Annotated in this window: 87 protein-coding genes and 1 other RNA gene (2 of these 88 running past the window's edge); 48 read left to right on the top strand and 40 right to left on the bottom strand. The window is 46.0% G+C overall.

What is annotated here, in order from left to right:
* Nucleotides 1–1,081: the 3' portion of a tetratricopeptide repeat protein gene (locus E2R66_RS05385; protein WP_133227417.1), read on the top strand. It extends 428 nt beyond the left edge of the window; 1,081 of the gene's 1,509 nt are visible here — the last part of the coding sequence; the start codon falls outside the window, past its left edge; the stop codon is at nucleotides 1,079–1,081.
* 3 nt (nucleotides 1,082–1,084) lie between these two features.
* Here E2R66_RS05385 and E2R66_RS05380 read toward each other — a convergent pair whose 3' ends face one another.
* From E2R66_RS05380 to E2R66_RS05365, 4 genes are all read right to left on the bottom strand, one after another.
* Nucleotides 1,085–1,798 (bottom strand): class I SAM-dependent methyltransferase, encoded by a 714-nt coding sequence (locus E2R66_RS05380; RefSeq protein WP_133227415.1) that lies wholly within the window; start codon nucleotides 1,796–1,798, stop codon nucleotides 1,085–1,087.
* A gap of 89 nt (nucleotides 1,799–1,887) precedes the next feature.
* Nucleotides 1,888–2,322, bottom strand: a complete 435-nt coding sequence (locus tag E2R66_RS05375; RefSeq protein ID WP_133227413.1) for an RrF2 family transcriptional regulator — start codon at nucleotides 2,320–2,322, stop codon at nucleotides 1,888–1,890.
* A 70-nt stretch (nucleotides 2,323–2,392) separates the two neighbouring features.
* The gene (locus E2R66_RS05370) at nucleotides 2,393–2,671 is read right to left on the bottom strand and encodes a SelT/SelW/SelH family protein (protein ID WP_133227411.1); all 279 of its coding nucleotides are present in this window, start codon (nucleotides 2,669–2,671) and stop codon (nucleotides 2,393–2,395) included.
* Between the two features lie 19 nt (nucleotides 2,672–2,690).
* Complete coding sequence (locus E2R66_RS05365) at nucleotides 2,691–3,458, bottom strand: NUDIX hydrolase (RefSeq protein ID WP_204985867.1); 768 nt, start codon at nucleotides 3,456–3,458, stop codon at nucleotides 2,691–2,693.
* A gap of 99 nt (nucleotides 3,459–3,557) precedes the next feature.
* Between E2R66_RS05365 and E2R66_RS05360 the strand changes: the two genes are divergently transcribed.
* On the top strand, nucleotides 3,558–5,189 hold the full coding sequence (locus E2R66_RS05360; protein WP_133227407.1) for a carboxylesterase/lipase family protein: 1,632 nt from the start codon (nucleotides 3,558–3,560) through the stop codon (nucleotides 5,187–5,189).
* Nucleotides 5,190–5,318: 129 nt separating this feature from the next.
* Here E2R66_RS05360 and lpdA read toward each other — a convergent pair whose 3' ends face one another.
* On the bottom strand, nucleotides 5,319–6,707 hold the full coding sequence (gene lpdA, locus E2R66_RS05355; RefSeq protein WP_133227405.1) for a dihydrolipoyl dehydrogenase: 1,389 nt from the start codon (nucleotides 6,705–6,707) through the stop codon (nucleotides 5,319–5,321).
* A 325-nt stretch (nucleotides 6,708–7,032) separates the two neighbouring features.
* On the opposite strand from lpdA, the gene E2R66_RS05350 reads away from it, so the two are divergent.
* Both E2R66_RS05350 and E2R66_RS05345 read left to right on the top strand, forming a co-directional pair.
* Entirely contained in the window at nucleotides 7,033–10,368 is a 3,336-nt protein-coding gene (locus E2R66_RS05350) for a TonB-dependent receptor (protein ID WP_133227403.1), read from the top strand.
* 113 nt (nucleotides 10,369–10,481) lie between these two features.
* A complete protein-coding gene (locus tag E2R66_RS05345) occupies nucleotides 10,482–10,997 on the top strand; it encodes a GNAT family N-acetyltransferase (protein WP_133227401.1) in 516 nt (171 codons plus the stop codon).
* An 18-nt stretch (nucleotides 10,998–11,015) separates the two neighbouring features.
* On the opposite strand, the gene E2R66_RS05340 is transcribed toward E2R66_RS05345, so the two are convergent.
* Both E2R66_RS05340 and E2R66_RS05335 read right to left on the bottom strand, forming a co-directional pair.
* On the bottom strand, nucleotides 11,016–11,705 hold the full coding sequence (locus E2R66_RS05340) for a sterol desaturase family protein (protein WP_133227399.1): 690 nt from the start codon (nucleotides 11,703–11,705) through the stop codon (nucleotides 11,016–11,018).
* A 32-nt stretch (nucleotides 11,706–11,737) separates the two neighbouring features.
* Nucleotides 11,738–12,919: an AIR synthase related protein gene (locus E2R66_RS05335; protein ID WP_192901944.1), complete on the bottom strand. Its 1,182-nt coding sequence runs from the start codon at nucleotides 12,917–12,919 to the stop codon at nucleotides 11,738–11,740.
* A 67-nt stretch (nucleotides 12,920–12,986) separates the two neighbouring features.
* Between E2R66_RS05335 and E2R66_RS05330 the strand changes: the two genes are divergently transcribed.
* Both E2R66_RS05330 and E2R66_RS05325 read left to right on the top strand, forming a co-directional pair.
* A complete protein-coding gene (locus E2R66_RS05330) occupies nucleotides 12,987–14,768 on the top strand; it encodes a chloride channel protein (protein WP_133227397.1) in 1,782 nt (593 codons plus the stop codon).
* Nucleotides 14,769–14,804: 36 nt separating this feature from the next.
* Entirely contained in the window at nucleotides 14,805–15,260 is a 456-nt protein-coding gene (locus tag E2R66_RS05325) for a hypothetical protein (protein ID WP_133227395.1), read from the top strand.
* A gap of 157 nt (nucleotides 15,261–15,417) precedes the next feature.
* On the opposite strand, the gene E2R66_RS05320 is transcribed toward E2R66_RS05325, so the two are convergent.
* Nucleotides 15,418–17,592: a glutamine synthetase III family protein gene (locus tag E2R66_RS05320; protein WP_133227393.1), complete on the bottom strand. Its 2,175-nt coding sequence runs from the start codon at nucleotides 17,590–17,592 to the stop codon at nucleotides 15,418–15,420.
* Nucleotides 17,593–18,117: 525 nt separating this feature from the next.
* Here E2R66_RS05320 and E2R66_RS05315 point away from each other — a divergent pair.
* From E2R66_RS05315 to gloA2, 6 genes are all read left to right on the top strand, one after another.
* Nucleotides 18,118–19,719, top strand: a complete 1,602-nt coding sequence (locus E2R66_RS05315; RefSeq protein WP_133227391.1) for an ammonium transporter — start codon at nucleotides 18,118–18,120, stop codon at nucleotides 19,717–19,719.
* A 221-nt stretch (nucleotides 19,720–19,940) separates the two neighbouring features.
* The gene (locus E2R66_RS05310) at nucleotides 19,941–20,975 is read left to right on the top strand and encodes a porin (protein ID WP_133227389.1); all 1,035 of its coding nucleotides are present in this window, start codon (nucleotides 19,941–19,943) and stop codon (nucleotides 20,973–20,975) included.
* Nucleotides 20,976–21,044: 69 nt separating this feature from the next.
* Nucleotides 21,045–21,620 carry a DUF4468 domain-containing protein gene (locus tag E2R66_RS05305; protein WP_158288337.1) on the top strand — a complete coding sequence of 192 codons (576 nt, stop codon included), beginning with the start codon at nucleotides 21,045–21,047 and terminating at the stop codon, nucleotides 21,618–21,620.
* Nucleotides 21,621–21,782: 162 nt separating this feature from the next.
* On the top strand, nucleotides 21,783–22,607 hold the full coding sequence (locus tag E2R66_RS05300; RefSeq protein ID WP_133227385.1) for an energy transducer TonB: 825 nt from the start codon (nucleotides 21,783–21,785) through the stop codon (nucleotides 22,605–22,607).
* Nucleotides 22,608–22,854: 247 nt separating this feature from the next.
* Nucleotides 22,855–25,083: a phosphoribosylformylglycinamidine synthase subunit PurL gene (purL, locus tag E2R66_RS05295; protein WP_133227383.1), complete on the top strand. Its 2,229-nt coding sequence runs from the start codon at nucleotides 22,855–22,857 to the stop codon at nucleotides 25,081–25,083.
* Nucleotides 25,083–25,472, top strand: coding sequence for an SMU1112c/YaeR family gloxylase I-like metalloprotein (gloA2, locus tag E2R66_RS05290; RefSeq protein ID WP_133227381.1), 390 nt, complete (start codon nucleotides 25,083–25,085; stop codon nucleotides 25,470–25,472). The genes purL and gloA2 overlap by 1 nt, the downstream gene beginning before the upstream one ends.
* A gap of 159 nt (nucleotides 25,473–25,631) precedes the next feature.
* Here gloA2 and E2R66_RS05285 read toward each other — a convergent pair whose 3' ends face one another.
* From E2R66_RS05285 to pdxH, 5 genes are all read right to left on the bottom strand, one after another.
* On the bottom strand, nucleotides 25,632–27,659 hold the full coding sequence (locus tag E2R66_RS05285; RefSeq protein WP_158288336.1) for a tetratricopeptide repeat protein: 2,028 nt from the start codon (nucleotides 27,657–27,659) through the stop codon (nucleotides 25,632–25,634).
* Nucleotides 27,660–27,933: 274 nt separating this feature from the next.
* Nucleotides 27,934–29,520: a M20/M25/M40 family metallo-hydrolase gene (locus E2R66_RS05280; protein ID WP_133227377.1), complete on the bottom strand. Its 1,587-nt coding sequence runs from the start codon at nucleotides 29,518–29,520 to the stop codon at nucleotides 27,934–27,936.
* 250 nt (nucleotides 29,521–29,770) lie between these two features.
* Nucleotides 29,771–30,898 carry an NADH-quinone oxidoreductase subunit D gene (locus E2R66_RS05275; RefSeq protein WP_240049240.1) on the bottom strand — a complete coding sequence of 376 codons (1,128 nt, stop codon included), beginning with the start codon at nucleotides 30,896–30,898 and terminating at the stop codon, nucleotides 29,771–29,773.
* A 204-nt stretch (nucleotides 30,899–31,102) separates the two neighbouring features.
* The gene (locus E2R66_RS05270; protein ID WP_133227375.1) at nucleotides 31,103–31,600 is read right to left on the bottom strand and encodes an NADH-quinone oxidoreductase subunit C; all 498 of its coding nucleotides are present in this window, start codon (nucleotides 31,598–31,600) and stop codon (nucleotides 31,103–31,105) included.
* On the bottom strand, nucleotides 31,597–32,244 hold the full coding sequence (pdxH, locus tag E2R66_RS05265) for a pyridoxamine 5'-phosphate oxidase (protein ID WP_133227373.1): 648 nt from the start codon (nucleotides 32,242–32,244) through the stop codon (nucleotides 31,597–31,599). Before pdxH ends, E2R66_RS05270 begins: the two co-directional genes overlap by 4 nt.
* Before the next feature lie 163 nt (nucleotides 32,245–32,407).
* Between pdxH and E2R66_RS05260 the strand changes: the two genes are divergently transcribed.
* The 4 genes from E2R66_RS05260 (at nucleotide 32,408) to E2R66_RS05245 (ending at nucleotide 37,538) form a co-directional block, all read left to right on the top strand.
* The gene (locus tag E2R66_RS05260) at nucleotides 32,408–32,917 is read left to right on the top strand and encodes a YqgE/AlgH family protein (RefSeq protein WP_240049234.1); all 510 of its coding nucleotides are present in this window, start codon (nucleotides 32,408–32,410) and stop codon (nucleotides 32,915–32,917) included.
* Between the two features lie 165 nt (nucleotides 32,918–33,082).
* Nucleotides 33,083–35,398 carry a family 20 glycosylhydrolase gene (locus E2R66_RS05255; RefSeq protein WP_133227369.1) on the top strand — a complete coding sequence of 772 codons (2,316 nt, stop codon included), beginning with the start codon at nucleotides 33,083–33,085 and terminating at the stop codon, nucleotides 35,396–35,398.
* 15 nt (nucleotides 35,399–35,413) lie between these two features.
* Nucleotides 35,414–36,151: a hypothetical protein gene (locus E2R66_RS05250; protein WP_133227367.1), complete on the top strand. Its 738-nt coding sequence runs from the start codon at nucleotides 35,414–35,416 to the stop codon at nucleotides 36,149–36,151.
* A gap of 382 nt (nucleotides 36,152–36,533) precedes the next feature.
* On the top strand, nucleotides 36,534–37,538 hold the full coding sequence (locus E2R66_RS05245) for an SDR family oxidoreductase (RefSeq protein ID WP_133227365.1): 1,005 nt from the start codon (nucleotides 36,534–36,536) through the stop codon (nucleotides 37,536–37,538).
* Nucleotides 37,539–37,612: 74 nt separating this feature from the next.
* On the opposite strand, the gene E2R66_RS05240 is transcribed toward E2R66_RS05245, so the two are convergent.
* Nucleotides 37,613–39,172 carry a M20/M25/M40 family metallo-hydrolase gene (locus E2R66_RS05240; RefSeq protein WP_133227363.1) on the bottom strand — a complete coding sequence of 520 codons (1,560 nt, stop codon included), beginning with the start codon at nucleotides 39,170–39,172 and terminating at the stop codon, nucleotides 37,613–37,615.
* Nucleotides 39,173–39,584: 412 nt separating this feature from the next.
* On the opposite strand from E2R66_RS05240, the gene E2R66_RS05235 reads away from it, so the two are divergent.
* The 9 genes from E2R66_RS05235 (at nucleotide 39,585) to E2R66_RS29095 (ending at nucleotide 51,511) form a co-directional block, all read left to right on the top strand.
* Entirely contained in the window at nucleotides 39,585–39,995 is a 411-nt protein-coding gene (locus E2R66_RS05235; protein ID WP_133227361.1) for a cytochrome c maturation protein CcmE domain-containing protein, read from the top strand.
* A 9-nt stretch (nucleotides 39,996–40,004) separates the two neighbouring features.
* Entirely contained in the window at nucleotides 40,005–42,497 is a 2,493-nt protein-coding gene (gene ccsA, locus E2R66_RS05230) for a cytochrome c biogenesis protein CcsA (protein WP_133227359.1), read from the top strand.
* 4 nt (nucleotides 42,498–42,501) lie between these two features.
* Nucleotides 42,502–43,197, top strand: a complete 696-nt coding sequence (locus E2R66_RS05225) for a phytanoyl-CoA dioxygenase family protein (protein WP_133227357.1) — start codon at nucleotides 42,502–42,504, stop codon at nucleotides 43,195–43,197.
* Nucleotides 43,198–43,311: 114 nt separating this feature from the next.
* Entirely contained in the window at nucleotides 43,312–44,730 is a 1,419-nt protein-coding gene (locus E2R66_RS05220; protein WP_133227355.1) for a PAS domain S-box protein, read from the top strand.
* 83 nt (nucleotides 44,731–44,813) lie between these two features.
* A complete protein-coding gene (locus E2R66_RS05215; protein WP_133227353.1) occupies nucleotides 44,814–46,052 on the top strand; it encodes a cation:proton antiporter in 1,239 nt (412 codons plus the stop codon).
* Nucleotides 46,053–46,175: 123 nt separating this feature from the next.
* Entirely contained in the window at nucleotides 46,176–47,498 is a 1,323-nt protein-coding gene (locus E2R66_RS05210; protein ID WP_204985866.1) for a hypothetical protein, read from the top strand.
* A gap of 276 nt (nucleotides 47,499–47,774) precedes the next feature.
* Nucleotides 47,775–50,351, top strand: coding sequence for a DNA mismatch repair protein MutS (gene mutS, locus E2R66_RS05205; protein ID WP_192901946.1), 2,577 nt, complete (start codon nucleotides 47,775–47,777; stop codon nucleotides 50,349–50,351).
* A gap of 349 nt (nucleotides 50,352–50,700) precedes the next feature.
* On the top strand, nucleotides 50,701–51,288 hold the full coding sequence (locus E2R66_RS05200) for a C40 family peptidase (protein WP_133227349.1): 588 nt from the start codon (nucleotides 50,701–50,703) through the stop codon (nucleotides 51,286–51,288).
* A gap of 97 nt (nucleotides 51,289–51,385) precedes the next feature.
* Nucleotides 51,386–51,511: a hypothetical protein gene (locus tag E2R66_RS29095; protein ID WP_262710289.1), complete on the top strand. Its 126-nt coding sequence runs from the start codon at nucleotides 51,386–51,388 to the stop codon at nucleotides 51,509–51,511.
* Here E2R66_RS29095 and E2R66_RS05195 read toward each other — a convergent pair whose 3' ends face one another.
* Both E2R66_RS05195 and E2R66_RS05190 read right to left on the bottom strand, forming a co-directional pair.
* Complete coding sequence (locus E2R66_RS05195) at nucleotides 51,512–53,428, bottom strand: DUF3857 domain-containing protein (RefSeq protein WP_133227347.1); 1,917 nt, start codon at nucleotides 53,426–53,428, stop codon at nucleotides 51,512–51,514.
* A complete protein-coding gene (locus E2R66_RS05190; RefSeq protein WP_133227345.1) occupies nucleotides 53,429–55,399 on the bottom strand; it encodes a DUF3857 domain-containing protein in 1,971 nt (656 codons plus the stop codon).
* Nucleotides 55,400–55,520: 121 nt separating this feature from the next.
* On the opposite strand from E2R66_RS05190, the gene E2R66_RS05185 reads away from it, so the two are divergent.
* On the top strand, nucleotides 55,521–56,558 hold the full coding sequence (locus E2R66_RS05185) for a 3'-5' exonuclease (RefSeq protein ID WP_133227343.1): 1,038 nt from the start codon (nucleotides 55,521–55,523) through the stop codon (nucleotides 56,556–56,558).
* Nucleotides 56,559–56,623: 65 nt separating this feature from the next.
* Here the strand turns inward: E2R66_RS05185 and queG are convergent, their stop codons facing one another.
* The gene (gene queG, locus E2R66_RS05180; RefSeq protein WP_133227341.1) at nucleotides 56,624–57,592 is read right to left on the bottom strand and encodes a tRNA epoxyqueuosine(34) reductase QueG; all 969 of its coding nucleotides are present in this window, start codon (nucleotides 57,590–57,592) and stop codon (nucleotides 56,624–56,626) included.
* Between the two features lie 140 nt (nucleotides 57,593–57,732).
* Between queG and E2R66_RS05175 the strand changes: the two genes are divergently transcribed.
* On the top strand, nucleotides 57,733–57,969 hold the full coding sequence (locus E2R66_RS05175; protein WP_133227339.1) for a hypothetical protein: 237 nt from the start codon (nucleotides 57,733–57,735) through the stop codon (nucleotides 57,967–57,969).
* 42 nt (nucleotides 57,970–58,011) lie between these two features.
* Here E2R66_RS05175 and E2R66_RS05170 read toward each other — a convergent pair whose 3' ends face one another.
* The 4 genes from E2R66_RS05170 to E2R66_RS05155 all read right to left on the bottom strand — a co-directional run bounded on the left by E2R66_RS05170 (nucleotide 58,012) and on the right by E2R66_RS05155 (nucleotide 62,982).
* Nucleotides 58,012–58,491: a nuclear transport factor 2 family protein gene (locus E2R66_RS05170; protein ID WP_133227337.1), complete on the bottom strand. Its 480-nt coding sequence runs from the start codon at nucleotides 58,489–58,491 to the stop codon at nucleotides 58,012–58,014.
* 36 nt (nucleotides 58,492–58,527) lie between these two features.
* On the bottom strand, nucleotides 58,528–59,436 hold the full coding sequence (locus E2R66_RS05165) for a polysaccharide deacetylase family protein (protein WP_192901943.1): 909 nt from the start codon (nucleotides 59,434–59,436) through the stop codon (nucleotides 58,528–58,530).
* 88 nt (nucleotides 59,437–59,524) lie between these two features.
* A complete protein-coding gene (locus tag E2R66_RS05160; protein WP_133227335.1) occupies nucleotides 59,525–60,679 on the bottom strand; it encodes a Gfo/Idh/MocA family protein in 1,155 nt (384 codons plus the stop codon).
* Between the two features lie 20 nt (nucleotides 60,680–60,699).
* Complete coding sequence (locus tag E2R66_RS05155; RefSeq protein WP_133227333.1) at nucleotides 60,700–62,982, bottom strand: GH92 family glycosyl hydrolase; 2,283 nt, start codon at nucleotides 62,980–62,982, stop codon at nucleotides 60,700–60,702.
* A 206-nt stretch (nucleotides 62,983–63,188) separates the two neighbouring features.
* Between E2R66_RS05155 and E2R66_RS05150 the strand changes: the two genes are divergently transcribed.
* From E2R66_RS05150 to E2R66_RS05135, 4 genes are all read left to right on the top strand, one after another.
* The gene (locus tag E2R66_RS05150; protein ID WP_133227331.1) at nucleotides 63,189–65,039 is read left to right on the top strand and encodes a CocE/NonD family hydrolase; all 1,851 of its coding nucleotides are present in this window, start codon (nucleotides 63,189–63,191) and stop codon (nucleotides 65,037–65,039) included.
* A 267-nt stretch (nucleotides 65,040–65,306) separates the two neighbouring features.
* Complete coding sequence (locus tag E2R66_RS05145) at nucleotides 65,307–67,247, top strand: LTA synthase family protein (protein WP_133227329.1); 1,941 nt, start codon at nucleotides 65,307–65,309, stop codon at nucleotides 67,245–67,247.
* 92 nt (nucleotides 67,248–67,339) lie between these two features.
* Nucleotides 67,340–67,843 (top strand): cupin domain-containing protein, encoded by a 504-nt coding sequence (locus E2R66_RS05140; RefSeq protein ID WP_133227327.1) that lies wholly within the window; start codon nucleotides 67,340–67,342, stop codon nucleotides 67,841–67,843.
* A 457-nt stretch (nucleotides 67,844–68,300) separates the two neighbouring features.
* Nucleotides 68,301–69,203, top strand: a complete 903-nt coding sequence (locus E2R66_RS05135; RefSeq protein WP_133227325.1) for a hypothetical protein — start codon at nucleotides 68,301–68,303, stop codon at nucleotides 69,201–69,203.
* A gap of 91 nt (nucleotides 69,204–69,294) precedes the next feature.
* Here the strand turns inward: E2R66_RS05135 and E2R66_RS05130 are convergent, their stop codons facing one another.
* Nucleotides 69,295–70,299: an LLM class flavin-dependent oxidoreductase gene (locus E2R66_RS05130; protein WP_133227323.1), complete on the bottom strand. Its 1,005-nt coding sequence runs from the start codon at nucleotides 70,297–70,299 to the stop codon at nucleotides 69,295–69,297.
* A 341-nt stretch (nucleotides 70,300–70,640) separates the two neighbouring features.
* Here E2R66_RS05130 and E2R66_RS05125 point away from each other — a divergent pair, with 341 nt between their 5' ends.
* Together E2R66_RS05125 and E2R66_RS05120 are read left to right on the top strand one after the other, a co-directional pair.
* The gene (locus E2R66_RS05125) at nucleotides 70,641–71,498 is read left to right on the top strand and encodes a sigma-70 family RNA polymerase sigma factor (protein ID WP_133227321.1); all 858 of its coding nucleotides are present in this window, start codon (nucleotides 70,641–70,643) and stop codon (nucleotides 71,496–71,498) included.
* Between the two features lie 255 nt (nucleotides 71,499–71,753).
* A complete protein-coding gene (locus E2R66_RS05120) occupies nucleotides 71,754–72,188 on the top strand; it encodes a CBS domain-containing protein (protein ID WP_133227319.1) in 435 nt (144 codons plus the stop codon).
* Between the two features lie 8 nt (nucleotides 72,189–72,196).
* Here the strand turns inward: E2R66_RS05120 and E2R66_RS05115 are convergent, their stop codons facing one another.
* On the bottom strand, nucleotides 72,197–74,440 hold the full coding sequence (locus E2R66_RS05115; protein WP_133227317.1) for a PAS domain S-box protein: 2,244 nt from the start codon (nucleotides 74,438–74,440) through the stop codon (nucleotides 72,197–72,199).
* 231 nt (nucleotides 74,441–74,671) lie between these two features.
* On the opposite strand from E2R66_RS05115, the gene E2R66_RS05110 reads away from it, so the two are divergent.
* The 4 genes from E2R66_RS05110 to E2R66_RS05095 all read left to right on the top strand — a co-directional run bounded on the left by E2R66_RS05110 (nucleotide 74,672) and on the right by E2R66_RS05095 (nucleotide 77,420).
* A complete protein-coding gene (locus E2R66_RS05110) occupies nucleotides 74,672–75,139 on the top strand; it encodes a DoxX family membrane protein (RefSeq protein WP_133227315.1) in 468 nt (155 codons plus the stop codon).
* Between the two features lie 93 nt (nucleotides 75,140–75,232).
* Entirely contained in the window at nucleotides 75,233–75,652 is a 420-nt protein-coding gene (locus E2R66_RS05105) for a hypothetical protein (RefSeq protein ID WP_133227313.1), read from the top strand.
* A gap of 111 nt (nucleotides 75,653–75,763) precedes the next feature.
* The gene (locus E2R66_RS05100) at nucleotides 75,764–76,543 is read left to right on the top strand and encodes a hypothetical protein (protein ID WP_133227311.1); all 780 of its coding nucleotides are present in this window, start codon (nucleotides 75,764–75,766) and stop codon (nucleotides 76,541–76,543) included.
* A gap of 418 nt (nucleotides 76,544–76,961) precedes the next feature.
* The gene (locus E2R66_RS05095; protein WP_133227309.1) at nucleotides 76,962–77,420 is read left to right on the top strand and encodes a cold-shock protein; all 459 of its coding nucleotides are present in this window, start codon (nucleotides 76,962–76,964) and stop codon (nucleotides 77,418–77,420) included.
* Nucleotides 77,421–77,568: 148 nt separating this feature from the next.
* Here E2R66_RS05095 and E2R66_RS05090 read toward each other — a convergent pair whose 3' ends face one another.
* A complete protein-coding gene (locus E2R66_RS05090) occupies nucleotides 77,569–78,117 on the bottom strand; it encodes a hypothetical protein (protein ID WP_133227307.1) in 549 nt (182 codons plus the stop codon).
* Between the two features lie 505 nt (nucleotides 78,118–78,622).
* On the opposite strand from E2R66_RS05090, the gene E2R66_RS05085 reads away from it, so the two are divergent.
* On the top strand, nucleotides 78,623–79,357 hold the full coding sequence (locus tag E2R66_RS05085) for a hypothetical protein (RefSeq protein ID WP_133227305.1): 735 nt from the start codon (nucleotides 78,623–78,625) through the stop codon (nucleotides 79,355–79,357).
* A 602-nt stretch (nucleotides 79,358–79,959) separates the two neighbouring features.
* Nucleotides 79,960–80,337 carry a hypothetical protein gene (locus E2R66_RS05080; RefSeq protein ID WP_133227303.1) on the top strand — a complete coding sequence of 126 codons (378 nt, stop codon included), beginning with the start codon at nucleotides 79,960–79,962 and terminating at the stop codon, nucleotides 80,335–80,337.
* Nucleotides 80,338–81,189: 852 nt separating this feature from the next.
* Here E2R66_RS05080 and E2R66_RS05075 read toward each other — a convergent pair.
* Nucleotides 81,190–81,564 carry a hypothetical protein gene (locus E2R66_RS05075; RefSeq protein WP_133227301.1) on the bottom strand — a complete coding sequence of 125 codons (375 nt, stop codon included), beginning with the start codon at nucleotides 81,562–81,564 and terminating at the stop codon, nucleotides 81,190–81,192.
* 593 nt (nucleotides 81,565–82,157) lie between these two features.
* Here E2R66_RS05075 and E2R66_RS05070 point away from each other — a divergent pair.
* A complete protein-coding gene (locus tag E2R66_RS05070; RefSeq protein WP_133227299.1) occupies nucleotides 82,158–83,408 on the top strand; it encodes an FKBP-type peptidyl-prolyl cis-trans isomerase in 1,251 nt (416 codons plus the stop codon).
* A 574-nt stretch (nucleotides 83,409–83,982) separates the two neighbouring features.
* Nucleotides 83,983–85,062 carry a hypothetical protein gene (locus E2R66_RS05065; protein ID WP_133227297.1) on the top strand — a complete coding sequence of 360 codons (1,080 nt, stop codon included), beginning with the start codon at nucleotides 83,983–83,985 and terminating at the stop codon, nucleotides 85,060–85,062.
* Between the two features lie 250 nt (nucleotides 85,063–85,312).
* On the opposite strand, the gene E2R66_RS05060 is transcribed toward E2R66_RS05065, so the two are convergent.
* On the bottom strand, nucleotides 85,313–86,419 hold the full coding sequence (locus tag E2R66_RS05060; RefSeq protein ID WP_133227295.1) for an AAA family ATPase: 1,107 nt from the start codon (nucleotides 86,417–86,419) through the stop codon (nucleotides 85,313–85,315).
* Between the two features lie 515 nt (nucleotides 86,420–86,934).
* Here E2R66_RS05060 and E2R66_RS05055 point away from each other — a divergent pair.
* On the top strand, nucleotides 86,935–88,344 hold the full coding sequence (locus E2R66_RS05055) for an ATP-dependent DNA helicase (RefSeq protein ID WP_133227293.1): 1,410 nt from the start codon (nucleotides 86,935–86,937) through the stop codon (nucleotides 88,342–88,344).
* A 99-nt stretch (nucleotides 88,345–88,443) separates the two neighbouring features.
* On the opposite strand, the gene E2R66_RS05050 is transcribed toward E2R66_RS05055, so the two are convergent.
* Nucleotides 88,444–89,775: a sensor histidine kinase gene (locus tag E2R66_RS05050; protein ID WP_133227291.1), complete on the bottom strand. Its 1,332-nt coding sequence runs from the start codon at nucleotides 89,773–89,775 to the stop codon at nucleotides 88,444–88,446.
* Between the two features lie 196 nt (nucleotides 89,776–89,971).
* Here E2R66_RS05050 and clpB point away from each other — a divergent pair, with 196 nt between their 5' ends.
* The gene (clpB, locus tag E2R66_RS05045) at nucleotides 89,972–92,563 is read left to right on the top strand and encodes an ATP-dependent chaperone ClpB (protein WP_133227289.1); all 2,592 of its coding nucleotides are present in this window, start codon (nucleotides 89,972–89,974) and stop codon (nucleotides 92,561–92,563) included.
* Between the two features lie 138 nt (nucleotides 92,564–92,701).
* Here the strand turns inward: clpB and E2R66_RS05040 are convergent, their stop codons facing one another.
* Nucleotides 92,702–93,643, bottom strand: a complete 942-nt coding sequence (locus tag E2R66_RS05040; RefSeq protein ID WP_133227287.1) for an alpha/beta hydrolase — start codon at nucleotides 93,641–93,643, stop codon at nucleotides 92,702–92,704.
* Nucleotides 93,644–94,011: 368 nt separating this feature from the next.
* Between E2R66_RS05040 and E2R66_RS05035 the strand changes: the two genes are divergently transcribed.
* On the top strand, nucleotides 94,012–95,616 hold the full coding sequence (locus E2R66_RS05035) for a hypothetical protein (protein ID WP_204985865.1): 1,605 nt from the start codon (nucleotides 94,012–94,014) through the stop codon (nucleotides 95,614–95,616).
* Between the two features lie 235 nt (nucleotides 95,617–95,851).
* Here E2R66_RS05035 and E2R66_RS05030 read toward each other — a convergent pair whose 3' ends face one another.
* Entirely contained in the window at nucleotides 95,852–96,724 is an 873-nt protein-coding gene (locus E2R66_RS05030; protein ID WP_133227285.1) for a YitT family protein, read from the bottom strand.
* A 246-nt stretch (nucleotides 96,725–96,970) separates the two neighbouring features.
* Here E2R66_RS05030 and E2R66_RS05025 point away from each other — a divergent pair, with 246 nt between their 5' ends.
* The 3 genes from E2R66_RS05025 (at nucleotide 96,971) to E2R66_RS05015 (ending at nucleotide 104,270) form a co-directional block, all read left to right on the top strand.
* Complete coding sequence (locus E2R66_RS05025; protein ID WP_133227283.1) at nucleotides 96,971–100,516, top strand: two-component regulator propeller domain-containing protein; 3,546 nt, start codon at nucleotides 96,971–96,973, stop codon at nucleotides 100,514–100,516.
* Between the two features lie 161 nt (nucleotides 100,517–100,677).
* Entirely contained in the window at nucleotides 100,678–103,329 is a 2,652-nt protein-coding gene (locus tag E2R66_RS05020) for a DUF7133 domain-containing protein (RefSeq protein ID WP_133227281.1), read from the top strand.
* Nucleotides 103,330–103,361: 32 nt separating this feature from the next.
* On the top strand, nucleotides 103,362–104,270 hold the full coding sequence (locus E2R66_RS05015; protein ID WP_133227280.1) for a hypothetical protein: 909 nt from the start codon (nucleotides 103,362–103,364) through the stop codon (nucleotides 104,268–104,270).
* Between the two features lie 64 nt (nucleotides 104,271–104,334).
* Here the strand turns inward: E2R66_RS05015 and E2R66_RS05010 are convergent, their stop codons facing one another.
* Nucleotides 104,335–105,069, bottom strand: a complete 735-nt coding sequence (locus E2R66_RS05010; RefSeq protein WP_133227279.1) for an AAA family ATPase — start codon at nucleotides 105,067–105,069, stop codon at nucleotides 104,335–104,337.
* A 167-nt stretch (nucleotides 105,070–105,236) separates the two neighbouring features.
* Between E2R66_RS05010 and E2R66_RS05005 the strand changes: the two genes are divergently transcribed.
* Complete coding sequence (locus E2R66_RS05005; protein WP_133227278.1) at nucleotides 105,237–107,075, top strand: alkaline phosphatase; 1,839 nt, start codon at nucleotides 105,237–105,239, stop codon at nucleotides 107,073–107,075.
* A 12-nt stretch (nucleotides 107,076–107,087) separates the two neighbouring features.
* Here the strand turns inward: E2R66_RS05005 and E2R66_RS05000 are convergent, their stop codons facing one another.
* The 10 genes from E2R66_RS05000 to rnpB form a co-directional block, all read right to left on the bottom strand.
* Entirely contained in the window at nucleotides 107,088–107,573 is a 486-nt protein-coding gene (locus tag E2R66_RS05000) for a hypothetical protein (protein ID WP_133227277.1), read from the bottom strand.
* Nucleotides 107,574–107,587: 14 nt separating this feature from the next.
* On the bottom strand, nucleotides 107,588–108,508 hold the full coding sequence (locus E2R66_RS04995; protein WP_133227276.1) for a transporter family protein: 921 nt from the start codon (nucleotides 108,506–108,508) through the stop codon (nucleotides 107,588–107,590).
* A 4-nt stretch (nucleotides 108,509–108,512) separates the two neighbouring features.
* Complete coding sequence (locus E2R66_RS04990) at nucleotides 108,513–109,562, bottom strand: cytochrome-c peroxidase (RefSeq protein ID WP_133227275.1); 1,050 nt, start codon at nucleotides 109,560–109,562, stop codon at nucleotides 108,513–108,515.
* 6 nt (nucleotides 109,563–109,568) lie between these two features.
* Nucleotides 109,569–110,414 carry an MbnP family protein gene (locus E2R66_RS04985; protein ID WP_133227274.1) on the bottom strand — a complete coding sequence of 282 codons (846 nt, stop codon included), beginning with the start codon at nucleotides 110,412–110,414 and terminating at the stop codon, nucleotides 109,569–109,571.
* Nucleotides 110,414–111,508: a cytochrome-c peroxidase gene (locus E2R66_RS04980; RefSeq protein ID WP_133227273.1), complete on the bottom strand. Its 1,095-nt coding sequence runs from the start codon at nucleotides 111,506–111,508 to the stop codon at nucleotides 110,414–110,416. The genes E2R66_RS04985 and E2R66_RS04980 overlap by 1 nt, the downstream gene beginning before the upstream one ends.
* 5 nt (nucleotides 111,509–111,513) lie before the next feature.
* Nucleotides 111,514–112,293, bottom strand: coding sequence for an MbnP family protein (locus tag E2R66_RS04975; protein ID WP_240049233.1), 780 nt, complete (start codon nucleotides 112,291–112,293; stop codon nucleotides 111,514–111,516).
* A 175-nt stretch (nucleotides 112,294–112,468) separates the two neighbouring features.
* Nucleotides 112,469–112,837 (bottom strand): hypothetical protein, encoded by a 369-nt coding sequence (locus tag E2R66_RS04970; RefSeq protein ID WP_133227270.1) that lies wholly within the window; start codon nucleotides 112,835–112,837, stop codon nucleotides 112,469–112,471.
* 67 nt (nucleotides 112,838–112,904) lie between these two features.
* The gene (locus E2R66_RS04965; RefSeq protein ID WP_133227268.1) at nucleotides 112,905–113,381 is read right to left on the bottom strand and encodes a TlpA disulfide reductase family protein; all 477 of its coding nucleotides are present in this window, start codon (nucleotides 113,379–113,381) and stop codon (nucleotides 112,905–112,907) included.
* 150 nt (nucleotides 113,382–113,531) lie between these two features.
* The gene (locus tag E2R66_RS04960) at nucleotides 113,532–114,908 is read right to left on the bottom strand and encodes a sigma-54-dependent transcriptional regulator (RefSeq protein ID WP_133227266.1); all 1,377 of its coding nucleotides are present in this window, start codon (nucleotides 114,906–114,908) and stop codon (nucleotides 113,532–113,534) included.
* 222 nt (nucleotides 114,909–115,130) lie between these two features.
* An RNA gene (rnpB, locus tag E2R66_RS04955) (RNase P RNA component class A) lies at nucleotides 115,131–115,343 on the bottom strand; it runs 171 nt beyond the window's last position.

The raw sequence follows: 115,343 nt of genomic DNA, 5'->3' as shown, positions 1-115,343 counted from the left end.
CCAAACCGATCAGGGGAACTTCATAGCGGCCATCTATAGCTACCGTTTAGCCAAAAAAGAAGTATTGAAACTGAAAGATAAACTGAAAGATAACCGCCCGCAGGCATCACTAAATATTAATATATCTGATCTTTATTATAAATCGGGCTTCTACACGCAATCTTTAAACTATCTGGATAAAGCGCTGGCACTTATTGCCAACGATGAAAAGAACATGACTTTGCTCTCGAGCGTATTATATTATAATAAGTCGGAGAATTATTTCAGGATGAATAACCTCGATTCGCTGAAAGCTTATCATGACAAACTGAACGACCCACGTAATAAGAATTATAAGATTTTTAACTACCGCCAACGTACTGCATATTATATTACCCTGCTAAAACACGACTACCCCTTAGCCATAAAGCAAATACAGGCCTTGGTAAAGAATCCCAAATACATTTATAACGAAACTGAAGATCAGCGCCTGGCTGATGCCTTTTTTATGAACGGGCAACTCGATTCGGCTAAAAAGAAGGCTGATGAGCAGCTGATTGTAGCATCGGCCAATAACCATCCCGAAATAAAATACCACTTGTATGAATTGCTTGCGCATATAGCCGAGCAACAAGGCGACGAAAAGCTGGCAGCGCATAACTTTATGCTGGCGCTTAAAGAATCGCAGGAGAATAACCTGAGGCTGGCGAAAGTGGGGGATATATCGTCGCAGATAAGAATAGACGAGGCCGAGAACTCCTACACGCAGCGTACAGCAGTTTACGAAAAGGAGCGCCTTTGGCTGATATTTATGGTAGTGGTTGCTGCGCTCATTATCGTAGCCATTGCGCTTATTTACCGCAACGTAAAACAAAAAAGGCACTACGAACAGTTATTGTTCGCAACCAAAAAAGCCGAATTGGCATTCATTAACTCGCACGAGGTGCGCAAGCACCTCACTAATATATTGGGCATAATGGATATCATCCAGCACAGTGATAATAATAAAGAAGAGTACAAGCAGTGCGAAGAATACTTACTGAGCTCCGCTAAACGCCTTGATGAAGCCATCAAAAACATATCCGAAAAAATTAATGAATAACTATTAATCTTTTTGGTAGACTAAAAAATGTTGTATCGGCATAAACTCCCCGTCTTCTACCAAGTGAAATCCGTTGGCCGTCATTTCCTTGTTCACTTGTTTAATACTCATTTTATGCAACTCTTTTATCGGCACCTCCGGGTCTTCGGCACGGTACTCTAATAGTAACAGTCGGCCTTTTGGTTTGAGCGCTTCCCGGATGGCTTGCAGCATTTCGTGCGGGTAAAGTAATTCGTGGTATACGTCAACCATTATAGCCAGATCGATAGCGTTGACAGGCAGGTTGGGAGAGTGGTCGCCTCCTTTAATTACAATCACGTTATTTGGTTTAAGCTTTTGGCTGCGGTATTTAAGGTAATTAACGGCATCGTCCTGTATTTCCACTGCGTAAACTTTGCCCTGAGGTACTTTGGTCGATATGCGGAAGGTATAGTAGCCCGTGCCTGCACCAATATCCGCAATAACACTATTTGCTGTGATAGGTAATTTAGAAATAGCGAGGTCGGCATTTTCTTCCTTTTGGCGGGTGCTGCGTTCCAGCCATGCCGCGCCGTCGAAACTCATTACCTGGGCTGTTTGCCGCCCAAGATAAAATTTACCGGTACCGCCGGTGCTTGCCTTCTTGAAGGTATAGATTGAATCTTTATGTTGGCCCGATAAAGTTAGTGTAATAATAGAAACACAAAGTAATGAAAAAACACATTTAAACTTAAGCATACTTACTTAACGTAAAATAGACTGAATAGGTTTAGGCGGAGATCAGAGATAGTTTTTTCAGTAAGGTTTTAGCAGGTATATTTTAGCTTTTATAAATTGATCAATGTTGTTTCTCTCGCAATAATATCGGCTATGCTGGTTTCCGAAAGTATCTTTAGCGAGGCATCGCGCACCTCAATAAATACATCACGTATGCCGCAGGTATGCTCCTGGTGGCACTCATCGCAACGGTGGTAGAAATTGATGCTGGCGCATGGAACCATAGCTATGGGGCCATCTGTAATTCGCATAATACTCACCAAAAAAATCTCTTTTGGGTCTTTATTTAAGCTGTAACCACCCCCAGCACCCTTTTTACTGTACAAAAAACCTGCGTTGCGAAGGTCTAAAAGTATCTGTTCCAAAAATTTCTTCGGAATTTTTTCTATTTCTGCAATTTTCGATATCTGCATCGGTGGTTTGTCCATGTTTTTGCCCATGGCAACCAAAGCTTTTATAGCGTATTTCGTTTTTTTGGATAGCATTTGAAAAATTAAGCGACAAAGTTACGTAAACAAATTTTGTTAAGCTAACAGGTAAAGAATTACTATAAAATTAGGATTTATCTGAGTGCCCCAGGTTTCTACCGGGATTAACTGCATCGCGCAGTAACTGTTTCAACTCCTTTATCTCCGGGAAACGCCCTATGGTTTTCCTGTCAAACAGCACTTCTGCATTCACATATATGGTATAACGGCCGCTAACTTCGCTAGGTTGCAGGGTAACGCCCCAAAGGTCGTCGCTAAAGGTAGTGAGTAATTCCTGGGCCATATATGCCGCTCGCAGCAGCCAGTTGCATTTTGGGCAATATTCTATAATAACCGTAGGTTTCATCGGTTATAAAAGTAGCAACTTATTTAGAAACAAAACGATATAAATAAGGTGCTTTATGCGCGCCGCCGCTAAATTTCTTCGCTACACGCTCCAATATACTCAAGCCGAGCATTTTGCGCTGGAAAGCCGGGCGCAGCAGCTTTTTATCCAATATGGTTTCATACAGGCTTTGCAGTTCGCTCATGGTAAAATCGCGGGGCAACAGGTTAAAGCCAATTAGTTTATCATCCAGCATAGCTCTCAATGCCTGCAGCGCTTTATGCACTATAGCGGTATGGTCTTGTATCAATGGTGGTAAAGCATCCAGGTGATACCAATCGCAGCTATCGAAAATTTTATCAGGCGTAGGGGTCACCAGCGTAAAGTCTACCAGGCCGAAGTAGCCAACGCTTATAAAGCGTTGCAGCAGCCAGTGCCCGGGGTTATGTGCACTGCCATCGGCTTCCATAAAAGAAATAAAGGGGGTAGGATCGTGCCGGGCCACATCGCCAAACACGTAGAATTGTTCCAGGTAGATGTTGCTTAGGCCTGTGCGTTCGGTAGCTACACGTTTAGCGGCATCGTTAAGGTTTTCGGTAAGGAGAACAAAACCGCCTGGCAGGGCATGCAGGCAGGTTTTGCTGTATTGCATCAGTAATACTTTCAATTGGTTATTATGGAAACCGAATATCACGGCATCAATCGCCAGATGAGGGATAAACCCGAAGCCCTCCGAACTGCTTTCTGTAGGGTTGTTGGTGTTGCTCATTATTTTACCTGCTGCCTCAAATAAATTTGAAAATGCCAATGTTACGGATTATTATTGTAACATAATGATACAATAATAAAAACCACTACTGGAGGTTTTTTATTGTTCAATAAAAACCAATTATAATTCAAATATCAGATGAAAAAAATCGCTTTGTTGTTAGTGATGCCATTTGCTTTTGCCGGGGCTGTGATGGCGCAAACGTTGGTGAAAATAAGTAATGGCCAATTGGAGGGCGTGCACGAAAAATCGGGCGTGATAAGCTTCAAAGGCATCCCCTTTGCGCAACCACCCATTGGCGATCTGCGCTGGAAAGACCCGCAGCCGGTAGCTGGTTGGACAGGCATTCGCAAGTGCGATACCTTCGGCTACAACCCTATGCAAAAAAAAGTGTTCGGCGATATGGGGTTCCGTTCGCCGGGCATGAGCGAGGATTGCCTGTATCTTAACGTATGGGTGCCTGCAAAAAAAACCAGGGAAAAAATGCCGGTGTTGGTTTACTTTTATGGTGGCGGCTTTGTAGCCGGTGATGGTTCTGAAGCCCGATACGATGGCGAGAGCATGGCCAAAAGGGGCATCATATCGCTTACGGTAAACTACCGGCTGGGCGTGTTTGGTTTTTTGGCACATCCCGAACTGAGCAAAGAATCGCCGCACCAATCATCAGGTAATTATGCGTTGATGGACCAGAATGCGGCCCTGCGCTGGGTGCAGGCCAATATAGCTGCTTTCGGTGGCGACCCTAAACGGGTTACTATTGCAGGTGAATCGGCAGGCTCTATTGCTGTTTCGGCACAAATGGCCTCTCCCTTATCAAAAAACCTGATCGCCGGCGCTATTGGTGAAAGCGGGGCGATGATAAAACCAACCCTGCCCGCTATCCCCTTAACAGATGCCGAAGCCAACGGCATTAAATTCGCCGATAAGGCAGGGGCCACTACTTTGGCGGCACTGCGTGCCATGCCCGCATCAGAGCTATTAGAGATAGCTTCAAAACAAGGTATGCCGCCAACATCATCGCCGGTGGTAGATGGGTATTTCCTTACCAAAATACCTGCTGATGTTTTTGCGGAAGGGCAACAAGCAAAAGTACCGTTATTGGCTGGCTGGAACTCGGCAGAGATACCTTATCAGGCAGTGATGTATGGCCTGCCGCCAACGCCTGAGAATTACCTGAAGCAATTAAAGATGTTTTATGGCGAAAAAGCCGACGAGGTATTGAAACTATACCCTGGCGCAACCGAAGAGGAGGTAATCAAATCTGCCACGGAACTCGCCAGCGACCGTTTTATATCTTACAGTACCTGGAAATGGGCCGAGTTGCACGCCCAAACCAGCGGCAGACCGGTTTATCGTTACCTGTTTTCGCGGCCCCGCCCGGCCATGACGGCTAAGATGGGCAATGCCAAGCCCGGCCTGGCAGGTGGTATTACCGCAGGCGATGGCAAGCCGGAGCCGCCAAAAGGGCCTCAGCCTTATAACGGTGCGGCACACGCCTCGGAAATAGAATACGCCATGGGCAACCTCGCCACCAACGAAACCTACCAATGGGGGCCTCATGACTACAAGGTATCTAATGTTATGGAAACCTACTTTGCCAATTTTATTAAAACGGGCAACCCCAATGGCGTTGGCGTACCAAAGTGGACGCCTAACACTAGAGGCGGCGCGGTGTCGTTTATCAATATAGATGTTACAACTATTTTAGAACAAGAGGGGCCGCAGCTTAGGGGCCGCTATGTGTTCCTCGACAAAGAATATTTGAAATAATTAGCCGCTATTATCGTTTAAAGCCGCCCTCGACTAATCGAGGGCGGCTTTTGTACTTTATAGCAAATGTTTATCCATAAAAAAAGCATCGGTTTCTGGATGCTTTTTGGTTTTTTTACGGAATTTAAATTACAAGTGAATCACCTCGCCGTATGCATCGGCAGCAGCTTCCATAACGGCTTCGCTCATGGTAGGATGAGGGTGTACCGATTTGATGATCTCGTGGCCGGTGGCTTCCAGCTTGCGGGCGGTAACTACTTCGGCAATCATTTCGGTTACGTTGGCACCCAACATGTGCGCACCCAGGAACTCGCCGTATTTGGCATCGAAAATTAGTTTTACGAAACCATCTTTTGCGCCTGCAGCACTTGCTTTACCCGATGCAGAGAAGGGGAACTTGCCTACTTTTATCTCGTAGCCAGCTTCTTTAGCAGCTTTTTCGGTATAACCAACCGAAGCAACTTCAGGCCAGCAATAAGTACAGCCAGGTATGTTGTTGTAGTTTAAAGGCTCGGGGTGGTGGCCTGCAATTTTCTCTACGCAGATGATACCCTCAGCAGAGGCAACATGAGCCAATGCCTGTCCTTTTACGATATCGCCGATGGCGTAAACGCCTTCAACGTTGGTTTGGTAGTAATCATCAACCAATACCTTGCCTTTATCGGTTTTAACCCCGTTTTCTTCCAGTCCTATACCCTCGATGTTGGTAGAGATACCTACCGCAGATAATACTACGTCAGCTTCTAAAACGATATTGCCGCTCGAGGTTTTAACGTTTACGCGGCATCCATCGCCGTTGGTATCAACAGACTCTACAGTAGAGGCTGTCATGATATTAATACCTTGTTTCTTTAATATACGGGCAAGGCCTTTTGATATCTCTTCATCTTCCAGCGGTACAATGTTGTCCAGGAATTCAACCACGGTAACTTTGGTGCCTATAGCATTATAGAAATAAGCAAACTCAATACCTATAGCACCCGAACCTACCACCACCATTGATTTGGGTTGCTGTGGAAGCACCATCGCCTGGCGGTAGCCTATTACCTTTTTGCCATCCTGTTTAAGGTTTGGCAACTCGCGCGAGCGGCCACCCGTTGCCAGTATAATATGTTTTGCGGTGAAATCTTTCACGGTGCCATCGGCTATTTTTACAGATACGGTGCCCTTGGTTTTGAGCAAGCCGTAGCCTATAATCACATCGATCTTGTTTTTCTTCATTAAAAACTGCACGCCTTTGCTCATGCCATCGGCCACGCTGCGGCTGCGTTTGATAACGGCTTCAAAATCAACCTCGCCACCGTTGGTTTTGATGCCATAATCGGCAGCATGGTTCAGGTAATCAAAAACCTGCGCACTTTTAAGCAGCGCCTTGGTAGGGATACAGCCCCAGTTAAGGCAAACACCCCCTAAGGATTCTTTTTCTACTATAGCGGTTTTTAAACCCAGCTGTGATGCACGTATTGCGGCCACATAGCCACCCGGGCCCGAACCTATAACAATTAAATCGTAGTCCATATAGTTATATATCTTTTTTGATTTTGAATGCCAAAGCTAAGTAAAAAGCGGTGAAATGAAAAAAAACGGGATTTTTAGGATTTTGCTATGATAAATTAAATATAACGTTCAAAAAACGTACAACTAAGGGTTGTGTAAGCGGTCTGAATAATGTAAATATTATACTAAAAATTCCTCATATTTCCATTATTAGCTGCGAAGTGCGTAAAATGTTGAAAAATATATAATTATTGTTAACACTAACTTAACATTGGCAATGAGGCAATTGCCTATCTTTGCCCTCGAATTTAATCACTTAACAGTTAAAATTAAAAAAAAACAGCGTATGAGGAAGCATTTACTTCTATTAATTTTCGCCCTGTTTACAACTGTTGTAGGCTTTGCACAGCAAACAACAAGTAGTATATCAGGAACCGTAGTTGACGAGAAGGGTTTACCATTGCCGGGTGTTACAATCACGGCTTTGCATACCCCAACCGGCACTAACTACGCAACCGTATCCCGCGTGGATGGCCGTTACAACTTACCAAACTTACGTATTGGTGGCCCGTACACGGTTACATTCTCTTTCATCGGGTTTAACTCTAAGGTTGAAAATGATATTACCTTATCATTGGGCCAGGAGTTTAGAATTGATACCAAATTGTTGCCAACCAGCACTTCGTTAAGCGAAGTAAGAGTGGTGAGCACGCAAAACAAGGTTATTAATAACTCCCGTACAGGTTCACAGGAAATCATTACCCGTAACCAGATCGATCGTTTACCAACCATCAACAGGTCTATTCAGGATTACACCAAGTTAACTCCATCATCTAACGGTAACAGCTTTGGCGGCCGTAACGGTAACGGTAACAACGTAACTGTGGATGGTGCTTTGTTTAACAACTCATTTGGTTTATCAGGTACACTGGGTGGCCAAACCAACTCACAGCCAATCTCGCTTGATGCGATTGAGCAGATTCAGGTTGCCGTGAACCCATTTGATGTTACTCAGGGCCGTTTCGCAGGTTCGAGCGTTAACACCGTAACCAAATCAGGTACAAACGAATTTAAAGGTACGGTTTACCTTTACAAACGTTCTGCAGGCTTGGTGGGTTTACACACTTTAACCACTGATGTGGCAAAACCAACTGTAAACTATACCCAGCGCGGTATCAGCTTAGGTGGCCCAATCATCAAAAACAAATTGTTCTTATTCGTATCTGGCGAGCAGGAAAGGATAAGCGATCCGGCTACTGCTTACACTGCGTTACGCAGCGGCCAGGTTGCCGGCGGTACCATTTCTCAGGCAACATATGATGACTTGAACACTTTGAAAGATTTCCTGAAAACCAAGTACAACTATGATGCAGGCGCTTTCGAAAACTATCAGCTGCGCACCCGCTCTGATAAAGTTACTGCCAAGTTAGACTGGAACGTTGACAAGAACAACACCTTATCGTTAAAATATTTCTACCTGAAATCTTTGCGCGATGTATCCCCAAGCAGCTCAGGTGCCCAGGGTTCTCGTAGCCCGGGCTTGGCAGGCTTGCCTTTCTTCTCTTCTTATTACACTATCAACAACAATTTCAACATCGGTATAGCCGAGTTGAACACACGTATCAGCAGCAAATTTGCCAACAAATTCACCGTTGGTTACCAGGCCCTGCGCGATTTCCGTTCTTCACCGGGCGGTGGTTCTTTCCCGCTTGTTGATATCCTGAACGCTGCAGGTACAGGTACTTTAACCTCGTTTGGTTATGAGCCTTTCACTGCCAACAACTTGCTTAGCACAAATACCACACAGGTTAGCGATAACTTTACCATATTCTCTGGTAAACACGAATTCAACATCGGCGTATCCGGCGAGTTCAATAGCTACAAAAATGGTTTTGCACCAAACTACAACGGTTTATACCGCTTTAAAAGCTTAGCTGATTTCTATGAATCTGCAAACAACGGCACGCCAACTGCGGTACGTTATGCATTACAATATTCTGCCGTAGGCGATTTTCCATTCGCTTATGTAAAAGCTTACACTGTAGGCCTATACCTACAGGATAAATGGCAGGCTACTGATAACTTTAAGTTGACTTACGGCGTACGCTTTGATTTGCCAAGCTATAACACCGAAAGCCAGTTTAACGCAAACGCTGCTGCTTTAACCGGTTTCAGGGATGGTTACAAAGTGAACACTTCACAATTCCCGAAAGCTACATTGCAGATTTCTCCTCGCGTTGGTTTCAACTGGAATGTTAATGGCGAAGGCTTAACCCAAGTCCGTGGTGGTGCCGGTATATTCCAGGGCCCTGTTCCTTATGTTTATATATCTAACCAGGCCAGTAACAACGGTGTGCAATTTGGTTCGTACACCGCAGTACCGGGCGTTGCCGGTGTAACCGCTACCGACACGCGCTTCATATTCAAACCGGATGTTAACGCAAACAGGCCAGCAACAGCCACTGCAAACACGCAATACAATTTGGTTGCCACTGATAAGAATTTTAAATTCCCTTCAAACTTCCGCGTTAACTTAGCTGTAGATCAAAAATTACCATTCGGTATCATCGGTACCTTAGAGGGTAGCTATTCTAAAGACCTGAACGCAGTTATCTTTCAAAACATTGCTTTGCCTGCTACAGGTACCGCATTTAAAGGAGGCGACAACCGCATTCGTTACAGCAATACTACCGCTTACCCGGCTATTACCTTGCCAAGTGGCGCAAACGGCAACACTGCTGCTGCTCCTAACATCAGCGATGCGATCTTGCTGACCAATACCAAAAAAGGTTATGCTTACACCATTACCGGCCAGTTACAGCGTACTTTCAAAGACCTGTACTTCATGGTAGCTTATACTTACTCTGATTCCCGTTCGGTTAACGATGGTGGTTCTATCTCGCAATCAACCTGGAGGGATCGTTCAGTATCCGGCGACCCGAATGCTGATGTAACTTCATACACTAACTTCCGCCAGCCAAACCGTGTTATTGCTGCATTTTCTTACAAAAAAGCATACCTAGGCCACTTATCAACTTCGGTAGGTTTAACCTACGAAGCTGCTAACGCAGGTGTTGGTTCATACGCATACAGCGGTGACGTAAACGGCGATGGACAAACCAGCAACGACTTGCTTTACGTACCTAAAGATGCAAGCGACATTATACTGATAGGTGATAACGCACAGGATTTACGTACCGGTACCAAAACCCTGCTTAACCCGGGTGGTGCTGCCAACGGTGGCGTACTTTATGCACAGTTGAATAACTACATTAATCAGGACCCTTACCTGAGCAAACGCCGCGGTAAATATGCTGAGCGTAACGGTTTGGTATTGCCTTACTTCCACCTGGTAAACTTTAACTTCACTCAGGACCTTTACCAAACTGCCGGTAAAATCAAAAACACCCTGCAGTTCGAGTTTAACATTATCAACTTAGGCAACTTCCTTTACCGCAACTGGGGTAACTACAAATTTGCTAACAGGACACTGTTGTTGTCTTACAAAGGTGTTTACAATAATACTGGTAACACAGCTGACCCGGATAATGGCAAACCGATTTATTCGTTCCCATACCTCGATAACACCAATCAGGTGCCGCTTACCAGCACTTGGGGTAACGGTGTATCACAAGCTTCACGCTGGCAAGCTCAGTTTGGTTTGAGGTATATCTTCAACTAAACCACGCTTTAGCGTAATAACAAAGAACCCTGGCCGCAACGCTGGGGTTTTTTGTTGGGTTTTTGCACGGTAGGATATCTTTTTATGATTGAATAACAATTCCTGCACATTAAATGCAAATTCAGATACTACACACCACACCAGAAGATATACCCGCGATATTCCCGCTATACGATGATGCCATAGCCTATCAAAAGCAAGTAGGAAATAACCATTGGTATGGCTTTAAGTCCGAACAGATAGAAAAGGAAGTAGACGAGGACAGGCATTATAAGATATTAGCAAACGGCCACATCCTCGGCGTATTTTGCCTCACCTTTAGCGACCCCGAAATTTGGCAGGAACTGAACGACGACACACACGCTATGTACATCCATCGTATTGCCACCAGCCACCAGGCACGCGGGCTAAACCTGGTTAAGCATATCATCGTATGGGCCAGGGCATATGCACAGGAAAACAATCTTAAGCTTATCCGTATAGATACCGGTGCCGGGAACGATCGTCTCATTAACTATTACATCAGCTGTGGGTTTACTTTTATTAAAGACACCACTATAGCCTACGAGCCCGGCATGCCGTTGCATTATAAGGATGGTGCATTTGCGTTGTTAGAAATGCCGGCATAAAATAAGCACGTGGCTTACCTACGCTTTGTAGGTTTTAAATATCCTATCCCAAATGCTAGTGTAGAAACCAAAATTGTATTTAATATCGGTATGATGGTTGTGGTGGAAGGATGATGTGCCTAGGTATTTGAGCAGGTAGCTGTCGCGAAGTTTAGCGGGCAGCGGCTCTACGCCTAAATGGCCTATGATGCCGAAGACTACGTTTAAACTTAGGTAAATAAGCACCGCGTAGAAATTGAAATGGTAAAGCGCAAGCGTAAATAACCACAAGCTGCCGAAACTCATTGTTTCCAAGGGGTGTAGTACGAACAAGTCGATGGGGATGGGGTGGCGGTAATGATGATGGAAACGATGAATTACCTTATAAAGGGCCATTTGGTGGATGGCATAATGCAGCACGTACATCGCCAGATCCATTGCGAGGAACAGCAGCAGGAAATCAACAATAATGTACCAGTTGATATCAAAACCGAAAATCAAATAGCCGTGCTGCCAACCCCAAAAACCCGCGTAGGTGATTGCCGTATTGATGAGATTGGTGCCGATACAGGTCAATATTTCGGTAGGTGATGCCGGGCGGATAGGCTTTTTGCCAAGCTTAAGTATTATCCAGCCTGCAAGTAAACCAATAGCCGTAACGAGCAGGTTCTCTACCAGGAAGATGAGCCATAAAATAAGCGTTGATTGTGCAGAGAGGAATCTTAACATGCTGGATTATCCTCCTGCAAAATAACTGTTATTTACTCATACTCAAACACCCCAAATTCCGACGTAACGGTAACCTTCTTTTTATCCGCAGCTTCTACACGGCCAATGATTTGCGCCGATACGCCAAAGCTTTCGGATATGGCGATGATATCGGCGGCAATTTCCTGGGGTATGTAAAGTTCCATACGGTGGCCCATGTTGAATACTTTATACATCTCCTGCCAGCTGGTGTTGCTTTCTTCCTGGATCAGCTTAAATAACGGTGGGATAGGGAAGAGGTTGTCTTTGATAATATGCAAACTATCTATAAAGTGCAGCACCTTGGTTTGTGCGCCGCCGCTGCAATGCACCATGCCGTTTATTTGGCTACGGTACCGATCTAAAATGGTTTTAATGATCGGGGCGTAGGTGCGCGTAGCTGAAAGCACCAACTTACCCGCAGTTACAGTTTCACCATTGCCTATCTCAATTTCGTCGGTTAATTTTTTGCTGCCCGAGAATACCAGGTCGTAAGGTACTGCCGGGTCAAAACTTTCCGGGAATTTATCGGCGATGGTTTTGTTGAAAACATCGTGGCGGGCGGATGTCAATCCGTTAGAGCCCATGCCGCCGTTGTACGCTGACTCGTATGTAGCCTGTCCGTATGATGCCAGCCCTACGATTACGTCACCGGGTTGTATGCGGTCGTTAGATATTACGTCGGCACGTTTCATACGGCAGGTAACTGTGCTGTCAACAATAATGGTGCGAACCAGATCGCCCACATCTGCAGTTTCGCCGCCGGTGCTGTAAATGCCGATGCCTGCATCGCGAAGCTCTGCCAGTATTTCTTCGGTGCCATTGATGATGGCCGCTATTACTTCGCCGGGAATAAGGTTTTTGTTTCGGCCTATGGTAGATGAGAGCAGGATGTTATCCACCGCGCCTATACAAAGCAAATCATCCAGGTTCATGATGATGGCATCCTGGGCAATACCCCGCCAAACAGATATATCACCGGTTTCTTTCCAGTAGGTGTAAGCCAGCGACGATTTGGTACCCGCGCCATCGGCGTGCATAATATTGCAGTAGTCGGGGTCGTTAGTTAATATATCAGGTACAATTTTGCAGAATGCTTTAGGAAAAATTCCTTTATCAATATTTTTAATGGCATTATGTACATCGTCTTTAGATGCAGATACGCCCCGTTGATCATATCTTTGCGGAGAAATCATGGGCAAATATACTGCTTAATACCCTTTTGCGGGCTAAAATTGTTAATTTGCCACATCTGCCTCTTCTATGTTCAAATCTGTAAGTCATAAACTCAACCGACTGCGTCTCACGCTTAACGGCCAACGTAATTTTCTAATCTATTGTAGCGTAGCGGTAGGTTTATTTGGCGGCTTAGCTGCCGTGGCCCTCAAATTCCTGGTGCATTTAATGGAGGGGCTTAGCCGTGATATATCCTCGCATTTGCCCTATCATATTATATATGTGTTTTTGCCTGCACTGGGCATATTGCTTACAGTGGCCTGGCATCACCTCATCAACCGCGATAAGATGCAGAAGGGCATAGGTAATATACTGGTTAACATCAAAAAAAACCGCTCCAACATCAGGCTAAATAATATCTATTCGCATTTGGTAACCAGTTCACTCACCGTAGGCTTTGGGGGCTCTTCGGGCCTGGAGGCACCTATTGTGTGTACTGGGGCCGCCTTAGGCTCAAATCTTGGCCGGCTTTTCAAGCTGAGCCCTTACGAAAAAACGGTATTGATAGCGGCCGGCGCATCGGCAGGCATTGCGGCAGTATTTAATAGCCCGATAGCCGGGGTATTGTTCTCGCTGGAGATACTGATAGGGGAGATCACCATCCCCACGTTTATACCCCTGCTCATTGCATCGGCAACGGGCGTGGTGGTATCTAAAATATTGTATTCGGGGCAGTTGTTCCATTTGGTGACGGATGGTTGGGTGATGCCGGCACTACCGTTTTACGTATTGCTGGGGCTGTTGTGCGGCTGGGTATCTATTTACATTGCCAAAGTTGGCGGCAGCTTAGAGAAAGGCATATTTATGGGCCAGAACCGTTACGTGCGTGCGATAATGGGAGGGCTCATTTTAGGTGTTATGATTATGGTGTTCCCGCCGCTTTTTGCCGAAGGCTACCATTACTTGCAAGAGATACTGAACGGCAATATAGAAGCACTTAAAGAGGAAACCTTTTTTGGCGCTTCGCTATCGAACCCATTGCTCATGTTGCTATTTATAGCGGGGCTGGTATTGATGAAGATAGTGGCGGCCGGCATTACTATTGGCTCGGGCGGTAACGGCGGTACATTTGCGCCCACTATGTTTACTGGGGCATTCCTGGGTTTATTGGTGGCATTTGGCGTAAACCAAACAGGGCTGATACACCTCAATACGAGTAACTTTATTGCGGTGGGTATGGCCGGTGCCCTAAGTGGCGTATTGCATGCGCCGCTCACCGCGATATTTTTGATTGCTGAGATCACCGGCGGCTACGTGCTGTTTATTCCCTTGATGATCGTATCGGCTATATCCTATATTATCGCCAAGTTGTCAAACCCGCATAATATGTATTGGCACCAACTGGTACACGAAAATAATATCCACCCCGGGCAGGATTACCAGATGCTCAATAACATTGCGCTGGATGCCATCATCAATAAAAAGTTTACGGCCATTAATAAGCAGATGCCGCTGACCAGCCTACACCAAATATTGGCCAACACCGACGCTAACATCTTCCCGATACTTACGGCAGCCGGTGAACTGGAGGGTGTGATTTGGATGGATGAGATACGTCGGCACCTTTTTGGTACTGATACCGAAGGCGAAACGGTTGCAGATATCATGGTTGCCCCGCCCGCATTAATTGCGCATACCGATACCGTTAGCCGGGTGATGGAACTTTTCGATAGCCTTGAAGTATGGCAATTGCCGGTGATGAAGGACGGTCTGTTTATTGGCTTCGTGGGCAAATCGGCCCTGTTGAGCAAATACCGCGAGATAATGATAAAACAGCACCGCGACACTGATTTATTTGCGCACCATTAGTAATTATTAAATACAACAACATATATTAGGGCGTAAATGAAAATAACGTTTAGAATATATTTAGTCCTGCTGGTCATCTTAAGTTTTATATTGGGCATGCCTAAAACCTCCATTGAGCAGGAGATGTCACTCGCGGTAAATTTTACCAGTTCAACCGCCACTATATGGGAAAGCGTTAAGGTTTTCTTAGTGTTAGAAACGCATGTTTTGCTATTGTTTTTGCTTACCATGCGGCAAAACCCTGCTTACCGGTACTTTATTGTGTACTTTCCGATAGCCTACCTGCTGGCTTATTTTTCCGTTACCCTGGGCGAGTACCTGGTTGAGCCTGATAAATTCCTTACCATTATCCCATTCGTGCTTTGCTATGGCTTATGCGTTGTGCAGTATAATTCGGTTTTAAAAGCCGACCCTTCCTTTGCCCTCGGCCTGCCCGAAAAACCCGAAGAGGAATATCAGCCCCGCGAGTTTGACAATGGTGAACCTATGTAATGAACACGAATTGAGTTAACACGAATTATTCACGAAAAGGGACGAATTTCACGAATTAAAAAGATGACTTGCTACGTATAACCATAGGACGAAGCTGAAAATTCGTGAAATTCGATTCAATTAGCGGAAATTCGTGTTTATTAAATTCGTGTCTATTTTATTTTGTAAACAGCAATTCTCTGAATTTCGGCAACGGCCATAAAGCGTCATCTACCAGTTGTTCCAGCTTATCTACATGGAAGCGTATAGTTGCGAAGTAAGTTTTAACTTTTTCATCGTAATCTATGGCGCGCTGGCGTATATCTTCTATTTTATTGGCTTTTTTGCGCTCGCCTATCATTTCATCCACATTTAACTTGGTGGCATTGATGTGCTCGGCTATTTTGCCTATGATATCCATCTGGGCACTATAGCTGCTTTCGGGCAGGCCTATTTCTTTGAGGCCTTTTACATTATTTACCAGCTTGCTTTGGTAAGCAATTGCCGCCGGGATGATGCTATTGATGGCTAGCTCGCCAATTACGCGGGCCTCTATCTGTAGTTTTTTATAGAAGCTCTCTAACAGTATCTCGTGGCGGGCAAGTGCTTCGCGGCGGGTGAATACGCCGGTTTCTGCAAATAGTTCTGTGGCTTTGTCTGATAAGAAGGCATCAAGGGCTTTAGGCGTGGTTTTAATGTTAGCCAATCCGCGTTTCGCCGCTTCCTGTTCCCATTCCTCGCTGTAACCATTGCCTTCGAAACGTATGCTGCGCGATTCTTTGATATACCTTTTAATAATGGTCATCAAGGCTACGTCTTTCTTCTCGCCTTTTTTGATGAGCTTATCTACGTCTACCTTAAATTTCTTCAGTTGATCGGCCACGATGAGGTTCAATATCGTCATGGGGCTGGCCGAGTTTGCCGAGGAGCCCACGGCACGCAACTCGAACTTGTTGCCGGTAAAGGCGAAAGGAGAAGTACGGTTACGGTCGGTATTGTCGGGCAATATTTGCGGTATTTTGGGGATGCCCTGCCATAATGAGTTCTCGTCTTTTATTTTCTTGCTCAGGCGCGAGGTATCAATCTCGTCCAAAACCTCACTTAGCTGGCTGCCCAGGAAAATAGAAATGATGGCTGGCGGTGCCTCGTTGGCGCCAAGGCGGTGGTCGTTATTTACCGATGCGATGGAAGCCCTGAGCAGATCGTCGTGATCGTGCACGGCTTTGATGGTGTTTACGAAGAACGTTAAAAACTGCAGGTTGTTCTTAGGCGTTTTGCCCGGCGACAATAGGTTTTTGCCGGTGTTGGTAATCAGGCTCCAGTTATTGTGCTTGCCCGAGCCATTGATGCCGGCGTAGGGTTTCTCGTGCAGCAGTACTTTAAAGTTATGGCGGTCGGCAACGCGGTCCATAATATCCATCAGCAGTTGATTGTGGTCTATGGCGAGGTTGATCTCCTCGTAAACCGGTGCGCACTCAAACTGCGATGGCGCAACTTCGTTATGGCGTGTTTTTAGTGGGATGCCCAATTGCAGGGCCTCGGTCTCCATGTCTTGCATAAAGGCATACACCCGGCTGGGTATCGAACCGAAGTAATGATCTTCTAATTGTTGGTTTTTGGCCGACATGTGGCCGAACAACGTGCGGCCGGTGAGGAACAGATCGGGCCGGGCACTAAACAGCGCGGTATCAACCAAAAAGTATTCCTGCTCAATACCCAGCGATGCGTTCACCTTCTCAATGCTTTTATCAAAATAATGGCAAACATCAACCGCCGCCTTATCCATGGCGCTTAATGCCTTTAATAAAGGTACCTTATAATCTAATGCTTCGCCGGTGTACGATACGAATACTGTAGGGATGCATAACGTGCGGCCGATAACGAAGGCAGGCGAAGAGGGATCCCAGGCAGTATAGCCGCGCGCCTCGAAAGTGTTTCGCAAGCCGCCGCTGGGGAAGCTGGATGCATCGGGCTCCTGTTGGGCAAGTGCATCACCGCTGAAGCGTTCTATAGCGCTGCCGTTGGCGGTGGGTTCAAAAAAAGCATCGTGTTTTTCGGCCGTGCTGCCGGTTAGTGGCTGAAACCAGTGGGTATAATGGGTGGCTCCTTTGCTCATGGCCCAGGCACGCATGGCCGATGCCACCTGTTCTGCCAGTTCGCGCGGAATAGTTACGCCGTTATCAATAGAATTTGCTATGCCGTTGTAAGCTTCTGTAGAAAGATAGTCTTTCATCTTGTGCTTATCGAAAACATTTGCGCCAAAATAATCTGATATTTTGTTGGAAGGCGTTTTTATTTCGGGGATTTCGCGGTTAAGCGCCGTCCGTAGCGCCCTGAATCGAATATTTGGCATAAGTATTACTGATTGGTAACCCCAAAATTAGGAAATCATTTAAAATAAAGAGTATAAAGCAGATCGATTATAGGATAGGGTTAATATGACAAAATAATATTAACCTCGCTATAAAAAACCTTAAAATGCTTTAAAAAGTACCAATTTGTTAAAATTATTCGTTTATAGTATGTGTTTTGAATTAAATTATGTTTAAATTTTTGTAAATTTTATAAAAAACTCAAAATATTAGGCTTTATAAGCTGTGTAATTATAAAATTTATAAATAATTGTGATTTATTTAGATTTTTAAAAATAAAAACAGCGTTTTTATATGTTAATAATTAAAAATATAACCTCTTTTATTGAAAATATTTCATTTGTGATTTGTTTTTATTAAAATTCATTCATATTTTCATAAAAAAATTGAAATCAATACCAATTCTATAGATTTTATTATTGATTAGATGTTTAATAAACTGATTTTACGCCCCCGTTTGCTAAAAAGACTTTTTTATCATATCAATCCACTTAATTAAACAACGAATGAAGAGTAATTCTACAAAAATCAGCCTGCTGGACTCGTTTCGGCAGCTGTCCAAGGAAAAATGGCAGCTCGGCGCTACCATTTTTATCGGAAAAATGGTTGGGCTGTTTCTTGTCGTAATGGCAATGATGATTGTTCCAAACTTTTTCGGAACACCAGCGCATGCGGCAGAAACTTACACCGCGCATGAAACTACAATGATGAACACCATTAACACGGTGTGGACTTTGGTTGCCGCTTTCCTGGTATTTGGTATGCAGGCAGGCTTTGTTATGCTCGAGGCTGGTTTCGCCCGTAAAAGAGAAACTGTTAACGTACTTATGGAGTGTATTTTCGATACCTGTCTTTGCGGTATTTTATTTTACGCTATCGGTTATGCATTCATGTTCGGTCAGGGCAACGGCTTTATTGGCTGGGGTGGTGCCGACGGTAAAACTTGGTTCTTCTTACAAAACTTGCCTGATACCTACCTTGCGTATGGCGTACCTGTAATTGCGCACTGGCTATTCCAGTTTGCGTTTGCTGATACCTGCTCAACCATCGTATCCGGTGCTATGATAGGCCGTACAAGTTTCCGTGGCGATATCCTTTATTCTATCGGCATCACTGGTTTCATCTACCCAATAATTGGCCACTGGGCTTGGGGGCCTGATGGTTTCCTGGCAACAATGGGTACATCAGGCGTGTTTGCAAAAGTATTGAGCCAGCCATTTCGCGACTTTGCAGGGTCTACCGTGGTACACACCATTGGTGGTGTTGCATCGCTGGCCGGCGCAATCGTATTAGGGCCACGTTTGGGCCGCATCTTTGCCCGCGATAATAAAGAAAAAGGCGGCTTACCTGCAGGTCACAACTTGTTGATAGCCGCTGTTGGTGGTTTTATCCTGTGGTTTGGCTGGTACGGTTTTAACCCTGGTTCCACTTTAAACGCAATGGATATGCAGGGTATTGGCCGTGTGGCTACCAACACTACTTTAGCAGCTTGCGCCGGCGGTTTTACCGCTATGCTTGCCGCATTATGGTGGGGCCCTACAAAAGGCAAATTTGATTTAGCTTTTACTGTAAACGGTTTCCTGGCCGGGTTAGTTGCTATTACCTGCCCTTGCTACTGGGTTAGTCCATTTGGTTCTATCATGTTAGGCGGTATTGCCGGTTTTATCATCTTCGGTGGCGTTTACCTTATCGAGTACTTCCGTATCGACGATCCGGTTGGTGCATTCTCGGTACACGGTCTTAACGGTATCTGGGGTACTTTATCCTTGGGTTTATTTGCATCAGGCCAATACGGTTTCACAACACCTACAGGTGCAGATAATACTGCCCCGGTTACAGGCTTGCTTTACGGAGGCGGCGGCTCGGTGCTTGCTGCACAAGCGCTAGGTAGCTTAGTAATAACAGCATCCGTGTTCATAATAGCATTTGCAATGATGTACATCATTAACAAATTACCACATCCATGGAAACTGCGTGTTGAAGAGCATGGCGAACTTGGTGTTGGTGGTATCGATGTATTCGATCACGGTATCGAGATTTATCCTGCAGAAGCAGAAGACGTTAGTTTAAGCGACCTTATGGACAAAGGCGTTAAACAACCTGCTTGAGGTTTGTGATGATTTTAAATAATACCCCTTGTGCGGCTGGCTTAAGCAGGAGTGCTGTCCGCCACACGCCAACTGCGCAAGGGTTTATATATAGCTCGGCGAAATTTAGTAAAAGCAAGTATTGAACTAAGCAAATTAGCTCATAAACGGAAAATTACCGACAAAAGATATTTAAGAACAACAACAATTAACACAAATAATTAAATTTTAATTCCTTATTCATGAAAAGAAAACTTTTACTCTTATCATTTTTTGCAGCAGCAGCTACTTTTACCGCCAAGGCACAGGATGCGCCTAAGGCAGATCCGCCGTTGGTTATTTTTGGTTCGGTAGATACTTACTACAAAAACGATTTCTCGGGCTTTAAATCGGCAAGCGGTAGTTCTAACATCCCTACCAGCTTTGCATCTGAGCAGAATTCTATCTCTATCGGTATGATTGACCTGGGCCTGAAGAAAAAAGTAGGTAAGGCTGCTTTCGTTGGTGAAATGAGCTTCGGTCCTCGCGGTCAGGCACAATCAATCCCTAACGGTGCAAGCGGCGATTCTTACCACATCCAGAACTTATACGTATCGTACGATTTGAGCGATAAGTTTACCGTTACAGGTGGTTACATGGCTACGTTTGTAGGTTATGAAGTAATTTCTCCGGTAGGTAACTTCAACTACTCAACTTCGTACCTGTTCACCAACGGTCCGTTCCAAAATGCAGGTTTGAAAGGTACTTACACTTTTTCAGACAAAGCAAGCTTAATGGTTGGTGTATTCAACGATAGCTGGAACAACTATTCATCTACCAAAGATGTATCTACTTTAGGTGCTCAGTTGTTCTTAAGCCCTGCAAAAGGTTGGACAGCGTACATTAACCTTGTTAGCGGCAAAACATCAGGTACTGAAATTGATTTGACAACTGCTTATCAAATCACCGATGCCTTTAAATTAGGTTTAAACGCTGCTGATTTCAACGCACCAAACGGACCGGGTGGCTTTACTGGCGTTGCTTTGTACCCACAGATCGCTGCAAGCCCTGCAGTATCATTCGGTTTAAGAGCTGAGTACTTCAAATGGAAAGATGCCGGTGCCGGTAGCACAAATGTTAAAGCATTCACTTTAACTTCAAACATTAAAGCTGGCCCATTGACCGTGATCCCTGAATTACGCCTTGATAAAGCTAAAGACCAACTTTTTGTTAACAGCAGCTCTATGCCAACCAAATCTGCATCGCAGTTTGTGTTAGCAGCTGTTTACGCATTCTAATAAACACATCGTTTAAATTATTTCTGGTAAGCCATCCATATTTGTTTATGGATGGCTTATCTTTATTATATGAAAAAAATATTTCTCTGTATCGCCTGCATCCTGGCAATCAATACCGCCCGCGCGCAAAAAGACCTGCTTCAGTCCGACGAAAACAATAAATACGTGTACTACCAGGTGGTTGACAAAAAAGACTTTACTGCCGATACCCTATATAACCGTGCCCTGGCATTCATGAAAAGCCAGGAACTAAAAGCCAGCGGCAAGGAATCTGCCGGCACCATAATAGCCAAAGATAAAACGGTGCTCTATACCAATTCGCTGGTGAGCAAAAAGGAGGGCGGCGAGGTTACTTATACTTTCACTATCGACGTAAAGGACCAGAAATACCGTTTTAAACTCGGCGATTTTGTATTTAAGCCTTATAAGATAAACCGATACGGCAATATGGTTACGCAACCGGGGATAGAGTTTCCGCTGGAGAAAATCTGGACCAAATACAGCGAAAAAGATACCGATGCATACCTTGACCAGGTTGGTGCGTTTTGCAAAACTACGGCGTCCAGACTTATTAAATACATGGATAGGGTACCCGTTTTACGTACCGTAGAGCCAGTAAAGAAAGTGGCTACGGATAAATGGTAAATTCAAGCTTTGCCAGCCCGATAATAATTTCAATAAATGGGGTTTCGCAATATAAAATTTTGATATTTTGATTTAAACAAATAAATATTCTGTAATAATTCCAAATTGCACAACATTTTATATTGTCATAACGTTATATAGAAAAATTTAATTCTAAACGTTATGCTAAACACGAAATTTGATTTGTACAAGAGCGAGTGGCTCGACCTTGTATTCGACGACCGCAACAAAGCTTACGGTGCTTATGACCTCAGGCATCATTACTCAGGCACGCTAAACAAAGCTATGGGGATTGCATTCGCGTTGGTTATTACCGGAGCGCTGGCATTAAGCTATGCCTTCAAATCGGTGCCTAAGGAGGAATATATTATCCACGAATATGTAAATAAAGATATTAAAATAGCGCCGCCGGAAAAACCTAAAGAAGTCAAGCCGGAAACCCATAAAGCTACGCCTCCTGCAAAACCGGCAGCACCTGTTACTACTACACAATTTATTACGCCAACAATCACCAATGATCCGGTCGCTACAGACCCGCCTAAGAATATCGAATTGACCAGTGAGATTGGCGCTCAAACCATAAAGGGCACTGATGGCCCCCCTGCGATTGTAGATAACGGTCCGGTTGGTCCGTCTACTACTGGTGGCAATGATGAGGAGATAGTACCCTCTGGCATCGGTCTGGAAGTAAACCCGGAACCTTACGGCGGCATGGCCGCATTCGGCAAATTTCTGGGTAAAGCCTTGCGTTTTCCGGCACAGGCGCAGGATGCCGGTGTGTCGGGTAGGGTAATTATGAGTTTCGTGATAGAAAAAAATGGCGAGCTATCTAATATAACCGTTGTACGTGGTGCCGGTTATGGATTCGACGAGGAAGCCATGCGTGTACTCAAGCTTGCCAAAGCCTGGAAACCCGGCATTCAGAACGGCCAGCCGGTAAGGGTGAGGTACACCATCCCAATCAATTTCCAACTGCCTACCGAGTAAATCTAAGTTGGAAAGGTTGGAAAAGTTAAAGAAGTTGGAAATGTCGCGGTGAGATATAAGTTTTGTAGGGTGATTTGAAGGCCCTGCCGTGGATTTTCGGTAGGGCCATTTTTGCGTAAAAGTTATCGGGGTTAAACCTCTCCGAACTTTTCCAACCTTTTTAACCCTTCTAACCCTTCCAACTTCTCACAACGTTTCCAACTTTTTTCTTAATTTTGCACATCCTTTCAACATAAACAATTAAACATTGGAGAACCAGGAATTAACAACCGTTGAAACCGCCAAAGACCTTGGTCTTTTACCCGAAGAATTTGCCAGAATAAACGAGATAATGGGCCGCGTGCCCAACTTTACCGAGCTATCGATCTTCGCAGTAATGTGGAGCGAGCATTGCTCGTACAAAAACTCCATTACCTGGCTAAAAACATTACCTAAAGATAGCCCCCGTATGCTGGCTAAAGCAGGTGAAGAAAATGCAGGCTTAGTGGACCTTGGCGATGGTATAGGCTGTGCTTTCAAAATAGAATCTCATAACCACCCCTCGGCGCTTGAACCTTATCAGGGTGCCGCTACAGGCGTGGGCGGTATCAACCGTGATATATTTACTATGGGTGCAAGACCTATTGCCCAGATGAACTCTTTGCGCTTCGGCGATCTCAGCCTCGATAAAACTAAGTGGTTGGTAAAGGGCGTGGTAAAAGGCATCAGCCATTACGGTAATGCATTCGGTATTCCAACCGTTGGCGGCGAGCTGTTCTTCGATGAATGCTATAACATCAACCCGTTGGTAAACGCTTTCTCGGCAGGTATCGTTAAAGCGGGCGAAACCGTTTCGGCAACGTCTTACGGCGTTGGCAACCCGGTTTACATTGTTGGTTCTGCAACGGGTAAGGATGGTATACATGGCGCGGCTTTCGCATCGAAAGATATTACCGAAGATTCGGTAAACGATTTGCCGGCAGTGCAGGTTGGCGACCCCTTCCAGGAGAAACTTCTGCTCGAAGCTACCTTAGAAGTAATAAAAACCGGTGCGGTTATAGGTATGCAGGACATGGGTGCGGCAGGTATTATCTGCTCCAACTCGGAGATGAGCGCTAAAGGCGAGCATGGCATGATCATCCACCTGGATCGCGTGCCGATGCGCCAGGAAAACATGAAACCTTACGAGATTTTACTTTCCGAATCGCAGGAGCGTATGCTTATTGTGGTAGAAAAAGGAAAAGAAGCCCTTGTAGAAGCTGTTTTTGATAAATGGGATTTGAACTGCGCCATTATAGGCGAGGTTACTGATACCCAGCGCCTTGAATACTTCATGAACGGTGTAAAAGTTGCCGATGTACCCGCCGATGATTTAGTGCTTGGCGGCGGCGCACCGATATACGAACGCGAATACCGCGAACCGGCTTATTTTGCCGAAAACCAGAAATTTAAGATAGAAGATGTTGCCGAACCTGCCGATTTGGTAGATGTTGCGGAACATTTGATAGCCCACCCTAATATCGCTTCGAAACGTTGGGTTACGGATCAATACGATTCGATGATTGGTACCGCCACTATGACTACCAATCGCCCAAGCGATGCCGCAGTAGTTGCAGTTAAAGAAACCAATAAAGCTATCGTGCTTACCTGCGATTGCAACTCGCGCTACGTATATGCCGATCCGCAAAAAGGTACCGCCATTGCTGTTGCCGAAGCTGCACGTAACATTACCTGTGCAGGTGGCGAGCCGGTTGCCATTACCAACTGCTTAAACTTTGGTAACCCTTACAAGCCCGAAGTTTACTGGCAATTTGTAGGGGCGATAAAAGGCATGGGCGAAGCCTGCCGCAAATTTGAGACCCCGGTAACCGGTGGTAACGTAAGCTTCTACAACCAATCGAGCGATGAAGGCCCTGTATTCCCAACGCCAACCATAGGCATGCTGGGCGTAATGGACGATCAGGACAATTTAATGACGCTTGATTTTAAACAACCAGGCGACCTGATTTATTTAATTGGTGAATCTCAAAACGATATTGCTTCTTCACAATATTTGGCATCTTATCATAAAATAACTGCCGCGCCGGCACCATATTTCGATATCGATAAAGAATACGCCATGCACCAGGTGGTTAAGGAACTCATCAAACATAAAGTAGTGCAATCTGCGCATGATGTGGCCGATGGTGGTTTATACATTGCATTGGTAGAATCGTGCCTGCCGAATGGATTAGGTTTCGATATCGATAGCGATAACAGCATCCGTAAAGATGCCTTCCTTTTCGGCGAGGCACAGGGTAGGGTAGTGGTGAGTATTGCGCCTGACGACCAGGAACGTTTCATCGAAATGATGGCTACCAGCGAGGTAGAATTTAGCTTACTGGGTACCGTTAACGGCATCGGCAACACCACAATAGACGAGGAATTGTTCGGTAACATCACCGATATTAAGATGGTACACAGCAACGTATTGCATGTAAGCCTTGGTGAAGCCTAATGCTGAAGCTGAATAAAATACACCATATAGCTATAATTTGCTCGGATTATATTAAAGCCAGGCACTTCTATACCGAAGTGCTTGGCTTTAATATAGTACTAGAAACTTATCGCGAAGCAAGGGATTCTTATAAATTAGACCTCGAAGTAGGTGGCCAATACCAAATAGAGTTATTCTCTTTTCCCAACCCGCCCGCAAGGCCATCCCGCCCCGAGGCATCGGGCTTAAGGCATCTGGCTTTCGAGGTGGATAATATCGAAGAAGCGGTTTTTCACCTGAACGAGTACAGTGTAGAAACGGAACCCATCCGTGTAGACGAAACCACCGGCAAGCGCTTTACTTTCTTCCAGGATCCGGACGGCTTGCCGCTGGAACTATATGAACGATAAAAAAGTTATTTGATATTCGATTAACAGGAAATAGTGCTGTGCGCAAAGGCCTTTTTATATTGTATGGTAGGGCCTTATTATCGCACAGCCCTTTCTGTATGCCTTAGGATTAACAACCAACCTCTTACTTCTAAAACCTCTGGTCTCTAACCCCAATCTCTACTTACAATACAAAGCCAGTTTATCTACTGCATCTTTAGAGCCCAGACTTATAGCTTTATTGATATCGGCGCAACCGGCTGTTTTTTCGCCACGCTGTGCCTTGATAACGCCACGATTTAGATAAGCAGCGGCGTTTTTAGGGTCGAGTGTTATTACGGTATTTAAATCGGCCATGGCGTAGGCCCAATTTTTCAGGTTGATGCGTGCAATGGCACGGGCCATGTAAACTTCACTGCTTTTAGGTTCCAGTTTAAGTGCCATAGCAAAATCCTTCTTCATGGCTAACGTGTCGCCGGTAAAGCTTTCGGCAATGGCGCGGCCGGCATAGGCTTTTACATTGTTTTGATTAATTAGTAAAACATTAATATAATCGTAAATGGCACCCAGGTATTCCTGTTTGGCCAGCTTAAGATCGGCGCGTGCCAGGTAGGCATCATCATTTGTTTCGTTTAAGGAGATGCCTTTGTTGATATCGATCAGGGCCTCATCGTACTTTTGCAATGCCACCAGGCTGTTGCCCCGGTTAATGAATGCATCTGATGAGGAGGGGGCTAGTTTTATAGCCATGTTATGGTCGGTCATGGCACCTTCAAGGTCGGCCAGTTTGCTTTTGGCTACGCCGCGGTAACTATAAAAATAGATGTTCTGAGGGTTTACCACCAACGCATCATCAAATAGCTGTACAGCCTGCGTGTACCGCCCAGAAGAGATTAAGGCCTTGCCGTAATCAACATATAAATCGTTGTTCTGTGGGGTTGAGGCTATAGCAGCTTTGTAATCGGTTAAACTACCCTCTATATCACCGTTTTTCATTTTTATGCGTGCGCGATGCAATAATGCATTAGGGTTACGAGGGTCATACAGTAACGATTTGCTGTAAAGCGCAATTGCCGTAGCATAATCATGTTGCGCGGCTTTTATATCGGCACTGCCCAAATAAGCATATGAGGCTTTTGGCTCCAATTTTAAGGTAGTGGTAAAATCGGCCAGGGCACCTACGGTGTCGTTCATTTCTATTTTAGCCTTAGCACGCGACATATACCCATAGGCATTTTTGGCGTTTAGGTTGATAGCAGTATCGGCATCTGCAACCGCGCCGGTAAAGTTCTTCATGTTGATCTTTACATCGGCCCGATTCTGGTAAGCCTCGTCGTATTTTGGGTTAAGCGTGATAGCGTGGCTAAGGTCTTCAATTGCGCCGCTCCGGTCTTCCATGTTATTTTTAGAAATAGCCCTGCCCACGAAAAGCTCCGCCCTTTTAGGGTTTTGCTCGATGGCTTTGTCGAAAAATTCTATTGCCCCCTTATCATCATCTGCATTACTCGATGCTGATGCCAGGTAATGATAAAGCTCCGGCATCTGCGGGTTCAGGTCAATCACCCGTTTATAATCTGCAATTGCTCCTTTATAATCTCGCAGATTGGCTTTAGCATTTGCACGGTAAAACCATGCTTCGGCGTTACTCGGTTCCATCTTTATTGTTGCGTCGTAGTCAGTAATAGCACCCTGATAATCGCCCATATTGCCTTTGGAATTTGCGCGATAGAATATCAGGTCTGCATCGCCAGGCAACAGCTTTTCTGCCATATCGAAATCGGCAAGGGCACCTTTATTATCGCCCAGGTTAGCCTTGCCCACGGCACGGTATTTATATAATTCGCCTTTTACCGGGTTAAGGGTAATAGCTTTATTAAAATCGGCAACGCTGCCCGCATAATCTTTTAAATTGCTTTTGGCGTTGGCACGGTAATGCCAGGCATCTATAAGGCGGGGGTTAAGGTTTAAAGCCTTGGTAAAGTCTTCAACTGCACCGGCATAATCGCCTATATTACTTTTAGCATTGGCCCGGTACAAATACACCCTTGCAATGCCCGGATTCATTTGAATTGAACGATTAAAATCAAGAATAGCTTGTTTATAATCCTTCATATTTGCTTTAGTGTTGCCACTGGTCATGTAATCGCCGGCCGACTGGGCCACGCAATAAACCGGCAACAAAAACAGAATAATTAATAATTTCTTCATTAATTGATTTTTCAAACTATGCCTAAGATACGTAATAGCCCATAAATGGTTTGCTAAATTAAGCAAATAAGGAGGCATTAATCTAATGATTAATATAGCTGTAAGCTATGGGCAACACGGTTAATTTAAAATAAAAAGCACAGCGGCTGAGCTGTGCTTGTCTGAATAAGAATTTTCAGGGTTAAAGGATTTTCAGAAAAAGATGTGCAATTTGTTAATCAAATTAATCAATAAATTCTGTTCATTCTAAAATTTTGTGAATTCTGATTCAGACCTATTCAAATCCTCCGTGCCTGTTTGCTTTTACCTGGGCGGGCCATTTGGTTGGTTCGCCGGTTTTGGTGTTTATGGGCAATACGATACGGTCGCGCGAGGTTTTTGCAGGGTCTTCGCAGGCCATGTAAACCAGTATCGCCGTAAGAATAGCGTTGTTCCTTACGTCATCGAAAACGATTTTATCATACGTATCACGATTGGTGTGCCAGGTGTAATTGCCGTAACTCCAACTGTTGGAGCTGAGCGAGAAGCCCGGTGCGCCTACGGCCACGAAAGAGGCGAAATCTGATCCGCCGCCGCCTGGTGCGCCAGGGAAATTGGTGGTTATCTGGTCGCGGATGCCGGCAGGTACTTTGCTTAACCAGCGGGTAATATAATCGTAGCTGTTTAAGAAGCCCTGGCCCGCTATGTTTACCACGCGGCCGGTACCGTTATCCTGGTTGAAAAGCGCCTGCAGGTTGGCTACAATTTCGGGGTGGTCTTCCACAAATGCGCGTGAGCCATTCAATCCTTGCTCTTCGCTTCCCCAATGGCCAACTAGAATAGTACGTTTGGGGTTAGGGTATATTTTTTTGAGGATGCGCATTGCTTCCATCATGGTGAGGGTGCCGGTACCGTTATCGGTTGCGCCCTGGCCGCCATCCCAGGAATCGAAATGGGCAGAAAGCATCACATATTCATCCGGTTTTTCGGATCCTTTTATCTCGCCAATGATGTTGAAAGTTGGCACTGCGCCAAGCTCTTTAGATTCGGCCAATATTTTGATGGTTGGTTTCTCGCCCTTTTCGGTAAGGCGGTATAGCATGCCATAATCTTCCAGTGCGATATCTACCGTAGGAACTTTTTTGGTGTAAGCGCCAAATATTTTATCCACCCCAAAACCTGCCGACCAGTTAGAGGTAATTATACCTGCTGCGCCTGCCTTTTCTAAGGCAACCGGCAATGTACGTGCGGTTAAACCGGTATTGCTGATACGTTTGCGCCAGGCATCGGTTTGGGCAGCGCGATCTGCTTTTAATTTATCGAAGGATTCTTTGGTGCCGAATTCCGTCCAGTTATAATCTGGTCTGCCGGTTGGCTGATTCATGGATATCATCACGAATTTTCCTTTGGCAGCGGGTAGCCATTTTTGGAAAGCGATGGAATCGGCAAACTCGGGCAGGATGATAGTTTCGGCGGTTACGGCCTTTTTCATACCGGGGCTCCAGGCCAGCTGTGTGCCTTCCAGTGATTTTACGCGTGGCGTAACCATATCAATGTGCGATATGCCGCGTTCCCAGCCACGCCAGTCGCCCCATTTTTCGTAGCGGGCAGTGATACCATATTCCTTATATTTTTGCAGTGCCCATTGCCCGGCCTGTTCCATCTGTGGCGTACCTACCAGGCGCGGGCCGATACCATCGAACAGTTGATGCGCCAGCGTTACCAGCTGCGAATTGTCGGTGCCTTCTTTTACGATGTTGTCTACAATAGGATCTTTGATTTGTGCCGAGGCTGTGCCGGCTACAAAGAGCACCGGGACTGCCAGCAATATGGCGATGTTTTTTGCGCGGAGGAAGCGCGATAGGGTATGGGTATTTTTCATAGTTGCTAAGATAATTATGAACACGAATTTAATTAACACGAATTAAACTAATTTGAAAAAGCACGAATTTCAAATAACACGAATTCCACGAATTTGAAAAGACACGAATTTTACGAATTTGAACTAACACGAATTCCACGAATTTAAAAAAACACGAATTCCACGAATTATTGGGAAAACGAATACCGGATTGTATGAAGGAATGTACCAGGTTTCTACCTAATCTCTAACCTCCGGCCTCTAACCTCAATTACCTATCCACTTCTCCTAATACGAAATCGAGTGAGCCGATAGTTGCAATAAGGTCTGCTATCATTACGCCTTTGCCCAATTCTTCCAATACTGATAGGTTGCAAAAGCTTGGCCCGCGCGATTTTACGCGGAAAGGGATTTCTTTGCGGTCGCTATCGTGTATGAAATAAAAGCCTAATTCGCCCTTGGTACCTTCGGCGCGTATATAATAATCCTGCGGTTTGGGGGTGAGTTTGCGGGGAAGCTTTGCACGTGGGTCGAAATCAGGCGTGCGTTTCAGCTCCTTTTGCAGGCGGTCGAGGCATTGCCCGATTATTTTGAGCGATTCATCTATTTCGTCAACTCTTACTTTATACCTGTCCCAACAATCGCCTACTGTGCCCATTTTGCCGGTGCCGATGGGTACATCAAATTCCAATTCGGGGTAGGCCGAATAATTATCGATCCGGCGCAAATCATATTTCAACCCCGATCCGCGAAGTACCGGCCCACTGCAACCATAGTTGATGGCTACATCTAAAGGCAATACGCCCACGTTGGCGGTGCGGCTGATGAATATCTGGTTATCGGTAAGCAGGCGATTAAGTTCCACCATTTTAGGGCGGAAGTAGTCTACAAATTCGCGGCAGCGTTCTTCAAAGCCTACAGGCAAATCGTAAAACAAGCCACCCACCCATATATAATTATACAGCATGCGCGAACCCGATGCCCATTCCAGCATGCCCATGATGTGCTCGCGGTCGCGGAAACACCACAGGAAAGGGGTGAAGGCACCAATATCAATACCGTAAGTGCCAATGGCTATGAGGTGCGATGCGATGCGGTTCAATTCACAAACCAGCACGCGGATATATTCAATACGTTTGGGGATATCCTTATCTATGCCCAGCATGCGTTCCACACCCATTACCCAGGCGTGGCTGTTGTTCATACTTGCCAGGTAATCCATCCTATCGGTAAAAGGGATGGTTTGCTGATAAGTAAGCGATTCGGCGTGTTTCTCAAAGCAACGGTGCAGGTAACCGATGTGCGGGATAACTTCTTTTACAATCTCGCCATCGGTAATCAATTCCAGCCGCAAAACCCCATGGGTTGATGGATGCTGCGGCCCCATGTTCAGCACCATATCCTCCACGGCAGCATCGGCTATCTTTTTGTGATACCTTTCTAAAGCGATGTTATATTTTGATGTTGTGGTGATCAATGTTGTCTATTTTCATCCGTCATTGCGAGGAACGAAGCAATCTCCCGATTTGCAAAGCGTTTTTGCTTAGCGTAAATATTGCTTCGTTCCCCGCAATGACGTTGGTGGTTAAACTTCCGAAATCATTTAATCTATCTTTATCCCTTTATAGTACTCTGCGTTAGCGTAGTCTTTCCGTAACGGAAAGCCTTCCCAATCATCGGGCATTAGCAATCTGCGCAAATCGGGGTGGCCCTCGAAATAGATGCCCAGCATATCGTAAGCCTCTCGTTCGTGCCAATCGGCGGCGCGGTAAACAGATGTAATGCTGGGAAAGGAGGGAAGCTCCTCCAAATTTCGGTCATTTGCCTTGCTTATCTTTAATACCAGCTTCAAATTGTAGGGGATAGACGATAAATGGTAAACCACGCCAAAACGGCCAGCTTCAACACCATAGTCAACCCCACTTAGGCAGCTTAAAAAGTCGAAGTAAGTACCCGGATTATTGCGTAATTCCAGGCAAACGTCGGCAATGCGATCAGCATCAATCAACAGTGCGGGCTGCATGCCTGTTCGCTCTTCGCCGGTTACGATGCCTTCGCCAAATTTCTCCGTAAGCAATGATTTGATCTCGTCGATGGTCATGGCGCCAGGCGTACTATCTTCCAGGTTTTGTTGTCGGTTTTTTTGAAAACTATTCTATCGTGCAGGCGGCTACCACGGCCCTGCCAAAACTCTATCATGCGGGGGCGCAAAACATATCCACCCCAGAAAGCTGGCTTAGGAATCTCTTTATCGGCATATTCGGCTTCCAGTTCGGCCATTTTTTGCTCTAATACCTCGCGGCTTTCAATTTCCTGGCTCTGCGGCGAGGCTATTGCACCAAGCTGGCTTCCCTTAGGGCGCGAGTGGAAATATTTTTCGGAGTAGTTACGGTCGAGTTTTTCTATAGTACCCTCTACGCGTACCTGGCGCTCCAAATCACCCCAAAAAAAAGTAAGCGCGCCTAATGGGTTCTTGCTTATCTCTTTACCTTTGCGACTAAGGTAGTTAGTGTAAAATTTAAACCCGTCGTCGCTGAAGCCTTTCAAAAGCACTATTCGTGCGGAGGGGCGTCCATCGGTAGTTGCGGTAGCAAGTGTCATGGCGTTGGGCTCATGTACTTTTGCGTTAATTGCGTCGTTAAACCATTTGTCAAACTGGCGCATTGGGTTAGCATCTACATCGGTTTCGCTTAGCGAGGCCGCACTGTAATCCTGCCTTAAGCTCTGTATATCTTGTTCGTTCATTATCGCAAACTTACAAATTAATTATACCGTACATATTGTTATAGTGGGCATTTTAAGTGATATTGAACATAATTTTACATTTGGCGTTATAACAACATAAATTACATCCATGCTTAGTCCAACACCGGCTGCCACTGGGCGCTTGCTTTTATCAGAACCCTTTATGCCCGATCCCAACTTCAAGCGGTCGGTTATTATTCTTACCGAGTATTCGGAGGCCGGGGCAATGGGCTTTATCCTTAACCACGAAACCGAATATTTATTGGGCGATATCCTACCTGATGTATCTTACTCAGAAATACCCGTGTACACGGGCGGGCCGGTATCGCCGGATACGTTGCATTATATACATCGCTGCCCCGAAAAAATAACAGACGGCATCGAGATTGCCGAAGGTATTTTTTGGGGAGGCGACTTCCAAAAAATAAAGGAACTGATAACCACCTATCAGCTAAACGAATCCGAAATACGGTTTTTTACCGGCTACAGCGGCTGGACGCCAGGGCAACTGGATAATGAACTGCGCGAAGATGCCTGGATAGTAGCAGATAAATACGAGGCCAACACAATCTTTGGCAACAGCCAGGATAATCTCTGGAAAAAAACAGTCATCAGTCTCGGGCAGCGTTTTGCGCACATAGCCAACTTCCCCGAGAACCCGGCGTTGAATTAGTATGTTGGTGAATGGTGAGTAGAGAACGGTGAGTGGTTGCCTAAATTATGGCTTTTTTGCTACGCTGCTGGACTTTTAATCGGTGAAATCACAAAAAAAACCATCGGTGAAATCGTAAAAAACACTAAATTCACCACCTTGTAATCACCCTGGTTAATTTAGTCTATGTTTAAAAAGATTCCCTCACTGCTTTTTACGTTCTTCATTGTTGCCACCACTTTCGTACACGCACAGGATGCCGACCCCAATATGGGCATCATCCCCGCACCGGTTTCTGTTAAAAAATCCGGAGGCGAGTTTATCCTCAGCCAGGAAACTAAAATACAGGCAGATACGCCGGATAATAAAGCCGTTGTATTCTTCTCCCGGTTTTTGGCCAACAATATGGCCTATAACAAACAGGTGGGCACCCGTAATACTGCTGCCGGCTCAAACGTGATATATCTTACTTCTACAGGTACCGACGGATTACCGGCCGAAGGTTACCGCTTAACCATTACCCCTCAGCAAATTACCGTAGCCGGCAAAGGCGCAGGTTTATTTTACGGCATACAAACGCTGATGCAATTGATGCCTCTTGAGCGCGCCGCAACCGCAAAGCTGCCTTGCGCTACTATAGAAGATTACCCACGCTTCGGTTATCGTGGGGTGATGCTGGATGTGAGCCGCCACTTTTTTTCGGTGGAGATGGTGAAACGATACATCGACCTGATGGCGGGCTACAAGCTCAATACTTTTCACTGGCACCTTACCGACGACCAGGGCTGGCGCATCGAAATAAAAAAATACCCCCGCCTTACCCAGGTGGCCAGTGTGCGCGCACAAACCGTAATAGGTAACTACCGCGACCGTACCCCGCAACAATTTGATAACACCCCTCACGGTGGTTTTTATACGCAGGACCAAATTCGCGACGTGATCAAATACGCAGCCGACCGCTATATTACCATATTGCCCGAAATTGAAATGCCGGGTCATGCGCAGGCTGCATTAGCGGCTTTCCCCGAGTTGAGCTGCGATCCCACCCTGGATTATAAAGTGGCCGAAACCTGGGGAGTGTTCAACAATATCTACTGCCCTTCTGAAAAAACGTTCCATTTTTTAGAGGATGTGCTTACGGAAGTGATCGACTTGTTCCCGAGCAAATACATCCACATTGGTGGCGATGAAGCACCAAAGACCGTTTGGAAAAACTCCAAATTTTGCCAGGACCTGATCAAAAAACTTAAGCTTAAGGACGAGCACGGTTTGCAGAGTTACTTTATCCAACGGATGGAGAAATTTGTGAACAGCAAAGGGCGCAGCATCATCGGCTGGGATGAGATACTGGAGGGCGGACTCGCACCTAATGCCACGGTGATGAGCTGGAGGGGCGAGGAGGGCGGTATAGCCGCCGCCCAGCAAAATCACGATGTGATTATGACCCCCGGCAGCCAGGGTTTATACATAGACCATGGACAAGGTAAAATGAACCAGGAACCTTTGAGTATTGGTGGCAATGAGCCGCTATCAAAAATTTACAGCTATAATCCAACTCCTGCGGTTTTAACACCTGCGCAACAGGCACGCATTAAAGGCGTGCAAGCTAATTTGTGGACGGAGTATATCACTACCGACAAAAAGGTAGAGTTTATGCTGCTGCCCAGGATGCTAGCCCTATCAGAAATTGCATGGTCGCCCCTGGCCAATAAAAACTTTAAGGATTTTGCTGAGACACGCTTACCCGGCCACCTGGCCTGGTTGGATAAGTCCGGATACGAGTTTCATGTGCCTACCGCTATTGGTGCTGTGGACACGACGATTATCGGTACACAATTGACTGTCGACCTGAAATCGCCGGTACGGGGCGCAACCATATATTACACCATAGATGGCTATACCCCGCGCGAAACGGAAATGGTATTTACCAAACCCGTCACTTACCAGGTACCGATAGACCAATACCGCGAACTACAAACCATCGTGGTAACCCCATCCGGCAAACGCAGCCCTATAACACGCATGGTGGTTTACAACAAGGCCCCGCTAGCGGCAATAGATTTTACGGGTACCAATACGGGCATGAAATACCAGGCATCGCAGGGCACCTATGTAAACACTACGCAGATAAACCCTACGGCAGTGATAGATACGGGCATTGCCAAAAGCTTCCAGGTAGCTAATGCTGCGTTTAAAAAGGCTTTCGGCAAATATGGCGTGGTGTACACTGGTTATTTAAAGGCTGATGCCGATGGTACCTATGGCTTTTCCACGCAATCGTACAATGGCTCGATGCTTTACATAGATGATTTGCCAATAGTGGATAACGACGGCCGCAAAGGTAACAACGAAACAACGGGCTACGTGCCTTTACTGAAAGGCTTCCACAAGATTACGGTAAAATATGTAGATGCCTACACATCTAACAGCATGCTGCGTATTTACATGACATTGCCCGGCAAGCCAAAAGGAGAAGTTTCACCCGATATGCTTTACAATTAATTGGAGGATAGCAAGATGAATGCAAGAATTTATGTTTACGCGGCATCGGTTTGTATCCTAATAGCCGCCTGCGGCAACGATTCAAAGCCGCCATCTGTTGCTGTTTCAACGCCAGCAACGCCTGCGCTTACAGAACCATTCAGGTACCATAAAGCGATTGAAGTATCGCCGGGCCAAACATTCGATGTGTTAAGTTGGGGCAGGGGGGCAAAAATGGACGGGTCTTTTATGATACTGCACTCCGATTCTGCCGGGGTGAAATTCACCACCACCACGGGCGACCTGGACGGCGCTATATCAGATGTGTACAATTCTGATATGGATACCGATGGCAACCCCGAAATACTGATACAGGCCAGGGATAAAGATACGGTGAACTACGCCAAGATCTACGCCTTTGAATTCAACAACAACAACGCTAACAAACTGGATTTCCCCAAGCTTACAGGCTCGCAAAAAAAAGGCTACCGAGGTAATGATAACTTTTATATTAAAGAAGGTTTGCTGATACGCGAGTTTCCCATTTACAGTAGCAACGACAGCCTGGCCAAGCCAACAGGCGCTAAACGCGTACTACAATATGGGCTACGCAACAATAGTTTCTCGGTACAGCAATTAAGCAAAGATTCTGTTTCGTTAGCGGATAAGGCAGCTGCGGCTGCCGCAGTGAATAAAAAAAAGACCACTGCCGATAAACCTGTTAAAAAGAAAAAAGCAGAAACTAAAAAGAAACGGAGAAGAAGGAGAGGATAGCATGAAGCTTGCTTAAGCATATTTAAGTTCTATCAAAACTTCCGCAATTCATGCGTGTATGATAGGATTGCCCTGTGCTTCGCAAGAGCATGTAAAAAAGTAATTTTCCACCGGAAAAAACTAAGCTATAAATCCCGGATAATTCAGCGTTGAAAAATGGATTTGTTTTAGATCTATTATGTTTTTTGCAAACAGGCTAACTATTGTGCACGATTCTTTTTTCGCTGGTTTTGTTTTTTTGAATACAATTTTCATATTTGAAATTAAGCTAAAGCCATGCCAAAGTTTCAATAAATTCGTAATTATTAAAAATATATAGTTTTAAGAAATAATTTCAAACCAATTTTCTAGTCTCGAGTTATCTCTAACAAAGAAAAAACTCATGGAAAAGGACAATACAATAAGCCGCCGCCAAGTTATCGGCGGATTAGGCGCCGGGCTTGCGGCTGTTGCCGTAGCGCCGGTTGTTGATGCAACCGCATCTGATAAGCATAATTACGCCGTTCAAAAACTGGAGGACCCCGCTTCAAAATATCCAAAACCACCTTTTAAAAGTCAGTCGCAACCTTGGCCCGGGTTGGCCGGTAAAATGGAGCCACAGCCTGATCATGGCGAGAAAAGTTATAAGGGCAGCGGGCGTTTAATGGGCCGCAAAGCACTGATAACCGGCGGCGATTCGGGTATGGGGCGTGCCGCAGCTATAGCTTATGCCCGAGAGGGGGCCGATGTGGCCATTAACTATTTGCCCGCCGAAGAGCAGGATGCCAAAGAAGTGATTGCCTTAATAAAGGCAGAAGGACGTAAAGCAGTTGCCATTCCCGGCGATCTGCGCGATGAGGCTTTTTGCAAGAAACTGGTAGATGAAGCGGTGCGACAACTTGGCGGATTGGATATTTTAGTGAACAATGCGGCGCGCCAGCAGGCACACGAATCGATTATGGATATTACCAGCGAGAATTTCGACTGGACGATGAAAACTAATATCTACGCGCCTTTTTGGACGATAAAAGCCGCTCTTCCATATTTGCAGCCGGGTTCGGTAATCATCGCCACAACTTCTGAGCAGGCCTATGACCCAACGCCCGATCTGTACGATTACGCGCAAACAAAAGCGGCTACCATGAACTATGTGAAATCACTGGCCAAGCAATTCGGACCCAAAGGAATTCGGGTAAACGGTGTAGCACCCGGCCCTATCTGGACACCATTACAGGTAAGTGGTGGTGCAAGCCAGGAAAAATTGATGAAATTTGGAAGCCAAACGGTGTTTGGCAGGCCAGGTCAGCCTGTAGAACTTGCCTCAATATACGTACAGTTGGCGGCCAACGATGGCAGTTTTGCAACCGGGCAAATTTACGGCTCATCAGGGGGAGCAGGGCAACCGTAAAGGCCTCCATTCTCTTCATTAACATCGTCATTGCTGAGTTGCTCAACAATGACGATGTTACCAATGTGTGAATTTTAGAACCCCTCAAACGCAAACGTTTCTTTTACGATAGCTTTGCGAGGCAGCAAATCAGGTTTTATGCTGGCCTGGTAAACAAACGAAGCGACGATGATGGCGGCCTGTTTTAGGTCGGCTAACTGCAGGTGGTCGTAGCTATCCATGTTGCTGTGATGGGTGCGGGTTTCGTAATCTATGGGGTCCTGTATAAACTGGAAGCCCGGGATGCCCGCCCAATCGAACGACAGGTGATCTGTTGAGCCGGTGTTTTTTAGCGATACGGTGTTAGCACCTAAATCTTTGAACGGAGCCAACCATTGCTCAAATATGGGTTTGATAGCTATATTACCCTGGGCATAGATTCCCCTGATTTTACCGGTGCCATTATCCAGGTTAAAATAGGCCGATACTTTCGATTGCTCGGATTTTAGTTTGCCGTCGGTATCCATAAAATGGTTCTTTACATAACCGTAACTTCCATAAAGGCCCTGTTCCTCGCCGCCCCATAAGGCTATGCGGATGGTGCGTTTAGGCTTAATACCCAATGAATCTAACAAACGCACGGCCTCCATCATTACAATGCAGCCCGCAGCGTTATCGGTCGCGCCTGTGGCAGCGGTCCAGGAGTCGAGGTGTCCGCCCAGCATCACCAGCTGTGCTTTTAGCTTAGGGTCAGTTCCCGGTATTTCTGCTACAACGTTGTAGCCTTTAGTATCGGCGGTAGATAAGGTTGCTTTTATATTCAGTGCGAGTTCTACGGGCTGGCCACCATCTATCAGGCGTTTTATTTTTTGCCCGTCTTCTACCGATATGTTTAATGTGGGCAGGTTTTCCGGGTCGGTTGCTTTGAAACCGCCGTTTGCCTGTACAAATACGGTACCATTGATATTCTGGGGCCCGGTGCTGATAACGGCAATCGCGCCCGAGTTTTTCAGCAAGGCATCTACCCTCGCTATCAACTTAACATACGTTCCCAAATACATTTCTATCATCTTACGCTCCACCATATACGTATCGCTGGTGTGGGCTAACGCACTGTCGGTAAGCCTTTCTGCCGAGGGTTTGAAATTGCCCGAAGTGTTTATTTTGCTGCCATGTACCAATATAAATTTGCCTTTATAATCGGCCAGGTGTTGTTTGATGTAAACTGTATCCATCATTTTCCCACCGGGCAACAGTACTACCTGCGCCTGTTGCAAGCCATTGGTAGATGGGCTCCAGGGGTTGGGGTATGCCATGATGGGCTGCATATAAGGCAATTTCATGCTGATGCTGAAGTCTTGCAGGTCCCATTGCTTACCAAACTCGCCCCAGGGTTCCATTTTGGCATTTACCAGGCCCCATTTTTTCATGGTTTCGATTGCCCAGGTTGCAGCTCGCTGATACCCCGGCGAATTGGTGAGGCGCGGCCCCGCAACATCGGTAAGGTAATGCGCAATTTGTTCGATATGCGAGTTACTGAGTTCCGCTTTCCTGATCTTATTGAATGTAGCGGTGTCTACAGACTCCTGGGCATGGGCAGTGGTCACAGTAAAAAAGCAGGCTACAAGCAACAGTTTGATGCTAAGTTTCTTCATGATGTAAGTTTGAGTTGTGCCGGTGAAAATAAGCATAAAAAATTGCAGATGAGTGCAACAGATGTGCCGCTTGCCACTAATATTTTTCGTGTTTGAATAGCTGGGTAGCCACATGAAATTTCGATTTTAGCATAGTGCCGGATTTGTACGAACTCGATTCTAAAAAATTAAAGGGATTTTCGAAATTTTAAACATACACTTGAAATTTGCATTGCCCTCTAACCTCTAACCTCTAACCTCTAACCTCTAACCTTTTTAACCCTTCCAAACCTTCCAACCCTTTTAACCTTTTCCAACCTTTTCAACCAAAGCCAATCAATAATAATTCTAAATAACATATATCCCTTGTAACAAACATTATTAGCTTATCGTTTTGTATTTTTGCAAACCCGTTTATCCCACAACTATAAACATGAAGAAAAGTTCGATTTTTGGCCTCGTTGTTATTGCTATCGCTATTGCGGTTATTATAAGCGTGTACTCAAACACAAGTACTTACGGCTCCTTTACGGAAGCCCGCCAAACCGAAAGCGAATTGCATGTAGTAGGCAAACTGAATAAACAGAAAGTGCTGTATTACGACGCAACCAAGGATGCCAACTATTTTTCTTTTTACATGCAGGACGATAAAGGCAGCGAGTGCAAGGTAGTATTTACCGGCACCAAGCCCGAAGACTTCGAGAAATCGGAACAGATAGTGCTTACCGGCAAAATGATAGGCAACGAGTTTCACGCCTCCAATATCCTGATGAAGTGCCCCTCAAAATACACGCAGAATAAGTTAGAAACACAGGAATTTAAGGCTAAACCAGCCAGCATATAAGCAATTTTAATGGATACAGTATTTAAAGGTGAGCACCTTTTGCCGGGCCACATTGGCCAGTTCTTTCTCGTCCTCGCTTTCGGAGCCGCGCTTTTATCGTTTATCAGCTATTTTTTCGCCACTACAGATGATGCCGGCAAACCAGCCAGCAGTTGGCAAACCCTTGGCCGCATAGGTTATTACTTAAACGCCATATCGGTCTTAGGTATTGGGGCATGCCTTTTCTATATTATCTACAATCATTATTTTGAGTATCATTACGTTTGGGCATATACTTCTAAAACGTTGCCCGTTCAATACATCATCTCTGCCTTTTGGAACGGGCAGGAGGGGGGCTTTATGCTCTGGATATTCTGGCAGGCGTTGATAGGCCTGGTATTGATTTGGAAAGCCGGTAACTGGGAGCGCCCCGTGATGACGGTGGTTGCGCTATCACAGGCAGTATTGGCTTCCATGGTGCTTGGGATAAACTTTTTAGGTATTCATTTGGGTAGCTCGCCGTTTTTGCTGCTACGCGACTTTATGTCCGAAGCACCGATCTTTAAAAACCCCGAGTACCTTAATTTTATAAAAGACGGACAAGGCATGGTGCCTTCACTGCAGAATTACTGGATGGTAATACACCCGCCAACCCTGTTCTTAGGTTTTGCGGCCATGGTTACACCTTTTGCTTATGCTGTTGCTGGCCTTTGGCAGAAAAAATATAAAGAGTGGATTCAACCCGCGTTGCCACATGCGCTGTTTGCCTGTATGATACTGGGTACTGGCGTAGTGATGGGTTCCTTCTGGGCCTATGAATCGTTGAATTTTGGTGGCTTTTGGGCATGGGACCCGGTAGAGAATGCATCTATCTTCCCATGGATTACCATGGTTGCAGCCGTGCACGTGCTTATCGTTTTTAAAAATACCGGGCACTCGTACTTTACGGCTACTTTTTTGGTGCTCATCAGCTTTGTGCTCGTGTGGTATTCATCATTCCTTAACCGCAGCGGTATTCTAGGCGAAACTTCGGTACACTCCTTTACCGATCTGGGGATGTTTTGGCAATTGGTTACTGGCATCCTTGTGTTTTTGGTAATGTCGGTATGGCTGCTGGTAAGCCGCTGGAAAGCATTGCCTATTACCAAAAAAGACGAAGAAACTTATTCGCGCGAGTTCTGGATGTTCGTTGGAGCGGTATTCCTCGGCTTATCATGTTTCCACCTTATTGTGGTAACTTCTATTCCCGTTTGGAATGCCATGTTCGGCTTAAAGATCGCGCCTCCTGCTGATAAGGCAAGGCTGTTGCACTACAATATCATCCAATCGTGCTTTGTCTTCGTAATAGTTATCCTTACAGCCTTTACGCAATTCCTCAAATATAAAAAGACTGATGTTACCCGTTTTTTCATCACTACGCTGGTCTATTTGGTTTTTGCTGCACTTATAGCGGCGCTTATAACCTACGCCACCGGGTTGTACAAGCTCAATTACGTATTTGTGCTGTTGATGTGGGGTTCGGTTTACTCGGTAATAGCTAACGGTAAAATACTTGCCGATGCATTCAAAGGCAAGTTTAAACTGGCTGGCTCTGCTGTGGCGCATATCGGTTTCGGTTTACTGCTCATTGGTGCCCTTATCTCTGCGGGTACCAGTACTGTAATCTCCATTAACAATACCGGTGAAAGCTATTCTGCTGATTTTGCCAAAACCGAAAACCCGCGCGAGAATATATTGGTGTACCGTAACGAACCGCAAAAAATGGGTGATTATACGGTGACCTATCTGGGCGATTCGCTGGCCTTACCTGATCACTTTTACAAAGTAAACTATCGCAAAGTAGATGCTAATGGCAAGGTAGATGAAGATTTTACCCTATTGCCAAAGGTGCAGGTAAATAAAGGCGCGTTAGCTTCGTCGCCGGATACCCGTCACTATTTGTTGCATGATCTGTATACGCATATCACCATGACCAACTCTGCCAGTACCGCGGAGGAAAAAGGCAATGGAGCCGATGGCGATCAACCGGCAGACGACAGCAAGGAATATGATGCTCCTGTTCCGCATGAAATTTCGATAGGCGACACGATACCTTTCCGCGAAGGCTATATGGTTTTGCGCAAACTGGATAAAGCCGCCAAACTGGAAAATATCCCTATGGACAATGTACTGGCATCGGTAGGTGCCGAGCTGGATGTGGTTACCCATGGCCAAACCTACCACGCTAAGCCGGTTTTTATCCTGCAGAAAGATGGCCACGTTTTCTTTTTCCCCAAGAAACTGGAAGAGGCCGGACTGAAGCTGGAATTTACCAAAATAATGCCGACAAAGGATAAGGTAGAGATAACCGTTTACCAACAGCCCGAAAGCGCCAAGAAATATATCGTAATGCGTGCCATCAAATTCCCGTATATTAATTTCTTCTGGGCAGGTAGTGTGATTATGGTTATTGGTTTCTTGTTATCGATTTTCAGGAGGAACAAAGAATTGAAGCCCGAGCCTGCGAAGGTAAAAGCAAAATAAAGCCATGGATTTTTCCGTAGATGGTTTTACTATTGTAGAGGAAATCTATAGTGAGAAAGAGATTGCGGCTATAGAATATGCAATTGACCGGGCCAATAGCGATAGAAGCACGTTCCGCAAAACAGCGGGGTTGTTCGCAATAAGGCAGTTCCTGAAGGAAATACCGGCCGTTGCACCACTGATATTTACCGGAAGGCTAAAAAACTTAATAACCACTTGCTTCGGCAATGATTACTTCGTAGTAAAATCTATCTATTTTGATAAGCCCGAGTTATCTAACTGGTTTGTGGCCTGGCATCAGGATTTAACCATCTCGGTAGATAAAAAACTGGATATCTCCGGCTATGGGCCATGGACGGTTAAGCACGAGCAATTTGCGGTACAGCCTCCGTTGGAGATATTAGCAGATAATTTCACCATCCGCATACATCTCGACGACGCTGATGAAGGCAACGGAGCCCTCAAGGTTGTGCCTGGATCTCATCTGAGGGGTATTTGCCGCCCCGATACCATCGATTGGGACAGCCAAACCGCAGTAAGCTGCGATGTGAAAGCGGGCGGGGTTATGGTTATGCGACCGTTGTTGATGCATGCCTCGGGTCGTACCACCAACAGTAAGCCGCGCAAGGTAATTCACATCGAATTTAGCAGGGCGAAGCTAGCGGACGGCCTTTCATGGTCAGAGTCACAGTCCTTTTAGTTCAGTCCCCTAACTTCTATTTCCTCCTATTGTATTATTCAGCATAATTATTGCTAATTTTATATAGTCACCGTTTCGTTGCTCTTATTAGGAGTCTGTTAAGCTTATACCAGTATGGAAAAAAAGGCGGAATTGCTCAACATATTGAACCAGCTTCAAAAAAGCGAGGAGAAGTATCGCCAGCTTATAGAGCAAGCTTCAGATGCCATATATATTCTTAATTATAACGGCAACTTTACCGATGTGAACCAAAGCATGTGCAGCATGACCGGCTACACACGCGACGAATTGCTGCAAATGACCATTACGCAGCTGATTGATCCTGAACAATTAAAAATTGATCCGATAAAATATGTCCCGCCATCTGCACCAGAAACTTCTACGGTACGTGAACGCCGGTTCGCGCACAAAAGTGGTCGGTTGTTTGATGTAGAAGTGAACGTGAAGACGTTTCCTAATGACAGGGTAATGGTGATAGCCCGCGATATCACGGTCCGCAAAGCTATGGAGGCCGACCTGATAAACGCCGAGTTGAAGTTCCGTACCATTGCCGACCGCTCAATGGTGGGCATATATATTGTACAGGAAGGGGAATTCGTTTATGTGAACCCACGTTTCGCCGAAGTGTTCGGCTACACGCCGGAAGAACTCATAGGCAAACACCCCAGCAGTTTGGTTATACATCCCAATCATCGCAACGAGGTGGATGAAAGCATTCGCGCGCGCCTTAGCGGCGAAGTGGAAAGCGTACATTACGAAACGGTTGGGCAGCGCAAAGATGGCAGCAGCAACTGGATAGAGTTTTATGGTAGCCGGGTAATGATGAGTGGCGTACCCTCTATTATTGGTACCATGCTGGATATTACCGAACGGAAGCAGGCCGAGGAGCAGATACTGAAAGAAAAGGAATCGTTACTGCGGTCTGAAGCAAACCTGCAAACCATTATCAACAATACCGATACCGCCTACGCGTTGCTGGATGCCCAGTTGAATATAGTAGAATACAACAACATGGCGCTGCGATACGCCCAAAAGGAATTCAACTACGACCCTGCTTTAGGCACCGATCTTTTTTCGCAGATACCTGCCGATCGTATGGCAAAATTCAGAGAGTATGTTAGCCGGGTGTTGGGTGGTTCGCCGGTGAGTTATGAGGTAAGTTACCCTGGCGGCGCAGGCAATAGCCCGATTTGGTACCATGTGCGGATGTTCCCCATTGCAGGCCGCGATCAGCAGATATTGGGGCTGGTGTTTGCCGCATCCGATATATCAGACCGTAAGCGGGCCGATTACCACCTGCAGCAGGCCTACCGCAATATTCAGTACCATGTAGAAAGTATAAAAGACATGGCCTGGAAGCAATCGCATCTTATCCGCAGTCCGCTTGCTAACCTCAAAGCACTGGTTGATATACTGCGTGCCGATCCTACCGATCAATTAGCCCTCGATTATCTCTCCAGCGAACTGGAACGCCTGGATACTGTTATCATAGATATGAGCAAGGATGCCACCGAACGTACCATTTATAATTAACAGCGACACCGAACACCTCTTCCAGCGATGTTTGCCCGATTGTAAGGGCATTTCCGCAAAAAAATGGGTAAATTGCCCATGATATGAGCACACAGGAGATACTGACCATTACCATTGTACTTACGGCCCTGTTTGCCTATATTAATCATCGGTTTATCAAATGGCCGCCAACCATAGGTATTATGGTCCTTTCGCTGCTGTGTTCTATGCTGCTGGCGGCTTTTGGCAATACCAATTCGGTTTTGGCTGCAAAAGCCCTTCAACTGGCGTCATCGGTAGATTTTCAGGATGTGCTGATGAATTTTATGCTCAGTTTTATGTTGTTTGCCGGGGCAATACATATAGATGCTGCAAGGCTAAAAAAGGAACGCTGGCCCATTATTTTGCTGGCCACTTGTGGTACCCTCATTTCTACATTTTTGGTAGGGGGGATGGTGTATGGGCTGTTACCGCTATTTTCCATCAATATCCCCTTTATCTACTGCCTGCTGTTCGGTGCGTTGATTTCGCCTACCGATCCGATAGCCGTGCTCGCCATATTGAAAGAAGCCAAAATACCGGCATCGCTCGAATTAAAAATTTCCGGCGAGTCGCTTTTTAACGATGGGGTGGCAGTGGTGGTATTCATCAGCATCGCTGAGGTTGCCAAATCGGGCGACTTTTCGTTGGTTTCTGTTGGTGGATTATTTTTGCAGGAGGCCGTTGGGGGCTTGCTTTTTGGCGCGCTATTAGGATACTTTGGCTACTGGGCACTTAAATCCATAGACGATTACAAGGTGGAAGTGCTGATAACCCTGGCTATTGTTGCAGGCGGGTATTTTGTTGCAGGATACCTACACATTTCGGGACCATTGGCCATGGTGGTTGCGGGCATCATTACAGGCAACAAGGTGAAACGCGAGGGGATGTCTGACGTAAGCCGGGATTATCTGGATAAGTTTTGGGAACTGATAGATGAGATATTGAACGCCGTATTGTTTTTGCTGATGGGGCTGGAGATGCTGGTGATAAAGGTGAACCCAATATTGCTTTTAATTGGTGGCATTATAATAGTGATAGTACTATTGGCACGGTGGATATCTGTAGCTATACCTGTATCATTAATGAAGTACCGCATCAAATTTGAGAAAAATGCGGTGCTTATACTTACCTGGGGAGGCTTACGCGGAGGGCTTTCTGTGGCGATGGCGCTATCGCTTGGGAACAATATGTACCGTGATGAATTTGTATTGATCACCTATATTGTGGTGGTGTTTTCCATCTTTATACAGGGACTTACGATTGGCAAGGTGGCGAAAAGGCTGCAAAGCAAAACAGTATAGAAAAATACGGTTCCGCAGTATAATTTTACAAAAAGATAAGTACTAAACGTAAAACCAGCGTATATTGCCTTAATTACGCCGCACACGTTTTGGCGTGTAACCAATTAGCAACCCAAAGCCCATATGATGTTTAAAAGAATTAGCCTGCTCGCTGGCAGTGCCTTGATATGCCTGGCATTTGCTTTTTCATACCAACAACCCAATGTTTCTGATAAAGCCACAACGGGTACGCCAACAGTTAAGCTCACACCGGTAGAAAGGTTTGTATTTAAATCCTTTGTAGATTGCAATTTGTCGGAAGTTTGGGTGGGCGACAAATTTACCATTTTCCCCGGAAAATACGGTGAAGACCCGGTTTGGGGGCCATCTAACAATTTAAAATATGCATCGGGTACAACAGTAGATGAGGTGATCGCTACGCCTGAAGCGGGATTTACGGTTCCTAAACTGCCACCAAATGTCGCCCCTGGTAAGCCGGGTCTGCATGGCGCTATTTGGTTTGAATCGATACATCAGGATGCGGGCGACAAATCGGGCAATACGCTTTATGCCTTGTATCATAACGAGAATTATCCGGCAACCTTGCCTTACAATGCCAAAACGCATAAAGGTTACAAGAACCAGAAATGGCCCGAAGGGCTGCGTGGCTCCGAAACAGCCTCTGCGGTTTGCCGTATAGGTATTATGCGCTCTACAGATGGCGGCAAAAGCTGGGTCAACCGCGGTATATTCTTGGAGGATGAGCAGCCCCGTATGATATTGAAGCCTAACAACACGGCAATAAACTTTGCCGGCGGCACCGGCGATCCATCAGCTATAGCCAATGGCAAATACCTTTATTTGTTTTATGGCGAATATGGTTACCCGGCTACTTATACGGCATCCGCTTACAACCCAAAAAAAGAGTGGAGCGGCCAGTGCATCAGCATAGCCCGCATCTTGCTAAGCGATTTAAATAGCCCTGAAGGCAAGGCAAAGCGCTGGGATGGCAAGGGTTTTAACGCACCTTACAACGGGGTGGGTAAGCCTGTGGCATCCTTACAAATATCGCAATCAGCAGGTGGCGGCCCGGCATCATCACCAACGGCTAAGTATTACTGGGGGCCATCGGTAAGCTGGAATGTTTACCACAACTGCTGGGTAATGACGATGGCCAAAGCCGAAGGTCCCTCATGGAAAGGAAGCAGCGTGTACGTTTCGTTTAATAAGAATCGCAATTTGGGTGAGGGCAACAATTCGCAACAGTGGAGCAAGCCGCAACTGCTGGCCAGCAAACCCGGGCATACCATTTGGTATCCATCCTTACAGCCAATAAGTACCGAAGCAAATAGCGTTAACAAACTTTCTTCTATACGCACATCTCAATTTGCCAGGTTGTTTTATAAGGATAATGATAACGACAAGAACGATTATGTGTCGGAGTATTTGGTGGAATTTGTGAAGTGAGGTAGGGCACGAGCGGCGGTATGGGGCATCGAAAAACTGCAGCAAAATTGTGAGCGGGTTGTTAAACCATATTGTAATGACGATAAACGCCATCAACTAACCTTCCAACTTTAAACCTTCCAACTTTAAACCTTCCAACTTTTCAACGTCGCCCACTTAACTAACATCCCTGCAACTTTTCCACAATGGCTTTAATGCAGAAGCAATGGATTAAATTAGCAGATTATTAAAAGCAGCGACTTGGCCAAGACTACCGAAACCAAAGAAACCCCTTTAATGCAGCAGTATAATGCCATAAAGGCAAAGTACCCGGGTGCCTTGCTGTTGTTCCGCGTTGGCGATTTTTATGAAACCTTTGGCGAGGATGCCATCAAAGCCGCCGGTATTTTGGGCATCACGCTCACCCGACGCGGCAATGGCGCGGCAACCTTTATAGAGCTGGCTGGCTTTCCGCACCACTCGCTGGATACCTACTTGCCCAAGCTGGTACGGGCCGGGCAGCGCGTTGCCATATGCGACCAGCTGGAAGACCCTAAGACTACCAAGACTATTGTAAAACGGGGCGTTACCGAACTGGTTACGCCGGGCGTTGCCACCAGCGATAATATCCTGCAGCAAAAAAGCAATAACTACCTGGCTTCGCTGTATTTCGAGAAGAACAGCATCGGCATTTCACTCATCGATATCTCCACCGGCGAGTTCCTGACGGCGCAGGGTAATACCGGCTACATAGATAAGCTGCTGCAAAGCTATGCGCCAAGCGAAGTGATATTCCCCAAAAGCCGGCAGCATGATTTTAAGGACAATTACGGCGACCGTTTTTACACCTACACCCTTGATGAGTGGCCATACAGCGGCGATTACGCACAGGAAACCCTGCTGAAACACTTCGGCGTAAAATCGCTGAAAGGTTTCGGCATAGATAAACTGAACCTGGGCATTATAGCCGCCGGCGTTGCACTGCACTACCTTAACGAAACCGAGCACCGCAACCTGCAGCACATCAGCGCAATAGGCAGGATAGAAGAAGACCGTTACCTATGGCTCGACAGGTTCAGCATACGCAACCTGGAACTGGTTGGATCGGCCAACGAGAACGCCCTTACGCTGGTTGATGTGCTGGATCATACCTGCTCGCCCATGGGCGCACGTTTGCTGCGCCGCTGGATAGTGATGCCGCTAAAGGAGATAAAGCCCATTAACGACCGACTGGGCGTGGTGGAATATTTTATAGCCCGGCAGGAGCTGCGCGAAACGTTGCAGCAATACATCCGCCAGATAGGCGATTTGGAGCGACTGATCAGCAAGATAGGTTTGCAAAAGGCCAATCCGCGCGAGGTAAGCCAGCTGAAGAGGGCCTTGCTGGCCATAGCCGACATTAAAAAGATAGCAGAAATGGCCGATAGTGCCCCGTTGCGTGCCATTGGCGAACAGTTGAACCCCTGCGCCACCATCTGCGAGAAGATAGCCCACGAACTGCACCCCGAGCCACCGGTGATGATTGTAAAGGGATCGGTAATAAACGATGGCATCAACGAGGAACTGGACCGTTTGCGTAAAATCGCGTTCGGGGGTAAGGGCTACCTGCTGGAGATACAAAAACGCGAGGCAGAGGCTACCGGCATACCATCGCTAAAGGTATCGTTCAACAACGTATTTGGCTACTACCTGGAAGTTACCCACAGCCACCGCGAAAAGGTACCCACCGAGTGGATACGCAAGCAAACGCTGGTAAATGCCGAACGGTACATTACGCCTGAGCTTAAGGAATATGAAGAGCAGATATTAGGGGCTGAAGAGAAAATTCTGGCTTTGGAGACGCGCCTGTACAACGATTTGCTGTATGCACTGGCCGAGTACATCAAGCCCATACAACTCAACGCGCAACTGATTGCCCGGCTGGACGTACTGCTTAACTTCGCTGATATATCTATCAGGAACTATTACGTAAAGCCTGTTGTTACCGATAGCCGCGTGCTGGATATTAAAGGCGGCCGACACCCGGTGATAGAAAAGAACCTGCCGCTTGGCGAGGAGTACATTACCAACGATGTGTACCTTGATTCGGATTCGCAGCAGATCATCATCATTACCGGCCCCAACATGGCGGGTAAATCGGCTTTGCTGAGGCAAACCGGTCTTATCGTCCTGATGGCACAGATGGGCTGTTTCGTGCCGGCCAAAGCGGCAGCCATAGGTTTGGTAGATAAGATATTTACGAGGGTAGGTGCATCAGACAATCTTTCGTCCGGCGAATCAACTTTTATGGTGGAGATGAACGAGACGGCCAGCATCCTCAATAACCTCAGCGACCGAAGCCTGATTTTGCTGGATGAGATTGGCCGTGGAACTTCTACTTATGATGGTATTTCGATAGCCTGGTCGATAGCAGAATACCTGCATAATCAAACCACGGCTCGCGCCAAAACCCTTTTCGCCACGCACTATCACGAACTGAACGAACTAAGCAACAGTTTCAATCGCATCAAGAATTTCAATGTTTCGGTAAAGGAGGTTGGGCAGCAGATCATCTTCCTGCGTAAGCTGGTGCCGGGCGGCAGCGAGCACAGCTTTGGTATACACGTAGCCAAGTTGGCCGGCATGCCGCAAAAAGTATTAAGCCGCGCCCACGAGATATTGAAGAAACTGGAGAACGAGCGTACCGGGGGCGAGCATATCAAAGAAAGCATCCGCAAGGTACAGAAACAGGCCGTACAGATGCAGATGTTCTCGATAGACGACCCTGTACTGGTGAAAATACGCGATACCCTCAACAACCTCGATGTAAACACCTTAACCCCCGTAGAAGCCCTGATGAAACTGGATGAGATACAGCGGGTAATAAAAGGGTGATAGATGTGCAGATTTCAGATGTGCAGATATGCAGATGAATAGGGTAGGTGTGCAGATCTTTTTTTGTTAAAATAAGTCAATTCTTTTTTCATCTGCACATCTGTAATTTGCACATCAATATCGTTTACTTAAGCTATTTCGAAGTGCGCCATAGGTGCAAAAGGTCGGTAGCTAATCGATAATCAGCTACTCGCATGCCATAGGTATGCTACATCGCCAGTGTTGTACCTACGGCACAAAGGTGGTTTTTGCTTGTTTGCTACCGACATTTGGCCCCGATGGGGCCGGGGCTTCCTTAAGTCAACGACATTGATTTGCCCATCTGAAATCAGGAGTTTATCTTTATCACATGTTCTTAAAACGCTATACCAATTTAGCTTTTATTTTTGTCGCCGCTATACTGTTGACTTCTTGCCACTCGCGTAAATTGACCGTGCGTAATAATAACGGCCCTTTGCGCCGCGGCCCTTATGTAATGGTAAAGCCGGATAAGGAAATTGCGGATAAATATGCTACCATGATGGGGGTTAAGCGCAACGATATCCAAAACGGAAGGCTCTACAGTTTTATAGAAGAATGGATGGGTACGCCTTATCGTTTCGGTGGGCTGGATAAAAGTGGGATAGATTGCTCGGGCCTGGTGTACCTGCTGCAGCAACAGGTTTATGATATGCCCGTGCCACGTACCTGTGCTTTACAAGTAAACAACATTAAACGTAAATACGAGGAAGAACTGAAAGAAGGCGACCTGGTATTCTTCGATTTCGACGGGAAGCAGTTTAGCCATGTGGGTGTTTACCTGCAAAACGGTTATATCGTACATGCCAGTACCCGCCGCGGGGTGGTAGTGGTACGGCTACACGATAACGGCATCTATCAGTATTTCTCCCGAGCCGGCTCGATTTCAGATCCTTTGCTCACCGCCCCCGGGAACTAATCCAATTGCTTAATTGCTTTACGGCGAAGGGGGAACAGCCACAGGTTTCTTCTTGCTTTATAACTATGGCTACAGAAAAATTGTATATTTTTGCAGCATGATGCAAAAACCAAAACAGGACTATTCTTTCTGGACTAAATATAAGCGTTTTGCAAGTACCGAAATTATGCTCTACGTTATTATGATCGTTGGCATTATACTCGGTATCATTATCTTCAGCTAATTAACTTTTCACCAGGCTTATGTTGAAATTATCAGCATCGGCTACTTTTTGGTAAAACTCTACCAGCTCGACATATAGATCTTTGCTGTAGGTGCCTTCTTTTAACTGGATACGCCGCGTAAAAACTAATTCGCCTGCCTTGATGGAAGTCGTCATGGTAAAGCGACCGAATGGTTTATCTATGATGACATTATCCGGTTTAAACTCGGGTTTATAGCTGGCAGGCAGTTTATAGGTTATTTCGTCCTCGTCGGTATAGCCCCGGTTAATGTATAGCGGGGTTACACGGTTGCGTACATCTTTGGGTGCACGGCCGCTGCGGTTAAGCGGGTTGAGCGAGAAATAAAGCTTGCCGTTATCTGCCGTGGCAAAATCGCGTGCGTTTATCTTCAAATCTTCGGTAATAGATGGCAGTATGGCTTTATCCTGCTTAAAGCTGTAGTTTTCGATCTCAAGATTATTAATAGCCGGATAAAATTTCGGAAACAATTTCAGCTGCTCGGCGGGCGGTTCATCAAGCATGTCTTCGCGGTTATCGTATTGTGTACCTTTAAAAACGGTGCTAACATTGCCGGTAAGCAAGCCTTTATCATCAATGGTAAAAGAGGCCTTTCGGGCTTGCAGATTTATAGGCGATGCATAGCTGGTGGTGTGCATCAGCTTGCCGCCCTGCGGGGTGCAAGCCAAAACGTTTCGGTCGTCGGTAAAATCGCTCAGGAAACCGAAAGGAATCTTTTGGCTGGTACATTCTAAGAATGTAGTATCGTTTTTGAAAGGGAGGCATAAAATGATGTGGTTACCCTGGCCCATACTCGGGAAATCGGGCATCAGGTTTACTTTTTCGCTACCAGCTTGTACAACGCAATACCACGAATCTATCCCCACTGCACTAAGCAAGGCCTGTGTGTAATTCACCAACGCTTTGCAATCTCCATAGCTTGTGCGGTCTACGTCAGCGGCTAAAAACGGTTGATAACCGCCTATACCTACCTGTACGCTGATGTAACGTGTTTTAGATTGCATGTACTCATATATTTTTTTTGCCTTCAGCTTGGGGTCGGTAATGTTGGCAGTAAGCTGCTTTACGAATTCTATGGTAGGGGTGGGCAGGGCTCTTCGGCTGGCCAGTAATTTATCATAAGTCCACTGGCCCAGTTCTTTCCAATTACTGAAGCTACCGCTGATGCCTTCGTATTTAAAATCCTGAGGCGCAATTTTTACCATGCTCAGGTATTCCTCTTCGTTGGGGCTGTAGGGCTCGTATCGGAAAGCCTTGATGCCGCTCACCTGCCAGGTATAGGTTTTTAGCCCATCTTTAGTACTGCCGATGGCCACTTTTGCAGGCAGGTTTATCTCTTTATACCTTATTTTGAACGATGGGCTGCATGCGAAGGTAAACGTGCTTTTTTCCACCGCCATCCCCGATGAGGAATTAGGCTGCCAATCATCAAAATTAAGGGATTGTTTGGAGCGTTGCTCGTACTCGTATTCTATGGTGTAAGGATAGGCCCCGATAGAAGGTATGAAATGCTTCACCCGCGAATCATCAAATAAGGAATAACTGGCCGTAGCGCTTTGGTCAACAAAATCTTTTTCGCTGAATTTGCTTATCAGCTTGCCGAATTCGTTGTACGTAACGCCCTTCACGCTGCGAATAGGGTTGTTTTTGTTGTACCATAAAACAATGCGGGCAATGTCGTCGCCGTTTTTGTTGAGTACGGTTACGGCCTTTTTAATATGGTAAACGGTATTATCGTCGTCTTTTACCTCAATATTCACTTCCTCGTTACGCACCACAGTGCTGGCATAAGGCAGCAGATTTTTGGGAATGAGGCTTACATCATAATTTTGCTGCGATTGGGCCTGCGAAGCGGTTGCCAGCATCAACAATAAAAGCACCGAACAGATTAGTTTCATTTATTTCTTTTTAAACACAATTTCGCCCTTTTCGGTGGCTATCACTTTGTTGAACAATTCTTTTAAGTATGGGTATTCTTCTGGTTCGTATATCGTTTTGGTCAGTTGCAATACGTTAGAAAACGTGAAGTTATTCCCCTCGCCGGTAAAACTGGTAATGAATTTGCCGCCTTTGTTGGGTAAGCTAACAGCTATACCCTGCGGCGCGCTATCAATGACATAGTCGGCTGGTAGGTGCATATTTAGGATGAAGCGATCGTCTGACGACATGCCCATATCTACCGGATAGTTCCGGTCCTCCAACTTAAAAGGGTTGATCGTGATCCTGTCAAAAAAGAAAGGGTTGAAGTTGAGTTTGTTATGGTTCAAATTGTCGAAAGCATCAATCTCAACTTCATATTTTTCGGTTAAGGGCATATCCAGGCTGTCTACATTACTGATTGCCGAAGTTAGGATCTTTGTTTTTACCAGCTTGTCGTCTAAATTCTCCACGTACTCATCTAATGTATTGAATTTCTTTATTGCTTTCCGTCTGTCGTAAGCCTCGTAGCCAAAATAGTAAGTAGTAATAGAGCCTTTTAATTTGCCGTTACTTTGCAGGGTGAGGTCGTAATTACTGGTTTGGGCCTTGCGCTGGCTGGCAACAAGGTCTATCCAGTAGCTGGGCTTATCCAGGCTCATTACCCTACCCTGGTCGTTAAGGCACCTAAGCGGCAACATATCGAAAGATAGTAGCGGGTCTGATGCATCGAGTAGGTAGCTTTTACCGCCTATGTTTGCTTTTGCCACCACATAATCAAAATCGTCTACAACCGGGTATAGCTTGTTTACCAGGCCATTGCGACGGGTACTTAACAATACAGCCTCTGCGTTGATGCCCGCTGTACCCAGTGCGGTTACCAAAGTGAGGTTGATGTCGCCAACGGTGCCGGTATGGCTATCAAGCGCTTTGCGTATATTCTCGCTACTTATAGAGGTAAAATTATTCCATTTGATGGTCTTTTGGATAAATGTAAACACGGCTTTGGCTTTTTCCAACTCATCAGTTTTGCCGGCTATTACGGGCAATATATAGGGCTTTAGCTGGTCTTTCTTTTTTAGCTGCACGCCAAAGTGGTCCCATTTTTTCATTTCGAAGTCAACATCTTTCCACTCTTTTGTAAACTTTGTTTTTACGCCGGTATCGAAATTTGTCCACTCAGATAGTTCGAAATAAACTGCCGACATAAAATTCTTCGGTGCAGTCATGTTATCCTCTTCTATAAACGCCGGTATATCTGCCATCTGGAACGTCATGTGCGAGCAATCGGCCTTGGCACCGTGGCGGGTAAAACATTCTCTTTCAATCTCGGCCGTATTTTTGGTGAGCTTGTATGGTCCCCTCAACGAGATGTTGAAGTTCCAGAAACCAGGGATGTGAACTTCGTACAAAGAATTCAGCTTGGGTATATCGTCCTGAAACTTCCAGGTTGGTATAATCCATTCGCTAGAGGTAAATTCGTATTTATACTCAATAACGCAGCCGGGTTTAAGGTTAGGCATAGTAAACTTTAGTGTTTTCCAGTACTTGTTTTCGTTGGTGCTAAAAGCGGCTTTGTTTCCCAGTTCCGTGGTTTGCAGGTTACCGTTTTCGTCGGTATAGGTGGTGTAGCCTTTAACTTCGCCCACTTCCTCGTCACCATTTTTTAAAATCCGTAAGGGAATTTCTACCGTACCTTTATCAAAACCTTTGGTGTTGATAATCTTTATCTTAACATGATAGTTGTAAACAACCTTCAGCTTCTCATCACTGCCAATAAGTATCTGCGAATTCCCATATTCATTTAAAACAACAGCGCGGGCAGCAGTGTCTTTAACGTATTTTTTCATGTCCATTTCATGCGGACTTACATCGCCATAGGTAAAGTCCTGGCTGCGGGTAAGGGTGCTTATCAATGATAAAGAGAACAGTAGTAGCAGGATTTTTTTCATGCAGGTTTAAGTTAATTTCACAGGCTTGAAAATAGGCAATTATCTGGTTAATTTAATCACAAAAATAAACTACCGAAAATTTTAAGGTTTTTGCCACCTTTGCAGTCCCGATCTAATAACCATGAAATTAAATTTAAAACGGCCACTTGCCTTTTTCGACCTGGAAACCACCGGTACAAATATCGGCACCGACCGTATTGTAGAAATATCTGTAATAAAACTTAACCCCGAAGGCAGCGAAGAGGTGATGACCTGGCGCATACATCCGGGTATCCCTATCCCGCTGGAATCATCAATTGTGCACGGCATTTATGATGAGCATGTAAAAGACGAAAAGCGTTTTCACGAACTGGGTGTGGAAATAGCCGCTTTTATAGGTGATAGTGACCTTGCCGGCTACAACAGCAATAAATTCGACATCCCAATGCTGATGGAAGAATTCCTGCGCGCCGGTATCCTGTTCGACCTGGAGAACCGCTACTTTGTAGATGTGCAAAATATTTTCCACCAGATGGAGCAGCGCACACTGCGGGCCGCATACAAATTTTATTGCGATAAAGACATCATAAACGCCCACAGCGCCGAGGCCGATACCCGGGCAACCATGGAGGTTTTGTTGGCGCAGGTTGAGCGTTATGTAGATACCGAATACGAAGACAAAAAAGGCAACCGCAGCAAGCCGGTAACAGGCGATGTAGAGGAGTTGCACAAATTTACTAACCTTAGCCGCCCGGTTGACTTTGCCGGCCGTATGGTGTACAACGAGGAAGGTGAGGAACTGATAAACTTTGGCAAGCACAAAGGCAAAAAGGTAGAAGATGTACTGAATGTAGAGCCAAGCTACTATTCCTGGATGATGCAGGGCGATTTTCCATTATATACCAAGCGAAAATTGGAAGGGATATACAAACGCTGGAGCGCCAAAAGGGCCGCCGAGAAACAGGCTGCCAGGCCTGCTCAGCAAAGTACGCCACATACTCCGGAGGCCAAACCAGCTGCACCCAAGCCGGCATTTACCAACAATGCGCCAAAAACAACGCCACAAATCAACAGGCCTCACTTCAATAACAACCAGCCCGCTAAAAAGAAAGAGGAGCCAACAAAGCCTATTGACGATGATATGCTGAAACTGCTGGCCAATAAATTTGGGAAGAGCTAAGCTCAGCCCCAGCCCCCCAACCCCCTGAAGGGGGATCTCAAAAAAACAAAAAGCCCACCTATTTATTAGATGGGCTTATTTTTTGCTCCCCCTTTAGGGGGCTGGGGGGCTAAAAACGATATATTCCTTTTCAACCCATCGAATTTGGTGCGTTTTACTGCCGAATTTTTGAATACTTTTTGGAACACATCCTGCGTTAAATCGTTCCAATCTTCCTTTTTCAGGCCGAGTAATTCGGCATGAGGGGCAAAGGCCGGTTCGGTATGGATTACGGAGAAACGGTTCCAGGGGCAAACATCCTGGCAAATATCGCAGCCAAACATCCAGTTATCCATTTTGCCTTTGAATTCGGCGGGGATCTCGTCCTTCAATTCTATGGTGAGGTAAGATATGCAGCGGCTGCCATCAACCACATAAGGGCCAACAATGGCATCAGTAGGGCAGGCATCTATGCATCGGGTACAGGTACCGCAATGGTCGGCAGTAGGTTCTACGTCGTATTCCAGTTCTATATCTACGATTAGTTCCGCCAGGAAAAAAAAGGAACCGGCGTGCTTGTTCAATAAATTGGCGTTTTTGCCTACCCAGCCTAATCCAGCTTTTTTGGCCCAGGCTTTATCCAGCACGGGTGCCGAATCTACAAACGCCCGGCCGCCAACTTCGCCAATTTCGCGGTTGATAAACGCTAATAATTGCTTTAGCTTGTCTTTTATAACAAAATGATAATCAGTACCGTAAGCATACTTGGATAATTTGGGTGCTGATGGGTCGGTTTGTTGTTCGTCGGTGTAATAATTCAACGCTACCGATATCACCGATTTTGCGCCATCAACCAGCAGGCGCGGGTCCAGTCGTTTATCGAAATGGTTTTCCATGTAGCGCATCTCACCATGCATGCCTTTGTTCAGCCAAGTTTCCAAACGTGGTGCTTCGTCCTCTAAAAACTCCGCTTTGGCAATGCCGCAAAACAAGAAGCCCAGGTTTTTAGCCTCGGCCTTTATCATTTGCGAATATGCAGAGCGGTTTTGCGGCATTGGAGCAAAGATACGGAGGAAAGTCGGAAAAGTAGGGGATTCAGTAAAGTCCCGATTCCCGATTTTTTGGACTCGCCCCAAAACTTGGTACGGTTTTTTCTATCTATAAGTTAATAACATCAACCTTAAATTTAAAACATATGGAAACGACAATAGAAAAATTCGACCGCGCCAATAATCAGGGCAAGAACCATGATATTAAAGGCAATGTGGACAACGTGGATAATGAAACATTAAAGCCAGACGACGGCTTGGATGCCGACAAAGCGAAAGAAATACCCACCGTAACACCGGATAATGATAACGAAGAGCTGGAAAATCCGCAGCCGCAAAACGCATCCAACAAAGGGCAAGGCCCGGCGGGCGAGAACCTCTAAAAGCAACAAAGCCTCTTCTGACGACGGAAGAGGCTTTGTTATTTAGTTACCGTTATGGTACGCCATCTTATTTACATAGGTGGCCTCACTGCTTATCTGGTTCTTATCGTCAATGCGGAACACGCTGCACTTGCGTACATCATAACGCACATTACCGTTGTCTTTATCCTTTAAACCGATTACATCATATTCAACCACCACGGTACTATCTGTATTGATAGTTCTATCAACCAGGTATTTAGCATCGGGCGAAACGTAGAACTCCAGATGGAATATTTCATCGGCGCCGGTAGGGCCGTTTGCCGTGCCTTTCCAATCGCTGCTGGTGATACTAGCTTTGGGTCCGTATTGGCTTACCAGGCTTTTCAGGTCGTGATCGTTAAGGTACCTGAAGTGTTCCTGTATCAGCATAGCTGATTGCGCCTTCCTGTCAACGTTAGGTTTTTCGGGTTGCTGGTTGCATGCTGCTAAAGCGGTGGCAGAAAACAAAGCAATCAAAACGGAACGGGATGTAATATGCATGGCTAAAGATAAAAAGCTTTTTAAATTAAGCCGCTATTAAAAGCTGTTTTTAATGGCGTTGCCCAGGGTTTTGGTGCTCCAGTACCCGCTATCTAAGATGCGCCTTACGGTCAATAATGGGTATTCAGGATCGCGTTTATCTGCAAGTTGGAAAGCCATCTTAAAGCCCCTTTGCTGTATCTCGGGCAATACGGGTTTCTTCCATATACCGAACGGGTAAGCAAAGTAGATGATTTTTTTGCCCGTGATCTCTTCCAGTTTCTTGGTAGGCTTATCTATTTGGGTAACCCAATCATCAACCGGGCGGTTGGTTATTTTGCCGTTTTTACCTTTTATCTGGAACACGCCGTTGTGGGTGTACCTATCCACACGGTGATGATCCCAGGTGTGGCTGGCAATTACGTTACCTGCATCTGATAATTGTTTAACCATATCAGCTGTCATATATCGTGGGCGGCCTATCGATACCGTCATTACGAAGTACACAGCTTTGAACCCGTATTTTTTCAACTCAGGCGCAGCAATGGTGAACTGGTCAAGGTCGGTATCATCAAACGTGAGCATAATGGGTTTTTTGGGTAATGCCGCGCCGGTAGTAAGGTAGTTGTACAACTGATCGGGCAGGATGGTGTGGTAGCCGCTATCAGCCAGCATCTTGATATGCTCCTTAAAGGCAGCTATCTGCACGATGTAGTCTTTCGCGCCTTTGCTGTCGGTGGCTTTCCAGTCGCGTATTTGGTGGTAGCACAGGATAGGTACTTGTTTACGTGCTAAGACTGCCGCATTATCAACAGGGCCTGTTGCCAGTGTAACGGTAGCGGGCGTGGCAGTAGTTTGTGCTGTACCCGGAGTGTCAGCGTTTTTATCGGTTGTTGATGGTTTAGACTGGCAGGATACCATGCCTAAAATGCAGAGCGGCAGTAGTACAGAAAGTTGTTTGAACATAGCGCAGGTGATTGTTTATTTTTACAGGGCGCTAAAATAATACAATTCCAAAGGATATATTATTAACTGTTAATAAATAAAACGGAATTTAAAGTACGATGCGCCTGCCCTCTGCAATAGAACGTTTGGCGGCATCTAATATCTGCATTACAATCATGTTATACTTAAGCGAGGAGCGGTCGTTGATCCCGAGCAACCTGTTTTTAAGCACCAATTGCAGATAAGTTACCGGGTTATCCAGCGGCGGCTCCAGCGTATTGGTGGTAGTTGCGTTGCTGGTATTATCGTTTATGCGGGTTAGCGTATTGCTCCGGTCCAGCGCGTGCATGTAGCCCTTTTCGCCGAAAACTTCAAGGTCTTTAATAGAGAACGGCCAGTTCCACGATGCTTCGATGAGGCCGGTTGCGGTGGGATATTCTATCACGATGTTTACGTCGTCTTCTACCTTGGGGTACACGTTCAGCTTAAAATGGCGTGCCACTGCTGTTACGGCAACTGGGCGTTGGCCATCCATCAGCCAGGTCATCAAATCTGCACCGTAGCAGCCAAAATCTATCAGGGCACCTCCGCCGTTCAGGTCGGGGTCGGTGAGCCAGCTCAGGAACTCTTTGCTGCAGCCAATTTCCTTAGGCCCCTGATGGCCATCGTGTACCACCATTTTGCGTATTTGGCCAATGCTGTCTTTCGATGCCATGTTGTACACATGCTGGTAAGAAGGGTACCAGGTGGTTTCGTAATTGGTGAGTAGTTTAATATAGTACTTCAATGCCAAAAACTCCATGCGTTTGGCCTGCGCAAGGGTGGCAGCTAGTGGTTTCTCTACCATAACACTGATGCCCAGCGGTGCGCATATCTCTACAATATCTATATGTTTAGCTACCGGGTTATAGCCCAAAACGGCTTCGGGCTTAGTGGCAAGCACCATCTTTTTCAGGTCGTCGTAAAAGATAGAATCGGGCAGGTGGTATTTTTGCTGGTATTTGGCGCGCAGCTGCCTATCGGCTTCGGCTATACCTACGATAATTACCTTGCCTTGTTGGTACTCGCTCAGGATGCCGTTGACGTGGTCATGCGCCATACCGGCAATGCCCAGCCTGGTAGTACTCAACAATACCGGCGCGGCCGACGGCGTGGTGACCGCCGGCGCTACCGGTTTTATTTTTAGGGTGTCCTGCGCAAATGAAATTGATTTAAATGCACCCGCAAGGATGGCCAGGCAAATTAAAAATCGCGTTATTTTCATAGGACAAACATACACAGTTTTTACTTTTCGGTTGATAACGAATAAGGCGCCGACACTGTTTTGGTACCCCTTACTTTATTTGGCGCTGCCGACATGTTGAAGTTAAGTACCGCACCTTTGAGCAAATCGGTGTGGTTTAACCAGTTCAAATCATAAGCTTTGCCGTTTACGCTAAGCGATTGTACATAAGTATTGGCCGCACTGTTGTTGGGTGCGTTTATAACTACCTTTTTGCCATTATCCAGCGTAAGCGTAAGTTTTTTGAATAATGGCGTGCCTAATACATATTGGCCGCTGCCCGGGCAAACCGGGTAAAAGCCCATTGCCGAGAATACGTACCAGGCCGATGTTTGTCCATTATCCTCATCACCGCAGTAACCATCGGGCGTGGCTTTGTAAAGCTTATTCATTACATCGCGCACGTGCAGCTGGGTTTTCCAGGGTTGGCCTGCATAATTGTAAAGATAAGTCATGTGCTGTATGGGTTGGTTGCCGTGGGCGTATTGGCCCATGCCGGCAATCTGCATTTCGCGTATCTCGTGTATCACCTCGCCGTAATAGCTATCATCAAAAACCGGAGGCAGTGACCACACCGAATCGAGCTTGGCCACAAATTTCTGTTTGCCACCCATCAAATCAATCAAGCCCTGTATATCGTGGAAAACGCTCCAGGTGTAATGCCAGCTGTTGCCCTCTGTAAAGGCATCGCCCCATTTGAACGGGCTGAACGGGCTTTGGAATTTTCCATCCCTGTTTTTCCCACGCATAAAGCCTGTTGATGGGTCGAACAGGTTTTTATAGTTCATGCTGCGTTTTTTGTACAGGTCTGTTTCTGATGCCGGGCGGTTGAGTGCCTTGCCCAATTTATAGATGGTGAAATCGTCATATGCATACTCCAGGGTACGCGCTGCGTTCTCGTTTATCTTCACATCGTAAGGTACATAACCCAACGTGTTATAGTAATCTACGCCGTCGCGGCCGGTTGCTGCCGGGCCATCGTTATTTGCGCCATGTATAAGGGCCTGGTACAGCGTGTTGATGTCATAACCACGGAGGCCTTTAAGGTAAGCATCAGCTACTACCGATGCCGAGTTGTTGCCTACCATCACATCAGAATAACCGGGGCTGCTCCACTCGGGCAGCCAACCGCCTTCTTTATAATCATTTACCAAACCGGCCTGCATTTCTTTGTTGATTTCGGGATACACCAAATTCAGGAAAGGGTACAGTGCGCGGAAAGTATCCCAAAAGCCCGTGCCTGCAAATTTATAGCCGGGTTTAACGGTGCCATCCTGTGCGCTCCAGTGTATGGGCTGATTTTTGGCATCCAGTTCATACATTTTATTAGGGAAGAAAAGCATGCGGTACAGGCAGGAATAAAAGGTGCGGGTTTGGTCTACCGTGCCACCTTCTACTGCTAAACGGCTAAGGGTTTTGTTCCAGGTAGCTTTTGCTTTGGCGCAGGTCGCATCAAAGCTTTCTTTGCCAATTTCGCGTTGCAGGCTGAGTTCGGCCTGCTCCAGGCTTATGAATGATGAGGCTACGCGCAGGTGCACTTTTTCGCCTTGAACGGTTTTAAAACCAATAACGGCACTAACATGCTTCGCACTAAGTTCGGTACCCTCGGTAAACGTGCTGTCGCTAAATAACTGCGCCATGCCGATGGCCTTATCTACATAAATAACAAAGTAGTTCTTAAAGTTTTTTAGCGGGCCACGGGCGTATTTGGTAGCGTAACCTGTGATTTTGCCGGCAGCGCGGTCAACCTTAATAAATGATGCTTTATCGAAAGCATCTATCACGATGTACGAGCTATCGCTTTTGGGGTAGGTGAACCTGAATTGTGCGCCACGCTCGGTAGCAGTGATTTCTGTAGTCACGTCGTGGTCGGCCAGGTAAACGCTGTAGTAATAAGGTTTAGCTACCTCGGTTTTATGCGAGAACCAGCTTTGACGGCCATTTTGCGTAACCTGCAATTTGCCGGTTATCGGCATAATGGCAAACTGCCCGTAATCATTCATCCAGGGCGATGGCTGGTGCGTTTGCTTAAAACCGTTTATTTTATAAGCATCGTAGGTGTATTGCCAGCCGTCGCCCATTTTACCGGTTTGCGGGGTCCAGAAATTCATGCCCCATGGCACGGCTATGGCAGGGTAGGTGTTACCGTTGCTGAGGTCGTATTTAGATTGTGTGCCCATCAAAGGGTTAATCCATTCAACCGGGTCGGTTATCTTGCCTGCCTGCTGGGCAAATGCGCCGATAGTAAATAAAGACAGCAATAAAAGGAACGAGCTTTTTTTCATTGGATGTAAGTGGTGGATATATCAGCCGGTAAATATAAAATACTGCGGCATATTGCAGGCCTTTTATATCAATTTTGATACGCAATGATGAAATTGAGACGATGCTGCGACAATTATACCCAAAGCCGCTATTGGATTTTACGCTTTCCTACCCCTGAAAGCGCTTAAGGATTATCAGCTTTTCGCCAAATTCAATACCTTTAGGCATGAAAAAATTTACCTTGCTTTTCATCACCTTGTTTCCGTTGATTGTCGCTGCACAAAACCCCGATTCGGTTTGGTTTGTGAATAATTACATCAAAAAGGAAGTAAGCATCCCCATGCGCGATGGCGTGAAGCTCTTTACATCTATATATATCCCTAAGGATCAAACGGAAAAGCATCCGATATTAATAAGCCGTACACCCTACTCCGTTGCGCCTTATGGTGCGGCTTACCGCAGCTACTGGCGAAGTTATATGATGCGCTACTGCCGGGAGGGCTATATTATCGTAAATCAGGATGTACGCGGCAAATATATGAGTGAGGGTAAATTTGAGGTGGTGCGCCCCTTTAACCCTAATAAGAAAACAAAACAGGATATAGATGAGGCCAGCGACAGCTACGACACCATCGACTGGCTGGTGAAAAACATCGCCAACAATAACGGCAAGGTTGGTGCCATAGGTATTTCATTCCCTGGGTTTTACGCCACGATGGTGGCTTTGAGCGGGCACCCGGCATTGAAAGTGGTTAGTCCGCAGGCACCGGTTACTGATCGTTTCTTTGGCGATGACGACCACCACAACGGCGTGATGATGCTGATGGATGCCTTCGATTTCCAGGTGGTGTACGGCTTTACCGCGCCGAGCCGCAAGCCATCGGTAAACGGTGCATTGGGCAACTTAAAGTTTGATAGCCAGGACAATTACGACCTGTACCTGAAAATGGGGGCGATGCCTAACTTCACCAAACTAAGCGGCGATACCATGAAATTCTGGAGCGATATGATGGAGCACCCCAACCTGGATGCCTGGTGGAAAGCCCGCGATGCGCGTGCAGGTATCAAAAATATAAAACCCGCCATGCTGGTTACGGGCGGCCTTTTCGATGCGGAGGACGCCTACGGCGCATGGCATACTTACCAGGCTTTGGTAAAACAAAGTCCTGCCACCAATAGCAAGCTGGTCATCGGCCCCTGGTACCACGGGCAGTGGGCAAGCAAGGATGGCACGCGGCTGGGCAATGTACAGTTCGGCAGTAACACGGCTGCTTATTACCAGGACCTTGAAGTGCCGTATTTCAATTACTATTTGAAAGGGAAGGGCGCGGATACGCTGAGCAAAGCCACCATCTTTTTCTCGGGCGAGAACAAATGGCGCAGCTTTAGCCAATGGCCGCTTGCGGATATTCAATACACGCCCGTTTATCTGGAACAAAATGGTGCCTTATCCTTCAATCAGATCCAAACATTTGCGCCCTCGTTTGATACTTACATCAGCGACCCGGCCAAACCGGTACCATACACGGAAAAAGTACACGCTTACCGCACCCGCGAGTATATGGACGATGACCAGCGCTTCGCATCCCGACGCACTGATGTGCTGACTTATGACGGTGGTGTTCTTGCCGAAGACCTTACCCTGGCGGGCCCTGTGGTAGCCGATTTATTGGTTGAGCTAAGCAGTACCGATGCGGATTTTGTAGTAAAGATAATAGACGTACTGCCAGATAACACCACTGCCGACCCCATTACCAAATACCCTATGGGGGGCTACCAAATGCTGGTGCGTGCCGAAATTATGCGTGGCAAATTCCGCAACAGCTTTGAACGACCGGAGCCATTTGTGCCTGGCCAAACCACGCAGGTAAAATTTACCCTGCCCGATGTGGCACATACCTTTAAGAAAGGACATAAGCTGATGATACAGATACAAAGCACCTGGTTCCCGCTTACAGACAGGAACCCGCAGCAATTCGTGCCGAATATCAACAAAGCCAGCGATGCAGATTTTGTAAAAGAGACTATAAAGGTGTACCACAACCAATCAAAGATTATACTTCCGGTTGTAAAATGAGGATTGGGGGTTTTTAAAGTATAGTAGTGATTTTTAACACAGAGGCCGCAAAGAGAGAAACACAAAAGCCGCGGAGTATTATTTGATTTGACTCAAAAAAACTCAGTGACCTCTGAGAAAACCTCTGTGTTTGAATAACCACGCAGCGGCAAACGCAAAACAATGATTTAACGCTGACTTAACAATTATTCGCTTTTTGCTAGATTCGCCTGTTCACTAATCCGGCTGCATTTTAGGGCAACCGGATGTAACTTAAGGCATTAATCAATGGGCGATAAATTGAGGTTAGCGGAGTATAAGGTGCTTTTGTACCGCCTGGCGTTGGGCTACTTGTTCTACTTTATTGCCCGGGTGCTGTTTTTTACTTATAACACCAACCTCATTGCTATAGATGATACCGCTACGCTGCTGAAGCTATGCTATTACGGCATCGCGTTCGATACTGCTGCACTGCTGTACGTCAACATCCTGTTTATACTGGCCAGCGTGCTACCCTTTACCATCAATACAAGGCCAGGCTATCAAAAAGGGATTGCCATCTTGTATTTCACAACCAACTTGCTGGCCTACGCAACCAACTTCATCGATATTATCTACTACCGCTTTAGCCAGGTGCGCTCTACAAGGGCCACGCTGGATATCGTTTCTCAAGAGAGCAATAAGGAGGCGCTTACTGCCCATTTTGCCTTTGCCTATTGGTATATCCTGGCACTCTTCATCATTGCGGCATTTTTGTGGATATGGCTTTATAAAAGGGTGAAAGTTAAGCCCGCCCCTACAAAGCCCGGCTGGGCATATTTCGCTTCTTCAGTGGTAGTTTTGCTGATATCGATAGCCTTAATTATCGGTGGCATACGCGGCGATTTTAAACATAGCACCCGGCCCATCAATATGGTTGATGCCTACAAACACGTTACCGTGCCCAACCAGGGCGATGTAGTGCTCAACACGCCGTTTGCTATCATCCGCACTTTTAGCAGCAACAATTTCAAGCTGCAGCATTTTACCGATGAGGCCTATATCAAAGCCAACATACAACCGATTAAGCAATACAATAGCCACCCGGCCAGCAAGCCCAATGTGGTCATTATTATATTGGAGAGCATGGCCCGCGAGTATTGGGGCAGTATGAACCGGCATGCCAATATCCCGGGCTTTAAATCATACACGCCCTTCCTCGATTCATTGAGCGATAGCAGCCTGATATTTACCAACGCCTTTGCCAACGGCCGGCAATCCATCCATGGTATGTCTTCGGTTTTGGCGGGCATCCCCTCATTCCAAACTGCGTTTACCTCGTCGCCTTATGCCAAGCAAAAGATAGCCTCAATCGTATCCATATGCGATAGCCTCGGTTACCAAACCTCGTTTTTCCATGGGGCGGCCAATGGCTCTATGGGTTTCCAGGGCTTCGGCAGCATCCTGGGCTTCAAAAACTATTATGGCCGAACCGAGTATAATAACGATAATGATTTTGACGGTATCTGGGGTATATGGGACGAGCAATTCTTCCGCTTTATGGCCAACACCCTCGGCACGCAGCAGCAGCCCTTTATGGCCACACTTTTCACGCTTTCTTCGCATGATCCGTACCAGCTGCCCGAAAAATATAAAAAACGCTTCTCCGGCGGCCCGCTGCCCATCCACAAAACGGTGCAGTATTCAGATAACGCGTTGCGGCAATTCTTCAACTATGCCAAAACGCAGCCCTGGTACGCCAATACGATCTTTGTGATAACGGCCGACCATACCAGCCAAACCCACTACCCCGAATACAGCAAAGAGCTTAACCGATTTGCCGTGCCGATACTGTTATACAGCGCCAATCCGGCCTATGGGTTAAAAGGCGTACGCACGGATTTAGCTTCGCAGATGGATATCTACCCTTCCCTTGCCGACTTGATCGGTTACAACAAACCCTTCCGCTCATGGGGCCGCAGCCTCATTAGCAATCTGCCTGCCGAAACGCCGAGGGTAATCAACTCCACCGGCAATATCTACCAGTTTATGCAGGGCAACTACACTTACCTGTTCGATGGGGAAAATATCACCGGCATATTCGCCGCCGCCGATAAAGGCCTTGAGCACAACCTGATGGACGGCAAGCCGAACCCCGAAATGGAGAAGGGCATGATGGACTGCAAAGCCTTTATACAGGATTATGCCGATAGGGTAGTGAACCATAAACTGAACTCGATAGCTCATTAATTAATATCGAACACTGAACATCCAATTTCGAATAATGAAGGAAAGAAACTTCGGCATTGGAGATTCAATCGCTTTTTACAGATATTAGCACTATGGAAAAAGCAGCACCAAAAGTATTAGCGGCTAATGAGGGCGAAACCCTATCGGTAATGAGCGGTAACTACCGCATACTGGTATCGGGCAAGGAAACGGGCGGGGCATTTGCCGTTATAGAAATGCTGGTGCCGCCCGGCGGCGGTCCAGGTCCGCATGCGCATGCCGATTTCGAGGAATCGTTCTATATCGTAGAGGGCGAGGTACTCGTAAAATCAGAAGTGTCCACTTTTACCGCGACGAAGGGGGACTTTATCAATATCCCTAAAGGCGGCATTGTACATTGCTTCAAAAACAAAAGCGATAAAATGGCTCATTTGATTTGCACGGTGGTGCCTGCGGGCCTGGAGGAGATGTTCCTGGAGATAGGGCAGCCCGTAAAAGCCGGCGAGTTTTTACCCTCACCGGTAATGAGTGACCCCGAAGTGGCCAAAAAAATGCTGGCCATTGCCGAAAAGTATGGCCAAAAGGTTTACCCGCCTGATTATTTAGACAAGGTATAGATTATTTTGATGCGTTGGCTGGAATGTTCGAAACTTTAAAAATCACAACTTATCGCACGCATATTTGACTCACCCCGGGTTCGCTGTCGCTGCCCGACCCTCTCTCCGCAAGCGGAAAGAAGGTGAGCTACAATTCATTCACCCTCTTTGCGCAGCAGAGAGGGTCGACGCCCGCGAATGGCGGGCCGTCGGGCCTGCCTGTCGGCAGACAGGGTGAGTGAACTCGCGATGCGTACATCTCAACACGTCTTGAACATTATTGGCTTCCAGCCCGTAGGTCGCACAGTGTCAGCTTTCAGCTGACTCAAGCTGGAAGCTTACACGATGCCCACCACGAGATACGCTGCGCTAATCGCGGCGGCGGACTAAAATTAACTCCACTTTCTTCCTCATACAAGCCTAACCTTAAGTAAACACAAAGCTAATACGCTACGCATATCTTGGCCCGAAAAAACAAATGAAGGCTATAAAAGGCGTATTGCTGTTAACCTTATTAAACGCGGGCATTGCCTGGGCACAGGACCTCAAACTGCCGGTACGCGAGCCGGAGGTTTTGAAAGCCAAATACACATTCGATTATTGGGGCAAGCTGGAGCTTTCAGGTATCGTCAGAAGCCGTACGGATAAAAACGTTTTCTGGATGCAGAACGACTCGGGCGACCAGCCGCGCGTATTCGCAATCGATAGCCTGGGCAAATTCTACCAATCGGCACGATACCGCAACTATGAAGGCATCACCATCGCCGGTGCAACCAATGTAGATTGGGAAGATATCGCGGTAGACGACAAAGGCAACCTTATTATTGCCGATATAGGCAACAACTACAACGATCGTCGCGATCTGGTGCTTTACGTAGTGCCCGAGCCATCGCCTATTGCCAGCAACACCACTTTTTTGAAGAAACTCTTCTTTAAATATCCCGACCAGAAAGTTTACAATGCCAAAACGGATTTCAACTACGACTGCGAGGCGGTGTTTTTTGCCGATGGTAAGTTCCACATGCTATCTAAAGATCGTATGGATACCTTCACCCGCCTCTATCGCATGGATGTAGAGCGGATCGACGAAGTAAACACGCTGACGCTATTGGATAAATTTAACATTGGCGGCAAGGTAACTGCTGCCGATTGTACTGAAGACGGCGACCGCCTGGTGGTGATTACTTATCGTTCTATATGGATATTTGAACGAACAGGTCCCGGCTCCAGCTGGTTTAATGGTAATATCTATTGGCTGCCTGTAAAGGCCCCGCAAATAGAATCTGTATGCTTTAAGGATGATAAAACCCTGTGGCTGCTTGACGAAGAAACAGCCGCCCTATACGAAGTGCCTACGAGCAAGCTTGTAAAGGTAAAGTAACCAGGAACTTGTTTCACGATGGGACGAATTTCACGAATGCTAATATCCTGACAGCATTCGTGAAATTCGTTTCAATTAGTGGGATTCGTGTTTATCTTTTCATGGCCTCTGCAAATATCTCGTAGGAGCGAAGCCTGGCCTGGTGGTCGAAGATATGAGAGGTTACCATCACCTCATCTACCTGGGTTTCGGCTATGAAGGCCTGCATTTTTTGCTTCACGGTTTCGGGTCCCCCGAAGATGGCGTAGGTCAGCATCTGCTCTACGGCTTCCTGTTCAAAGTAGTTCCATACGCCTTCCATGGTATCAATGGGTGGGGGCAGTAAATCGCGTTTGCCGGTTACCACGCCCTTGATGAATTGTTGCACCGAAGTTGCCAACCGGTTGGCTTCTGCATCGGTATCGGCCGCTACTACGTTGATACAGCTGATTACGTAGGGCTTATCCAAATATTCCGAGGGCTTAAAATTCTGGCGATACAGCGCTATCGCCTCTAAAAAATATGTAGGGGCAAAGTGACTGGCAAATGCATAGGGGAGGCCTTTTGCTGCAGCAAGGCGGGCACTATCCAGGCTGGAACCTAATATCCAGATGGGTATATCAATCCCTTCGCCCGGCACGGCGCGCACTTTGCTGTGCTCGTTATCTGCCGAAAAATATTGTTGTAGCCGTTCTACGTCCTGGGGGAAGTTGAACGCGGCGTTCATGTTTTCGCCACGAATGGCCATGGCGGTAAGCTGATCGGAACCCGGCGCACGACCCAGGCCCAGATCTATACGACCGGGGTATAAGGATGCCAGCGTACCGAATTGCTCGGCTACCACCAGCGGCGCATGGTTGGGCAGCATTACACCGCCACTGCCTACACGGATGGTTTTGGTGCCGCCGGCAATATAGCCAATGAGTATGGTTGGGGCCGAGCTGCCCACGTTGATCATGTTATGATGCTCGGCAAACCAATAGCGAGTGTAACCCAAACGCTCGGCATGGCGTGCCAGATCGAGGCTGTTTGGGAAGGTATCTGCGGGCGTTTGGCCCTGTACTACGGTAGCCAAATCAAGTACAGAGTAGGGTATGTTGTTAAGAATAGATGTCATATTATAAAACAATAAAGCCAAAACTAAGGTATATGGTTTGTTGTGTTTGTCAACAAATCATAAATGACTTTGTGCATACATTTAAAATAATCGCGAATATGAAAATATAAGTGTTTGTTTTACACTGTGACTACAATTGTTTATGTATCTTTGCTAATTGATTTGGAGCAACGAAATACAAACACTTCTTAACTTGGGTTTATACGCTAAACTTTACCAAAAATTTGCTCTTTTCGTGCATAAGCAATACTTATCTCCGGATCGTACCAATTTTTTTCATTCTTTTTATTTTTAGTACCCCGCCGGTTTATTGGTCGGCATAATTTGGAACATTTTTATATATGAGACAGCTTAAGATTTCACAATCGATTACCAACCGCGAATCACAATCACTGGACAAATACCTTACCGAAATTGGCAAGGTAGACCTTATTTCGGCACAGGAAGAGGTTATACTGGCGCAGAAGATACGCGAAGGCGATCAGGCGGCCCTTGAGCGATTGACAAAAACCAACCTGCGCTTTGTGGTTTCGGTTGCTAAGCAATACCAAAATCAGGGCCTTACATTGGGCGACCTTATTAACGAAGGTAACCTGGGCCTGATTAAAGCTGCAAAGCGTTTCGACGAAACCAAGGGCTTCAAATTTATCTCTTACGCCGTTTGGTGGATCCGCCAGTCGATACTGTCGGCCGTTGCCGAGCAAAGCCGTATTGTGCGTTTGCCGCTTAACCAGATAGGCTCACTGAGCAAGATCAACCGCTCTGCATCAAAACTGGAGCAGGAATTAGAGCGCCAGCCAACGCCTGAAGAACTGGCCGATGACCTGGAGACCACTACCGAGAAGATATCAGATTCTCTTTCCAACTCGGCCCGCCAGGTATCTATGGACGCGCCATTCATCACCGGCGAAGAAAATACCCTGCTGGATGTATTGCAAAGCGGCGACGCTGCTACAGACAGCGAACTGATGGCCGATTCGTTGAGCCAGGAGATCAAACGCTCGCTGAACATTTTGGCTGAGCGCGACAGGCAGGTGATCGTATTGTTCTTTGGTTTGAACAATAACGCACCGCACTCGCTGGAAGAAATAGGCGAGAAGTACAATCTTACCCGCGAACGCGTTCGCCAGATAAAAGATAAAGCCCTGATGCGCTTAAGGCAAAATTCAAAGGCAAATCTTTTGCAATCGTACTTGTAAGCATCAATCGCCCGATATTTGAACGCCCCGGTTTTAAACAAGCCGGGGCGTTTTGTTTTAAATAATAATACGTCATTTTATTACTTGTTTCAAGACCCCATCATCTAAGTAGCCAATTGCCTAACCACCTTCAAGGCCCATTACCTGCAGTATAAGATACCCGCCTTTATTATTTTATTTTAATAGGCATAACCTATTGTTTTTAACATACTTATTCGTAATTTCATAAACCCAATTATAAACCTGTATTTTTTTATGAAAAGCGTAAAACACATCTTAGCCCGCAAGGGGAGTGCGGTTATTGCCGTACCTGCCGATACCACTGTATTGAATGTGCTTAAACTAATGGCCGAAAGGAATATCGGCTCGGTAGTGGTTACTGATAACGGCCAATATATTGGCCTGGTTACCGAACGCGATTACGCCCGTAAAATAATACTGATGGGCAAACATTCTGACGATACGACCGCCGGCGACATCATCAGCACTAATTTGCCGCGCATCACACCAAAATCGTCTGTAGAGAGCTGTATGATTATCATGAGCGAGAACAACATCCGCTATCTGCCCGTTTTTGATGAGGCGGATGAGCTTTGCGGCATCATCTCTATCAATGATGTGGTGTACGAAACCATCCACTCGCAAAAGGAAACCATAGAGCAGCTGCACAGCTACATACAGTCTACCTAAAATTGGCTTTAACCTGCCATCAGCTGTTGCTGGGGTAAATTGATGATGAATTCTGTGCCTTTATTAAGCACGCTGGTAATAGCTATGGTACCGCCCAGGCTTTCTACCTGCGTTTTCACCATAAACAGGCCAATGCCCTTGCCCTCTACGCTGGTATCAAACCTTTTATAAAGGCCGAAGATATCTTCGCTGTATTTAGAGGTATCTATACCGCGCCCGTTATCGCGGAAGTTGATGGTAATTTTGCCGTTGGCTGTTTTGGCTGATATGACTATCTCCGGCGATACCACCCGGTTGCGGTATTTGATGCTGTTTAAGATGAGGTTATAAAGGATGCTGTGAATAAAACTCTTGAGCGATACGATTTCTGCAGTTTCGAAATCCGCTCGTATGGATACTTGTTCTTTTTCGATCAGGTGCCTGATACTTAGTTTAATATCCTCAACCAGCTTAGATAGCCTGATGCGTTCTATATGTTCATTGGGCGTTTGGCTCACCTGCAAAACTCGGTTAAGATCAAGGATGGTATCGTCGAGTTTATCCGCAGATCTGCTGATGCTATCTACTATTTCGGCTAGTTCGATATCCTCATGGCTGGAGCCCGACAGCAGCGACGACAGCCCGATGATGTTGGCCACCGGCGCGCGCAGGTTATGCGATATGATGTAGGTAAACTGTTCCAGCGCTTTGTTGCGCTGCAGCAGGTCAGCCGTGATTTTTTCACGTTCTATCTCCAGCCTTTTCTTGTCGGTAACGTCTTTTACGGTATAGATGTAGCCAAAATCTTCGTATTGCTGGTCTTTGATGCCCGCCCAGGTAATATCGAACCATTTTGCCTGCCCTTTAATAAGGCGGCTCTCCTGGTAGTGCATCACGCCGCCATTGCGGGTGTTCTCTAATATCTCCAGCACAAAGGCGTGATTTTGTGTGGGTATGCAATCCAATACCGCGCTGCCTTCGGCAATTTTGCAGCCCGTTGTCACCTCAGATAGCTGTTGCGCCAGGTTATTGAAAGATACAATGTTGCCTTGCCCATCAATAAGCATACACGCTGCATCTGTATTGTTGAAGATGGTGCGCAGGCTTGCTTCAGATTTGCGTATGGCCGCCTCATCCAGCTTTTGTTTGGTAATATCGCGCGAGAAGCAGGAGAGGCCGATAACCTGCCCGCTCTCCCTGATAGGGTTGATAGAATAGCTGAGGTACACCTTCTCGGGCCCGAAGGTGTATTCGTTTACGAATTGCTGGGTTTCGCCGTCCAGTGCGCGTTGGTATATGTTTTCCCATTTCCGGCCCACCTCCGCATCATAGCCGCTAATCATCTCCAGCGTGCTTACTCCTGTAAAAATATCGAAGCCGTAAACATGTTTGATCGTATTTTTGAAGAGTTGGTTGTAGGTGATCACCTTCAGGTTGCGATCCAGTGAGTACACCAAATCGCTGGTGTTCTCTATAACAGCCGATAGGTTGGCTTCAGAATGCTTCAGGGCATTCTCGTGCTCCTTTCGCCCGGTAATATCGGTGAGCATAGCCAGCGAGCCTGTGTACTTTCCATCGGCATCAAAAAGTCCGTTGGTTGCCACAATACATTGTACATGGGCTCCGCTTTTGTTAATGAAAGTACTTTCGTGCGTTTCGGCAATACCCTGCCTGCGTTTCTCCGCCCGGGCAAGCGTATCGCTGCTATTATGGTTGTACCTAAAATCGGATTTATCCCTGCCAATCATTTCTTCGGCGGGGTAGCCCAGTATATCGCAGGTTTTTTGGTTCACGAAAACGGTAATCAAATCCTGATCTACTATCCAGATACCTTCCTGCGCGGTCTCTACTATTTGCCGGTAGTTCTGTTCGGTAAGCTGCGCTTTTGGGGGAATGGCAGCATCATGGGTGGCAACCAGTACGGCAGCGGGCAGCGTATGGATATCCTTCTTGAGGATATAATCGCAGGCCCCCTGTTTTATAAGCCTTACTATCTGCTGCGCATCGGTGCCTTCATTGGCCAGCACCATAAATGGTACGGCAGGGCTGTATTGTTTTAGCGCCGACAAAGCGTCCGCTGCACTCAGTGCGGGGAAAGCATCGCTGGCTATAATTAGGTTGGGGGCGAACCCTGATAATTCCTCCAGGAAGGCGGGGCCGTTATCAACTACCTTTAGCTTTGCATCAATACCTGCTGCTTTAAGCGTAGCGCTCACCGTTAAAACGGTGCCTGCGTTATGCTCCAGGTATAGTATTTTGATAGTTTCGATCACAGGTAGTATCCTTAATGAAATTGTAGGCGGCGGGGGGCAAAGCTTACGTACAATACTAAGCAAAAAACAACATAAAGAAAACGTTTTTTGTTTTGCTTGCGCTATTGTGTTTATTTTACATAATCCGTGCCGTAACTACCTGAAAAAGAGTTGAAAATATTTGCATTTATAATAATATTTAGTTGTAACTTCAATTACCAATTACAAACATCTTAAAAAAGGAGGCATCATATGAATATGGTCCAAAAAGTTGAACATTGGGGTGATCTTCATCATCCGAAATGGCTGGATATGGTACGCATTATACTGGGGTTGATTATCTTTAGCAAAGGGGTGGTATTCATCAGTAGCACGGGCGTGCAGCAGGATTGGATCTTCCAGAACAAAACCTTCGATGGCTCGGGCCTGATGGCCGTGGTGCTTATCCATATTGTTGCTTTTGCCCATGTGATAGGGGGGCTGCTCATCCTTACCGGTTTGCTCACGCGCATGGTTGCCGTGATGCAGATGCCCATACTGTTAGGCGCTATATTTTTTGTGAATATTACCAAAGGGCTATCGTTCCTCAATACGGAATTATGGCTTTCCATATTGGTTTTTTTGCTGCTGGTATTGTTTTGGGTGGTAGGCTCGGGCAAGTTCTCGGCAGATGCCTGGATTGCCGAAACCAACGATCATCAGCACAGACACAGGCATTAAAGATTAGTTTTCATGTTTGCGAAACCCGGGTGCCGTGCTGGCGTCCGGGTTTTACTTTTTAATTTGGTCGTGCCGAAAGCTAAGCCTAAAGCCATGAAATTATACACTCCCGCTCTGTTTTTAATACTGCTTGCCACAGCGTGCGGGCAGCCTTCAAAAACCGATAATGCCAAAAGTCCGCAATTGGCCCCGTCCGCTCCAGTCGCTGTTAAGGTGCCATCACCGCAAAGTGCCTCTAAATGGTTCGATTCACTCTCTGTAGTTTATAACAAAACCACCAAAAACGAATTGGTGCGCATTGCGGTAGCCGACAAAACCCTTAATGAAGAATGGCTATTTGATCAGGAGTTAAAGACCGACACCGCCAGTTATTACCGTTATCAGGTAGGGCACGATTTAACCGATGCCGATGGCAGTAGATTTATTACCGATGCCTGGATTTATGTAGATACCGTAAAAAGGCGGTTTTATGAACAGCTACCTGATCAACAGCTGATGGAGTGGAAGCCGTGAGTAGCTTGCTTCTGTTCTAAAAATCAAGCGAATAGGCATAAACACTTGCGCATTTTAGCACTAAACCGTATATTTAAGGCAGATTAAAAATAGTACTAAAACCTTATCATTATGAAAAAACAATTACTTGCCGGTATCATCGCGCTCAGCACAATTGCGCTGGTTTACACATCGTGCAAAAAAACGTCAACGGATCCATCGACCAAAACGGTTGATGCTAAAACGGTAACCCAGGAAATTGCCCTTAACATTGCCCAAACATTTTATGGTGACCTTGGCGGTTTCGATTTTAGCGATGGCCTGCATCCGCAGGTAAACGCCGTTAGGCCTGGTTTTAAAAAAATCGTAATCAACACGGTAAACCCCGAGTGCGGACTTAAAGTGGATACCACGCTTAGCTACAACATCGGCATAGATACTACGCAACTGAGCATCTCGGGCCGTTTTAAATATGCTACCACCTGCATCAACAATAACATAAGCGGCCTCACTTTTTACGATAGCCTGCTGGTATCTATGATAACGCCATCATTAGCTGTTAAATACAGGATAGGGCAAGATTTAGCAGTCACCAGCCTTGGCCCAGGCAATCCTAATTCAGAGTTGTCTTTCGGCGGTACCATGAATATGCAGGTAGATCTGGAAGTCAAGACCGGCACCAAGGCGAAAGCGAATACCGTGTTCAACTATAAACTAACCTCGCTTATCGTCGACCCGGCAGATGACGGCCAGATAAAAGGTGGCAGCGCGGTATTCAAAACTACCGGCAGCACCCCGCAAGGCAAATGGGACTACACTGGCACCATCCTTTTCATGGGCGATAATAAAGTAAAAATCACCATCAACGGCGCCACTTATACGGTAGATATCCAAACCGGGCAAATCGTTTAATTAAGCAGCTTTAAAATAAGTAAAGAGACTGTATCATATAAAGAACCCAGTGTTAAACAACAAAACTGAATTTGGTGAGGATAGACTTTGTGTCCTTTGTGCTAAATGGTGTGCCAATCTTTGTGGCCTTTGTGGTTGAAATTTTACCACAAAGGCCACAAATGGAGAAACACAAAGAACACAAAGCCAAATTTAATTTTTAGTAAAATACCTAAAAAGCATTTACGATACAGCCTCTTTGCATTCAGGAATAATGTGCTCCGGCCGGAGATTTTTAAGCGGTAAACGCGGGATTTTAATGACCTAAAGCAAGCGGACAAAACGCCTACAACCTGTTTGTTTTTAAACATAAACTATTGCCTGCTAAAAAATACAAAAGCTTGCAATTATTATTATAAAATCGTAGTATCTTTGCAGTATGGGTAGATCAACTGAAACATTCAGTAAAAAAGAACGAGAGAAAAAAAAATCGATCAAGTTAAAAGACAAAAAGGAAAAGGCCGAAGAGCGCAAAGCGAACGGATCTAAGGGCAAATCGTTGGACGATATGATGGCCTACATCGATGAAGATGGTAACATTACCTCAACACCACCGGATCCTAACAAACGCCGGAAGATAGTTGCTGAGGATATACAAATCAGCATCCCTAAGCAAGCCGAACTAACCGAAGCGGAAAAAATACGCACGGGCACGGTAACCATGTTTAATAGCTCAAAAGGTTTTGGCTTCATCAGAGACCACGTAACACAGGAAAGCATTTTTGTGCACGTGAACGGCTTAACCGAAGAGGTAAAAGAAAACGATAAAGTAACCTTTGAAACCGAACAGGGACAAAAAGGGCTTAACGCAGTAAACGTAAAGAAAGCACCTAAATAAAGCACAGATTTCTGTTTAAACGCTCTTTGAGGTTTAAACAGGTTTATTTAACGCCTTTATTTATAACAGGAAAAGCAAATTGAAGCCCGGCTTCAATTTGCTTTTTTTATGGAATTAAAATGGGGTGCTGAGTTTTTCTCCGGTTGCTTTAGTTTTTGTGATAGTTACACACAATGCGTTTTGCATATTCCTCTAGCTCTTTTACTTGTTGCTTGCAGGCTTCATTAGCAACAAGCCCGCTGCGTGCCACGCACGATTCATAGAACGAAACTTCTATCGTGCCGCCGGGTAACAGTTCAGCTAAAAAAAACACGATATCAGCGTTTAATTGGTTTGCCAGTAAAAATGTATTTGGCGAAATACTTTCTCCGTAGGCACCGTCAACCAAAACCACCATAGTTGCGCCTTCCAATAAAATGGTCCTCATTTTGATCAGCACAGTTGGCCCGGTAGCAATAGCGGGTATGGTTTGTGTGCTTCCCCATAAAGCTACAGCGGTTATTTGATGATGGGCTCCCGCTATGGCTGCTTTTGGCGCGTAGCCGTTTTCTACCAAATAGCGTATGGCAACTTTAACCAGGGGTAAATGCACCGAACACAGCATTATACCGCAAGGCCGTTCTTTAGCAAACAGCTCAAAACCTTTGGCTATCACAGGTATGGGAAAAGCTATGTTTTTACGGGTTAATAAACTCAATATGGCATTTAATAAATAAGCATGCCGTAACCCAGGGCTGCGGTTTTGCAAAGAATTTGCTCCCTTACGGCAACGCACCACTAAACCTGTGAGTTTGTATGCAGCAGAATACCAGTATTTTGGCCTGTAAAAAGAAACGATATAAGCAACAAGGAGTTTTCTGAATAGATGGTGAGCCTTTTTAAGGAGCTTGAGATTTGATAATATATCCATTCTGTATTAAAAATACGCCAAAAGCCTGCAATAATAATATATACATCGGATATTTTATAAAAATTAACCCTATGCCTTACAAATAGGATTTAGATGACCATTAAGGAGCGATCTGTATTGATGTTCAATGGTATACATGCCGTGGAGTGGAGACGATGTGGCAACCTTGACCGCCAATAGCGGGTGAAAATACGCTCCTAAATACCGTTAAGATACGGTACGCCAATGGTTTTAATTTCCCGAGATTAGGTATAGTAAATCATAAATATTTAATGCCTAAACTAATACAGAGATGGAAGACATAAAATCATCGATTGATTCAATTCAATCAAAACTCGACGACTTATCCAAAAAATCGGAAAAGAAAGACAAGCGTGATTTTTGGATAAACTTAATTTCGGCTATCATTTTACCGGTAGTTATTGCTTTTTCGGGATATTGGTTCTCCGAGGCACTTAAAGAAAACGAATTGCAACAGGCTGCCGACCAGCAGAGTGCGCAGCTTAAAGTTTCCTTAGCTAACCAACGTTTAGAAACATTTAAATTTGTTATGCCTTTAATTGAGGTACTGAGTACAGGAAACCCCAAACAGCAAGCTTATGCGCGCCATGTAATTAACCTGCTTGTGCCGGATGATGCGCCGCAACTCTTACAAATTGCGATAACATCTGCTACCGGAAGCACTAAGGGTTTGCAAAATAAACTCGACTCGGCCCAAATCAATTTAGTTGCCAATATATTCTCTCCTGTTGCGAAAATCCGTACCACTAACGCCAATGAAATTATGGTGAGCTGGTACAAAATAGACACGATTATACCGATACTGATTGATTACGCAAGCAAGCATTTGGATAACGGCGATGGCGTGTATAACTCCATTGTTGTTTTAAACAACATGCATGGCCGGGCCTTAACGGTGCACAAGAAGCAAGTTCAGGATTTTGTAAACAAGGTAATGGCGCTACCAAATATGCCTAAAACCGTTGCTGCGGCTACGGAGTTCAACCAGGAATTAAAAGGGTTGTGAAATAGTGTAGTATTTCTGATAGGCACAAGTAGCTGGCAACGATAATGGTAACGTTAATGTGCATAATAGTTTAGCCGTAGCCTAGGAAACTGGCGTATTCTGCCTTCGTTGGGTGTTGTCACCAACGAACCGCGATGCTTGCAGATGATGCATTAACCCGATATGCCGCAGTGCTTGTAATGCCCTAACCATTGGGCCGATATCCCGTAGAGTAAGTGCATCCTTGTGTTATTGCTGACAACAACAACAACAACAACGGCGAAAAAGATAGTAAATAAATACGATAATAGTAAATTAAACATCTTATAATCAGGAATTTAATTAAATAGAACAACCCTTTTTAAAGCAAAAAACTCGGAAGGAAAATCTTCCGACCATGACAGGTATTTATACCCGCTTTTTTTGTAAAAACGGGTATAAGTATCTGTTTGCAATATCGAGTATTTATGCTCTTACACTGTACCAGGAATCGTCCCAACTTTACATCATCAAAAGTTTTTGTAGCGGAGCAGAACCCGCTTAAAAAAACGGACTGACTGTACAGGATAAAACGGGGGCGAAAATCTGAAAAGCCTTATGAGTAGGAAAAAAATAGAGAAAACATGTCAACTACAATTAGTGTAACAGCTTGCGATAATGAGCTGATTATGGTGGCCTACAACACCAACGACAACAGCGTGAGTTACGAACTTTGCAGATTTTTATCTGGGTATCATTATAGTGTTAATGTGCCCATAACTGTAAATGTAGGGCCGTTTTTGGGCACATTGCAGGTAAATGGGCTTTCGGGTAGTATTAATCAACCGCTTAATATTTTGCTGCCGCAAGGATCATACAATTTATTATTAATAGGGATTAATTGGGGGGCAGGTGAAGCGTCATTTAAGGTAACTGTTAATAATCAACCCTTCAATTACAGTAATCACGGCGCTCAAGCCGGGGTAGTTTGGACCCCGGCACCAATTTCGATTACTGTTTAACAAAAAGCAAATTTAGCTGCCTGTAGTTGTAAATCCGGATGGCTGTGCTTGTAGTAAATGACTTCATAAAATTCAAAAGTTTTTGGATTTTCATCTAAAGACTTTTGAATTTAAATATGTAGCCCTCACCAGGCAAATTTCCAGCTATTGTTTGTAAGATTTAACCAGAAGGCTTTTCAAGGTAAAAAAATATTACAACGGTTAGAGCCCAGCCCCTGCAACAGGATAAAAGCCTTTCTGCCTTCGCTGGGTGTGGTCACCAACGAACCGCGATGCTTGTAGATGGCGCATTAACCCGATATGCCGCAGTGCTTGTAATGCTCTAACCGGTGTGGGGGATCAAATCGGGTTTAGGGTCCACCGGCAGTTCAAACTAACTCCTTTGTCAGTGCGAGCGATAGCGTGGCAATCTCATGTGCAAAGTAGCCAAAATGCTTGGGGCCGACTTGCTCATTTACAATGATACACACAGCACGCGTGCACCAGCATCGGCGGTTATATATCCCCTCATTCTGAACTTGTTTCAGAACCCCATCATAAAGTCGCCACTGTGCCTTGCCGTTTTGCATACTGATTACCTGCCGTGTGGGGTTCTGAAAAAACTTGTTATATCGAACGAGCGATAGCGAGTAGATATCTTGTTGTTGATGCATGGCTCGCCACTATGCAAGCCCGCCTTGCCTGCCGATGATTGCTTCGTTCCTCGCAAGGACGAGGTGGTGATTAGATTTGTCAACTTTCTAAAAGTTGACAAATCTTGTTGTTGATGCAAGGCTCGCCACCACGCCCGCCCGCCATGCATAACTAACAAGATCCTTCGCTATCGCTCAGGATGACAAACAGGGGAAAACCTCAGGCCTTTTTTGCATAATAGGCCATTACCCTTTGCGTAAAAGCCAGCAACCTGGTATGCAGGCGCTCCAGCTGTTTGTAGCCCGCGTTGAGGCCGTCGACAGGGTTGCGCAGCTGCACGCGACTAAACAATGGGTGCCCGGCAAAATACCGGCTGTAAGCCACCAAAAACTCCTCGGGCGAATACCAGGTTTTGGTATCGGGGTCGTATACCCAGCAATTGCTTTCGCGCGCATTTTCACAAACGCGCTCGGCGGTAAGCAGCGCCTGCCGCTCCGCTTCTTCTTCCGCCAACCTGCGGATATTTTGCTCCAGTTCCCGCTTTCTTAGCGCTTCAAGCTCTTCGTTGGTATAAATATTGGGGTAACCGGCCATGTCGCAAATTGCTAATTATATTAGCAATATACAAGTATTGCTTTGGCTGATTTTTCCACAAAGATGCCTAGAAGGATTGGCGGGGTTTGATTAAGGTTTTTGCGGTGGAGGTTTACAATTTGTTAAGATAGATGCGGCACGCGTGCGCTAGCTTTGGGCCTGCATCACAGTTCAGGAGGGTGCATCGTTCATTTATAGTTGGTTTATTGCACATCACATCTATTGGTAAAACTGAAATTGAATTAGGAGATACAAGCGTTCAAATTGGTGAAAATTATAAAATGAATGTGGATGAGTTAAAAAGAAAAACTCATTTAAACCATCATTGTATTATGCCTAGTGCAAGCTAATTAAGGGATAGTTAGCTACCTTGCAAGTCGTTAGGCACAAGTACACCCCGCACGTGGCCTTGTAAAGCATAGTTGCGCCAAGCTGAGCATCGGTGTGCTATTGGTGACAAAACCCAACAACGGCGAAGCTAAAGTAAAGGGTAGTTAGCAAGTTTGCCAGCACTAAGGTGCAAGCACACTCTGCAGATGTTCTGCGCAGTATAAGAGAGCAAGTATGGGTGGCTGTCCTGAAAATAACTACCTGTGGCTATTTTCGGGAGAATAAAAACAACGTATATTGCAGTATTAACAACCAATATAAACCTTTCAATGAAAAACCTTTGCGTTCTATTATTAATGATAATAACTACAGGCTATTGTTTTGGGCAAAGTTCTGCCAGTGCCGAAATTGATAAAGGCTGGGGACCATGGAAACAAAGTGGTTGTTTTAAAGGCCTTTTTTTTAGGGTGCAAAGAGATCATTATGATAGAGGCACAAATAAATTGTTTTATCTGATTGAGTTTCAAAACAGATACAACAAAAGGGTAGGATTTACCTTTTATTTGTTTAATCCCGCAACAGAGAAACCCAAAGATGTGAACCCGGGATATACCTTTGGTGATGCTTCTGTATCGTTAATGCCGGGTAAGGTGTATCGCACGTTTGAAGGTGTTATTGGGGAGGGTAACGCTATTTGTCAAATATTTGACGTTTGTTTTGTTTTTAATAAGGATGGGCAGACTAGTTGCACTTCCGGACCTTATAATGGAAACGGTAGTTTTGCAGAATGTGATAATGGGATACCCAATTATATAGTATATACGGCAGCAGATCAGGCAAATGCGGAAGCTGCCGAGGAGGCAGCTAAGAAAAAGGCGTATGATCCAAACTATACATATAAAGGCGAAACCAGTCCCGGTAGAAATGTGAATCAACGTTCACCTACTGATAAGTTGCTTGATGTTTACGCAAAAACATTGGGTGTAAAGAATAGTGGGACAACTAGTTATAGCCCAGGCCCCGCAACTTCGCCTGTGGTTACAGAAAGGCAACCAGCTATAGCAAACCCATCACCAGTCTCCGAAGTAACAGAAAACGATTTTGCAATGGATGTAACGCCATATAGCCCACTGAACGCCAAAGAACAAGCTGAAAGATTTGTAGCTGGCTTTGCCAAACGTTCCGGCGTACTTACCCTGCCCAGTGGCGTTCTTTACCAAATGCTTACACCTGGCACAGGGGTAAAACCAACAGCAACCGATAATGTAAAAATTAACTTCAGAAAAACAACGGTAGTTGGAAAGCAATATATGGCCGTTTTAGCAACCGATAAGGCCGAAACTATTAATGTTGGAGAAATAGGCCCAAACCTGGCTGAGGGAATTAAGTTAATGAATGTGGGTAGCAAATATTGTTTTGTTTTTCCGGCACCGCTCGCCGGTAAACAGCCCGACTATCCCGCAGGTTCCGTTACCATTGTTTGGGTTATCGACCTGTTGGAGGTGGTAAAATAATGAAAAAAAAATATCTAATTGGCGCTGCTTAAAAATTATTTAACTACATCGTTTGTAGGCAGCGTAGGGAAATATTCATGATGCATGTACATGACGAATTAAGACATTATGCCACAATGCTTGTAAAACCCTAACTGACGTGGGGGGCCAAATCGGGTTTATGGTCGACCTGCAGTTCAAACTAACCCCTTTTTCATTGCCAGCGATAGCGTGGCAATCTCATGCGCAAAGTAGCCAAAATACATGGGGCCGCCTTGCTAATTTTCCACGATACATGCTGCACGCGTGCGTCAGCGTGGGAGATAAAACGGCATCTTCCCTATTAAAGGATGCGGCCAATAAAAGCCAAACGCTGCAATCAATATAAAAGTAATACTCCTGTGCTGGTGCTGCAGCCCTTGATGTCACCTTTCTACAGCTCAATTGTTTATGTAATAAATACTCCCGGCGGCTAGGAAGAATTCCGCCGGGTTGTTACTCTTTTCCCGGTTTCCCACCAAAATGATATACATCCGCAATTGTAACCTTCATATTGTTGATTATGATCGCTCACTTTACTTTATAAACCAATTTTATGAAGCCAAATATTTACAAACTGGTTCTCTGCGGATTACTTGCGTTAAGCGCCTGCCGGAAAGACGAGTTCAAACAACCGCTGATCACACAATCGCTTAACGGCTCTAACGACCAGTTGATTATAGCGGCTGTAAACGAAAATTACCTGCCGTTAACCGTTAAAACCATCGCCGGAAATCCCGGAACTAGAGGCTATGCGGACGGAACGGGCAAAAATGCATTGTTTAACCCGTTGTGGGGCATTGAGCTTACCGATGACGGCAACCTGTATGTGGCCGATATATATAATAACAAGATACGTAAGGTTACGCAGGAGGGTGTAGTAACTACTGTAAAGATACCGCTGCGGCCCGACCGTACATCATTGCGAAACCCGGCTGTGATTAAAATATCCAAGGATGGAACGATGAACATTTTAGCTTTGGAATATACCCGGCAATTTAAATATAAGATATGGATTGTAAAGCCGGACGGCCAGCTTTTTAACCCAGAGGTACGGAGCAACGAGTTCTTTTACGATATTTCTAAAGATCCCTATAACGACTTTTACTGGATATCCGGCGGAATTGCAGACTTCCGCGGTACGCATGGCGGACCGAAAGGGGTTATAGAGAAATTTTTGCCCGATGCTAAAGACAGTTTGGGTACAGACCCCTATAGTCCGGATAAAGATAAGCTTGTGCAATACTACGACCAGCAATATCCTAGCATAAGCAGCATTTTTTGCGGATATAATGGCGTTAAGTATCTGGTTGTAAATCAAAAGCATATCTACAAGCTTACAAAGTCGGGAGAATTTACGCAATTGTTTAAAAATTACAATTTCGAGCTTATATACAGCATCGTAGCGAATAAGGATAGCCGTACCTTATATGTTGCAGACGGCGGGCGTATAGTGGCCATCAGCAATAATAAGGTTCAATACCTTGTAGGTCCGCACCCGGAGTATAAGGGTCGCGACGGCGTGGGCAGCAGCGCAGACATCAGGGCTCACCACATGGTTTTATCCCCGGATGAAAGTACCCTTTATTTTACCGACTTTGACTATTGCACCGTCCGCAAGCTACTGTTAAGATAAAACTTAATGTCAAACGGCTGTTCGAACGGCTAATGTTAGCGGGTTGACACAACTTGATATATTTGACGTCTTATTAAAAGTTTTTAAAAAAAAAGCGGGGGTTAACATGTTAACCTCCGCTGCATTGGTTCTCCCGGCATGGGCGCAAACCATAGGGTGTAAGTCCCGAACGCACCTTGATAGTGAGAAGCGTTAACCAAACAAAAGCTCGACCCGCAGCCATACCTTTCCCTGCTTCATAAAAACGCACTCACGCCCCCACTATCCCTTCCCGCTTTAATACCCTGAACACCTTACTCGCTGTACACCCAGTTTCTTTGGCAATTTGCCGTATGCTTTGGCCTTGTGCATGCAGCTTTACCATTTGCGCTGCTTCTCCCTTGCGCAATTGCTCGGTATAAGGCAGCAGGTGAGGGGCTTCGCTGCCTTGCCCTTCAAACTCGAACAGCAGGAAACCACCCTGTTTGGATATGCGGCAAAACTTTACCGCGTCGGCACCCATTGTGAGGTCGCCGCTGCGTTGCTTTACCTGTTTCAGGTAACGCAGGCCGGGCGATACCTGGCTTTCGCCTATGGCAAAGGCGCTATCGGCAAAGTTGATCAGCATCTTGCTGCCCTGCAAATCGTCGCGGGTAATGGGCCGGCAGGGGTTGCGTTTGGGCGTATGCGCCAGCACCAGCATGCTTAGCCGATAGGTGTTTTTGATATGGTGCAGGCTGCGCATCAGTTTTACGGCACCGGCTGCGTTCTCGGTGCTGCTGCGCAGGGCGGTAATATTGTCAATAATTATCGTGCGCGAGCCGGTGGTAACGATAATATTCTCCAGCGAGTTGATGAGGTAATCGTGATAGCTGGCAAACTTGCCCTCGCGGGTAGCATCGGGGTTGATAACCACGCGGTAAAAGTTGGGCGCAAAACGGTACATATGGCCGTTTAGCGCGGTGTATCGCGCAGCAAATTGGGCGGCATTCAGCTCAAAATCGAAGTACAGCACCGGCTCGGCCTGTTGCTGCACAGGCATATCGCCAAATTGCCGCCCTGTGCTGATGGCTTCGCCTATTTGCACTGCCAGGATAGATTTGCCCGCGTTGGTATCGGCAAATAAAATGCAGAGCTCGCCTTTGTACCATAAATCGCCAAAGAGCGTTTCGCCCGCAGGTCGCTCGCCCTCGGGTAGTTTTAGCCAGTCCTCTACTTTTTTGATGATAAAAGCATCGTCGGTAGTTACCTGCCGTTGTTCCAGCTCTTGCATCTGTCGGCTTTGTTTGGGCGTAAGGGTGCCCCGGCTCATCGACCGGATAAGCTCTATAATAAGTGGGCGCTCGCCGGCAAGGTTGTCGCTTAAAGAAGATCTCATGATGGATATTGGGTTGTTGATTTGGGTTTTCGGAAAACGGTGTTGGGTCCGCGTGGCTGGTCGACTCACCCTGTCGGCGGACAGGGTGAGTCAGATATGCGAGCGATAGGAAACAGATTTAACAGTTCCGGGCACTTTTTTTTAATGATGCAAGTTACCCAAAAGCATACAGTTTGATGGTGACACTGTTTTGTCAGTACCCGCGTGCTTAGTCCCTAAATAGCCTCAATCGCTGTTTCAAAGGTGTTTCATTTCGGAGCAAAAAGGTGTTTCACCTGTTTAAGCTAAATTTACTTATGTGTATAATAATGAATGTTTTATGTGCTTTATTTAAATGAATACATTGTTTCAGTATGTTTTATCAAGATTAGGTAAATTATTGATAATTAAATATTTATGAAAAGCAGGGTGTTTCGCTCTCGCGAAGCGAAACACTTGCGTTAATTCCGGCAAATTCGCCCTCAAAATTTTACCTAATCTGCCTCAACTCCTGTTCTTAATCTGCATTTTTGTATGTGCCCACATCAGAACAAATATCCTCGTCCTTCCCGCACCAGCCAAACGTGCAGCAAACCGAGCTGTTCGGCAAACTTCACCGATTTTTACTGGCCGATGAGGGCCACGAGTGCTTTATCCTTCGCGGCTATGCCGGTACGGGTAAAACCACTGTGGTCGGCGCCTTAGTGCAGGCACTCAAATATTACGACTACAAATCGGTATTGCTGGCACCTACGGGCCGCGCTGCCAAGGTAATTACCAATTACAGCGGTCGCAAGGCTTTTACTATCCACAAGCGCATCTACCGAAAAAAGTCGGCAGTGAATATGGATGAGGCCTTCAAACTGAACGATAACCTGGCCACCAACACACTTTTCATTGTAGATGAAGCCTCCATGATATCCGATGAGCATAGTGGCTTCAATGGTTCCACCTTGCTGCTTGATCTGCTCAAATTTGTGTACAACGGCCGCAACTGCAAGCTGATGCTGGTTGGCGATACCGCCCAGCTGCCGCCGGTTGGCTCGATAGACAGCCCGGCGCTGGATAGCAAGCTGATGAAGGATAAGTTTATGCTGGAGGTGCACAGCTACGAACTGACCGACGTGTTGCGCCAGCAGCATGATTCGGGTATCCTGTATAACGTTACCGAAGTGCGCGATATCCTCCGCCGGGAAGAAGAGGAATACCCACAGATTGTTACCGAGGGCTACAAGGACGTTATCCGGATGACCGGTGCCGACCTGGAGGAGGAGTTGGGCACCGCTTATCACAATTATGGGTACGATGGAACGTTGATCATTTGCCGCAGCAACAAAAACGCCAACCAGTATAACATGCAGATCCGTAACCGTATCCTGATGCGGGAGGAAGAGCTCACAGGTGGCGATCAACTGATGATTGTGCGTAATAATTACTTTTGGCTGCAAACAGAGGAAGAGGGTAGCACGGCATTCATCGCCAATGGAGATATCGTAAAACTGCGTAAGGTGCGCAGGATGGAGGAAATGTACGGTTTCCGGTTTGCGGATGTGCAACTGGAATTTATTGATTATGCCGAGGACCCTGTGCTGGATTGTAAGATACTCATTGATACCTTATACTCCGAAGCGCCGGCGCTAACTCCCGATAAGCAAAAGCAACTGTACCTGGAAGTGATGAAAGATTACGACCACATACACAACAAGCGTGAAAAACACGAGCAACTAAAGCTAAACCCATACTACAACGCCCTGCAGGTAAAGTTTGCTTACGCCATTACCTGCCACAAAGCCCAGGGCGGCCAGTGGGAAGCCGTGTTCGTAGACCAGGGCTACCTCACCGAAGAAATGGTAAACACCGATTTCCTCCGCTGGTTTTACACTGCCTGTACACGGGCAACCGAGAAATTGTATTTAGTGAATTTTAATGAGAAATTTTTTGTCTGAACCCGAATTTGAGGGATTAATCGAATTGACAGAATTAAAAAAGGTGCTCTGTAATTCTGTCTATTCTTAAAATTCGTTTAATTCGAGTTCAGACATTGACTATTCCGCCTGCGGCAAATCAACAGTAAACGTACTGCCTTTGCCTTCTATGCTGCTCACGCTTATTTTGCCGCCGTGCCGCTCTATAATATGTTTTACGATGCTAAGACCAATACCTGTAGATTGTTCGCCTTTGAGGCCAGTACGGCCCGCCCCGCTAAAGCGGTCGAATATTTTAGGCAACATCGCTTTGGGTATGCCCAGGCCATAGTCCATCACCTTAATAATAATGCGCTCTTTTACCCGGCTTAGGTGCACCTCAACCTTGTCGGCATCGTTAGAGAATTTCAGCGCGTTGCTTATAAGGTTGTCTATCGCCCTCGGGAATTTCTCGTGGTTGATCAGGGCGTAAGCCTCGTTGGTGTCACTTGTCAGCACTACCCTGTTGCGGCCGCCCAGTTGCACGCGCCAGGTGTTTACCATGTTTTGCAGCAGGTTGTTCATCTCGGTACGGCTGGTATCAAAGCCGGCGCTTCCCTCATTACGCGCGGCCTCCAGCAGGTCGTCGATAATGTTGCGGGCTTTGGCGCAGCTCTCGCGCATCATTTTTAGGTTATCCTGAGTGTCTTCGTCTATGTCTTCCATCTCCATCATCATGGCTAAGGATTCTACGGCTGCAATAGGGTTGCGCAAATCGTGTGCTACGGTACCTAATACCTGGTTCTTGAAAGCGTTGGCTTGTTCTATCACGGTAGTCTTATCGCGTATCTCTATTACCTGAAGGTAATAAGTGGCTTTGTACGAAAAAAAGTATCGCGAGATAAGGAAAAAGCCTGCTATCAAAATGGCCGAGATCATCTGGTTGTAGATCATTTCCGTAGCATCGGCCTGGGCGTGAAAAAGCAAAGCTGTAAATAACAGCTCTATGCCCACCAGCAATACGATGGTTTCATAGTATTCGAACACAAATAGCACGCTCACCAAACTAAGCGCTACCAGGTATAAGGTAAGGGCGTTGCTTGGATCGGCAGTGGCTATAAAGCTCGAATACATGCCGCTGCAGATGATGTAAATCGAAAACACGAACACAAAAAGTGCCATGCCTGCCGTACCGCTTTTTAGTTTACGATATTGATCGATGAGCAGGAAACTCGTCAGGTAAAAAACGGGTGTTACGGTAATATATATCCAGTTGGTAAAGCTAAATTCGGGAAAGTTTTGCGCCCGGGTAAGGCTCTCGGGGAAAATGTGGTACAGGATACGGATAACCAGGTTGAGCACAAGGAACACCAAACTCGCCCTGCGAACACTCAGCAAATTCTGGTAGGTATAGTAGTTGCGATATGCGTTGGCGTACTTTGCGGGTAACTTCGAAAAATAATGCGTGTCCAAATCTTTTTAGTAAGGGTTTGTAAAAGTACATTTTGCAAATCAAAATTAAAATTTTTCCGTTTAAAGCAACGCAAAATGGCTGATTTTGAAAGTATTAATGTCAAAATGACGGATTGAAAAGAACTTTAATGCCAAATTTTCCATAGCCGGGTCTTGGCAATTGTTTTGAGTACAATTGTATATCATAATAAATACCATGAATTTCAACAATTTTACCATAAAAGCACAGGAGGCCGTGCAGAAGGCATCCGAAATAGCAACTGGCAACCAGCAGCAGGCCATAGAGACCGCGCACCTGCTAAAAGGCTTGCTTTTAGTTGATGAAAACGTAATAACCTATCTGCTTAAAAAACTTAACGTTAACCTGAACAGGCTTAATGAAACGTTGGATACGCAAATAGCGTCGTTCGCCAAAGTGAGCGGCAGCAACGTGTATTTGTCATCTGCCGTAAACAGCGTCCTGCAAAAAGCGCAGTCGTATTTAAAAGAATTTAAAGACGAGTTCGTTTCGGTTGAGCATCTGCTGCTCGGCGTGTTGGCCGCAGGCGATAAAACCGCATCGGCGCTTAAGGATATGGGCGTGAATGAAAAGGACCTGAAAAAAGCTATCGTAGAATTGCGCGGCGATAATAAGGTAACCGATCAGAATGCCGAAGCCACTTACAATGCCTTAAATAAATATGCCCGTAACCTTAACGAGTACGCCGAAAGCGGCAAGCTCGACCCGGTTATCGGCCGCGACGAAGAGATACGCCGTGTAATACAGATACTATCACGCCGCACCAAAAACAACCCCATTTTGGTTGGAGAGCCCGGCGTAGGTAAAACCGCAATTGCCGAAGGTATTGCCTTCCGTATCATCAAAGGCGACGTGCCCGAGAGCCTGAAAACTAAAACCGTTTTCTCGCTGGATATGGGCGCACTTATAGCTGGTGCCAAATACAAAGGTGAATTTGAAGAACGCCTGAAAGCTGTTATCAAAGAAGTGATTCAAAGCGATGGCGAGATTATTCTCTTTATTGATGAAATACATACCCTGGTTGGTGCGGGCGGCGGCGAGGGCGCCATGGATGCGGCCAATATATTGAAACCGGCTTTGGCCCGTGGCGAACTAAGGGCAATCGGTGCAACCACGCTGAACGAATATCAAAAATACGTAGAGAAAGATAAGGCGCTCGAACGCCGTTTCCAGAAGGTGCTGGTAGATGAGCCGGATACAGCAGATGCTATCTCGATTCTCCGTGGATTGAAGGAACGTTACGAAGCCCATCACAAGGTGCGCATCCGCGATGAAGCTATTATAGCTTCGGTAGAGATGTCGCAACGGTATATTTCCGACAGGTTTTTGCCGGATAAGGCTATCGATTTGATGGACGAGGCCGCATCAAAGCTCCGTTTGGAGATGGACTCGGTACCCGAAGCGGTTGACGAATTGGAACGCCGCATCATGCAACTGGAAATTGAGCGTGAGGCCATTAAACGCGAGAAGGATGACCGCAAGGTTGCTGAACTGAGCGAAGAGATTGCCAACCTATCGGCAGAGCGCGATTCGTTGCGTGCCAAATGGCAGGGCGAAAAAGACCTGGTAAATGGCATTAACCAAAAGGTTGAGCAAATTGAAAATTATAAGCTAGAAGCCGAACAGGCCGAACGTGCCGGTGATTACGGTAAAGTAGCCGAATTGCGCTACGGTACCATTGTACAGGCACAGCAGGAAGTGGAGAAACTGAAAGCTGCCCTTGCCGAAAATCCCGACGATAGCCGAATGCTGAAAGAGGAAGTTACTGCCGACGATATTGCCGGCGTGGTAAGTCGCTGGACGGGTATCCCGGTGAGTAAAATGATCCAAAGCGAACGCGAGAAGCTTTTGCATTTGGAAGAAGAACTCCACAAACGCGTAGCAGGGCAGGAGGAAGCCATTGAGGCCATCAGCGATGCCATACGCCGCAGCAGGGCTGGTTTACAGGATAAACGCAAGCCAATTGGCTCGTTTATTTTTCTGGGGACTACAGGTGTTGGTAAAACAGAATTGGCTAAAGCATTAGCAGAGTATTTATTTAACGATGAAAACTCGTTGGTGAGGATAGATATGAGCGAATACCAGGAACGCCATTCGGTATCGAGATTGATAGGCGCGCCTCCGGGTTATGTGGGTTACGATGAAGGCGGTCAGCTGACCGAGGCCGTTCGCCGCAAGCCCTATAGCGTAGTACTGCTCGACGAGATTGAGAAGGCGCACCCCGATGTATTTAATATCCTGCTGCAGGTTTTGGACGACGGGCACTTAACCGATAACAAGGGCCGCGTGGTGAACTTTAAGAACACCATCATCATCATGACCTCAAATATCGGTTCCAATATCATCCAGGAAAACTTTCAGGGTTTGGAGGATAAGAACCGCGACGCCGTGATAGCCAAAACCAAGAACGATTTGTTTAACGTTCTGCGCGCTACCATACGGCCCGAGTTTTTGAACAGGATAGATGAGATCATCATGTTTACGCCGCTAAGCCGTGATGAGATAACCGATATCGTAAAACTGCAGTTCAAGCAATTGCAAAACACACTGGCCGAGTTAGGCATCACCATAGAAGCCTCGGAAGAAGCCCTCGACTGGCTGGCCCAATTGGGTTACGACCCGCAATTTGGTGCCCGTCCGCTGAAACGCGTCATACAGAAAAAGATCATGAATGAACTGTCGAAACAGATACTAGCCGGTAAGGTAGATCGCGACAGCAAGATAAAACTGGATATGTTTGATAATAACTTTGTGTTTATGAATTCGTGAGGGTGAGTGCTGATTGATGAGTGAGTAGCTGCAAGCGCAAAGTTCAGAATATAGTTCAGAATGGAGAGCTGCCCGTGAGGGTGGCTCTTTTTTTGTTTGAGGCTACGTAAAGGTAAAGAAGACGATTAATGCGCTGCATTATTTTTTTTCGGCTTCCTTTAAAAAGAATTCTGTCATTTTTTTAAAAGTATTTTCATTAAAAGTAATCGGCCCGTGCTGGCCTTGAGGAACAGTAATAAACTCAGTCAATATTCCCCGTTCCTGCAATGCTTTGGCAAAAAGCGCACTTTGGCAGTAAGGGACAACATTATCTGCATCGCCATGAATTACTATAAAATGAGGATCTGTTTTGTCCAGAAAAGTGATGGGGTTGAGAATAGCTATCATATCAAGATTTTCGGCCGGATTGCCTCTGATAAGCGCTGCTTCGGGAGAGTCTGCTCCTTTTGGTTTGTTACACCCATCCATGAGTGCCATGTCGATAGGGCCAAACCAATCCACTGCCGCATTCACAGAACTGCTGGTTGCGGTATATTTTCCAACATTTCCTTCTATATCAACTTTTACTTTTCCCACTGTAAATTCTTTAACAGAATTTGATGTTGCGGCGAGCGAGGCAAGATGCCCACCTGATGAATAGCCTGTAATGCCAATAAAGGAAGCGTCAATTTGATATTTATCCGCATTTGCCCTTATGTACCGTACTGCAGCTTTTACATCATTGATCTGGGCCGGGTAAGGAGCATCCCCACTCGATCTGTGGTTAATGGCTATAACCGCAAACCCGCCGTCGAGCAATGATTTTCCAAAAGCATCATAGGCAGCTTGTTTTAAGTTATTGCCATACCATGCACTACCGTATATTACAATAACGGCCTTATAGGTAGGTTTTGCTACTGTTGGTAAAAAGATATCGAGGTTATGATACGCTTTGCCATCATCGGCATAATTCAAATTGCTCCATTGCTTAACACCTACAGAAGATGGAACAATTACGCTATCTTTTGTTAATTGCTGATTTTTTTTGCAGCTAAGAAGCAATACAATAAGTACTGAAAAAGCTAGTCTTAAAGTGGTCATTTAGTCAGGTTTAGATCAAACATAATATTAGTATTTTATATACTCAAGCTTTACCGAAAAATAAGGCAACCGATTGCGAAACACTTAAGGATACCACTGAAACGTGTGACGCATCATTCAAATACAATTACAGCCGCCCTCAACAAGGCGGCTTTTTTGTTACCTATGAAATCCCCTAGCTGGTGCATGCATGCGGCGGGTATCGCATCACGCAATTCCACCCCGTGAAATCACCCTAAGTAAATCCGTGTAATCGCCCAAAAGAAAAGCTTAACATAAACTTAATCAAAAAAGCGGAACATTAAGCCCAGTTTTGAACGTATAATTAATAACAATTAATTCTCACTTACTGAAACTAAAAAACACTTATGAATTATTTCTCTAAATTAAAATTGCCGCTACTTTCCATAGCGGTTGCAGGTTTATTGGCAACGGGCTGCCAAAAATCGGAAAATGTTACAGCGGATGCCCCGGCAGCCGTAACCACTACCTTAAAAACCGATGCGGTTAGCTTAACCCAGGGTTTCGAGGTAGGAGCAACAAGCCCAAAAACGGCTTATGACGTTTCGCCAACCGGCTCTTCCAGTGGCGATAACGTTACGCTTTCGGGTAACTCGTGGAATTTGTACGATGCTTTGATCGGCAACCTGGCGGGTGATAAAAAAGCAGGGTCATGGTCGGCACGTATTCGCAACACGGGTAAAATTACTATGCTCTACAACTTAACTAGCGGCATTAGTAGCGTAACCATTAAACACGCTACTTACACAGGTGATGGCAACAGCACCTGGGGACTTTTCTATTCGGTAAACAGCGGCAGCAGCTGGACGCAAGCCGGCAGCAACGTTACCACCAGCAGCACACTTAGCACGCAAACCTTCACCTTTACGGTTAGCGGTACTGTACGTTTAGAAATCCGAAAGCTAACCGGCGGTGCCGACCGTATCAACATCGACGATATTACGGTTAACGACAACGCAGGCGGCGGCACTGGCGGCGGAACGGTACTTACAGGCAAAAAATTCCTGTTCGATGCCAGTCATTTAGAAAACGCAGGTAGCGCCGACTGGCAGATAGATGCCGACGGTACCGAGAATGTACCGCTTTACACGGGCGGCACCACGGTAGAAACCAAAGCACAGCGCTTCCCAACGCCATCCTACACAGGCATAACCTCAACCACTGCCGAAACTTATTGGAAGGGGGCTATGTCGGCCTGGGCGGTAGAGTTGGTTAAGAAAGGCGAGTTGGTAGAGTCGTTGCCTGTGGGTACAGCTATCACCTATGGTAATGCATCCAACGTGCAGGATTTGAGCAACTACGATGTTTTTGTAGTGGTTGAGCCTAACCGTTTGTTCACCGCAGCAGAAAAAACCGCTATCATGAACTTCGTATCTAATGGTGGCGGCCTGGTAATGGTGGCCGACCATACCGCAGCTACAACCGCCGGTACCGATGCAAATGGCTACAATCCATCAGACCGTGATGGCGATGGTTACGATTCGCCACGCGTTTGGAACGATTTAATGACAAATAATGGCATAAACAACAACAATCCTTTCGGTTTTACCGTAAACTATGTGGATATCAGCGAAGGGCCATCGACAAATGTATACACCGGCACAAACACCAATGCAGCTATTGTGCTGAATGGTGCTGCGGGTACGGCCTCTAAACTGGCATTTTATAACGGTTCAACAGCCAACCTTACGCCGGCTACCAATTCAACGGTGCAGGGTTTATTTTGGAGGAGCAGTGCAACTAATGGTGGTACAGCTAATGCCATGGCACTATTGGCTACGTATGGTAACGGCAGGGTGTTCTTTATAGGCGACAGTTCTCCATCAGACGATGGCACCGGCGATACCGGCGACAGCCTTTTCAACGGCTGGAGCGGCGATTCGCCATCAGGCTTTACCTCGCACCCTGCGTTGCACTTAAATGCATCGCTGTGGGCGGCTAAGGCGCAATAGATAAGCGTACTCAGATCAGTTTTCGTTATAGTTCAAAGCGGTGGGCCTAAAAATCTGCCGCTTTTGTTGTGTCTGGGGATGCCGAACGAAGAGAACTAATATCGAACACCGAATGTTGAAATATCGAATGACGAAGTGTTGGGAAGTAAATAATTAAGCAGTGCGCTCACTTCAAAATTCATCATTCCAAATTCAAAACAAAATCCTAAATCGCACATATCCAATCCGAAATCCTTTAGTGTCTTGCCCTTTTCTTAAGCACCCCACCTGCCGCTTCTTTGATGGTGCTGGTAAAGATGAACGCCTTGGGGTCAATATCGTGCACCAGGTTGCGCAGGCGGCGCACTTCCAGGCGGGTGATAACGGTGAATACGATATCTACAGGCTGGCTAATGTCGAAACTTTCCTTTAAAAAGCCGCGTTCGCCTTTGTAAACGGTAATACCCCGGCCAAGCTCCATCACCAGGCGTTCTTTCACCAATTCGCTTTGCCCGGAAATGATGGTTACGCCGGTATATTCCTCCAAACCTTCTATTACAAAACTGATGGTTTTTGAGGCCGTGTAATACGTCATGATGGAGTAGAGTGCGGTCGGCAATCCGAGTTCAAAAGCAGCGATCAGGAAGATGATGATATTGATACCGAGGATAATTTCGCTGATGGTGAAACTGATGCGCTTGCCCGTGTATAGGGCCAACACCTCGATGCCATCCAGTGCGCAGCCGCCACGTATAGCCAAACCAACGCCAATCCCCATAAACACCCCGCCGAATATCGAAACCAGCAATTTGTCTGATGTTATTTTATCAGGGTAGTGTACAAACTGCAGGCATAAACCAAGCAATATAATAGCCACCAGTGTTTTTACGGCAAACATTTTATTCACCTGGAAAGCTCCCATAATAATGAAGGGAATGTTGGCCAATACAATTACTACAGCGATGTTGAAATGGTAAAGCTCATGCAGCAACAGGCTCATACCGGTTACGCCGCCATCAAAAAATGCATTAGGTATTAAAAAACTTTTGAGGGCAAATCCGCAGAACAGGATGCCTGCCAGGGTGTATGCTATATCGGTTGCCCAATGTGCTAGATGTGTGCTTTTCATTCAGTATGCTGATTTACAATAGCTATTAGCTGTTTACTTGCTAAGGTGTGCATTCACGGCCTTATCAGAATCCGTTAAATACTTTTAAGGGCTAAGATATTAAATGTTTGCAGCTTTGCCCGCTTAAGTTTGCTTTTTGATAAATTAGAAAAATAAAGGTTGCGGCAGCGTTTATTAAGCCGCCGATATTTGATATTTAACATATAAAGTTGTTATTTGAACAATTAATTAAACCGTTCCCGCCCCATGAAGAGGATTTTACTGCTGGCCTTGCTGCTTGTTGCCGGTTTTTATAGCCAAGCGCAAACAACTCACGTTTATTTCGATAACCTGGATATCAACAAAGGCCTGCCCGAATCATACGTACGTACCCTGCTGCAGGATAGTGAGGGTTACATGTGGCTCTCTACACAAAATGGCCTGGTGCGGTACGATGGCTATAACTGTAAGGTTTATAACCTCGGCAGCGATAAAATCAACACCAAATCGGTAACCAGCGTAACCAGTATTATTCAGGGAGATGATAAAAGCCTTTGGGTTGGCGTACAGGGCAACGGGCTTTTTAAATACAACAGCGCTAAAGACAGTTTCGACCAGTTTGCTTTGCCACCCAACCCAAACGTGCAATACGTGGTTGTAAGTTTGATAGACAACCAAGGAAACGTTTGGGGTCGTGCAAGCGATAATGGCATCAAGTTGTTCAAATTCGACCCCGCTACTAAAAAATATGAATTTTTTGGCGATAATCAGAAGGGCAGCAATTATATCAATGCCAAAATCATCATGGACCTGAAAAAAACCATTGATGGTAAGATATGGATAGGCACAGAAAATGGGCTGTATAATTACGTTGGGCCGGGCAAGCCGTTTAAGGGTTACCTGGTTAGTACAGATACGGCTAAATTCATCGGCGTAAATCCCGTGTACGAGGCACCGTCACAACCCGGCATATTTTGGCTAAACGTTTTCCATGGCAATAACGCGGATTTGCGGGTGGCCAGTTTCGATACCAAAACGGGCAAAATCACAAAAGAATACCGACCCTCTAAAAACCTCGATAGCGTTTACGATGCCGCTATATATTCTATTTACGAAGATAAGAAGCAACGTTTATGGTTTACAGCCGAGAAAAGCCTCTCTAAACTAGACCGCAAAACGGGCACATTCACCAATTACCTGGTAAAAGATACCGCAGTAACGGCTTTGAATGCCATAGTAGAAGATAAGAACGGCAAATTTTGGATATCCCCGCAAAAAGGCCTCCTGTATTTCGACCCGGAAACTGCCCGTTATCAATATTACGCTAGGCAGCCCAACCAGCCGGGTGCACTGCAAAACAACAATATAACCCAAAAACTAATCGATAACAGCAATATCCTGTGGTTTGGTTTATTCCATCGTGGCGTAAGTAAGCTAAGCAAAACAAAAAGCGCCTTTGAATTGGTTACGCAGAGCAACGATAAGTTCAGCAGCTATCCCGGCGGTACCGCGTATGTAGTTTCGTCTACAGCTTCACGTACGGTTATACAGAAGATTAACGGTTTATATAGCTGGGATATGGCATCCGGGCGTTTCAGCAAATTTTATAACGCGCCGGCTGGGCAAAACCTCAATCGTGCTTTGTCAGATGACAACATCTTCTATCTGGCTACTACCAACGGTTTTGTGGTGTACAATGTCGCCACTGGCGCAAAAACTACTTACCGTAACAATCCCGCCGATATCACCAGCATCCCGGGTAATTATACAGCGGCGCTTTATAAAGACCATACAGGCACCATTTGGATAGGTGTAGATGAAGGTGAAGGGCGCGGCATATGCGCCTTTGACCCGGCTACTAAAAAGTTTACCCGGTATCCGTATCACTCGGTTTATGGCAATCCTTTCACTAAGAACGACGGGGCGCTCGATGACCAGCGCGTAATCAGTATTTATGAAGACATGCAAAACACCCTTTGGGTTGGCACCAACGGAGGCGGCTTAAACCGGTTCGATCGTAAAACGGGGAAGTTTTTTTCGTACCTCAACGAAAAAAACAAAAAACTCACTTGTGTGTCCTCTATCTTCGAAGATAGGGCGGGCAGGTTTTGGGTAGGTACTTATCAGTTGGGCCTCTTTCAATTCAATCGCGTTAACGGCGTTTATACCCGCCAGCTAAACGAGCGTTCGGGTTTGCTGTACAATGGCATTATCGGTATCAAAGAAGATTCGTTGGGGCGTATATGGATTGCTACAGACCGCGGGCTCAACCGGCTCGACCCGAAAACGATGGCGCTCAGGAGTTTTAAGATTGACGATTTAGTACCCGGTGCTACACCCGCAGATTTTGGGGCATTAAACCTGGCTGATGGCCGTTTTGCATTGGCTACCTATAATGGATTAGCCTTGTTCAACCCTAAAGACCTTGATGATGACGAGTATCTGCCTATCGTACATATCGAGAGCATCCGCTACAATGCGCCCGGTGCAAATGATAGTCTGGCTAGGCAATCACTAAGGTTCGGCTTAGATAAGCTGGAGATTTCGCATAGCGAAAATAGTGTTACTTTCAACTACGTGGGCCTGCAATTCGAGAACCCCGCCGGCAATACTTACGCTTACATGCTGGAAGGGTACGATAAGCAATGGATAATGGCCGGTACCAACCGCAGTATAACGTATAATAATTTGCCGGCAGGCACCTATACTTTTAAGGTAAAAGCCGCCAACAGTTCGGGCGTTTGGGAGGAAAAAGGCGACAGTTTGGTAGTGGTGATGAACCCGCCATGGTGGTTTAGCTGGTGGGCCTGGATAATTTGGGCACTCGTTTTCATAACGCTTATCTACTATTATGTACAATACCGCTCAAAACAACTGGTTTTCGAAAACCAGTTGCTGGAAGAGAAGATTGCCGAGCGCACAGACGAATTGCAGGAGGCAAACAAGGGGCTAAGCGAGCAACAACTGGAACTAACCGCCCAACGCGATATTTTATCAAATACGGTGAATGAATTGAAATCCACCCAGCAACAACTGATACAGAGCGAAAAGCTTGCCTCGCTTGGTGAACTTACCGCAGGTATTGCGCACGAGATACAGAACCCGCTAAACTTTGTAAACAATTTTAGCGAAGTGAGCATAGAGCTTGCCGTAGAAATGAAGCAGGAGCTGCGCAGCGGCACTAAAAAAGAAGCTATTTCCCTTGCAGATGACATCGTGCTGAACCTGGAGAAAATAATTCACCATGGCAAACGTGCCGATGGCATTGTAAAGAACATGCTACAGCACAGCCGCAACAACTCGGGCGAGAAGCACGATACCGATATGAACGCCCTGGTAGATGAATACCTGAGGTTGAGTTATCACGGCTTGCGCGCCAAAGACAAAAATTTCAACTCCGAAATGGTGCTGGATTTGGATCCCGACTTGCCAAAAATCAACGTTATCCCGCAGGATATGGGTAGAGTGATGCTCAACCTGTTCAACAATGCGTTTTATGCCGTGCAGCAAAAACGTAAATCGGCGGGTCAACAATACAAGCCATTGGTAGAGGTATCCACAAGTTTATTTACGCCCCCAAAAGGCAAAAGCGAGATACGCATTTATATCAAAGACAATGGTAACGGTATCCCAGAAGCCATCCGGGAGAAAATTATGCAGCCCTTTTTCACCACCAAGCCAACCGGCGAAGGTACAGGGCTGGGTTTATCACTAAGCTATGATATCATCGTAAAAGGCCATCGCGGCAAAATGGACATGACCAGCAAGGAAGGGGAGTACACTGAGTTTACCATACACTTGCCGGTGGCTTAGCGCCTAGCTATGCGGTTTTGGGAAGAGATTATCTTCCCAGAAACCACATAGCTCACAAATACATCCGTTTTAACTGTCATTGTAACATTTTTACAAACAAAGATGGTATATCGCCTTATAAAGTTTTATATTGGCCTCTTTATCTAAAACCGGTTATCCCTATGTTGAAGTCTTCCCTCACTATTTTTTTTGCCTTGCTCTTGCTTGGCGCAATCAGGTATTTTGCACTGCCGGATTCGCAGCCGAAAATGCATAAAGCCGAAAGGCCCGCTGCCAAACCGAAATCCGCTAAAGCCAACGCCTGGCCCGAGGGTCTTACCGTAACACCTTTTACTGGGCCCGATCTTACACCAAGCCCCGCCTGCCTGGCAACCGCCCCAACCGGAGAGGTTTACGTAGGTGTGGATATGATGGGGTCCCTGGGCAAAGCTCCGGGCAAGGGCCGCATACTACGATTGGTAGATAAGGATAACGATGGTAAGATAGATGAGCATACCGAGTTTGCCAAAGTAGATAACCCCCGCGGAATATTCGTTCTGGGCGATAAGGTGTATGTGCTGCACACCATATTTTCTGCCGAAACGCAAAAGGCAACCGGCATGGACCTGGTTGTATTTGAAGATAAAAACCACGATGGTGTTGCCGATGGCCCCTCGCAGCCGGTTGTAGAACATTTAAGTAACCCCAACATGCTGGCGGAGCGCGGTACCGACCACGCCACAAACGGTATTCGCATGGGAATAGATGGCTGGATATACATTGCGGTAGGCGATTTTGGTTTTCATGATGCCATCGATCGCTCTGGCAAAAAGCTGACCATGCTGGGCGGCGGTATCGTACGCGTACGGCCCGATGGTACCGAGCTAGAGATATTCTCGCACGGTACCCGCAATATCTACGATGTAGCCATCGACCCCTATATGAACGTTTTTACCCGCGATAACACTAATGATGGCGGTGGTTGGAACATCCGTTTCTCGCACCACCTGCAAAGCGGCGAATATGGTTACCCTACACTTTTCCAGAATTTTACCGATGAAATATTGCCTGCATTGGTTGATGTAGGCGGTGGTTCGGGTACAGGTGCGCTTTTTATGGACGAGCCCACCTGGCCCGAAAAATACAACCATGTATCTATGATGGCCGATTGGGGCCGCAACGAGCTTTACATCCACCGCGTTACGCCTAACGGTGCAAGTTTTACGCAAAAACAGGAAGATTTTATCGACTTGCCGCAAATTACCGATTTGGATGTAGATGGTTCCGGTCGCTTGTATCTTTCGGCATGGGATGGTGCCGGTTATGAGGGCAGCGCTTCGAAAGGTTATGTGGTACGCGCCGTGCCTAACGGATGGACCTATAAGGCCTTTCCCGATTTGAAGGCAGCATCGGTTAAAGAATTAGCAACGTTGCTTACATCAGCCAGCGCAGTAGCTCGTTTTTATGCTTCTCAGGAATTATTGTTGCGCCCGGTTTATGAGGCGGGTGGCGCTGCATACGCCGTAGCTTCGAATACGGCATCGCCTTTATATGGGCGTGTGGCGGCATTGTTTACTTACGCCCAGCTAACAGGGCCTGGTGGCGTGCCTGCATTGGTACAACTCGCTACGGATAAAGATTTAAAAGAATTTGCGCTGAAAGCCCTCGCTGATAGGAAAGGCCTGCAAAATGTTCCGATAGAACCATTCCTCGCAGCGCTAAAAGACCCATCGCCACGTGTGCAGGCTGCCGCTATTATAGGCCTGGGTAGGTTGGGCAGGGTAGAGGCTGCTAATGCTTTGCTGGAGACTTCGGTTCCTGCATCTTTTGTAGCTCCCGCAAAAGGGACTGAGGGACCACATGCTACGCCTAATGCAGCTATTGTGCCGCCTCATTTGGCCGTACGTGCCCTTGTAAGCCTTAACGCGGTAGACGCTTGTGTTGCCGCAATCGGGACAAAAAAGTCCACCCTTGCCCTTTGGGCTTTGCGCTATATGCACGATGCTAAAGCGGTGGATGGACTGATAGCGGCCTATGGAAAAGCAAAATTGCCAAAACTGAAAGAACAAATTTTAGTAACCCTGGGCAGGCTTTACAAAACCGAAGCACCTTACGATGGCAGCTGGTGGTGGAGCACCCGTCCCGATTCGCATGGGCCTTATTATAGGGCCATCAACTGGGAATCCTCTCCTAAAATAGCCACCTTCCTCACCAGTGTACGCAATAAGGCAAACGCGACCGGCAAGCAGTTTTTTGCGGAGCTGAACGCCCGCGACCGGATGGAAATCAAAGCCTTTGGCGGCGAAGAAAAGGTTGTGGCTGCGAAGGAAGTGAAAATCGACCTCGAAAAAATCAGAAGCAAAAAAGGACAGATAGGCAAATCGTCTATAGAAGATATTATGCTGGCCCTGGCCAAACTTAAAGGCGACCCTGCTAAAGGTAAGGCCCTGTTCGCCCAGCAAGGTTGTATAGCCTGCCATAGCATCAAAAAAGGGGAAAAGCCGAAAGGGCCGTTTATGGGGCAAATAGGTTCCATCATGACGCGGCAGCAAATAGCAGAATCTATCCTGAAGCCGAGCGCGTCTATTTCGCAGGGCTTTGCTACAGTAACTATAGCGGCAAAAGGCAACAAAACCTATATGGGTTTCATCACCGGAGAATCTGCCGGAAAAATAACGATGCGCAATATCTCGGGCGATGTTTTTACGGTGAACACTGCCGATATCATTTCGCGTAAAGAGATGAAAACATCGATGATGCCAACCGGTTTAGCCAACGCGTTATCATACGACGAATTTGCATCGCTGGTTACGTTTTTATCGCAGCAGAAATAGAAATTGACGGTAAAGAATCTGCATAAAAACTAATGGAGCGTAATGATCTAGGTAAATGTGTCAATTGTGGTGCCGGGCTGCAACCCGAAACTCCAACCACTTTAAAATGCCCCTATTGCGGCAGTGTGTTAGGGATAAGCGTTGCTGAATTACCGGAACCTGTTGCAGAACTCGCCAAAAGGGGAGATGCCAATCAGGTAATGGAAAGGATGGCCACCAATGTTGCAAAAAACGAAAATCAAAACCAACGAATCACTGTAATTTTAGTTGGTGCTATTGCGTTTTTGGTGATAATAGTGGCTATTTGGGGACCGAGTGCAGACAAAAATCCCCACTACGCCTCCTTAGATTCATTGTCTATCGACACTACTGCGAAAAAAAATAAAGCAGGTGCTGATAGTAACGCGGCGGAGCAAAGGCCGTTTATCATCTCGGCATTGAAAGAGTTATCTTCTATATCCGTGGATAAGGCGACTTTCAAAAAGCTGTACGCCGATGCACGCAAAAAGCGCGACGAGTTTTCGAATAGTAAATTTATCTATGATAAAACTTCTCCGCGTTACACCAACGTCAGTGGGGTATATGCCTATATTGAGGCGCATACCACCGATTATGAGTTTAGGTTCCGCACCCAATATGTTGCCGAAAATTGGTTGTTTATCGAACGCATGACCATTAATACCGATGGCGAGAATACAGGTTTGTCGCCATCGTTCGAAAGAGATAACGGCGATGGCAAGATATGGGAATGGAGCGACGATGCAGCTTCAGACGACGAATTGCGGCTTTTCATTAATATAGCAAAAGCCAAAAAAGCAAAAATCAAATACGATGGCGAAAAGTATTATGATACCGTAACCATTACACCCAAGCAGCAGGCAGCATTAAAAAGACAATTGCAAATTTACAAGGGATTACTTTTGAAGTACGATAAGCCTTAAAACGATCATAAAGGCTTTTGCAGATTTGACAACTCTTTAAGAGTTGTCAAATCTTATGCAATGCTCACTCTTCCATTAAGTGCCTTAGATATGCTGCCGGGTTATCCAAAAACGATTTGGTGAGGTAGTAATGTTCGGTATCTTCATAAGTGGTTTCGTGCACACCCCCGTCGTCGAATTGGTAAATGGTTGCGCCTGGGTAGCAGATGAGTATGGGCGAATGCGTGGCGATGATGAATTGAGCGCGGCCACTGCGGTCGAGTTGGTTAAGTGTCGCCATAAAGGCAAGTATTCTGGCAGGTGATAGGGCTGCCTCGGGCTCATCCAACAGGTAGATACCTGCTTCGAACTGATTGTTGAATAACGCTAAGAACGATTCTCCGTGCGATTGCTGATGCAGTGGCCTGCCGCCGTAGGCCTGTAGCAGCCGGCGGTCGCTCATAGCCATTTCGTCGATATACGATGCGAAGTTGAAGAAACTCTCGGCACGCATAAAAAAACCTTCGCTTATCCTTTTGGGTGTCCAGCCAAGCTGCAGGTAAGGTGCAAGCTCCGATTCGTAGCCCTCGAAGCGGTGCCCGGTGTTCATATTATGATTGCGATTGCCGCCGCGCAGGCTGAAGCCGCATTGCTCGGCAATCCCCTCTAATAAAGTAGATTTCCCCGAACCGTTTTCGCCAACCAGAAAAGTGATATTATTTTGCAGCCGCAGTTGCAGGCCCTGGCTAAGGCTGGGTATGCCTTGCAGGTAACTACTCGGTGGTAATTGAGAGAGCGATATTCGGGATAAAAAAGGCATGGCTGAAAATGATATGCTTTACCAAACTTAGCATTTTTAAGCTGAAAAACTCCGGATATACTTCACGATGTGTTAGGGCTCAGAATTAACATAATTATCAACTTATCTTTACATCAAAGGCAGTGGCAGATAAGCCGTTGAGCCTATCTTTGCCGCTATTGAAAACTATGAAGACACTACATAAACTGATGCTGGGCTGTGCCTTGGTCATTGCCGTAACCCAAACCGCAACAAGCCAGATAAGACCCTATACTGTTGCCAATGCCCATTCGCATAACGATTATAAGAATAGTATCCCTTTTTACCGTGCTTACGAAAAAGGCTTCGGCTCTATAGAGGCCGATGTTTATGCTGTTGGCGGCAAGCTGATGGTAGCCCATAGTAAAAGCGAAATTTCTGCCGACCGTTCGCTACAGGCACTGTACCTGGATCCGCTTGCTGAAAAACTGAAGAACGCCCCCAAACGCCAGTTGCGTCTTTTGATAGAGATAAAGGAAAACTACAAAGCCGTATTGCCATTGGTGATAGAAGAAATGAAACCCTTTGCCGGGTACATCTCCTCGCCGGGGCACCCGGGGCGCCTATCCATTGTAATGACCGGGGCAGTACCGCCTGCTACAGAGATGCCCAACTATCCTGATTGGATCACCTTCGACGTTGACCATTTAGATGGTTTTACGCCGCAGCAATGGCAAAAGATAGGCCTGGTAAGCTTCCCGCTGGGCAGGTACGTGCGCTGGAACGGCAAAGGAGTGCTAAACAAAGAAGAGATTAAAAGGGTAAAAGGTGCAATCGATAGCGTGCACCAGGCTGGCAAGATGATACGTTTTTGGGAAAGCCCGGATACCAAAAGCAGCTGGCTCGCACTGATGCGTTTGGGCGTAGACGTTATTGGCACGGATAAAATAGAAGAGATGGGCGATTTCCTGAATGGGAAAGCGCGGGGCGAATACCTGCAGCCAAAAGCTTATGCCATCTACCAACCAACTTACAAATCAGATGGGGCGACTAAAAAAGTAAAAAACATAATCCTTTGCATTGGTGATGGCATGGGCCTGGCGCAACTTTACGCTACATACACAGCCAACCAGGGTAAGCTAAACATCTTCGGGATGCGTAACATTGGTTTCTCGGTTACCAACGCGGCCGACGCTTACATCACCGATTCGGCGGCTGGCGCTACGGCATTTGCAACCGGCCAAAAAACAAACGACAGGGCAGTTGGCGTGGATGTAAATGGCAAACCTTTACAATCACTGGCAACCTACAGCGCGGCTGCCGGCAAAAAAACGGCCATTATTGTGGTATGCCCCCTAACGGATGCCACCCCGGCGGCATTATATGGGCACCGGCAGGAGCGGAGCGAGAGTACCCAGATTGCTACCGATATCATTAATTCAAACGCGGATATCTTCCTGGGTGCGGGTTATAGCGATTTTACCACTAAGGTGAATGGCGTTACCGTAACAGATTTGATGCAGCAACGCGGTTACTCGGTTATCCGCAAATTCGATGATTTCCTGAATTCTTACGCTAAAAAGATACTGGCTTTGGTGGACGATAGCACAACCCGTTCAAAAATATCAGGCCGTGGCGATTACCTGCCCCTGGCCTTTAAAAAGGTTACTGCTGCATTCAAAAATCACCCCAATGGCTTTTTTATAATGACCGAGGGTTCGCAGATTGATTATGGTGGCCACGAAAACAACCTGGCACAAGTAATTACCGAGAACGCCGATTTCGACCGAATGGTAGGAGAGGCCCTGCGCTTTGCCGATCTGGATGGCGAAACCCTTGTAATCGTAACTGCCGACCATGAAACCGGCGGCCTTACCCTACTTGACGGAGACATCAAGAAAGGGTACGTTTTAGGCAATTTCAGCACCAACGACCACACCGGCACGCCCGTTCCTGTTTTTGCCTACGGACCGCATTCCGGCGATTTCAGAGGCGTGTATAGCAATACCCAAATATTCGATAAGCTATTGAAACTCATGAAAAAGTAAAGCGGTTTTGCTTTACTTTTTCATGAGTTTCATAGGCTTCATAGAAGTAACAGGTTTAATATTAAACTTCTGTAGATAACCGTCAGACTCGTTTAATACAGCAGTATAGATACTGTCCAGTTCACGTATCTTTCTGTTTTCACTGTTGAAATATTTCACCGCTTCGGCGTTTGTTTTTCCGTCTACATCGGTTTTGAAATTCTGCATCCATTCGCTCATCCTATCATCAGCCTTATTAAGCTTTTTAATTAGCAAGTGAATTTGCTGAAGTTCAGCCGTTGTATCAAGCGCAGGCTGTTGCTGTTTAAATTTGGCCAGTCCATATTTCGCCAGCGTATCTAACTGCATTTTATTATTCATGGCTTTTTCGCTGCCTATCATGATCTGGTCATGGTGGTCAAGCACTTGCTGGCGCACTATCTTATAATCTGGTTCGTTTTTACAAGCGGAAAAGGCAAGGGTGGTTACTATGAGTAAGTATTTGATTTTTTTTTTCATTTTAATCTTCAAAGTTAAAAAGCTAGCGAGAAATGTACCATTAAGCGGTTACCGGCGCTCACCCGGTTATTGGCTAAATGCTGCGCGGCTACATTTTGGTAATTCGTGCCAGCCGAAAATCGACTGAAATTAGCTTCCAGCCCGCCGATAAGCGAAAGTACGTGCCCTCCGGAAACATCTACCGGGAATTTATTACTTTCCACATCTTGCTGCGAGGTTTCATATAATAGCCCCGCATTAGGTGCTATTGTTATTTTGTTGAATAGGCGAAACTTATAATATACCAAAGCGTTGGCGGTTAATTTGTTCCCGTAACGGTAATTGTATTTGTTGTTTGTATTGATCTTGTAATTGGCGTTTACATTAATACCAAAATCCATCAGCCGTACGTCATAAGCGGCATTCAGCGTAAAATCGGTACTGGCTGTACCTAATTGAAAGTTATTGGGTGATTCTGATACTACCAAACGTTCGCCTGGCTCATACTTACCGGTTGGCGCTTTAATACCGGCACCTACCCACAATGATTGTACAAGTAATTGATCACTCACGGTTGAGCGGTGGCTGAACAGGTTATAATAGCCCATCACGGCAATATCGCCAAGGCCGGTTTTAGAACCGTTGCCTGTTTGTGCAACACGATCATTGAAATTGTAAGGCACAAAAGCCAGCACACGGAATTTGGTACCGATATTCCAGCCACCCCAAACTTCCACACTTTGGTAAGTCTCGTCTGTGGTTATCGGTGTGCGTTCGCCAAATGGCCCTAAATGTGCGCGCAATGTTTTATGCTGGTAACGCAAACCAATAAATCGTTTTTGGTATTCGGGCAGAATACCCAGGTAGTAACTACCCACACCACAGCCGCAAATATCGCAGGCTAAAGTGGTGTAGCTACACAGCGTAAGGAAAAATAAAATGAGGTATCTTTTCATGGTTTTATTGTTCGGCCAGGTCCTTACGGGTTACAAAATCCGCATCTTCCAGGGTTTTTAAAAAAGCAGTTAGTTTGGTTCGGTCATCGGCAGTAAGGCTAATGCCTAATTTCCCGTTCTGTTGTAATAACGGATCGAGGTTTACCGTTTGCTGTAGCTCAGCATTATAGTGGTCAAATACACCGTTTAGCGTCAAAAATCGCCCGTCGTGCATATACGGTGCGGTGTAGGAGAGGTTACGCAGGCTTGGCACCTTAAATTTATAGCGATCTTTCTCCTGAAGTGTAGCTGTGTACAGCCCCTGGTCTTTAATGGGCGATGGAGCCAAACCGTTGTTACGGAAAGTGCCATCTGTAAACAGCGGTTCTTGATGGCATGAACTGCATTTAGTACGGAACAGCGCATAGCCGGCCTGCTCATCTGCCGTGAAACTTAGCCCACCCTCATTGCGCATTACTTTATCATATTTTGAGTTTGCGCTGATACACATCACCATAAATTGCGAGAGTGCTTTCAAAAAACGGGTAGTATTAATTTCCTCCGTACCAAAGGCAGCTTTAAACATAGTAGGGTATTTTTCTACGAGGCGGAGTTTTGTCATTACGTTATCCAGGTTCTCATCCATTTCTTCATGCGTGGTAATCGGGGCAATTGGCTGCAAGTCGAGGTCATAAATTCCGCCGCCCCACATAAATGCCTTATTCCAGGCAAGATTCATTATGGGGGGCGAGTTGCGTGTACCCAAACGGTCATCAATGCCGTGGCTCACATCATGGCCGTGTTGCGTAAAAGCCGAGGACTGGATATGACAGGACCCACAAGAAATGGTATTGTTACGCGACAATCTTGGCTCATAAAACAAGCTTCTGCCCAGGCGAAAACCCGCTTCGGTTACCATGTTGTTCTCCAGTTTGTAAACCGGGCTGGGGAAATTGGCGGGTTTTTGAAACCCCAAAAAGTTGCTTACCGTTTCTTTGATCTGCGCTTCCTTTGTACAAGCATACAAAAACAGGCAAAAGCCGCCCATCACCATCCAAAAAGTTTTATTTTTCATCGCTCTTTAGTTTTCGGTGTGGTCATGCTTGAAAAGTTCAGTGAGGTTTGTGGCAATGTTTACACTGTAATCGCTGAACATTACATTAGGGTGAGCCGCTATGCTGAAACTGTTCTTACCGTTAAAAACTTTAATGAGATCTACAAACAGGTGCACGTTGCTCTGACGATCTTTACGCACCCTGGCAATACCTGCCGTAGTGAGATCCACTGTAATGTTTTTAACATTGTTAATGGTTGGCGCGGAATAACCGCCAAAACCGCCTATGTGGTATTTAAACTGTTTTTTACCCGTAGGGTCACCATTTACGTCGTCTGAGATCACGCTGGAACTGCCTTCCATCTTAAAGAAAATATAACCGGAGTTCCAACCCCAGTACATACCATCTTCCATGCCCCCGGCCGGATCCAGTACGCCCGTACGCTTACTTATATCCATGGTGCTGCGCAGGCTGTCTACACCCAGCGTAAATGTTAGTTTTGTGTAGTCGCCTTCAGGCACTTTTACCTTGGCAAAGCGGGTAGCCCGGTCGGCGCCTTTGATAAGGAAATAACTGCTGTCCTGTTTCACTGTATAGGTAGTACCATCGGCTTTGCTCACCTTGATATTACTGATAAAATACTGCACCAGCGAAACGGTAAATTTTTCACCTACGGCATTGGTATAAGGGCTGGTGGCATTATTAAATGATAGCGTTTTCTCGCCTACAATATTGTCGAACTCAACCGAGAATGGCGCGAGATTGTCTTCCTGGTACTCGGGCGTTACATCCGATTTTTTAGCACAACTGCTGATGCTCAACAACAGCAGGCTGATGCTACTTAGGCAAAATATGTTCTTTAGTGTTTTCATTAGTTGGGTTTACTAAATTTTTGATTCTTTATAAAATCCGTGTCGGTTAATGCCGCTAAAAAAGCTTTAATTGCCTGCATTTCCTTACCGGAAATGGGTATGCCCGCCTGCCTGCCATTTTGAAAAAGAAGAGCGTCGGTAGTGGGCGAAACCTTAATGTTGTTTTGGTAATGAGCCAGCACCTCATCAATGTTTTTGAAACGACCGTCGTGCATATAGGGCGCGGTCAGCATAACATTGCGCAGCGTGGGAGTTTTAAATTTACCCAGGTCGGCCGGGTTATTTGTAATGCGCAAACGCCCCATGAGGATCCTTTCCAAAACATCATTGGTAAAGTCATTGTCAATGCCATTGTTATGATAACCATTATCAGTGAAAAGTTCACCAGCATGGCAGCTGCCGCATTTACTTTTTACGAGCGATAGTCCCAGTAATTCCTCAGTGGTTAGGCTTGTACCGCTTTCCTTTCGGCTATAACGATCATACCTGCTGTTGCCCGAAATCAGCGTCCGTTCAAATTGTGCAAGTGCTTTTACAATAGCCGCCGATTTTACTTCGCTGTTAAATGCCGATTTAAATTGCTGCACATACGCGGGTACTTGTTTTAGTTCTGCTTCTAAAAGCGTAAGGTTCTGGTGCATCTCATCTGCACTGGTTAAGGGGCCGAAAGCCTGCGATTCGAGATTGGTGGAACCACCGTCCCAAAACAATCCATTATTTGCCCAGGCCAGGTTGATAAGGGCCGGTGCATGGCGCGGCAATATCTTTCCAGATTCGCCTATATTGTTTAGTGCTGCGGCATCGCTGAAAGCAATGTCCTGCCGGTGGCAAGAGGCACAGGAGAGCCGGTTGAGACCCGAAAGCCGGGTGTCATAAAACAGCATTCTGCCTAATGCAATGCCTTCCCTGGTTAAGGGGTTATACGGATCATTCATTACCGCCGGAAAATTGGCAGGAACGGAAAGCGAGACCGGGTGGGGGACAACCACCGGATCAGTACCGGCAACCTCTCCCTTTTTACAGGAGAAGGTTGCCAGCGATCCGAATAACAACAACATGGCGGTAAAACGCTGATATGCGTCAACGCTGCTCATGTTTTTTAATTAACCGATTTAACTGTAAATACATTGCCCGAATAGTTAGATGCTACAGCAGTCATTACTGTTGCTTGTGCGGCTCCAACAGTAGGCGTGGTCATGATATCTACACCATCAGTTATTTTGGTAACATCAGCATTTACTAATATAGTAGTTGCTTTGCCTGAACCAATGTGCAATGTTGACGGTAGGCTGAGGTTTACCGCTTTATAATTGGCATTCAGCCCGGTCTCTACAGCTAATGTTTTAGTAGTTGCACCTTCTGTAATTTTTCCTTTGAGGGATGAGAAAATATAAGAGGTTGCCCACATCCAGGATATGTTGGTCATACCATCTAATTGATTTAGCTCACCTGCCTGCAGGCTTAAGTTGTCATTATACTTTGAATCTACACCCACATAAAATTTAACAGCCTTGTAGTCGCCGGCAGGAATATCTGTAAGCGATATGCTTTCGCGCTTGTTGGCAGGATAAATATGATCGCTATTGGTTTCTGCGGCATTGTTTTCTTCTACCAGGTAGTAAGAATTTGGTACGGCATATTCAGAGCCGTCGGTCTTAACCAAAACTACATTACTTACCCAATACCGTAGTTGCGTAAAGTTCCATGTTTTGGTACCTATGGTAAAATCTTTGTTTAAAGCAAAATCTGTTGTGCCAACAATAGCGTCAAGCGTTAAAGTTGTTTTACCTGAGGTTTCTACTGGTTCAACGTCGTTGTTTTTGGTGCAAGAAGCAAGTAAGATGGTCGATAACGATATGATCGATAAAATTTTTTTCATGATGAATAAATACAATAGCGGAAGCATGCCTTTGCAGCTTCACGTTAAGTTAAGTGAAATAAGGTACCGCCAAACAGGTATACCCGTGTAAGTAATAGTTAAATGATAAACGATAGAAATACGCATAGAAAAACAGCCCGTGCAAAAAACACAGACCATCAATAGCGCATTTTACTTACACACGTGGAGGCTGAAAAATAGATGAGGGCTGGTCTGTTATGCCAGGTGTTAATGAAGGAGGATATTCAGCTTTGATGACTTGAGTAAGCAAAGTAAGCGTTAAAGGTTCCGCCGGGAGATTTTCCTGGTAGCGGCTTTTTTGTTCTTGCTGTTCTGCTTTTTTTTCCTTTTCCTCGGTCTGCTTAAGCTTTTTCATCAGGTAGCAGCGACCGTTACAATGCATCCAGGGCTTGGATTTATTAACACAAAGAGATTTAGAAATATACTTTTGGTTGAGTTCGAAACCTGCATAAACAAAGTAGGATGAACAGTATGAACCGATCAACGAAACAAGCAGGCAGAAGGCTGTTAACCGTTTTAGCATATCTTTTGCAAAGATAAGGCTTTATGAAATATGCCGCAAGTTGAATATTTTTTATTAACTGAAAGTACTAGTCTGCATTTAACAATGAAAGCAACTGCTCATAAGTGAGTACTTCTTTATATAATTTCCATTCCCTTTTACCCGGCCATACCACTAAAGTTGCCGGTAGCGAACCTGTCCAATTTTTATTGATCGCAGGCAGATAAATGGCCGGCGGTTCATTCATTAGATATATTTCGCCCCCCAGGTCATGTTTTTCAACAAAAGTGCCTATGTTTTTGAGTCCCTTATGATAATCATCTGTACTAACAAAAATAACTTCTAACGGTTTGCCAGATAACTGTTGCTGTATTTGCGCAAATACTGGCAATTCTTTGATACAAGGCTTGCACCAGGTTGCCCAAAAGTTAACAATATAGGTTGTGTCATGGCCTTGACTTAGGCGACGTGTTAACTGCCCGGAAGTAATTAATTTAACTCGTTGCGCGTGGCTGTGAATGGCACAAACAAACGTCAATAACAACAAAATGATTATTTTCTTCATTGCAAATTTTACGTCGCCCCCTATGAACTAACATTGCTGTTTACGCACAAATAGCCAAAATAATTTTACAGGCTATTTAGCTAATAAACCGGGTTTGAAGGGCCGCTTTTTTCAGTACTAAAGCAAGCCGGAGAATCCTTTGCGCATGGTTTATTCTCCTCGTTTCAACCCGAACTTCTCAATTTTACTATACAAGTGGCTGCGCTGAATATCGATATCATCGGCAGTTTTAGATACGTTCCAGTTGTTTTTTTCGAGTTTGAATTTGATGTATTCGCGCTCGGCAAAATCCTTATATTCCTGAAAGTTGGTAAACTGGTCGAAATCTGTTTGAGGCGCAGCTGCTGCAGCCACTGCAGTGACCGGCGCGCTAGGGTTGGCAAAAGCCTTTACGTCAGCATCGGTAATGGTTTTATCACTTAGGATAATAAGACGTTCTACCATGTTGCGAAGCTCGCGGATGTTGCCCGTCCATGGAAGGGATTTAAGCGCTTCGAGGGCTGCATCAGATATCCTTTTGGTAGGCATGCCGTATTCATTGCATATTTCATCCAAAAACGATTGGGTAAGCAGCGCAATATCATCGCGGCGTTCGGTAAGTGGCGGTACGTGTATCAGGATAACGCTGAGGCGGTGGTACAAGTCCATTCGGAAGTTGCCGGCCTCAATCTCCTTCAACAAATCTTTATTAGTTGCCGCTACTACGCGCACATCCACGTCTATCTCTTTTTCGCCGCCTACGCGGGTTATTTTACTTTCCTGCAAGGCGCGCAACACTTTGGCCTGTGCGCTTTGGCTCATATCGCCAATTTCATCCAAAAAAAGCGTACCACCGTTGGCCGATTCAAATTTACCGATACGTTGTTTGATAGCAGAAGTAAACGAGCCTTTTTCGTGGCCGAACAACTCGCTTTCTATCAATTCTGATGGAATGGCCGCGCAATTCACCTCGATGATGGGGCCATTGCTGCGGTTAGATTTTTCGTGCAGCCAGCGGGCTACCAGTTCTTTACCAGCGCCATTGGCGCCGGTAATCAATACTCGGGCATCGGTAGGGCCCACACGATCTATGGTTTCTTTTATTTTTAAAATGGCTTGCGATTCGCCCAGGATGGGTCGCACTTTCGATGCCTTGCGTTTGAGTACTTTGGTTTCAACAACCAAACTACCGCGGTCTAAAGCGTTGCGTACGGTGATTAGCAGGCGGTTAAGGTCTGGTGGTTTGGAGATAAAATCGAACGCACCTTTTTTGCTGGCTTCTACGGCGGTTTCTACTGTGCCGTGGCCCGATATCATGATAAAGGGCAGGTCAGGTTTCAGGGCTAAACCCTCGGTAAGCACTTCCATGCCATCCATACGGTTCATCTTTATATCGCACAGCACCAGATCGTAGTCGTTTTTACGAATAAGTTCAAGGCCATCTATGCCATTATCTACATCTTCTACAACGTAGTCTTCGTATTCCAGTATCTCGCGCAACGTGTTGCGGATAGACCGCTCATCATCAATTATTAGAATTTTTGCCATGTGTTGTTAAAACGTAGTTCTGGTAGATATGTTTGCGGCTAATATAGAAATTGTATAGAATATTAAACAGTTTATTGGTGAATGGTTCATTAAGTGAGTGGTGAGTAGTTGATTTGGTGAGTGGTTTATGCAAGGGCTGCATAGCAGACACAACAGGCAACCACTCACCATGCAACTCAATCAACCACTAACAAAAAAATCCCCTCCGAAGAGGGGATTTTCATCAGCTGCAAACCTGTAAGCCGGGTTCTGTGTTCCCCCGTAAGGGAATTCCTATCATTAATCTGGCCCTGCCGTTGCCGGCAGGTTCAATCAACCTACCCATTCTGACGGCCCCGTAGGGCGGCGGGAGCGAGCAGCTCCGCTTTCAGAACCTATTTGGTTTTTCAACTCCTGAGGTTTACCGCAATCCCGGTCGCCCGGAAAAGCCGTGAG

Origin of the sequence: Mucilaginibacter psychrotolerans (assembly GCF_004519315.1) — a bacterium.
GTDB lineage: Bacteria > Bacteroidota > Bacteroidia > Sphingobacteriales > Sphingobacteriaceae > Mucilaginibacter > Mucilaginibacter psychrotolerans.
Note: the sequence above shows the minus strand (reverse complement) of the source record. Positions and strands in the feature narration are given on the sequence as shown.

What these genes read in the sequence shown, in the direction of transcription:
- E2R66_RS05105 (WP_133227313.1), top strand. Translation starts at nt 75,233, where the DNA reads ATGAAATTATACACTCCCGCTCTGTTTTTAATACTGCTTGCCACAGCG.
- E2R66_RS05220 (WP_133227355.1), top strand. Translation starts at nt 43,312, where the DNA reads ATGGAAAAAAAGGCGGAATTGCTCAACATATTGAACCAGCTTCAAAAA.
- E2R66_RS05030 (WP_133227285.1), bottom strand. Translation starts at nt 96,724, where the DNA reads ATGAAAAGCACACATCTAGCACATTGGGCAACCGATATAGCATACACC.
- E2R66_RS05145 (WP_133227329.1), top strand. Translation starts at nt 65,307, where the DNA reads ATGGGCGATAAATTGAGGTTAGCGGAGTATAAGGTGCTTTTGTACCGC.
- E2R66_RS05135 (WP_133227325.1), top strand. Translation starts at nt 68,301, where the DNA reads ATGAAGGCTATAAAAGGCGTATTGCTGTTAACCTTATTAAACGCGGGC.
- E2R66_RS05005 (WP_133227278.1), top strand. Translation starts at nt 105,237, where the DNA reads ATGAAGACACTACATAAACTGATGCTGGGCTGTGCCTTGGTCATTGCC.
- E2R66_RS05155 (WP_133227333.1), bottom strand. Translation starts at nt 62,982, where the DNA reads ATGAAAAAAAGCTCGTTCCTTTTATTGCTGTCTTTATTTACTATCGGC.
- E2R66_RS29095 (WP_262710289.1), top strand. Translation starts at nt 51,386, where the DNA reads ATGATGCAAAAACCAAAACAGGACTATTCTTTCTGGACTAAATATAAG.
- E2R66_RS05195 (WP_133227347.1), bottom strand. Translation starts at nt 53,428, where the DNA reads ATGAAACTAATCTGTTCGGTGCTTTTATTGTTGATGCTGGCAACCGCT.
- ccsA (WP_133227359.1), top strand. Translation starts at nt 40,005, where the DNA reads ATGGATACAGTATTTAAAGGTGAGCACCTTTTGCCGGGCCACATTGGC.
- E2R66_RS05085 (WP_133227305.1), top strand. Translation starts at nt 78,623, where the DNA reads ATGGAAGACATAAAATCATCGATTGATTCAATTCAATCAAAACTCGAC.
- E2R66_RS05215 (WP_133227353.1), top strand. Translation starts at nt 44,814, where the DNA reads ATGAGCACACAGGAGATACTGACCATTACCATTGTACTTACGGCCCTG.
- E2R66_RS05040 (WP_133227287.1), bottom strand. Translation starts at nt 93,643, where the DNA reads ATGACCACTTTAAGACTAGCTTTTTCAGTACTTATTGTATTGCTTCTT.
- E2R66_RS05150 (WP_133227331.1), top strand. Translation starts at nt 63,189, where the DNA reads ATGAAAAAATTTACCTTGCTTTTCATCACCTTGTTTCCGTTGATTGTC.
- E2R66_RS05010 (WP_133227279.1), bottom strand. Translation starts at nt 105,069, where the DNA reads ATGCCTTTTTTATCCCGAATATCGCTCTCTCAATTACCACCGAGTAGT.
- E2R66_RS04975 (WP_240049233.1), bottom strand. Translation starts at nt 112,293, where the DNA reads ATGAAAAAAATTTTATCGATCATATCGTTATCGACCATCTTACTTGCT.
- E2R66_RS05000 (WP_133227277.1), bottom strand. Translation starts at nt 107,573, where the DNA reads ATGAAAAAAAAAATCAAATACTTACTCATAGTAACCACCCTTGCCTTT.
- E2R66_RS05025 (WP_133227283.1), top strand. Translation starts at nt 96,971, where the DNA reads ATGAAGAGGATTTTACTGCTGGCCTTGCTGCTTGTTGCCGGTTTTTAT.
- queG (WP_133227341.1), bottom strand. Translation starts at nt 57,592, where the DNA reads ATGCCGCAAAACCGCTCTGCATATTCGCAAATGATAAAGGCCGAGGCT.
- gloA2 (WP_133227381.1), top strand. Translation starts at nt 25,083, where the DNA reads ATGCTGAAGCTGAATAAAATACACCATATAGCTATAATTTGCTCGGAT.
- E2R66_RS05305 (WP_158288337.1), top strand. Translation starts at nt 21,045, where the DNA reads ATGAAAAAAATATTTCTCTGTATCGCCTGCATCCTGGCAATCAATACC.
- E2R66_RS05020 (WP_133227281.1), top strand. Translation starts at nt 100,678, where the DNA reads ATGTTGAAGTCTTCCCTCACTATTTTTTTTGCCTTGCTCTTGCTTGGC.
- E2R66_RS05310 (WP_133227389.1), top strand. Translation starts at nt 19,941, where the DNA reads ATGAAAAGAAAACTTTTACTCTTATCATTTTTTGCAGCAGCAGCTACT.
- E2R66_RS05210 (WP_204985866.1), top strand. Translation starts at nt 46,176, where the DNA reads ATGATGTTTAAAAGAATTAGCCTGCTCGCTGGCAGTGCCTTGATATGC.
- E2R66_RS05035 (WP_204985865.1), top strand. Translation starts at nt 94,012, where the DNA reads ATGAATTATTTCTCTAAATTAAAATTGCCGCTACTTTCCATAGCGGTT.
- E2R66_RS05250 (WP_133227367.1), top strand. Translation starts at nt 35,414, where the DNA reads ATGAATGCAAGAATTTATGTTTACGCGGCATCGGTTTGTATCCTAATA.
- E2R66_RS05200 (WP_133227349.1), top strand. Translation starts at nt 50,701, where the DNA reads ATGTTCTTAAAACGCTATACCAATTTAGCTTTTATTTTTGTCGCCGCT.
- E2R66_RS05100 (WP_133227311.1), top strand. Translation starts at nt 75,764, where the DNA reads ATGAAAAAACAATTACTTGCCGGTATCATCGCGCTCAGCACAATTGCG.
- E2R66_RS05060 (WP_133227295.1), bottom strand. Translation starts at nt 86,419, where the DNA reads ATGAGATCTTCTTTAAGCGACAACCTTGCCGGCGAGCGCCCACTTATT.
- E2R66_RS05120 (WP_133227319.1), top strand. Translation starts at nt 71,754, where the DNA reads ATGAAAAGCGTAAAACACATCTTAGCCCGCAAGGGGAGTGCGGTTATT.
- clpB (WP_133227289.1), top strand. Translation starts at nt 89,972, where the DNA reads ATGAATTTCAACAATTTTACCATAAAAGCACAGGAGGCCGTGCAGAAG.
- E2R66_RS05225 (WP_133227357.1), top strand. Translation starts at nt 42,502, where the DNA reads ATGGATTTTTCCGTAGATGGTTTTACTATTGTAGAGGAAATCTATAGT.
- E2R66_RS05015 (WP_133227280.1), top strand. Translation starts at nt 103,362, where the DNA reads ATGGAGCGTAATGATCTAGGTAAATGTGTCAATTGTGGTGCCGGGCTG.
- E2R66_RS05325 (WP_133227395.1), top strand. Translation starts at nt 14,805, where the DNA reads ATGAAAATAACGTTTAGAATATATTTAGTCCTGCTGGTCATCTTAAGT.
- E2R66_RS05275 (WP_240049240.1), bottom strand. Translation starts at nt 30,898, where the DNA reads ATGGTGCTGAACATGGGGCCGCAGCATCCATCAACCCATGGGGTTTTG.
- E2R66_RS05185 (WP_133227343.1), top strand. Translation starts at nt 55,521, where the DNA reads ATGAAATTAAATTTAAAACGGCCACTTGCCTTTTTCGACCTGGAAACC.
- E2R66_RS04985 (WP_133227274.1), bottom strand. Translation starts at nt 110,414, where the DNA reads ATGAAAACACTAAAGAACATATTTTGCCTAAGTAGCATCAGCCTGCTG.
- E2R66_RS05165 (WP_192901943.1), bottom strand. Translation starts at nt 59,436, where the DNA reads ATGTTCAAACAACTTTCTGTACTACTGCCGCTCTGCATTTTAGGCATG.
- mutS (WP_192901946.1), top strand. Translation starts at nt 47,775, where the DNA reads ATGCAGCAGTATAATGCCATAAAGGCAAAGTACCCGGGTGCCTTGCTG.
- E2R66_RS05130 (WP_133227323.1), bottom strand. Translation starts at nt 70,299, where the DNA reads ATGACATCTATTCTTAACAACATACCCTACTCTGTACTTGATTTGGCT.
- E2R66_RS05260 (WP_240049234.1), top strand. Translation starts at nt 32,408, where the DNA reads ATGCCCGATCCCAACTTCAAGCGGTCGGTTATTATTCTTACCGAGTAT.
- E2R66_RS05345 (WP_133227401.1), top strand. Translation starts at nt 10,482, where the DNA reads ATGCAAATTCAGATACTACACACCACACCAGAAGATATACCCGCGATA.
- E2R66_RS05240 (WP_133227363.1), bottom strand. Translation starts at nt 39,172, where the DNA reads ATGAAGAAACTTAGCATCAAACTGTTGCTTGTAGCCTGCTTTTTTACT.
- E2R66_RS05245 (WP_133227365.1), top strand. Translation starts at nt 36,534, where the DNA reads ATGGAAAAGGACAATACAATAAGCCGCCGCCAAGTTATCGGCGGATTA.
- E2R66_RS05110 (WP_133227315.1), top strand. Translation starts at nt 74,672, where the DNA reads ATGAATATGGTCCAAAAAGTTGAACATTGGGGTGATCTTCATCATCCG.
- E2R66_RS05340 (WP_133227399.1), bottom strand. Translation starts at nt 11,705, where the DNA reads ATGTTAAGATTCCTCTCTGCACAATCAACGCTTATTTTATGGCTCATC.
- E2R66_RS05330 (WP_133227397.1), top strand. Translation starts at nt 12,987, where the DNA reads ATGTTCAAATCTGTAAGTCATAAACTCAACCGACTGCGTCTCACGCTT.
- E2R66_RS05125 (WP_133227321.1), top strand. Translation starts at nt 70,641, where the DNA reads ATGAGACAGCTTAAGATTTCACAATCGATTACCAACCGCGAATCACAA.
- E2R66_RS05160 (WP_133227335.1), bottom strand. Translation starts at nt 60,679, where the DNA reads ATGAAAATAACGCGATTTTTAATTTGCCTGGCCATCCTTGCGGGTGCA.
- E2R66_RS05175 (WP_133227339.1), top strand. Translation starts at nt 57,733, where the DNA reads ATGGAAACGACAATAGAAAAATTCGACCGCGCCAATAATCAGGGCAAG.
- E2R66_RS04960 (WP_133227266.1), bottom strand. Translation starts at nt 114,908, where the DNA reads ATGGCAAAAATTCTAATAATTGATGATGAGCGGTCTATCCGCAACACG.
- E2R66_RS05075 (WP_133227301.1), bottom strand. Translation starts at nt 81,564, where the DNA reads ATGGCCGGTTACCCCAATATTTATACCAACGAAGAGCTTGAAGCGCTA.
- E2R66_RS05360 (WP_133227407.1), top strand. Translation starts at nt 3,558, where the DNA reads ATGAAAAAAATCGCTTTGTTGTTAGTGATGCCATTTGCTTTTGCCGGG.
- E2R66_RS05300 (WP_133227385.1), top strand. Translation starts at nt 21,783, where the DNA reads ATGCTAAACACGAAATTTGATTTGTACAAGAGCGAGTGGCTCGACCTT.
- E2R66_RS04990 (WP_133227275.1), bottom strand. Translation starts at nt 109,562, where the DNA reads ATGAAAAATAAAACTTTTTGGATGGTGATGGGCGGCTTTTGCCTGTTT.
- E2R66_RS05335 (WP_192901944.1), bottom strand. Translation starts at nt 12,919, where the DNA reads ATGATTTCTCCGCAAAGATATGATCAACGGGGCGTATCTGCATCTAAA.
- lpdA (WP_133227405.1), bottom strand. Translation starts at nt 6,707, where the DNA reads ATGGACTACGATTTAATTGTTATAGGTTCGGGCCCGGGTGGCTATGTG.
- E2R66_RS05320 (WP_133227393.1), bottom strand. Translation starts at nt 17,592, where the DNA reads ATGCCAAATATTCGATTCAGGGCGCTACGGACGGCGCTTAACCGCGAA.
- E2R66_RS05235 (WP_133227361.1), top strand. Translation starts at nt 39,585, where the DNA reads ATGAAGAAAAGTTCGATTTTTGGCCTCGTTGTTATTGCTATCGCTATT.
- E2R66_RS04965 (WP_133227268.1), bottom strand. Translation starts at nt 113,381, where the DNA reads ATGAAGAAAATAATCATTTTGTTGTTATTGACGTTTGTTTGTGCCATT.
- E2R66_RS05140 (WP_133227327.1), top strand. Translation starts at nt 67,340, where the DNA reads ATGGAAAAAGCAGCACCAAAAGTATTAGCGGCTAATGAGGGCGAAACC.
- E2R66_RS05255 (WP_133227369.1), top strand. Translation starts at nt 33,083, where the DNA reads ATGTTTAAAAAGATTCCCTCACTGCTTTTTACGTTCTTCATTGTTGCC.
- E2R66_RS05370 (WP_133227411.1), bottom strand. Translation starts at nt 2,671, where the DNA reads ATGAAACCTACGGTTATTATAGAATATTGCCCAAAATGCAACTGGCTG.
- E2R66_RS05350 (WP_133227403.1), top strand. Translation starts at nt 7,033, where the DNA reads ATGAGGAAGCATTTACTTCTATTAATTTTCGCCCTGTTTACAACTGTT.
- E2R66_RS05190 (WP_133227345.1), bottom strand. Translation starts at nt 55,399, where the DNA reads ATGAAAAAAATCCTGCTACTACTGTTCTCTTTATCATTGATAAGCACC.
- E2R66_RS05380 (WP_133227415.1), bottom strand. Translation starts at nt 1,798, where the DNA reads ATGCTTAAGTTTAAATGTGTTTTTTCATTACTTTGTGTTTCTATTATT.
- E2R66_RS05065 (WP_133227297.1), top strand. Translation starts at nt 83,983, where the DNA reads ATGAAGCCAAATATTTACAAACTGGTTCTCTGCGGATTACTTGCGTTA.
- E2R66_RS05095 (WP_133227309.1), top strand. Translation starts at nt 76,962, where the DNA reads ATGGGTAGATCAACTGAAACATTCAGTAAAAAAGAACGAGAGAAAAAA.
- E2R66_RS04995 (WP_133227276.1), bottom strand. Translation starts at nt 108,508, where the DNA reads ATGAAAAGATACCTCATTTTATTTTTCCTTACGCTGTGTAGCTACACC.
- E2R66_RS05285 (WP_158288336.1), bottom strand. Translation starts at nt 27,659, where the DNA reads ATGAAGAAATTATTAATTATTCTGTTTTTGTTGCCGGTTTATTGCGTG.
- E2R66_RS05280 (WP_133227377.1), bottom strand. Translation starts at nt 29,520, where the DNA reads ATGAAAAATACCCATACCCTATCGCGCTTCCTCCGCGCAAAAAACATC.
- E2R66_RS05375 (WP_133227413.1), bottom strand. Translation starts at nt 2,322, where the DNA reads ATGCTATCCAAAAAAACGAAATACGCTATAAAAGCTTTGGTTGCCATG.
- E2R66_RS05170 (WP_133227337.1), bottom strand. Translation starts at nt 58,491, where the DNA reads ATGCATATTACATCCCGTTCCGTTTTGATTGCTTTGTTTTCTGCCACC.
- E2R66_RS05315 (WP_133227391.1), top strand. Translation starts at nt 18,118, where the DNA reads ATGAAGAGTAATTCTACAAAAATCAGCCTGCTGGACTCGTTTCGGCAG.
- pdxH (WP_133227373.1), bottom strand. Translation starts at nt 32,244, where the DNA reads ATGAACGAACAAGATATACAGAGCTTAAGGCAGGATTACAGTGCGGCC.
- E2R66_RS04970 (WP_133227270.1), bottom strand. Translation starts at nt 112,837, where the DNA reads ATGCTAAAACGGTTAACAGCCTTCTGCCTGCTTGTTTCGTTGATCGGT.
- E2R66_RS04980 (WP_133227273.1), bottom strand. Translation starts at nt 111,508, where the DNA reads ATGAGCAGCGTTGACGCATATCAGCGTTTTACCGCCATGTTGTTGTTA.
- E2R66_RS05270 (WP_133227375.1), bottom strand. Translation starts at nt 31,600, where the DNA reads ATGACCATCGACGAGATCAAATCATTGCTTACGGAGAAATTTGGCGAA.
- E2R66_RS05080 (WP_133227303.1), top strand. Translation starts at nt 79,960, where the DNA reads ATGTCAACTACAATTAGTGTAACAGCTTGCGATAATGAGCTGATTATG.